The sequence below is a fragment of the Limosilactobacillus vaginalis genome, assembly GCF_025311515.1.
GTDB classification, from domain to species: domain Bacteria; phylum Bacillota; class Bacilli; order Lactobacillales; family Lactobacillaceae; genus Limosilactobacillus; species Limosilactobacillus vaginalis.
Genome location: NZ_CP104399.1, coordinates 230,687 through 346,029 on the forward strand (window position 1 = coordinate 230,687; position 115,343 = coordinate 346,029).

General features: G+C 41.9%; 103 protein-coding genes, 9 tRNA genes, 3 rRNA genes and 1 other annotated feature (2 of these 116 running past the window's edge). Of the genes, 94 read left to right on the forward strand and 21 right to left on the reverse strand.

The annotated features are described in order from the left end of the window. Both aguA and N4627_RS00995 read right to left on the reverse strand, forming a co-directional pair. Positions 1 to 773, reverse strand: partial view of an agmatine deiminase gene (gene aguA / locus N4627_RS00990; protein ID WP_260964831.1) — the 5' portion only. 316 nt of this gene lie to the left of the window's left edge; 773 of the gene's 1,089 nt are visible here — the first part of the coding sequence; its start codon is at positions 771 to 773; the stop codon falls past the left edge of the window. Positions 774 to 801: 28 nt separating this feature from the next. Beyond that, positions 802 to 1,761, reverse strand: coding sequence for a DNA-methyltransferase (locus N4627_RS00995; protein WP_260964832.1), 960 nt, complete (start codon positions 1,759 to 1,761; stop codon positions 802 to 804). 279 nt (positions 1,762 to 2,040) lie between these two features. Here N4627_RS00995 and trpS point away from each other — a divergent pair, with 279 nt between their 5' ends. From trpS to N4627_RS01080, 17 genes are all read left to right on the forward strand, one after another. After that, a complete protein-coding gene (gene trpS / locus N4627_RS01000; protein WP_260964833.1) occupies positions 2,041 to 3,066 on the forward strand; it encodes a tryptophan--tRNA ligase in 1,026 nt (341 codons plus the stop codon). A gap of 488 nt (positions 3,067 to 3,554) precedes the next feature. Next, positions 3,555 to 4,505: a Ppx/GppA family phosphatase gene (locus tag N4627_RS01005; RefSeq protein WP_260964834.1), complete on the forward strand. Its 951-nt coding sequence runs from the start codon at positions 3,555 to 3,557 to the stop codon at positions 4,503 to 4,505. Beyond that, on the forward strand, positions 4,498 to 5,766 hold the full coding sequence (locus N4627_RS01010; RefSeq protein WP_260964835.1) for a hydroxymethylglutaryl-CoA reductase, degradative: 1,269 nt from the start codon (positions 4,498 to 4,500) through the stop codon (positions 5,764 to 5,766). Before N4627_RS01005 ends, N4627_RS01010 begins: the two co-directional genes overlap by 8 nt. After that, complete coding sequence (locus N4627_RS01015; RefSeq protein WP_260964836.1) at positions 5,759 to 6,712, forward strand: IpaB/EvcA family protein; 954 nt, start codon at positions 5,759 to 5,761, stop codon at positions 6,710 to 6,712. The genes N4627_RS01010 and N4627_RS01015 overlap by 8 nt, the downstream gene beginning before the upstream one ends. Positions 6,713 to 6,716: 4 nt before the next feature. Then, positions 6,717 to 7,418, forward strand: coding sequence for an NAD-dependent protein deacylase (locus N4627_RS01020; RefSeq protein ID WP_260964837.1), 702 nt, complete (start codon positions 6,717 to 6,719; stop codon positions 7,416 to 7,418). A gap of 445 nt (positions 7,419 to 7,863) precedes the next feature. Beyond that, positions 7,864 to 8,712 (forward strand): DUF72 domain-containing protein, encoded by an 849-nt coding sequence (locus N4627_RS01025; RefSeq protein WP_260964838.1) that lies wholly within the window; start codon positions 7,864 to 7,866, stop codon positions 8,710 to 8,712. A gap of 77 nt (positions 8,713 to 8,789) precedes the next feature. After that, the gene (gene metG / locus N4627_RS01030; protein ID WP_260964839.1) at positions 8,790 to 10,817 is read left to right on the forward strand and encodes a methionine--tRNA ligase; all 2,028 of its coding nucleotides are present in this window, start codon (positions 8,790 to 8,792) and stop codon (positions 10,815 to 10,817) included. A gap of 12 nt (positions 10,818 to 10,829) precedes the next feature. Further along, entirely contained in the window at positions 10,830 to 11,648 is an 819-nt protein-coding gene (locus N4627_RS01035) for a TatD family hydrolase (protein ID WP_260964840.1), read from the forward strand. Then, on the forward strand, positions 11,635 to 12,195 hold the full coding sequence (gene rnmV, locus N4627_RS01040) for a ribonuclease M5 (RefSeq protein ID WP_260964841.1): 561 nt from the start codon (positions 11,635 to 11,637) through the stop codon (positions 12,193 to 12,195). The genes N4627_RS01035 and rnmV overlap by 14 nt, the downstream gene beginning before the upstream one ends. Further along, positions 12,192 to 13,085 (forward strand): 16S rRNA (adenine(1518)-N(6)/adenine(1519)-N(6))-dimethyltransferase RsmA, encoded by an 894-nt coding sequence (gene rsmA / locus N4627_RS01045; protein ID WP_260964842.1) that lies wholly within the window; start codon positions 12,192 to 12,194, stop codon positions 13,083 to 13,085. Before rnmV ends, rsmA begins: the two co-directional genes overlap by 4 nt. Before the next feature lie 86 nt (positions 13,086 to 13,171). Then, positions 13,172 to 13,423: a Veg family protein gene (locus N4627_RS01050; protein WP_003717815.1), complete on the forward strand. Its 252-nt coding sequence runs from the start codon at positions 13,172 to 13,174 to the stop codon at positions 13,421 to 13,423. A gap of 135 nt (positions 13,424 to 13,558) precedes the next feature. Continuing rightward, a complete protein-coding gene (gene ispE / locus N4627_RS01055; RefSeq protein WP_098044804.1) occupies positions 13,559 to 14,410 on the forward strand; it encodes a 4-(cytidine 5'-diphospho)-2-C-methyl-D-erythritol kinase in 852 nt (283 codons plus the stop codon). A 118-nt stretch (positions 14,411 to 14,528) separates the two neighbouring features. Next, positions 14,529 to 15,362, forward strand: coding sequence for a pur operon repressor (gene purR / locus N4627_RS01060; RefSeq protein ID WP_040531797.1), 834 nt, complete (start codon positions 14,529 to 14,531; stop codon positions 15,360 to 15,362). 9 nt (positions 15,363 to 15,371) lie between these two features. After that, positions 15,372 to 16,736 carry a bifunctional UDP-N-acetylglucosamine diphosphorylase/glucosamine-1-phosphate N-acetyltransferase GlmU gene (gene glmU, locus N4627_RS01065; protein WP_098044803.1) on the forward strand — a complete coding sequence of 455 codons (1,365 nt, stop codon included), beginning with the start codon at positions 15,372 to 15,374 and terminating at the stop codon, positions 16,734 to 16,736. A 146-nt stretch (positions 16,737 to 16,882) separates the two neighbouring features. Beyond that, the gene (locus tag N4627_RS01070) at positions 16,883 to 17,866 is read left to right on the forward strand and encodes a ribose-phosphate diphosphokinase (RefSeq protein WP_040531800.1); all 984 of its coding nucleotides are present in this window, start codon (positions 16,883 to 16,885) and stop codon (positions 17,864 to 17,866) included. A 194-nt stretch (positions 17,867 to 18,060) separates the two neighbouring features. Next, positions 18,061 to 18,738 carry a hypothetical protein gene (locus tag N4627_RS01075; protein ID WP_003717820.1) on the forward strand — a complete coding sequence of 226 codons (678 nt, stop codon included), beginning with the start codon at positions 18,061 to 18,063 and terminating at the stop codon, positions 18,736 to 18,738. Positions 18,739 to 18,888: 150 nt separating this feature from the next. Continuing rightward, positions 18,889 to 19,776: a linear amide C-N hydrolase gene (locus N4627_RS01080; protein ID WP_191337055.1), complete on the forward strand. Its 888-nt coding sequence runs from the start codon at positions 18,889 to 18,891 to the stop codon at positions 19,774 to 19,776. Between the two features lie 213 nt (positions 19,777 to 19,989). Here the strand turns inward: N4627_RS01080 and yidA are convergent, their stop codons facing one another. Genes yidA through N4627_RS01095 form a run of 3 tightly spaced genes read right to left on the reverse strand, consistent with a single transcriptional unit; the run spans position 19,990 to position 23,004 of the window. Further along, complete coding sequence (gene yidA, locus N4627_RS01085) at positions 19,990 to 20,811, reverse strand: sugar-phosphatase (RefSeq protein ID WP_003717822.1); 822 nt, start codon at positions 20,809 to 20,811, stop codon at positions 19,990 to 19,992. Beyond that, positions 20,811 to 22,175, reverse strand: a complete 1,365-nt coding sequence (locus N4627_RS01090; RefSeq protein ID WP_260964843.1) for an HD domain-containing protein — start codon at positions 22,173 to 22,175, stop codon at positions 20,811 to 20,813. The genes yidA and N4627_RS01090 overlap by 1 nt, the downstream gene beginning before the upstream one ends. 4 nt (positions 22,176 to 22,179) lie before the next feature. Continuing rightward, positions 22,180 to 23,004: a lipoate--protein ligase family protein gene (locus tag N4627_RS01095; RefSeq protein WP_040531803.1), complete on the reverse strand. Its 825-nt coding sequence runs from the start codon at positions 23,002 to 23,004 to the stop codon at positions 22,180 to 22,182. A 148-nt stretch (positions 23,005 to 23,152) separates the two neighbouring features. Between N4627_RS01095 and N4627_RS01100 the strand changes: the two genes are divergently transcribed. From N4627_RS01100 to N4627_RS01135, 8 genes are all read left to right on the forward strand, one after another. Further along, a complete protein-coding gene (locus N4627_RS01100) occupies positions 23,153 to 23,563 on the forward strand; it encodes a DUF1934 domain-containing protein (RefSeq protein ID WP_313957846.1) in 411 nt (136 codons plus the stop codon). A gap of 44 nt (positions 23,564 to 23,607) precedes the next feature. Further along, positions 23,608 to 24,162, forward strand: coding sequence for a DNA-directed RNA polymerase subunit delta (gene rpoE / locus N4627_RS01105; RefSeq protein ID WP_191337057.1), 555 nt, complete (start codon positions 23,608 to 23,610; stop codon positions 24,160 to 24,162). A gap of 172 nt (positions 24,163 to 24,334) precedes the next feature. After that, positions 24,335 to 25,945 (forward strand): CTP synthase, encoded by a 1,611-nt coding sequence (locus N4627_RS01110; protein ID WP_098044797.1) that lies wholly within the window; start codon positions 24,335 to 24,337, stop codon positions 25,943 to 25,945. A 234-nt stretch (positions 25,946 to 26,179) separates the two neighbouring features. Next, positions 26,180 to 27,454, forward strand: a complete 1,275-nt coding sequence (locus N4627_RS01115; protein ID WP_003717828.1) for a UDP-N-acetylglucosamine 1-carboxyvinyltransferase — start codon at positions 26,180 to 26,182, stop codon at positions 27,452 to 27,454. Between the two features lie 97 nt (positions 27,455 to 27,551). Then, complete coding sequence (locus tag N4627_RS01120; RefSeq protein WP_003717829.1) at positions 27,552 to 27,797, forward strand: type B 50S ribosomal protein L31; 246 nt, start codon at positions 27,552 to 27,554, stop codon at positions 27,795 to 27,797. A gap of 162 nt (positions 27,798 to 27,959) precedes the next feature. Beyond that, on the forward strand, positions 27,960 to 29,249 hold the full coding sequence (locus N4627_RS01125) for a PTS transporter subunit EIIC (protein ID WP_169303853.1): 1,290 nt from the start codon (positions 27,960 to 27,962) through the stop codon (positions 29,247 to 29,249). Continuing rightward, the gene (locus N4627_RS01130; RefSeq protein ID WP_003717831.1) at positions 29,236 to 30,135 is read left to right on the forward strand and encodes an alpha/beta hydrolase; all 900 of its coding nucleotides are present in this window, start codon (positions 29,236 to 29,238) and stop codon (positions 30,133 to 30,135) included. Before N4627_RS01125 ends, N4627_RS01130 begins: the two co-directional genes overlap by 14 nt. Positions 30,136 to 30,204: 69 nt before the next feature. Further along, positions 30,205 to 30,918, forward strand: a complete 714-nt coding sequence (locus N4627_RS01135; RefSeq protein WP_003717832.1) for a class A sortase — start codon at positions 30,205 to 30,207, stop codon at positions 30,916 to 30,918. 566 nt (positions 30,919 to 31,484) lie between these two features. Here N4627_RS01135 and N4627_RS01140 read toward each other — a convergent pair. Beyond that, positions 31,485 to 31,955 carry a low molecular weight protein-tyrosine-phosphatase gene (locus N4627_RS01140; protein WP_003717834.1) on the reverse strand — a complete coding sequence of 157 codons (471 nt, stop codon included), beginning with the start codon at positions 31,953 to 31,955 and terminating at the stop codon, positions 31,485 to 31,487. A gap of 138 nt (positions 31,956 to 32,093) precedes the next feature. Between N4627_RS01140 and N4627_RS01145 the strand changes: the two genes are divergently transcribed. The 4 genes from N4627_RS01145 (at position 32,094) to N4627_RS01160 (ending at position 36,654) form a co-directional block, all read left to right on the forward strand. After that, positions 32,094 to 32,657, forward strand: coding sequence for a LemA family protein (locus N4627_RS01145; RefSeq protein WP_098044795.1), 564 nt, complete (start codon positions 32,094 to 32,096; stop codon positions 32,655 to 32,657). Positions 32,658 to 32,667: 10 nt separating this feature from the next. After that, entirely contained in the window at positions 32,668 to 33,567 is a 900-nt protein-coding gene (gene htpX / locus N4627_RS01150) for a zinc metalloprotease HtpX (RefSeq protein WP_260964844.1), read from the forward strand. A gap of 135 nt (positions 33,568 to 33,702) precedes the next feature. Further along, positions 33,703 to 35,085 carry a UDP-N-acetylmuramoyl-tripeptide--D-alanyl-D-alanine ligase gene (locus N4627_RS01155; protein ID WP_003717837.1) on the forward strand — a complete coding sequence of 461 codons (1,383 nt, stop codon included), beginning with the start codon at positions 33,703 to 33,705 and terminating at the stop codon, positions 35,083 to 35,085. Positions 35,086 to 35,148: 63 nt separating this feature from the next. Continuing rightward, positions 35,149 to 36,654, forward strand: coding sequence for a DEAD/DEAH box helicase (locus N4627_RS01160; protein ID WP_003717838.1), 1,506 nt, complete (start codon positions 35,149 to 35,151; stop codon positions 36,652 to 36,654). A 226-nt stretch (positions 36,655 to 36,880) separates the two neighbouring features. On the opposite strand, the gene dltD is transcribed toward N4627_RS01160, so the two are convergent. The 5 genes from dltD to N4627_RS01185 are packed head-to-tail and all read right to left on the reverse strand — an operon-like array spanning position 36,881 to position 41,333. Beyond that, positions 36,881 to 38,176 carry a D-alanyl-lipoteichoic acid biosynthesis protein DltD gene (dltD, locus tag N4627_RS01165; protein ID WP_260964845.1) on the reverse strand — a complete coding sequence of 432 codons (1,296 nt, stop codon included), beginning with the start codon at positions 38,174 to 38,176 and terminating at the stop codon, positions 36,881 to 36,883. Further along, the gene (gene dltC / locus N4627_RS01170; RefSeq protein ID WP_003717840.1) at positions 38,169 to 38,408 is read right to left on the reverse strand and encodes a D-alanine--poly(phosphoribitol) ligase subunit DltC; all 240 of its coding nucleotides are present in this window, start codon (positions 38,406 to 38,408) and stop codon (positions 38,169 to 38,171) included. Before dltC ends, dltD begins: the two co-directional genes overlap by 8 nt. Positions 38,409 to 38,435: 27 nt before the next feature. Further along, positions 38,436 to 39,650, reverse strand: coding sequence for a D-alanyl-lipoteichoic acid biosynthesis protein DltB (gene dltB / locus N4627_RS01175; protein WP_098044793.1), 1,215 nt, complete (start codon positions 39,648 to 39,650; stop codon positions 38,436 to 38,438). Beyond that, the gene (gene dltA, locus N4627_RS01180; RefSeq protein ID WP_191337059.1) at positions 39,647 to 41,173 is read right to left on the reverse strand and encodes a D-alanine--poly(phosphoribitol) ligase subunit DltA; all 1,527 of its coding nucleotides are present in this window, start codon (positions 41,171 to 41,173) and stop codon (positions 39,647 to 39,649) included. The genes dltB and dltA overlap by 4 nt, the downstream gene beginning before the upstream one ends. 16 nt (positions 41,174 to 41,189) lie before the next feature. Beyond that, positions 41,190 to 41,333: a teichoic acid D-Ala incorporation-associated protein DltX gene (locus N4627_RS01185; RefSeq protein WP_081446198.1), complete on the reverse strand. Its 144-nt coding sequence runs from the start codon at positions 41,331 to 41,333 to the stop codon at positions 41,190 to 41,192. Between the two features lie 253 nt (positions 41,334 to 41,586). Here N4627_RS01185 and acpS point away from each other — a divergent pair, with 253 nt between their 5' ends. From acpS to codA, 4 genes are all read left to right on the forward strand, one after another. Further along, entirely contained in the window at positions 41,587 to 41,949 is a 363-nt protein-coding gene (acpS, locus tag N4627_RS01190; protein WP_098044791.1) for a holo-ACP synthase, read from the forward strand. Further along, a complete protein-coding gene (alr, locus tag N4627_RS01195; protein ID WP_191337060.1) occupies positions 41,942 to 43,066 on the forward strand; it encodes an alanine racemase in 1,125 nt (374 codons plus the stop codon). Before acpS ends, alr begins: the two co-directional genes overlap by 8 nt. Positions 43,067 to 43,249: 183 nt before the next feature. Then, positions 43,250 to 44,626, forward strand: coding sequence for a cytosine permease (locus tag N4627_RS01200; protein ID WP_040531814.1), 1,377 nt, complete (start codon positions 43,250 to 43,252; stop codon positions 44,624 to 44,626). Further along, positions 44,616 to 45,854, forward strand: coding sequence for a cytosine deaminase (gene codA, locus N4627_RS01205; RefSeq protein ID WP_098044789.1), 1,239 nt, complete (start codon positions 44,616 to 44,618; stop codon positions 45,852 to 45,854). Before N4627_RS01200 ends, codA begins: the two co-directional genes overlap by 11 nt. A gap of 225 nt (positions 45,855 to 46,079) precedes the next feature. Here codA and cbpA read toward each other — a convergent pair whose 3' ends face one another. Continuing rightward, on the reverse strand, positions 46,080 to 46,715 hold the full coding sequence (gene cbpA / locus N4627_RS01210) for a cyclic di-AMP binding protein CbpA (RefSeq protein WP_003717847.1): 636 nt from the start codon (positions 46,713 to 46,715) through the stop codon (positions 46,080 to 46,082). Between the two features lie 271 nt (positions 46,716 to 46,986). Between cbpA and pth the strand changes: the two genes are divergently transcribed. The 18 genes from pth to N4627_RS01300 all read left to right on the forward strand — a co-directional run bounded on the left by pth (position 46,987) and on the right by N4627_RS01300 (position 67,195). Then, on the forward strand, positions 46,987 to 47,547 hold the full coding sequence (pth, locus tag N4627_RS01215) for an aminoacyl-tRNA hydrolase (RefSeq protein WP_003717848.1): 561 nt from the start codon (positions 46,987 to 46,989) through the stop codon (positions 47,545 to 47,547). A gap of 309 nt (positions 47,548 to 47,856) precedes the next feature. Further along, entirely contained in the window at positions 47,857 to 51,369 is a 3,513-nt protein-coding gene (gene mfd, locus N4627_RS01220; RefSeq protein WP_260964846.1) for a transcription-repair coupling factor, read from the forward strand. A gap of 18 nt (positions 51,370 to 51,387) precedes the next feature. Then, a complete protein-coding gene (locus N4627_RS01225; protein ID WP_003717850.1) occupies positions 51,388 to 51,654 on the forward strand; it encodes an RNA-binding S4 domain-containing protein in 267 nt (88 codons plus the stop codon). Positions 51,655 to 51,770: 116 nt separating this feature from the next. Beyond that, complete coding sequence (locus N4627_RS01230) at positions 51,771 to 52,127, forward strand: FtsB family cell division protein (RefSeq protein WP_124031497.1); 357 nt, start codon at positions 51,771 to 51,773, stop codon at positions 52,125 to 52,127. A 139-nt stretch (positions 52,128 to 52,266) separates the two neighbouring features. Then, entirely contained in the window at positions 52,267 to 52,776 is a 510-nt protein-coding gene (locus tag N4627_RS01235; RefSeq protein WP_003717852.1) for a S1 domain-containing RNA-binding protein, read from the forward strand. Position 52,777: 1 nt separating this feature from the next. Continuing rightward, the gene (tilS, locus tag N4627_RS01240) at positions 52,778 to 54,166 is read left to right on the forward strand and encodes a tRNA lysidine(34) synthetase TilS (RefSeq protein WP_098044785.1); all 1,389 of its coding nucleotides are present in this window, start codon (positions 52,778 to 52,780) and stop codon (positions 54,164 to 54,166) included. Then, positions 54,163 to 54,705, forward strand: a complete 543-nt coding sequence (gene hpt, locus N4627_RS01245; RefSeq protein ID WP_003717854.1) for a hypoxanthine phosphoribosyltransferase — start codon at positions 54,163 to 54,165, stop codon at positions 54,703 to 54,705. The genes tilS and hpt overlap by 4 nt, the downstream gene beginning before the upstream one ends. 214 nt (positions 54,706 to 54,919) lie before the next feature. Next, entirely contained in the window at positions 54,920 to 57,085 is a 2,166-nt protein-coding gene (ftsH, locus tag N4627_RS01250) for an ATP-dependent zinc metalloprotease FtsH (RefSeq protein WP_098044784.1), read from the forward strand. A gap of 77 nt (positions 57,086 to 57,162) precedes the next feature. Beyond that, on the forward strand, positions 57,163 to 58,065 hold the full coding sequence (gene hslO, locus N4627_RS01255) for an Hsp33 family molecular chaperone HslO (protein ID WP_260964847.1): 903 nt from the start codon (positions 57,163 to 57,165) through the stop codon (positions 58,063 to 58,065). A 104-nt stretch (positions 58,066 to 58,169) separates the two neighbouring features. Then, entirely contained in the window at positions 58,170 to 59,180 is a 1,011-nt protein-coding gene (dusB, locus tag N4627_RS01260) for a tRNA dihydrouridine synthase DusB (RefSeq protein ID WP_098044783.1), read from the forward strand. A gap of 20 nt (positions 59,181 to 59,200) precedes the next feature. Continuing rightward, positions 59,201 to 60,733, forward strand: a complete 1,533-nt coding sequence (lysS, locus tag N4627_RS01265) for a lysine--tRNA ligase (RefSeq protein ID WP_260964848.1) — start codon at positions 59,201 to 59,203, stop codon at positions 60,731 to 60,733. A gap of 185 nt (positions 60,734 to 60,918) precedes the next feature. Next, a complete protein-coding gene (locus N4627_RS01270; protein ID WP_003717859.1) occupies positions 60,919 to 61,239 on the forward strand; it encodes a hypothetical protein in 321 nt (106 codons plus the stop codon). A 787-nt stretch (positions 61,240 to 62,026) separates the two neighbouring features. Further along, a 16S ribosomal RNA gene (locus N4627_RS01275) occupies positions 62,027 to 63,601 on the forward strand. 89 nt (positions 63,602 to 63,690) lie between these two features. Continuing rightward, positions 63,691 to 63,765, forward strand: a tRNA-Ile gene (locus N4627_RS01280). Positions 63,766 to 63,770: 5 nt separating this feature from the next. Further along, a tRNA-Ala gene (locus N4627_RS01285) sits at positions 63,771 to 63,843 on the forward strand. A gap of 158 nt (positions 63,844 to 64,001) precedes the next feature. Next, positions 64,002 to 66,923: ribosomal RNA gene (locus N4627_RS01290) — 23S ribosomal RNA — on the forward strand. A gap of 76 nt (positions 66,924 to 66,999) precedes the next feature. Further along, a 5S ribosomal RNA gene (gene rrf, locus N4627_RS01295) occupies positions 67,000 to 67,116 on the forward strand. Together the 16S, 23S and 5S rRNA genes with 3 tRNA genes alongside form the textbook arrangement of a ribosomal RNA operon. A gap of 6 nt (positions 67,117 to 67,122) precedes the next feature. Beyond that, positions 67,123 to 67,195 (forward strand) — tRNA-Asn (locus N4627_RS01300). Positions 67,196 to 67,365: 170 nt separating this feature from the next. Here the strand turns inward: N4627_RS01300 and N4627_RS01305 are convergent. Next, positions 67,366 to 68,496 (reverse strand): IS30 family transposase, encoded by a 1,131-nt coding sequence (locus N4627_RS01305; RefSeq protein ID WP_260964849.1) that lies wholly within the window; start codon positions 68,494 to 68,496, stop codon positions 67,366 to 67,368. 151 nt (positions 68,497 to 68,647) lie between these two features. Here N4627_RS01305 and N4627_RS01310 point away from each other — a divergent pair, with 151 nt between their 5' ends. The 3 genes from N4627_RS01310 (at position 68,648) to N4627_RS01320 (ending at position 69,580) form a co-directional block, all read left to right on the forward strand. Then, positions 68,648 to 69,037, forward strand: a complete 390-nt coding sequence (locus N4627_RS01310; RefSeq protein ID WP_260965068.1) for an isochorismatase family protein — start codon at positions 68,648 to 68,650, stop codon at positions 69,035 to 69,037. Positions 69,038 to 69,166: 129 nt separating this feature from the next. Then, a complete protein-coding gene (locus tag N4627_RS01315) occupies positions 69,167 to 69,367 on the forward strand; it encodes a hypothetical protein (RefSeq protein WP_098044935.1) in 201 nt (66 codons plus the stop codon). Between the two features lie 140 nt (positions 69,368 to 69,507). After that, positions 69,508 to 69,580: transfer RNA gene (locus N4627_RS01320), tRNA-Thr, on the forward strand. 159 nt (positions 69,581 to 69,739) lie between these two features. Here N4627_RS01320 and N4627_RS01325 read toward each other — a convergent pair. Next, on the reverse strand, positions 69,740 to 70,231 hold the full coding sequence (locus tag N4627_RS01325; protein ID WP_098044934.1) for a flavodoxin: 492 nt from the start codon (positions 70,229 to 70,231) through the stop codon (positions 69,740 to 69,742). Positions 70,232 to 70,409: 178 nt separating this feature from the next. On the opposite strand from N4627_RS01325, the gene N4627_RS01330 reads away from it, so the two are divergent. From N4627_RS01330 to N4627_RS01435, 22 genes are all read left to right on the forward strand, one after another. Further along, positions 70,410 to 70,482: transfer RNA gene (locus tag N4627_RS01330), tRNA-Asn, on the forward strand. Between the two features lie 340 nt (positions 70,483 to 70,822). Next, complete coding sequence (locus tag N4627_RS01335) at positions 70,823 to 72,319, forward strand: peptide MFS transporter (protein ID WP_098044933.1); 1,497 nt, start codon at positions 70,823 to 70,825, stop codon at positions 72,317 to 72,319. A 156-nt stretch (positions 72,320 to 72,475) separates the two neighbouring features. Further along, positions 72,476 to 72,558, forward strand: a tRNA-Tyr gene (locus N4627_RS01340). 10 nt (positions 72,559 to 72,568) lie between these two features. Then, positions 72,569 to 72,640 (forward strand) — tRNA-Gln (locus N4627_RS01345). A gap of 75 nt (positions 72,641 to 72,715) precedes the next feature. Further along, positions 72,716 to 73,357 carry a hypothetical protein gene (locus tag N4627_RS01350; RefSeq protein WP_260964850.1) on the forward strand — a complete coding sequence of 214 codons (642 nt, stop codon included), beginning with the start codon at positions 72,716 to 72,718 and terminating at the stop codon, positions 73,355 to 73,357. Between the two features lie 81 nt (positions 73,358 to 73,438). After that, entirely contained in the window at positions 73,439 to 74,839 is a 1,401-nt protein-coding gene (locus N4627_RS01355; RefSeq protein ID WP_260964851.1) for an MFS transporter, read from the forward strand. Positions 74,840 to 74,930: 91 nt separating this feature from the next. Beyond that, positions 74,931 to 76,580, forward strand: a complete 1,650-nt coding sequence (locus N4627_RS01360) for an aspartate-alanine antiporter-like transporter (protein ID WP_098044930.1) — start codon at positions 74,931 to 74,933, stop codon at positions 76,578 to 76,580. 37 nt (positions 76,581 to 76,617) lie between these two features. After that, complete coding sequence (locus N4627_RS01365) at positions 76,618 to 77,331, forward strand: aspartate/glutamate racemase family protein (protein ID WP_260964852.1); 714 nt, start codon at positions 76,618 to 76,620, stop codon at positions 77,329 to 77,331. A gap of 153 nt (positions 77,332 to 77,484) precedes the next feature. Beyond that, positions 77,485 to 78,186 (forward strand): GntR family transcriptional regulator, encoded by a 702-nt coding sequence (locus tag N4627_RS01370; RefSeq protein WP_003717495.1) that lies wholly within the window; start codon positions 77,485 to 77,487, stop codon positions 78,184 to 78,186. 50 nt (positions 78,187 to 78,236) lie between these two features. Continuing rightward, positions 78,237 to 79,703 (forward strand): nicotinate phosphoribosyltransferase, encoded by a 1,467-nt coding sequence (locus tag N4627_RS01375; RefSeq protein WP_260964853.1) that lies wholly within the window; start codon positions 78,237 to 78,239, stop codon positions 79,701 to 79,703. 11 nt (positions 79,704 to 79,714) lie between these two features. After that, on the forward strand, positions 79,715 to 80,542 hold the full coding sequence (gene nadE, locus N4627_RS01380; protein WP_003717497.1) for an ammonia-dependent NAD(+) synthetase: 828 nt from the start codon (positions 79,715 to 79,717) through the stop codon (positions 80,540 to 80,542). 20 nt (positions 80,543 to 80,562) lie between these two features. Next, positions 80,563 to 82,740 carry a Tex family protein gene (locus tag N4627_RS01385; protein WP_260964854.1) on the forward strand — a complete coding sequence of 726 codons (2,178 nt, stop codon included), beginning with the start codon at positions 80,563 to 80,565 and terminating at the stop codon, positions 82,738 to 82,740. Next, the gene (locus N4627_RS01390) at positions 82,733 to 83,191 is read left to right on the forward strand and encodes a SprT family protein (protein WP_260964855.1); all 459 of its coding nucleotides are present in this window, start codon (positions 82,733 to 82,735) and stop codon (positions 83,189 to 83,191) included. The genes N4627_RS01385 and N4627_RS01390 overlap by 8 nt, the downstream gene beginning before the upstream one ends. 57 nt (positions 83,192 to 83,248) lie before the next feature. Beyond that, positions 83,249 to 83,334: transfer RNA gene (locus N4627_RS01395), tRNA-Leu, on the forward strand. A gap of 199 nt (positions 83,335 to 83,533) precedes the next feature. Next, positions 83,534 to 85,483, forward strand: coding sequence for a glycoside hydrolase family 2 TIM barrel-domain containing protein (locus N4627_RS01400; RefSeq protein WP_260964856.1), 1,950 nt, complete (start codon positions 83,534 to 83,536; stop codon positions 85,481 to 85,483). Further along, the gene (locus tag N4627_RS01405) at positions 85,467 to 86,426 is read left to right on the forward strand and encodes a beta-galactosidase small subunit (protein ID WP_260964857.1); all 960 of its coding nucleotides are present in this window, start codon (positions 85,467 to 85,469) and stop codon (positions 86,424 to 86,426) included. Before N4627_RS01400 ends, N4627_RS01405 begins: the two co-directional genes overlap by 17 nt. 168 nt (positions 86,427 to 86,594) lie before the next feature. Beyond that, positions 86,595 to 87,293, forward strand: a complete 699-nt coding sequence (locus N4627_RS01410; protein WP_260964858.1) for a 2,3-bisphosphoglycerate-dependent phosphoglycerate mutase — start codon at positions 86,595 to 86,597, stop codon at positions 87,291 to 87,293. After that, the gene (locus N4627_RS01415; protein WP_124031482.1) at positions 87,280 to 88,149 is read left to right on the forward strand and encodes an alpha/beta hydrolase; all 870 of its coding nucleotides are present in this window, start codon (positions 87,280 to 87,282) and stop codon (positions 88,147 to 88,149) included. The genes N4627_RS01410 and N4627_RS01415 overlap by 14 nt, the downstream gene beginning before the upstream one ends. A gap of 516 nt (positions 88,150 to 88,665) precedes the next feature. Further along, complete coding sequence (locus N4627_RS01420) at positions 88,666 to 89,808, forward strand: trans-sulfuration enzyme family protein (protein ID WP_124031483.1); 1,143 nt, start codon at positions 88,666 to 88,668, stop codon at positions 89,806 to 89,808. 21 nt (positions 89,809 to 89,829) lie between these two features. Continuing rightward, positions 89,830 to 90,525, forward strand: coding sequence for an amino acid ABC transporter permease (locus tag N4627_RS01425; protein ID WP_124031484.1), 696 nt, complete (start codon positions 89,830 to 89,832; stop codon positions 90,523 to 90,525). Between the two features lie 14 nt (positions 90,526 to 90,539). Continuing rightward, on the forward strand, positions 90,540 to 91,289 hold the full coding sequence (locus tag N4627_RS01430) for an amino acid ABC transporter ATP-binding protein (protein ID WP_260964859.1): 750 nt from the start codon (positions 90,540 to 90,542) through the stop codon (positions 91,287 to 91,289). Positions 91,290 to 91,304: 15 nt separating this feature from the next. After that, complete coding sequence (locus tag N4627_RS01435; protein ID WP_003717507.1) at positions 91,305 to 92,096, forward strand: transporter substrate-binding domain-containing protein; 792 nt, start codon at positions 91,305 to 91,307, stop codon at positions 92,094 to 92,096. Positions 92,097 to 92,750: 654 nt separating this feature from the next. On the opposite strand, the gene N4627_RS01440 is transcribed toward N4627_RS01435, so the two are convergent. Continuing rightward, the gene (locus tag N4627_RS01440) at positions 92,751 to 94,091 is read right to left on the reverse strand and encodes a C1 family peptidase (RefSeq protein ID WP_003717508.1); all 1,341 of its coding nucleotides are present in this window, start codon (positions 94,089 to 94,091) and stop codon (positions 92,751 to 92,753) included. A 95-nt stretch (positions 94,092 to 94,186) separates the two neighbouring features. After that, a complete protein-coding gene (locus N4627_RS01445) occupies positions 94,187 to 95,806 on the reverse strand; it encodes a malolactic enzyme (protein ID WP_260964860.1) in 1,620 nt (539 codons plus the stop codon). A gap of 131 nt (positions 95,807 to 95,937) precedes the next feature. On the opposite strand from N4627_RS01445, the gene N4627_RS01450 reads away from it, so the two are divergent. Further along, complete coding sequence (locus N4627_RS01450) at positions 95,938 to 96,828, forward strand: LysR family transcriptional regulator (protein WP_098044915.1); 891 nt, start codon at positions 95,938 to 95,940, stop codon at positions 96,826 to 96,828. A 93-nt stretch (positions 96,829 to 96,921) separates the two neighbouring features. Here N4627_RS01450 and rpiA read toward each other — a convergent pair whose 3' ends face one another. After that, positions 96,922 to 97,614, reverse strand: coding sequence for a ribose-5-phosphate isomerase RpiA (gene rpiA, locus N4627_RS01455; RefSeq protein ID WP_003717511.1), 693 nt, complete (start codon positions 97,612 to 97,614; stop codon positions 96,922 to 96,924). A gap of 11 nt (positions 97,615 to 97,625) precedes the next feature. Then, entirely contained in the window at positions 97,626 to 97,919 is a 294-nt protein-coding gene (locus N4627_RS01460) for a GNAT family N-acetyltransferase (RefSeq protein ID WP_260964861.1), read from the reverse strand. Positions 97,920 to 98,023: 104 nt separating this feature from the next. Here N4627_RS01460 and N4627_RS01465 point away from each other — a divergent pair, with 104 nt between their 5' ends. The 15 genes from N4627_RS01465 to N4627_RS01535 all read left to right on the forward strand — a co-directional run bounded on the left by N4627_RS01465 (position 98,024) and on the right by N4627_RS01535 (position 111,197). Then, positions 98,024 to 98,560 (forward strand): dCTP deaminase/dUTPase family protein, encoded by a 537-nt coding sequence (locus tag N4627_RS01465; protein ID WP_003717513.1) that lies wholly within the window; start codon positions 98,024 to 98,026, stop codon positions 98,558 to 98,560. 172 nt (positions 98,561 to 98,732) lie between these two features. Continuing rightward, on the forward strand, positions 98,733 to 100,112 hold the full coding sequence (radA, locus tag N4627_RS01470) for a DNA repair protein RadA (protein WP_003717514.1): 1,380 nt from the start codon (positions 98,733 to 98,735) through the stop codon (positions 100,110 to 100,112). Positions 100,113 to 100,133: 21 nt separating this feature from the next. Further along, the gene (locus N4627_RS01475) at positions 100,134 to 101,297 is read left to right on the forward strand and encodes a PIN/TRAM domain-containing protein (RefSeq protein WP_124031490.1); all 1,164 of its coding nucleotides are present in this window, start codon (positions 100,134 to 100,136) and stop codon (positions 101,295 to 101,297) included. Positions 101,298 to 101,409: 112 nt separating this feature from the next. Continuing rightward, positions 101,410 to 103,068, forward strand: coding sequence for a formate--tetrahydrofolate ligase (locus tag N4627_RS01480; protein ID WP_098044913.1), 1,659 nt, complete (start codon positions 101,410 to 101,412; stop codon positions 103,066 to 103,068). 597 nt (positions 103,069 to 103,665) lie between these two features. Then, on the forward strand, positions 103,666 to 104,331 hold the full coding sequence (locus N4627_RS01485) for a Fic family protein (RefSeq protein WP_098044912.1): 666 nt from the start codon (positions 103,666 to 103,668) through the stop codon (positions 104,329 to 104,331). 152 nt (positions 104,332 to 104,483) lie between these two features. Beyond that, entirely contained in the window at positions 104,484 to 105,902 is a 1,419-nt protein-coding gene (gene cysS / locus N4627_RS01490) for a cysteine--tRNA ligase (protein WP_003717518.1), read from the forward strand. Between the two features lie 15 nt (positions 105,903 to 105,917). Next, positions 105,918 to 106,331, forward strand: a complete 414-nt coding sequence (locus N4627_RS01495; protein ID WP_003717520.1) for a Mini-ribonuclease 3 — start codon at positions 105,918 to 105,920, stop codon at positions 106,329 to 106,331. Next, entirely contained in the window at positions 106,321 to 107,067 is a 747-nt protein-coding gene (gene rlmB, locus N4627_RS01500; protein WP_003717521.1) for a 23S rRNA (guanosine(2251)-2'-O)-methyltransferase RlmB, read from the forward strand. The genes N4627_RS01495 and rlmB overlap by 11 nt, the downstream gene beginning before the upstream one ends. A 498-nt stretch (positions 107,068 to 107,565) precedes the next feature. Further along, entirely contained in the window at positions 107,566 to 108,132 is a 567-nt protein-coding gene (locus tag N4627_RS01505; protein ID WP_003717522.1) for a sigma-70 family RNA polymerase sigma factor, read from the forward strand. A gap of 179 nt (positions 108,133 to 108,311) precedes the next feature. Beyond that, positions 108,312 to 108,461, forward strand: a complete 150-nt coding sequence (gene rpmG, locus N4627_RS01510; RefSeq protein ID WP_003717523.1) for a 50S ribosomal protein L33 — start codon at positions 108,312 to 108,314, stop codon at positions 108,459 to 108,461. Positions 108,462 to 108,477: 16 nt separating this feature from the next. Further along, the gene (gene secE, locus N4627_RS01515; protein ID WP_003717524.1) at positions 108,478 to 108,654 is read left to right on the forward strand and encodes a preprotein translocase subunit SecE; all 177 of its coding nucleotides are present in this window, start codon (positions 108,478 to 108,480) and stop codon (positions 108,652 to 108,654) included. A gap of 120 nt (positions 108,655 to 108,774) precedes the next feature. After that, positions 108,775 to 109,320, forward strand: coding sequence for a transcription termination/antitermination protein NusG (gene nusG / locus N4627_RS01520; RefSeq protein ID WP_040531564.1), 546 nt, complete (start codon positions 108,775 to 108,777; stop codon positions 109,318 to 109,320). Between the two features lie 416 nt (positions 109,321 to 109,736). Beyond that, positions 109,737 to 110,162 (forward strand): 50S ribosomal protein L11, encoded by a 426-nt coding sequence (gene rplK, locus N4627_RS01525; protein ID WP_003717526.1) that lies wholly within the window; start codon positions 109,737 to 109,739, stop codon positions 110,160 to 110,162. 95 nt (positions 110,163 to 110,257) lie between these two features. Beyond that, a complete protein-coding gene (rplA, locus tag N4627_RS01530; RefSeq protein WP_098044910.1) occupies positions 110,258 to 110,950 on the forward strand; it encodes a 50S ribosomal protein L1 in 693 nt (230 codons plus the stop codon). Positions 110,951 to 111,122: 172 nt separating this feature from the next. Continuing rightward, a tRNA-His gene (locus tag N4627_RS01535) sits at positions 111,123 to 111,197 on the forward strand. A gap of 54 nt (positions 111,198 to 111,251) precedes the next feature. On the opposite strand, the gene N4627_RS01540 is transcribed toward N4627_RS01535, so the two are convergent. The 3 genes from N4627_RS01540 to hemH are packed head-to-tail and all read right to left on the reverse strand — an operon-like array spanning position 111,252 to position 114,158. Next, complete coding sequence (locus N4627_RS01540; RefSeq protein WP_003717528.1) at positions 111,252 to 111,908, reverse strand: phosphatase PAP2 family protein; 657 nt, start codon at positions 111,906 to 111,908, stop codon at positions 111,252 to 111,254. Positions 111,909 to 111,918: 10 nt separating this feature from the next. After that, complete coding sequence (locus N4627_RS01545) at positions 111,919 to 113,223, reverse strand: Nramp family divalent metal transporter (protein ID WP_260964862.1); 1,305 nt, start codon at positions 113,221 to 113,223, stop codon at positions 111,919 to 111,921. Continuing rightward, complete coding sequence (hemH, locus tag N4627_RS01550) at positions 113,223 to 114,158, reverse strand: ferrochelatase (RefSeq protein ID WP_124032078.1); 936 nt, start codon at positions 114,156 to 114,158, stop codon at positions 113,223 to 113,225. The genes N4627_RS01545 and hemH overlap by 1 nt, the downstream gene beginning before the upstream one ends. A 123-nt stretch (positions 114,159 to 114,281) precedes the next feature. Continuing rightward, positions 114,282 to 114,399, forward strand: a sequence feature (ribosomal protein L10 leader region). A 31-nt stretch (positions 114,400 to 114,430) separates the two neighbouring features. Here hemH and rplJ point away from each other — a divergent pair. Further along, the gene (gene rplJ, locus N4627_RS01555; RefSeq protein ID WP_003717531.1) at positions 114,431 to 114,931 is read left to right on the forward strand and encodes a 50S ribosomal protein L10; all 501 of its coding nucleotides are present in this window, start codon (positions 114,431 to 114,433) and stop codon (positions 114,929 to 114,931) included. 63 nt (positions 114,932 to 114,994) lie between these two features. Then, positions 114,995 to 115,343: the 5' portion of a 50S ribosomal protein L7/L12 gene (rplL, locus tag N4627_RS01560; protein ID WP_003717532.1), read on the forward strand. Its footprint extends 17 nt past the window's final position; the window shows 349 of its 366 coding nt (coding positions 1-349); the start codon lies at positions 114,995 to 114,997; the stop codon falls past the right edge of the window.

Sequence of the window (115,343 nt, forward strand, 5' to 3'; positions counted from 1 at the left end):
TTATAAACATCAGTCGATTTTTCTAAAATTTGCAGGGCTTCGTGGCAAGCACCGTAAAGAGGATCGGATGAATCATCAGTCCAGGTCAAGACAACTTCACCGGGTTTAACGAAATTAACCATATTATCAATATCGCCGCCCGTTTCATCCAAGAAGTAACCGTGCTTTAACCAAATAATTTTTTTAGCGCCTAAGTATTCTCTTAAAACTGTTTCCATAGATTCCTTGCTGGCATTTTGATTGCGATCCTCGGCAAGTAAGACATCTTCAGTAGTGATGATTGTTCCCTCACCGTCAGTAATGATTGAACAACCTTCAAGAATGGTTTTTTCTGAGTAGTAGTCGATCCTCTCTAAATCAGCTACCTTCTCTCCTAATTGATCATCATAGTCCCAAGGAAAGTAGAGACCATCGATAAGACCACCCCAAGCATTAAATTCAAAATCGACTGCACGAACCTCATGATCACGATTTACATAAACGGGAAGAACGTCTTTTGCCCAAGCATCATTGCTACTCATTTCCACAACGCGAGCAAACCCAGAAAGTTTTTCTTTAGCATTTAAATATTGATCTTCATTAACAAGCATTGTTACGGGCTGAAATTTACTGATAATTTTTGCTAGTTCAGTAAAAGCCTTTTGAGCAGGTTTACCACCATTATGCCAATTATCTTGTCGCTCTGGCCAAATCATATATGTTGATTGCTGAGGTTGAAATTCAGCGGTCATCCTAAAATGATCAAGGCGAGGGGTAGAATCATTAATTAACATCGTTATTAACCTTCCTTAATTAGATTAGCTATTTCTTATCATTCAAATACTTCTTCTGCAAAGCCAAAGTATTTCGCGGCCAGAAGACACCGTCAGTATATCCTTGGATGTGAGGATCTTCAGTAGCTTTAGAGATGCGGTATTGTCCCCAAGCACAATATAGGAGACTTTGCTCGATCCCAATAAAATGGCGATTAAGTTTTTTAGCGGTAACAAGGCTAGAACCAGCACCAGCAAAAGGATCAAGAATTGTATCGCCGGGATTGGAACTGGCAAGGATCACCTTAGCCATTAATTTTTCAGGCTTTTGGGTTGGGTGATTTGTATTTTCCGGCATTGACCAGTAAGGGATTGAGATATCGTCCCAGAGATTGCTAGGCATGGTATCGCGAAAATTACCAGTATTTGTGGCTTGCCAATCTTTTGCATGACCGTTTTCTTTATACGGGGCAACTACTTGGCGCCGTTGCTTTACTTGGTCGACATTGAACGTGTAGTTGTGAGAATCGTTTGTGAGGAACCAAATGTCTTCAGAGCTATTTTTCCAGTTGGTAAGCGCACCACGACCTTTTTCTCGTTGCCAAGTAATTCGGTTTTTAATTGTGAAGTACTTTCCGAGAACGGGAGCTAGTGCGATACTTGTTTCCCAGTCCGCAAAAACGTAGACACTAGCATTAGGCTTTAATAAGGGCTTTAATTCGTTAATCCATTTTTCGGTATAAGCTTGATATTTTTCAGGCTTCATCTGCTTGAAAGTCATCCCGTCGTACTTTTTATTGAGATTGTAGGGCGGATCAACGAGGGCGAGATCAATTGAATTAGCCGGTAATTGCTTCATTACTTGAAAAGAATCACCATTGATAATTTTATCGGTAATGTGCTCTGCTGAAATTGATTTTTCCTTATCAAATTGAATGATTGCATCAAGGACTTCTGCCGGAGCATCGTCTAGACTGAAATCAATTGTCTTGTTACGCTTGGACTTCACAATTCTCACTCCCAGATCTTAAGTTATACCTTCATTATACAAGATCATTTGGGTGAATCTTGATTTTTCCTGATGAGATCGCTTAAAATAGGAGGCAAATAAGTAGTGTGAGTTTAGCGAAGGACGGTTGGTGAGAAGGTCCTCAAAGCACGAATTGGATAACAACTTTAATAATTAAGAGTGGTAGCATTTCGCTGCAAATTAGGTGGTACCGCGCAAATGATGCGTCCTATTAGTTTAAAGACTAGTAGGGCGTTTTTAATTTAAGGAGGAATTATCATGGCTAAAGAAAAGCAACACACGATTTTAACTGGTGATCGACCAACTGGTAAGCTCCACATTGGACACTATGTTGGTTCATTGAAGAACCGGGTTCGTTTACAAAATACTGGCGACTACAACACATTCATTATGATTGCTGATCAACAAGCATTGACCGATAACGCTCGGGATCCTGAAAAGATTCGGAAGAGTTTACACCAAGTTGCACTTGATTACTTGGCAGTTGGGATTGATCCAAAGAAGTCAACAATCTTTGTTCAATCACAAATTCCAGCTTTAAGTGAATTAACAATGCACTACCTTAACTTGGTAACAATCGCTCGGTTACACCGGAACCCAACTGTTAAAACAGAAATTAAGCAGAAGAAGTTTGGTGAAAGTGTTCCTGCTGGTTTCTTTATTTACCCAGTTAGTCAAGCTGCTGATATTACAGCATTTAAGGCTGATACTGTTCCAGTTGGGGATGACCAAGAACCAATGTTGGAACAAACACGGGAAATCGTCCGTTCATTCAACCGGATTTACAACGAAGATATCTTGGTTGAACCTCAAGGCGTCTTCCCTCCAAAGGGTGAAGGACGGATTCCAGGACTTGATGGTAATGCCAAAATGAGTAAGTCCCTCGGTAACGCTATTTACCTTTCTGATGATGCAGATACTGTTCAAAAGAAGGTAATGTCCATGTACACTGACCCAACTCATATTAAGGTCAGCGACCCTGGTCACATTGAAGGAAACACTGTCTTCACTTACCTTGACATCTTTGATCCAGATAAGGAAAAGGTTGCTGAATTGAAGGAACAATACCAAGCTGGTGGTCTTGGTGACGTTAAGATCAAGCGTTACTTAAACGATGTCCTTGAAGCAGAACTTGAACCAATTCGTAAGCGTCGTGAAGAGTACGCTAAGAACCTTGATTACGTGGGCCAAATTCTCCAAGAAGGTTCCGCTCACGCCAATGAAGTCGCCAACCGCACCCTCAAACAAGTCCGCGATGCAATTGGAATTAATTACTTTGACTAGAGTGCGAAGCCGTTAAAACCTTCCGGTGGCTAACGATTTCTCCACCGAACGACGTCTCGTCGTCGGAGGTGGAGGTCGTTAGCTCGAGGAAGGTTAGGCTGAGTACGTTTCAACTGTGTTGCAGTAGGACAAGCTCCTGGCGAGCACATTTTGACTCGGCTGCAGTAAGAGGATGGTGTCTTGCGCCATCTCCTGGAGGTCGTTATCTCGAGGGAACTTAGGGCGAGCACGTTTCGACTGTGATGCAGTAGAAAACTAGCTCTAGCAAGCTCCTGGCGAGCACATTTCGCCTTAGTTGCCTAGAACTTTAAAAACAAAATATCATCAAAACAACCTCTAACGGATCAACTCAACAGATCTGTTAGAGGTTGTTTTCTTTTGCACAATCAAACTTTTCACCAACATGAGAACAGAGAACATGGTATCATTAAGAGGATATTAAATTTCGCTTTTTTTCTAAACAAAATACAAGATTATCGGAGGTGAAAATGGTGGAAGAAAACCTCGCGATTGTTGATCTCGGCTCTAATTCGACTCGGATGGCGATTACTGAAATTGCTCCAGATGGTCGGTTCCGTGAAATTAAACGGGTGAAGGAAAATACTCGTCTTTCTGAAGGAATGGGTCGAGAGAAAATGCTTCAGAAAAATGCGATGGATCGAACAATTGCCGCATTGAAACGGTTCAAAAAAATTTATTCAACAGTACCAAATATTCAGGTACGAGCAATTTCAACTGCTGCTGTTCGGCAGGCACGGAATCGGCAAGAATTTCTTGATCGGGTTGAAAAGGAAGTTGGGATTCATCTGCAAGTCCTTTCGGGGAAGAAGGAAGCATATTACGATTATTTGGGTGTTATCCGGACACTCAAGCTCAACCACTGTTTGATTTTGGATGTTGGTGGAGCAAGCTGTGAATTGATTTTAGTTCAACAACGACGGGCTCGGGATCTAATTTCACTCCCGGTGGGTGCAGTTAATTTATCTGAGCAGTTTCACCTTGGTGGTTATGTACGCTCGGCTGATCTTTTCCGCGCGCAAGTTTCAATGAATGAAAGGCTAACGAAGATTCCATGGTTACGGTATGCTACGCGAGTGCCAATTGTTCTCTTAGGTGGTGCTAACCGGACTTTAGCTCGAATGACACGGGCATATCACCATCATGGTCGGCGACACAATTCTAATTCGATCCATGGCTATCAGTTATCGTCTCGGGTAGTCTTCGCGACATATCGAGAACTACTTAGCAAGAACCTTGCACAACGAAAGCGGATGCCTGGATTGGAACCTGAACGAGCCGATATCATTATCGGTGGAATGTTGCCATTGGTATCCCTCCTACAACGGAATAGCGATGGGCGCGTGATCTTTTCTGAAAGTGGTGTTCGGGAAGGAATCATTACTGAGTACGTTAACCAAAGGAAGAAAAATCATGAGTAATGAGCAATGGTCACATGGCTTTTATAAGCTTACGCCAGCACAACGGCGGCAAATTCTTGGCGAACAGTATCATTTGAACATTGCAGATCAGGAACTTCTCGAAAAAAATTCCAGTGCGTTAGGCAATGATTTAGTTGAAAACTACATTACGGACTATTCCTTACCTGAAGGCGTCGTTACGGGTTTGCTAGTGAATGGTAAGACATACACCTTACCAATGGTGGTTGAAGAACCATCAGTAATTGCGGCAGCAAATAATGGAGCTCAGCGAGTGGCCCGATCTGGTGGTTTTATCGCTGATCACCAACCACGAGCTTTAGTTGGACAAGTAGTTTTGGATCAAATAAAAGATCCGCAAAGAACAATTGAATGGTTGAAAGATCACCAAAATGATTTGCTTAAAATTGCAAATGACGCACACCCATCAATGCAAAAGCGGGGTGGCGGTGCCAAACAGCTCCGGATTCGGCAAGTAGGTCGGTTTATCAGTGTTGATCTATTGATTGATGTTTGTCAGGCAATGGGAGCCAACACAGTTAATACGATGGCCGAAGCAGTTGCCCATTATTTAAGTGAAAACGGCAATAATGTTGTTACTGCGATCTTGAGCAATTACGCAACGGAGAGTTTGCAGACAGTAAGTTGCCAGGTTAATTTTGCCCAACTTGCGACTAAGCAAATGAGTGGTGAAGTTGTTGCCCAGCGGATTGCGGATCTAAGTGAGTTAGCACAGGTGGATCCATACCGTGCAGCTACCCATAATAAAGGGATTATGAACGGGATCGATGCTGCCTTGATTGCTAGCGGTAACGATTGGCGCGCAATTGAAAGTGGTGCGAATGCCTATGCAAGTCGGGATGGCCAGTACCGTGGATTGAGCACGTGGCAGATTGTCGATGATCACCTTGAGGGGCAACTGACACTGCCAATGCCAGTTGGCGTTGTTGGTGGTTCGATTGGTTTAAAAAAATTAACCAAGCTGAATTATCAATTAAGTAGCATCAAAACAGCCCAAGAGTTAGCTGCCGTGATCACTAGTTTGGGGTTAGCACAAAACCTTGCTGCTATACGTGCATTAGCAACCACCGGTATTCAAGCCGGCCATATGAAACTACAGTACCGTTCGCTGGCAATTAGTGTCGGTGCCCAACAAAACGAAATTGATCAACTAGTAAAGAAATTGGGACAACAGCAACATGTTGATCAGAACGTTGCTAAAGAAATCTTAGCAACGATGCGAAAGGAGTCTACAAATGAGTGAAGAGCAAGAGATTAAGTTAAATGAAGCTAATAAGGAGCTCCTTGATGAGGTGAACAAGCTGTATCCAGAAGGGTCAGTGTTCGTTCAATTTAAAGGAGAAAAGTCAGGATATGTACGGCATGATCAAGCTACCCAACAAACAATTCCGGGTGCTTTGATCATCTTGGTAACTGATTTGACTGAACCAAACTACACGGCATCCCATGAATTGCTTCATTTATTAATGCTCTTACGTGGTTTCCCGCAAATCTTCTTCCAACTTTCATTAGGTGATAAGGAACTCGATGAGCAAATGATGATCATGGCAACGGATCTTTACAATATTGCAATTCACCGGGTAGTTGTCGCTGAACAACGGAAGCATGACTTGATTAATGATCAAATTGAAGAAGAATACCTTAAGGGGATTAATCATACTTTGACCCCTGAAAGTAAAGACGATGACGAACGGGCTTTACGGTTAATTACACTACTGGATGCCCTAGTTTTCTTCGGTGATCATTTACCAAAATATGAAGATCAACTTCAAGAAAAGTATCCGAATGCATTAGCAGCTGCTAAGAAGATTTACGCTGAAATCACCAAAAAGCCGATCAAAAATGCTTTCGACATGTGGCGTTCTATTACAAAGATTTTCAATTTGTATGATCAACAGATGGAAGCTTGGGGATTACCAGCCTTGAACAATGACCGGTTTACAACCCTTTCACCAGTATTGAGTGAACGTCAACTGCGGCTTGAAGTTCGTCAAGTCTTTGAGATCTTTAATTCTGGGATGAAAGACCGGAAGACTGGTAAACCAGCTTATGTTGGCTTGCGGCGGAATATCGGTCAAAATTCATTTACCACTGCTAAACATTCACCTGAAGAATTTAAGAAGATTTACGATCAACCAGTAAAGGAATTCTTGGAACAGAATCATATTCCATACATCATAAGGAAGTAATTTAATGGAACAAGCAGTACAACAATTATTTGATGATGCCCAACGGATTGTGTTTTTGACGGGTGCTGGAGTTTCAACTGCTTCAGGTATTCCAGATTTTCGGTCCGCTAATGGTTTGTACACGAAGGACCGGAACGCGGAATATTATTTGAGTCACCGTTATTTTGAGAGTGATCCTGAGGGGTTTTACAAGTTTTGTAAAGATAACCTGTACTTCCCCGACGCTAAACCAAATGTTATTCACCGGAAGCAGTCTGCTTTGACTCAACAGGATCGGGCAGTTGTAATTACACAAAACATCGATAATCTGTATGAGGAAGCAGGGACCAAACACTTGATTGACTTTCATGGTAACCTCTTTAATGTTTACTGTGAAAAGTGTCATGAAACGGTACCGGTTGAAGATTATCTGAAGAGTCGGATTCATCAAAAAGATGGTGGGTCTCTCCGCCCGGACATTGTTTTATACGATGAGGGAATTAACCAAGAGAATATTATTAATTCTGTTCAAGCGATGCAGCAAGCTGACTTGATTGTAATCGTTGGGACTTCAATGAAGGTTTACCCATTTGCTGGTTTGCTTGATTACCGGAACCCAGCAGTAAAAGTCTTGGCAGTTAACCAAGAAGCATTAAACTTGCCATGTGATTTTGAGATGATTCAAACTGACGCAAGCAAGTTCTTTGATGAATTAAAAGTAAACTAAACAAAAAAGAAGCTGCCGTGCGGAAAGCATCTAAAACTTATCGCAACTAGCAGCTTCTTTTTATAAAATATCAATAATTAATCGAAGTAGATCACTTTGCCAGCGACCTTAAATGGCATTCCCTGGTGACGTTTTTCGTTGCCACTCTTCTTTAGTGAAAAAACATTACGGATAGTCTTTGTAGTTAATGACATTTTGATCGCTCCTTTCATATTTTGGACACCTATCGTTTCCACCATCAAGATATCATGAATAATCTCAAAATGGAACAACTCTAAGAGACCGTCTCATTTGAATAATACGACTTTTTGCATATTCTGCGTGAAAAGAGGGCTGATCGTGCATAAAAGCTATTAAGACGGTCCTGAGAAGGCAGAATATATGAGTATAGATTTATTTTTGTAAAAATAAGAATTTGCTAAGAAACCGCGGGAGGAAGAAACTAATGAAGGTAACAATGGGGTTAACGACCTGGACTGAACACCCAGCGTTAATCAATAATGAACAACGTCCCGTAACGTTAAATGAATATGCACAGCACTTGCCAACTGTAGAGGTTGATACGTTCTTCTATGCCTTACCACAAATGTCAACAATCCAACATTGGCTTGCTCAAGTGCCGAGTGAATTTCAGTTTATAATCAAAGCACACCAGGGGATGACCCTCCACCAACGTAATCAAGAAAAGGGCGAGTTGGCCTTATTATTTCAAAAGTATCGGCGAACGATTGCACCATTGATTGCAGCAGGGCAGCTTAAAACAGTTTTATTTCAGTTTCCACCGTATTTTGATGCAGAGGTAAAGGATATCGAGTACTTAAAACTGGTACGAGACTGGATGGGGGATCTTCCCATCGCTATTGAATTGCGAAATAATACCTGGTATCGCCCAGGAGTAGTTGATTCATTGATGTCGTATTGTCAGGACCTTAAATTTACCTTAGTTGCTGCTGATGAGCCACATGACACAGTGACTTCGGTACCGTTTTTGCTGACAACGACTAATCCTGACTTAGCCTTAATACGGCTGCATGGTCGTAATCGCAAGGGATGGGATAATGCCGGTAAGGAGTGGCGGAAGACCCGAACTTTGTATCGGTACACTAAGGAAGAATTAGCTGAATTAAAGGAGAAAATTGCCCAACTTGAAGTGCAGCCTAAAGAACTCTGCGTTGTTTTTAATAATAATTCTGGCGGGGATGCTGCACCAAATGCTTTACAACTGCAAAAACTAATGGGGGTTCATTTTACAGGACTCGCGCCACGGGATCCCCAGCAATTAGATCTCTTTTGAGGTTGGAGTAGTTTGCGGATAATGCTATACTAAAGATTAATTAAAAATTAGGAATTAATAAGAAAGAGGGGCCTCATATGGCTGAACAAAAACCAACTTATTACATCACGACACCAATTTACTATCCATCTGGTAAGTTACATATTGGTAATACATATACAACCGTTGCCTGTGACGCTGAAGCACGTTACAAGCGTCTTACAGGCTATGATGTTTTTTATCTAACAGGAACCGATGAACACGGTTTAAAGATTGAACAAAAAGCTGAAAAACTTGGCATGCAACCACAAGAATACGTTGATAAGATGGCTGCTGGTATCAAGAAACTTTGGAAGACAATGGAAATCACCAATGATAAGTTTATCCGGACTACTGATGATTACCACGAAAAGGCAGTTCAAAAGATCTTCCAAAAGTTTATTGATCAAGGTGACATCTACAAGGGCAAGTACAAGGGCTGGTACTCAGTTGATGACGAAGAGTACTTCACCGAAAGTCAATTAGCCGAAGTTTATCGTGACGATAATGGTAAGGTTATTGGTGGTAAGGCGCCATCTGGCCATGAAGTTCAACTAGTTGAAGAAGAATCATACTTCTTTAAGATGAGTAAGTACGCTGACTGGTTGATGAACTACTACAAGGAACACCCTGATTTCATCGAACCACATACACGGGTTAATGAAATGGTTAATAACTTCTTGAAGCCTGGTCTGGAAGACTTAGCTGTTACCCGGACTTCCTTTAACTGGGGAGTTAAGGTACCAAACGATCCTAAGCACGTTGTATACGTTTGGATCGATGCTCTTTCCAACTATATTACTGCCCTTGGTTATGGTAGCGATGATGATAGTCTCTTCAAGAAGTACTGGCCAGCTGATGTTCACATGGTTGGTAAGGAAATTGTTCGTTTCCACACGATTTACTGGCCAATTATGCTTCACGCATTAGGTTTGCCACTTCCAAAGCATGTTATCGGTCACGGCTGGTTAACCATGAAGGATGGTAAGATGTCCAAGTCTAAGGGAAATGTTATTTACCCTGAAACCTTGGTTGACCGTTATGGCCTTGATGCTACTCGTTACTACCTCTTGAAGGCAATGCCATTTGGTAATGATGGGGTCTTCAGTCCAGAAGACTTTGTGGACAAGGTTAACTACGATCTTGCTAACGACTTGGGTAACTTGTTGAACCGGACCGTTGCGATGATTAACAAGTACCAAGATGGCAAGTTAGTTGCGAAGAATGATGCAACAACTGAATACGATGCTGACTTGGAAAAGACTGCAGACGAAGCAATTGCTGAATTCAAGGAAGAAATGGATAAGGTTCACTTTGCCGATGCTCTTTCTGCCGTTTGGAAGCTAGTTGCTCGTGCTAATAAGTACATTGATGAAACCGAACCATGGGTATTGGCAAAGGACGACAGTAAAAAGGCTGAATTGTCTGACGTAATGACTCACTTGGCCAAGAGTTTACGTGTTATTGCTGCTTTGATTCAACCAGTAATGACTCACGCACCAAAAGAAATTGTTGAACAATTAGGAATTCAAGGAACTAACCTTGATCTGACTGACTTACAATTTGATGACTTCCCAGAAACTGCACAAGTAGTGGCTAAGGGAACACCAATCTTCCCACGGCTTGATGTTAAGGAAGAAGTTAAGTTCATCAAGAGCCAAATGAGTGCAAACCAAAAGCAAAAAGGTCGTAAAGCAATGGAACAAGCAAAGAAAGAAGCGCAAAAGACAATGAACGAAGAAGAAACTACTGGCAAGAAGCAAATTCGGATTGATGTTTTTGACAAGGTCGAATTAAAGGTTGCCCAAATTACTTCAGCAGATCACGTTGAAGGTGCAGATAAGCTCCTTAAGTTCCACATGGATGATGGTACTGAAGAAGGCCGTCAAATCCTTTCTGGAATTGCTCAATGGTACCCAGATCCATCTGTTCTTGTAGGAAAGAAAGCTTTGATTGTTGCTAACTTGAAGCCACGGAAGATGCGTGGAGAAGTTAGTCAAGGAATGTTATTATCCGCAGAAAAGGATGGTAACGTTGAAGTAGTAACTGTTCCAGATTCACTTGTCCCAGGAATGGGCGTTGAATAATCGGCTTGTTCAATGAGTAAGCAACATAAAAATTGGCGTCAAGTTTACGATTCGCATACGCATCTAAACGATGACGCCTTTTATAATGATGTTCCAGCATTTGAAGCACGGGCTGCCCATTATGGAGTCACCCAAATGAATATTGTGGGGTCAAATACCGTTTTGAATGCACGGGCGATTAAGCTGGCCCATGAATACGATAATCTTCATGCGATTATCGGCTGGCACCCAGAAGATATTCGTTCATATACTGATCAGGCTGAGAAAAAACTAATTGAGCAACTGCAGGACCCCCTAGTTGTGGGAATTGGCGAAATTGGATTAGATTATTTTAATGATCAAAATTCACCGCATGATCGTCAGCAGGAAATTTTTGCCCGACAGTTAGAGATTGCCCGTCAATTAAAACTCCCAGTTTCAATCCATGTCCGGGACGCCCTTGAAGATGCTTATGCAATTCTCCGTAATTCTCATATTGATGAATTTGGCGGGGTAATGCATAGTTTTAATGGTTCGCCTGAAATGGCAGAAAAGTTCATGGGATTAGGGATGGCAATCTCGTTTAGCGGGGTTGTTAGTTTCAAAACAGCTGAAGAGGTTCACCAAGCTGCATTAGCGGTTCCGTTAGATCGGTTGATGGTTGAAACCGATGCTCCTTACCTAACACCAATTCCGTACCGGGGAAAAGAAAACGAGCCCGGCTTTACTAAGTTTGTGGTTGACGCAATTGCAAAGTTAAAGAATGTTGATGCGGAATTGGTCGCTTACAAAACTTTTCATAATGCTGAAAGATTATTTTTAACGAAGAGAGAGCCAAATGAAGAAGATTAAAGAAGTAATTGTCGTTGAAGGAAAGGACGATACGAAGCAAATCTTAAAAGCGGTCAATGCTGATACCTATGAGACTAACGGGTCGGCATTATCGGCGGTAGATATTGACCGGTTGAAAAAGCTTCAGAAAACACGAGGACTAATCGTGTTCACCGATCCTGACTTTAATGGCGAACGAATCCGTAAGATGATCAGCACTGCAATCCCAGGGGTTAAGCATGCCTTTATTCGTCGTGATCAGGGCGTCCCCGAATTTAAGGGAAGCCTTGGCGTTGAGCATGCAACACCAGAAGTAATTAGGGGTGCCTTAGAAAAGCTTTATACCCAGGGGGCATTGGAGGATGCCGAGATTACTAGCACTGATTTAAAAGCAGCTGGTTTAACCGGGAAGCAAAATTCTCGTTACCGGCGTGAGCGTCTTGGGCAGATACTTGGGATTGGCTACGGAAATGGTAAGCAGCTCTTAAAACGGTTGAATATGTTCCAAATTCGCCGACAAGATTTTGAAGATGCGGTTCATCAATTGGATCAGGAGGAAGCAAAATGAGTGAATTAACACAAATTGGTAGCCGGAAAACAACCCGTTCAATTCTGAACGAATATGGCCTTCATGCAAAGAAAGGGTTTGGTCAGAACTTCCTGACTGATCCGGCAATCCTTCAGCGAATTGTTGAGGCTGCTGAGGTTACAGACGCAGATAACGTGATTGAGATTGGACCCGGAATCGGGGCGTTGACTGAAAAACTGGCACAGGCTGCCGGACAGGTAGTTGCCGTTGAGATTGATCAAGATTTGATTCCCGTTTTAGAGAAAACATTGGCTGCTTACGACAATGTGACGGTAATTAATCAGGATATTTTAAGGGCCAATTTACCAGAGTTAATCCAGCAACAGTTTACCGACCCGACCAAACCAATTAAAGTGGTTGCCAACCTGCCGTATTACATTACTAGCCCAATCTTGATGAACCTGCTGGCTAGTCCGGTGGAGTGGTCATCAATTACGGTCATGATGCAAAAGGAAGTTGCCCAGCGTCTTACTGCTAAGCCAGGGACAAAACAGTATGGTGCTTTAACCCTAGCAATCGAATATCAGATGGATGCAGAGGTTGCCTTTAACGTCTCCCGCCATTCATTTATTCCAGCGCCAAACGTTGATTCCGCAATTGTGGTGCTTAAGCAGCGTCAGCAGCCATTGACAACTAAGCCCTTTGATAAGCAGAAATTAATGGGCTTTATTCGGGGATGCTTTGCTCACCGGCGAAAGAGTCTCTGGAATAACCTGCAAAGTGTAATTGGTAAAGATGCAAATATAAAAGCAAAAATGACAAAAGTTTTGGAAGAAAACGGGATCTCACCACAGCTTAGGCCAGAAAAGCTGACTTTAGCCCAATTTATCAACCTTTTGAATGCCCTTCACCAAGAAAAATTAATTTAAAATACGATTGAATTATTGCTAAACTTGTGATAAAATTTGACTTTTGTGCGGAATTAGCGTATAGTTCAGCCTGTGAGGTGAGATGTGTGGCTAAAAGTATTTTAGAGATTAAACAAGAACTTGAGGGTCGCGTTGGTCAACGAGTTCTGGTAACTGCTCAAGCAGGCCGGAAACGTGTTGCTAAGCATCATGGGGTACTTAGTAAAACCTATCCAGCAATCTTTGTCGTTCACGTTAATGAGGGACAAGGACAAATTAGCCGGATCAGTTACAGTTATACTGATCTCTTAACACAAAATATCTCGATTGATTTCGAAGATGAAGAAGCACAAGCATAAAATAGACGATGAAGAGTCGTGATGGGAGTCAGTGAGGACTTTTGTCACGGCTTTTTTTGATCTCCTAACTTCTTTCCTAGCTTTCTCTTTGCTATAATCTAAGTAACTATTTGACTAAACGGGGAGGTGTTCTGAATGCTGATCACTGAAAAAGCACCGGCAAAGCTTAACCTAAGCTTAGATTCACCGATGAGATACCTCGATGGGATGCCAAAATGGGATATGGTAATGGTTTCTGTTGATCTGGCTGACTATGTTACGATTGAAATTGCTGACCGACCGGGAAACGTTAAAGTATATACGGATAGTAGTTTTCTTCCCAACGACCAACGAAATCTTGCATTTCAGGCTGCCAATATTTTGCGTAATCGGTTCCACCATCGGGAAGCATTAACAATTAATATTAGGAAACATATTCCGGTTGCTGCGGGACTAGGCGGTGGTTCTTCTGATGCTGCCGCGGTATTGCGCATTTTGAATTCAGCCTGGAAACTGGGCCTTTCGTTGGAAGAATTAGCACGGTTGTCACTTTCAATTGATTCAGATGTTCCGTATTGCGTATATGGCAAGCTGGCTCACGTAACTGAACATGGTGAAAAAATTGAATTACTACCCCCACAACCTCATTACTGGGCGGTAATTGCCAAGCAGCAGATTAGTGTATCAACCCCACAGATATTGCGGCAAATTGATTATACGCAGATTGACCACCTAGATAATTCGCTGTTACTCCAAGGCTTACGGAATGGCGATTGGCAGACAGCAACTAAGTATATGGGAAACGTTCTGGAACCACTAACAATGCGTTATTATCCGGAAATCAAACGATTGAAGGATAAGATGCTTGCTTTAGGAGCGGATGTTGCGCAGATGAGCGGGACGGGACCATCGGTTTTTGCAATTTGCCATACCGAATCGCGAGCACGACGAGTTCAAAATGGAATCCGGGGCTTTTGTCGGAACGTTAATATTGTTACTTTACTATAAATTACTAGCTGGGCTTTTCTAATACTGAAGAAAAGTCCAGTTATTTTAATAAACATTAAGCAAAAGACGAACATTTATGTTAAAATCAAAGGCAATTAATACTTTTGGAGGATTAGATATGAAGGTTAGACGTAGTAACCGCCTTGTCGATATGACAAGATATTTGATGGAACACCCCCGTTCTCTCGTTTCACTCAAATTTTTTGGGGAACGGTATGATTCTGCTAAGTCTTCAATTAGCGAAGATCTTAGTATTATTCGGCATACTTTTCACTCTTGGGGAATGGGACGGCTAGAAACAATCCCTGGAGCAAGTGGTGGTGCTGTATTAACGCCATTCTATTCAAAAGAAAATGCGGAAAAAGCAATTGCTGACCTTGTTGATGCTGTGAGTGATGATACCCGGCTGTTACCTGGAGATTATGTTTACCTTTCAGACTTAATTGGCCGGCCAGATATTTTACGGCGTGTTGGTCGGTTAATTGCCACCCAATACGTTGATCAAGACGTCGATGTTATTATGACGGTTGAAACCAAGGGAATTCCGATTGCGCAAAGTGCTGCAATGTACTTGAATAAGCCATTTGTAATTGTGCGGAATAGCTCTCATATTACTGAAGGGCCAACCGTGAGTGTTAACTATGTTTCTGGTTCTGTAAAACGGATTAAGAAGATGGAACTATCACGGCGGACACTTTCTGCAGGGGCTAACGTGGTTGTTGTTGATGACTTTATGAAGGGTGGGGGAACCCTGAACGGAATGAAGTCACTGATTAAGGAATTCGATGCTAACTTGGTCGGGATGACTGTCTTGGCTGAAGGTGAAGTAACCGGTAAACGATTAGTAGATAACTGTACGTCTTTGATTAAGGTCAATGCAGTGGACGATGAGAAAAAGACGATCCAAGCTGGACCGGGAAGCTTTATTAAAGATGTCTTTGAGAAGGAGTAAAGTAATAAAATGAAGCGGAATGCGATTATTTTAGCAGCCGGTAAGGGAACCCGGATGCGGTCAAAGTTATATAAGGTCTTACATAAGGTATGCGGAAAGACAATGGTAGAACATGTTGTTGGTCAACTTGAAAAAGCTGATATTGAAAATATTATTACCATTGTTGGTTTCGGTGCCGAAAAGGTCGAAGAGGTTGTTGGTGACCGGACTAAGTTTGCCTTACAAAATGAACAGTTGGGGACTGGACACGCAGTAATGCAAGCAAAGGATCTTTTAGCGGACGAAGATGGTGAAACCATTGTTGTCAGTGGCGATACACCTTTGTTTACTGCTGATACTTTTAAGAAGTTATTTGAGTACCATGAACAACGCCATGCTGCTGCAACGATCCTTACATCTGTGGCACCTGACCCAACAGGCTATGGTCGAATTGTTCGCAATGATGTGGGAATTGTTGAACGAATTGTGGAACAAAAGGATGCTACGCCAGAAGAACAAGCAATCCATGAAATTAATACCGGTGTTTACTGCTTTGACAACAAGAAACTCTTTGCTGCCTTAAAGAACATCAATAATGATAATGCTCAGGGTGAATACTACCTTACTGATGTAATTGAAATCTTGAAGAATGAACAAGAGATCGTTACTGCATACAAGATGTCAGATTTCGATGAATCAATGGGGGTTAATGATCGGGTTGCTCTTGCTCGTGCTAATAAGATTATGCGCAAGCGGATTAACACTAAGCTGATGGAATCTGGGGTTACAATGCTGGATCCAAAAACTACTTACATTGATGACGGTGTCCAAATTGGTCAGGATACGGTTATTGAAGGTGGAGTTGTTATTAAGGGCAAGACTACCATTGGTAATGGATGCTACATTAGCGCTCATTCACGGATTGAAGATTCTACCATTCACGATGGGGTAACCATTACTTCATCAACCCTTCAAGAAGCCGAAATGCATGATGGCAGTGATATTGGACCTAATAGTCACCTTCGACCAGCTGCTGAAATTGGCAAGAATGTTCACATTGGTAATTTCTGTGAAGTTAAGAAGGCCTTTATCGGTGAAGGAACTAAGGTTGGTCACTTAACCTACATTGGAAATGCCACCCTTGGTAAGAATATCAATGTTGGCTGTGGTGTTGTCTTTGTTAATTATGATGGTAAGAACAAGCACCATACTAATGTTGGCGACCACGCCTTCATTGGTAGCAACAGTAATTTGGTTGCGCCAGTTAATTTGGCTGCTAATGCATTTGTTGCAGCTGGCTCCACAATTACGGACAATGTTGAAGAATACGATATGGCAATTGCTCGGGCACGTCAGGTTAACAAGGAAAATTACGCTAAGAAATTGCCTTGGTAAGCTTTCTGCTCTTGCTTTTTGTGTGGCAAATTTATATCATTAAAGTGTTGGTATAATAATGTTTGTCGTACACACAATTTTTATTAAAGGGACTGGAGATTGTTCTGCCAGTTTCCCAGTTTTGAATTAATCCAGTGGAGGATGCAATGACTACTAATCATTATTTTGACCCTAAGTTGAAGATTTTTGCTTTGAATTCAAACCGACCACTTGCCGAAAAGATTGCTGAACACGTTGGCGTTGAATTAGGTAAGTTGTCCGTTGACCGTTTTAGTGATGGCGAAATTCAAATTAACATTGAAGAAAGCGTTCGTGGTGATAATGTTTACGTTATCCAATCCACCTCAGCACCTGTTAATGATAATTTGATGGAACTATTGATCATGGTTGACGCTTTACGTCGTGCTAGTGCAAAGACCATCAATGTGGTAATTCCTTACTATGGCTACGCGCGTCAAGACCGGAAAGCACGTAGCCGGGAACCAATTACCGCTAAGTTAGTAGCAAATATGTTACAAAATTCTGGCGTTGATCGGGTAATTGCCTTAGACCTTCATGCTGCTCAGATTCAAGGGTTCTTTGATATTCCAGTTGATCACTTGATGGGCGCACCATTATTGGCTGAATACTTTATTAAGGAAGGCGTTGCTCAAGATGCTGTTGTAATTTCACCAGATCATGGTGGGGTTACTCGTGCCCGGGCCTTAGCTGAATTCTTAAAGTCACCAATTGCGATCATTGATAAGCGTCGTCCACGAGCAAACGTCGCTCAAATTATGAACATCATTGGGGATGTTAAGGGTAAAAAGTGTATCATGATTGATGACATGATTGATACCGCCGGAACCATTACTTTGGGTGCTCAAGCCTTGATTGATGCCGGGGCAAAAGAAGTTTATGCTTCTTGTACTCATGCGGTACTTTCAGGTCCAGCTATCGAACGGTTAGATAATTCGCCAATTAAAGAGGTTGTTGTGACTGACTCAATCCAACTGCCAAAGGAAAAGCAAATTGATAAGATTAAGCAAGTATCAGTTGCTCCACTTATCGGTTCAGCTATTAAGCGGATTAACGAAAATCGGCCAGTTAGCCCGTTATTCAAGAAAGTATTTAAGAGTGCGGAAATTTAATCATTAGGAGAGACTTAGAAAAAATGTTTCGTTTTTTCTAGGTCTCTTCTTTTGTAACTAATAGTTTCTGAACTTACCGAGTCTAATTCCCAGCTTCCACCTATTTCTAACGATATTCTTAAGAGCAGGGTCGAGAAGAGTAGTAGTGAACTCAGCATGGTATAATTATTTGTGGAGAAAAAGGAGGAGTAATTATGACAGTAAATAAGTTCTTCAAGAATGTCTCAGTAGGTGCTGCTGCACTGACACTTGTTCTAACGTTAGCCGGATGCGGTAATAGTCAATCGGCTAGTTCTACGAAGAGCTCATCTGCCAATAGCAGTACTCAGTCGTCTGAAAATGATTCAACTAAGGCGGTTCGTTCAGCTAACCGTTCAATTCGCAACAATAACTTTCAAGCAGCATACGATAATTTAAATAACACTAGTAATCGTTCAAATGAAGCTAATAATTTGAAGGATGATTTACAAAATTATTTAACTGCTAAGCGCGCATATGACAATGGTGATTACCAAACTGCCTCTAACAGTTTGAAACCATTAAAGTCTACTAGCACGGCAATGCGTGATGCTTATACAACTCTTCAATCTAAGATTAACAAGAAGCAAAATGCTAAGGCCACAAGTTCTTCTTCTAGTCAACGGATCGCAAATCAACAAGCATCTGATAAGACAAGTGATAGTGTTGTCGAAGCCTTTGCAAATAAGATGGGCTTCACTGGCGAAAAGGGTTATTCAATTATCCCAACATCTGCTAACGGTAGTGTTTATAAGCTAGAAGTTCGGCAAAACAATAGTGATAATACTGTTTCCAATATGATTGGAATTTATCAATATAACAGCCAAACTGGTGCGGTTACTAAATTACAATAAGATATATGCAATGAGGAGCAGCAATAGGGTGGTCTCTAGCGTTCGGCTTTACTAGAACGTTAGAGGCCATTGTTGTACCGCCTATTAGCTTTCAATATAAGTAATAGGATTATGTCACAACTTCTTTTTATTTCAGGTGGGTGAAGATAGATGTGCACAGTATTAACACTAGACCGGGAAAAATTATTTGGACGGACCATGGATTTTCCGCCCCGAACCCCATGGCGATTGACGTTTTTACCAGCTGGTTATCGCTGGTGTCCCGCAAGTGAAGAAAAAACAATCGATAACCATTATGCTATTTTGGGTGGAATGCGTCTTGTTGACGACCATTACCTAATTGGCGACGGGATTAATGATCAGGGACTGGTCTGTGCTGAACTCTTCTTCCCGGTTGCGGCTAGTTATGGGCAAGCACGTCCCGGCAGGTTAACGTTAACCCCACAGGACTTCATCCATTGGGTTTTGGGAAGTCATGCTACGGTACAAGAAGTAATTTCTGATTTGGAAAACATTAACGTTGTTAAGAAACGCTGGTTTGATGGAATTCAATACCCGTTTCACTGGTTCTTAATGGACTCAACAGGGAGCTATGGAATTGAGCCGTTAGCTGGTAAGCTGGTAGTGTTTAAAAACACGGTTGGCGTATATACTAATACGCCAGCTTATCCGGTTCAGATTGAGAAGTTAAATCGTTATCTTGGCAATGATTCAGAATCTCAGTTTACAGCGCAAACGAAAATTGATTTAGCCAAAATGAATGCTCAAATTACTGGTCGAAATTCAAGTGATCGCTTTATTTTGGCGGCCCAGGCACGTTGGGGAAGCAAAATATCAACGGTTGAAGAATTAAAGTCCTTCCTTCAATCCGTAACAATCCCTAAAAATGCCCAACACCCGCATAACTATACCCATTATCAGGCAATTATTAACCAACAAACTGGCGAATACCGCTTTTACAACCAACTAACTGGTGAGACGACAACGGACAATATAAAAAAACACGCTCAAGAAAAAGAAATTCAGCGGTTTGAATAAAATATAACCAGATGGGATTGTGACATAAGTTATATTACCTAGATAAAATACAAACGACGCAGTATACAAATGGGATTCAGTGCTCGGAAAATCCGAACGCTGAATCCCTATTTGTGCTTTCTAAAGACTAGCTACGCGTCGACGGGGGTTCGAAAACGAACTAGCGAGCTAGTTCTGTCTCACTCTCATCCCGTGGTTATTTTTCAATTTAGATTATCGTAAAACGTACTTTTCGACCGCTTTACCAACACCATCGTTATTATTAGTATCAGTAATTACATCAGCGACCGCCTTAGTCTCAGGAACTGCATTTCCCATTGCCACACCAATTCCGGCATATTCGATCATTGAATTATCGTTTTGAGCATTTCCAAGAGCCATCACTTCGTCTTGCTTAATTCCAAGCTCTTCGCTCAATGCTTTAAGGGTACTTCCTTTGCTTGCCCGGTGATTAATGATTTCTAGGTAAAAGTCTTCACTACGAATAACCGTGAACCGATCGCCAAACTCCTTAATAAATTTAGTTTGAACCTGATTTAATTCTTCTTTATCGCCCAGCATCATTCCCTTGGCAAGAACATACTGATCCTGTGTATGTGCCATTTCATCAAGCGAACGGACCCTGACAGGCATACTTACCAGGTCGGATTCATGAATTGTCCACGGACTCAGGTCACGGTTAGTCGTGTAGATATAATCACGAGATTCAAATTGTGATTTAACATTATTCTTGGTGCAGAAAGATTGCCAGTCAATGTAATCATCAAAGGATAACGTATAGTTAACAAGGACCCGTTCATTAGTTGATTGGGCAAGCGCACCGTTAAAACTAATTACGTATTCGTCATCCTGGTGGTTTAAGCCGAGTTCTGTAAGGTAAGCATTAACTCCAGTCATCGGCCGGCCAGTACAAAGAACGACTTTAACCCCTTGTTGCTTTGCAGCTTCGAGGGCTTCTTTGGTTTTAGGGGTAATTTGCCGCTGATCGTTAATTAGGGTTGCGTCAATATCGATTGCTACTAGTTTAATGGTCATTATTTATGCTCCTTTGGGTTAATAATATGGTTGTTTTGAATATAACTTTGAAATTCTTCATAGATCGGCTCAAAAATTTCAATATCTTTGTGTTCGTTGAGCATTTCCTTAGGGAAGAAAAACCGTTGGTCACCAGCTTCTTTACCAGAAACGCTAGCCACAAGCGTACTAACCTGCGACAGTTCGATTAAGTTACCGTTTGGCTGGATTAATTCAATTTGAGTTTGTGGATTTGAATTTTGTGGGTTATAAGTGTCGTAAGGAAGCTTAAAACTATCATTAACAGCGGTGTAGTAGTCGCTGTTGAACCCTGCCGTTTGGATTAATTTACGCAACTTTGGCAAAAGCGGCTTGGATTTTTCATCGTACAATGCAGACTTTAGTGGTCGCCGGTTGAGAAATCTTCTGGCGAGGTCATTAAGGATCTCATCTCGTGAGTGAGTCCAATGGTTGAAGTAGGTAGTAAGGACACCATCGTCAAGGGCAAGGTAGTCGTCTAATGTGAACCGATTATTGAAAAAGGGCATCAGCATGTAAGGGGTGAATTCCGGTTCAAATTCATTTGGGTGCTGGTAAATATACTTGGCCCGTTTTAAAAGGTGGTCAAGGATTACTTCCATTGATCGGGAAACGGGGTGGAAATATATCTGAAGGTACATTTGCAACCGGCTGATAATATAATCTTCAACCGCGTGCATTCCTGAAATATCAAAGGCTATTCCGCTCTTAATAGGTCGCATCATGAGGAGAACCCGATCAAGATCGAATTTCCCATAATTAGTTCCAGTATAGTACGAATCTCGTTGTAAATAATCCATTCGGTCAGCGTCAACCTGACTGGAAATCATTTGGACAACTTGGGGGTTATGGTAAGTGTGATCAATTACGCTCGCAACTTCTTCTGGGAAAGTTGGGGAAACACGACTCAAAATTCGGTTAACGTTGGTTGACGAGTTAGTAATAATTTCCCGGGTAATTGCTTCGTGATCCGTGTGAAAAATATGCTCAAAGGTGTGGGAATAGGGACCGTGCCCGAGATCGTGCAAGAGGGCGGCACAAAGCGCAACCGGACGCTCCCGGTCATCCCAGAGACCATCGCCAGGCTGACGGGTTGGGTAATTTCTCTGGAACCTGTTACACATTCTTCGTGTAATTTCATAAACCCCTAAACAATGGCCAAACCGGGAATGCTCTGCGCCGTGAAAAGTAAGCGAGGAAGTCCCTAATTGTTTAATTCGCCGCAATCGTTGAAACTCTGGAGTATTAATTAAGTCGAGAAGAATTTGATTGTCGACAATGATTTGACCATGAATCGGGTCACGAAAAACTTTTTCTTTAGCTAATTGTTCATCCTGAAAGGACATTTACTTATTCCTCCCCTTGAAGGCGTTCTTGAAGACGGGTAATTGTTGATAGTTCTTGACCTAAGTACTGGATAAATTTCTGTGACCACATTGCTTGCCGTAATTGCTGTTCCCCACGATCAGCAAAAATATTTAACAGGCGTTGTCTAGCTTCTTTAAGACTTAATGGTTTGCAAAGCAGCTCCTCGATGGTGGTCATTGATGTCGGCCAAATGTCTGGAAAGTGCCACTTATTTTCTTCGTTCTGCAGTCCCTTAGTATAGAAATCTCGAATTACTTCACCCCGGAGCATTTGAGGACCATTGACACTGAGGTACAGCATCACAACTACTCCCGACTTGTTCCGGCGTTGGGACATTCCGCCAATTTTTTGCCCATTAACGCTAAGATCAAAGGTTCCGGGGCAGTATGAATGGGTGATTTCTCCAGTCTTGATTGTAAGTTCAGGATAGGCAGCGCTAACGACATCGGTCATCACTTGGTAGGCTTCGTCAATTTTAAGTTCACCGCCGATAACGTGCCATGGTAGGAAAATAGAAAAATTGAGGATCCCAGAGTCGCTAGCAACTGCGAGCCCGCCTGAATTGCGAATGAAGTAGTGCAGTCCCTTATTAGAAAGGTAGTTTAATGCAGTAGAAAGGTGTGGGAGTCGTTGATCCTTTAGACCTAAAATAACCGTATCTTCTAGTGTCCAGAAATGAAGAACTGGGGATGGTAATTGATCGCTGGCGCGGAGGATCGCGTTGGTATACGTAAATGAAGAAAGATTATTTGCTGGCTTTAGTGGTTGGTCAAAGATCTCGACGTGTTGGTTTGAAATATTAATCATAATTAATTCTTCTTTTCTATAAATACTGGTATTATTTAACATTTTCATTATACTAAACTAGGCTGAATAATAACATTCGGAGACAAAAAACAGTTATAATCAGGACAAGATGCTTAATGAATGGGAGGTCTTTAATATCAAACGCGTAGTGCCAGTTCATATTCAATTAACGACCACGATGGAACAAGATGGTCAGCGTGATCAATACCATTTTGACGAACAAGGACAATTTGTTGAATTAAATGGTAAGTACTATCTTCACTATCAGGAACATCAAGGCGGAACAGCCACTCCGGTTCAGTTTCGCCTGGGAACGGATCATCTTCATTTAAGACGAAGCGGAATTCGGGAGACGGACTTTGAATTTCAATTGTCTGCACCAACAAAAACTCGTTACCGAACAGAATACGGAATTATCGGAATGTTGGTTACAACAAACCGGCTAGCGGTAGAATTTGATCCACAAGACGTTAATGGGTCAATTGATTTGGAGTATCAGTTAACCGCAAATGAACAATTAATTGGAACTTACCAAGTTCAATTGCAATTTGCAGCCTAACATTGTATACTGTAATTTAGACTTTTGAAGGGATGTGCACCAATTTGGATTTAAAGATTTTTGACGGCCAAGACAAATCAGAACTTTCAATGATCGAAGTTGCCCACGCTATTCTCGCACACCACGGCGAAGCAATGGCATTTGTTGATTTAACTAATGAAGTTCAACAATACCTTGGTAAGAGTGATGAAGAGATTCGTGAACGACTTTCTCAGTTTTACACTGATTTGAACATTGACGGCAGTTTTATCTCCCTCGGTGATAACACTTGGGGTCTACGTGCATGGTACCCATACGAATCAATCGACGAAGCAACCGTTGGTGAAAATGAAGATGACGAAGAGGACGATCGTCCAAAGAAGAAGCGTCGTAAGGTTAACGCCTTCTTAGCTGACTCTAATTCTGATGATGATGTTATTGATTACGATAACGATGATCCTGAAGATGAAGATCTTGATGATCAGGATGATGACGATGACATAGATTATGATGATGACGACGATGATGACGATTACAGCGATGATGATGGCCTTGATGATGGTATTGAAGGTCAATTATCTGAGTTGCAAGACGACGATGACGATGATGACGAAGAATAATTTTTAATATTTTGTTCTTGACTATCTGATGCCGAGCCTGTATTATCTTTCTTGGGCGCCTGTGAATTACAGGTAATCGTTCGTTAAAATGTTGGCTCCCTGTTTCAGTAGAAATGGGGAGTCTTTTCTATTTACTAACCCCATTAAAAAACAAAAAGGAGAAAATTACGCGATGACTAAATACATTTTTGTAACCGGTGGAGTTGTATCATCACTAGGCAAGGGAATTGTTGCTGCTTCTCTAGGCCGTCTGTTAAAGAACCGTGGCTTAAAGGTTGCTATTCAAAAATTTGATCCATACATTAACGTTGATCCGGGAACCATGAGCCCATACCAACACGGTGAAGTTTTTGTTACTGATGATGGGACCGAAACTGATTTGGATTTAGGTCATTATGAACGGTTTATTGACAACGACTTAAACAAGTACTCAAACGTTACAACCGGGAAGATTTATTCTGAAGTATTGCGGAAGGAACGTCGTGGTGATTACTTGGGACGGACTGTTCAAGTGATTCCGCACATTACTAACGCAATCAAGGATAAGATTAAGCGTGCGGGTGAAAGTACTGAAGCTGAAGTTGTTATTACCGAAATCGGTGGGACCGTTGGTGATATTGAATCACAACCATTCATGGAAGCCATTCGGCAAATGAAGGAAGAAGTCGGTGATGACAATGTCTTATACATTCACACGACCTTGGTTCCATACCTTCGTGCAGCTGGTGAAATGAAGACTAAGCCAACCCAACACAGTGTTCGTGAATTACGTGGCCTAGGAATTCAGCCAAACATCCTTGTTGTTCGGACTGAAAAGCCAATCACTGATGAAATGCGGAACAAGATCGCCCTATTCTGTGATGTTGATCCTAAGGCCGTAATTGAATCAATGGATGTAAATACGCTGTACGAAATTCCATTGAACCTCCAAAAGCAGGGAATGGATCAATTAGTAGTTGATCACTTTGGCCTTGATTGTCCAGTTGCTGACATGCGTGAATGGACTGATATGGTTAACCACATCGAAAATGATTTAAAGAAGACCGTTAAGATTGCCATGGTTGGTAAGTACACCGACTTGCAAGATGCGTACATCTCCGTTAACGAGGCTCTTCGTCATGCTGGCTACCCCGTTGATGCTAAGGTTGACATTGATCACTTTAATGCTGAAAACATTAATTCAGATAATGTTGCTGATACCCTTAAGGATTATGATGGGATCCTTGTTCCAGGTGGTTTCGGTAGCCGGGGAATTGAAGGAATGATTACTGCAATCAAGTATGCACGTGAAAATGATGTTCCTTACTTGGGAATCTGCCTTGGGATGCAAACTGCATGTATTGAATTTGCCCGTGATGTTCTTGGTTATAAGGATGCAAACTCAACAGAATTTGATCCAAATACTGAGCACAACATTATCGACTTGATGTCTGATCAGGAAGACGTTGAAGATATGGGAGGTACTCAACGGTTAGGTGCTTACCCATGTAAGTTGAAGCCAGGGACCGTTGCAGCTGCGGCTTACGATAACCAAAAGATGATTAGTCAACGGCACCGTCATCGTTATGAATTTAACAATGATTACCGTCAAGAGATGGAAGATCACGGACTGGTTGTTTCTGGGATTAACCCAGATCGGAACCTGGTTGAAGTTGTTGAATTACCAGAGAAGAAATTCTTTGTTGCAGCTCAATATCACCCAGAATTCAAGTCACGGCCAAACCACCCAGAAGGTTTGTTTAAGGCATTTGTTAAGGCTGCCGTTGAAAATAAGAATGATTAATTTCTTTTAACTGCTCTCAGGATAGGGATGAGATTTATGGCTTATCTTGAGAGCTTTTTTTGCGAAAAAATAGCCTTCAAAATTATTTAAGATTGCCTGCAAAAGGTTGTAATTTGTTAAATTATTAATTATCATTGTTAATGATTGTTTTGTTTAAGGAACAAACAATGTTTAGCTAAAATTAAATTAAAAATATTATAAAATCATAGAAATTTTAAGTGAGGAAACACGGACATGAAAAGAATGATCATTCAAGGAGGAAACCGACTCTCGGGCGAAGTTACGATCGGTGGTGCCAAGAACAGTACTGTTGCTTTGATCCCAGCAGCAATTTTAGCTGATACTCCAGTTGAATTTGATACTGTTCCAGATATCTTGGATGTTCACAACTTAATGATCATCTTGGAATCGATGAACGTTAAATCATCATTCACTCACGGATTTTTGGAAATCGATCCGACTCAGATCATTGAAGCTGAACTTCCAAGTAAGGCAATTAAGAGTTTGCGGGCTTCTTATTACTTTATGGGTGCTCTTTTAGGACGCTTCCATCGGGCAACACTGACATTCCCGGGTGGAGATAATATTGGACCGCGGCCAATTGATCAGCACTTGAAGGCATTTAAGGCATTAGGTGCTTCTGTTAGTGAAAACAACGGAACTGTTCATTTAGATGCACCAAATGGTCTTCACGGTACACGGATTTTCTTAGATATGGTATCGGTTGGGGCAACGATTAATACCATTTTGGCTTCTGTTCGCGCAGAAGGAACAACCGTGATTGAAAATGCCGCAAAAGAACCTGAAATTATTGATTTGGCGACATTTTTAAACAACATGGGTGCCCAAATTCGTGGTGCTGGAACGGACACAATTCGGATTACCGGGGTAGATACTTTACAATCAATGAATACCCATACTATCATTGCTGACCGGATTGAATCTGGGACTTACTTGGCAATGGCAGCGGCAGTTGGTGATGGCGTAATGGTTCATAACGTCATTCCAGAACACCTAGAATCATTCACCAGTAAGATGATTGAAATGGGTGTTGATTTGCAAATTGATAGCGATAAGATTTATGTACCGCGAGTTAAGCATCTCAAAGCAATTCACGTTAAGACAATGCCGTTCCCTGGATTTGCAACCGACTTGCAGCAACCATTAACACCATTAATGTCACTAGCAGAAGGCGATAGTACGGTTGTCGATACGATTTATCCAAAGCGGGTTAAGCACATTCCCGAATTACAGAAGATGGGAATGAAGATCGAAGCCCATGACGGAATGATTGTTATTAAGCACACCGATCATCTTCACGGTGCTGAAGTGACTGCCGGTGAAATTCGTGCCGGAGCGTCTTTGACGATTGCTGGCTTGATGGCAGAAGGAACGACAGTGATTAACAATGCTGGTAACATCCTTCGTGGCTATGACCGGATTGTTTGGAAGCTTAACCGTTTAGGCGCAAAAGTTTCTATCGAAGACGATAGCTCAGTAAAAATTTAATCAGTCTATTGCATCGATAATTGATTCGTGTTATTCTGTTAGGGTTGATTATCTATGTTTCAGGCAATGATTCATGGCAAAAGGAGCGTAATAAATTATGAAACAAGGAATTCATCCAGATTATCATCCAGTAGTATTCCAAGATGCATCTACTGGTTACAAGTTTCTCTCAGGTTCTACTGTAACCTCAAGTGAAACTATCAAGTGGGAAGACGGTAATGAATACCCATTAGTACGGGTTGAAGTTACTTCAGATTCACACCCATTCTACACTGGTAAGCAAAAGTTTACCCAAGCAGATGGTGCTGTGGACAAGTTCAACAAGAAGTACGGTCTCAAGTAAGACATACTTTACTAATTCAAAAAAGACGTTGGAAATTTCCAACGTCTTTTTCTTTTAAATTATTGAATTGGATCAGCAAAACTAACATTAAGGTAGGTATAATAAGAATAGCTTTTTAAAAGGAATGATGATCAGATGCTTCGGCGGTTAATAAAGATAATAATGAAGCTGAACAACTGCTCGTTTTTTCGGGTAGTTCGCCAAACCTTATCAATGTTATTTCCCTTTGCGTTACTTGGTTCATTCTCACAGATGATATACCGGACTTTTCTTAGTCAGGATGGGCTATTTTATAACGTTGCCTACCTTGGCGTTTGGGTGCCAGATTGGATCATGACAATTCTCCAGTCTGCCTTTATTGGGGTTAGCAAGATTACGTTTAACCTCTTTGGAATCTTGGTTGCCTATGCCGCAGCAAAATATACGGCCAGAATTTATCATCGTGACTCACAACTAGCTGGGGTAACGGGAATTGTCGCCATTCTGATCATTGCTTTTCGCTATGACCACGTATCGGTAGATCGGGCGATTGCCTTCAATTGGCGACTTCTCGGCACACAAAGTTTATTAATTGCACTAATTGTTGGCTATGTGATTGGCCAAATATACCACTGGCTGGGGATCGAGCGTAATTTTCAGAAAACCAACCAAATTATCAGTGTTCGGGAACGATCATTGTATGCGATGAAACCATTAGTGGCATCCGTTATGCTAGCAATTATTTTTACCTATATTCTGAATTTCAGCTGGTTAAGTAAGGTGTTACGGGGCGTTTATTCACAAATGGTGACTGTGGGACATAATAACCAGGGAATCCTTTTGACGATCGCTGGAACAACTTTAGTAACAATTTTTGATTGGCTTGGCTTGGGAAACGTAGCTAACTCAGGTGCAATCTTAAGCGGTGGGCCATTTGCAAGTAACTTGAGTTATGCTCTACGGCATGGTTCCGCGTGGCATGTTCCTTATCCGTTTTTCGGGGGTTCATTGTATAATTCATTCGCTAATTTTGGTGGCAACGGATTGTTACTTGCCTTGACAATTGCAATTATTATTACTTCCCAGAGCCAGGGACAACACCAAGTTGCTCGCTGGACGCTGCTGCCGACACTTTTTAACTCGGAATATGCGGCAATGATTGGGTTACCGATTATTATGAACCCGCTCTACCTCCTGCCGATTTTAATATTACCAATTGTTAATATATTAATTGCTACAGGGGCAATTGCGATTCATTTAATCCCACCAACTCCATATCCTGTTTTGGTTGGAACACCGGGACCACTGATTAGTTTTGTCGCTAGTAACGGTAACTGGTGGGTCCTAATCTTTACCTTGGCACTATTTATTTTGGATGTTTGGTGCTTCATTCCGTTTGTTAAGATCATTGATCATTTTGACAAGGAACTTTACTTAGATTCTTCGGAGGTGGACTACTATGTTCAAAAATGAAGGAAATCTCCGTAAAAAGAGTCGGCAAATTCTCTTTTCATTAATAGTTGTCTTAATCTTGATTGCTTTACCGACTTATTTTTGGATGAAACATACTAACCGGTATTTAGCCCTTCAGGAAAAGTCACGGATGTCACCGGTGATTATGGTTCCTGGTAGTTCGGCAACGAAGGAACGGTTTAACCAGTTGATTAACCTATTAAATAAGGATACTGACAAGAAGCATAGTGTTTTAAAACTGGAAGTATATAACAACGGTAAAATTAGTTACAATGGGTCGATTGCGCGGAATGATAATGAACCGTTCATTATCATTAGTTTTGAAAATAATCGGGATGGCCTTTCAAATATCAAAAAGCAGGCGGCAATGCTGAACGATGCGTTTGATGAGTTGACTGACCAGTACTACTTTAATAACTTTAAGGCGTTTGGTCATTCAAACGGTGGGTTAATTTGGACATATTGGCTAGAGCATTATTATTCTAATTACCAGGACAGCATTAAAATTAAAAGTTTGATGACCCTCGGAACGCCATATAACTTTGCGGAAAAGTCGATTCAGACCCCTACGCAAATGTTCACAGAATTAACCAAGTACCGCGATAAACTACCAAAAACACTAAATGTCTTTTCAATTGCTGGAACGGAAAATTATGATTCTGATGGTTTAGTGCCAGAAGAAAGTGTTCAAGCTGGAAAGTATATTTTCCAAAAGCAGGTCGCTCATTATACGGCGATGACGGTAACTGGGGATGAGGCTCAGCATTCTGATTTACCCCAGAATAAGCAAATCGTTAAGATAATTGAGGAATACCTGCTTGACGGTCGGAACCCAAATAATCCGGCAAATAGAAATAATGCAGGCAAAGGAGACAATGGCAATTAAAGTTTCTGTTCAAAAAATAGAAAACAGGTTATACTATGTCTAGCTAATTGAACGAGAGGGATAAGTAGGATGAAAAAACAGAGAAAATCTCGGGGATGGCTTCGGTGGACTGCGGTAGTCATCTTACTATTGATTTCAGTGGTGCTGATCTTTAACCAACAAATCAAGTATTATTTGACGGAAAGCTACCGACCACAGATTACCCGGCAAGCAATTAAGAAGAACCAAAGCAAGCAAAGCAGTGCTAATTATGATTATAGTAATGCTCAGGATTTAAGCTTACAAACCGTTGCAAGGGCGCGGGCAAAGAAGCAACCAATTAATATTATTGGTGAAATTACCGTACCAGCGATTGGCATGACGATTCCGATTGCTAACGGTGTTGATAACACAACGTTAGCGCTAGCGGCTGGAACGTTACGGCCAAACATGAAGATGGGTGAAGGTAACTATGCGTTGGCTGGTCATAATATGGCTAATGGTAGTAAGGTCTTGTTTTCACCCCTGTATTCTAAATCTAAGGTTGGTCAAAAAGTATACATTACTGACCTAAAGAACGTTTATGAATATAAGATTTATGAACGGAAGATTATTTCACCTTCACAGGTTGAGGTAGTTAATAACACCAAGAGCAAGATCATCACGCTAATTACTTGTGATGAAACAGGTGCTCACCGACTAATGGTTTGTGGTAGCTTTGTTAAGAAGATGCCATTTAAGGATGCACCACAGCAGGTCCAACATAATTTTAGTAGTAAGTACACAACTGGAAGAAAATCATAAGTAAAAGGGACGACAATTAACATTCAATATGCTGAACGTTAATTGTCGTCCCTTTTTTAGCTTTTGTGACTTTTGAGCTTAATGTAGTAGGAGCCTTGGCTGCATGGTTGAAACGCGTGTAGCTTAAGCTTCCTTCTAGGCAACACAGTCAGGATCTGCTCGCCAGGAACTTGCTAGAGCTAACGACCTCCACCTCTGATGATTAACATCATTCGGTGGAGAAATCGTTAGCCACCGGAAGGTTTTAACGTGCTCACACTCTACTTCAAACGTGCTTCGTCCGAGTTTCCTAGAGCTAGCAACCTCCTTCCTAGGCGCAAGTCGCCTTCGTCAGGAGAAATTGCTAGCTTTCCGGAAACTCTTTGGGACGAAGACACTCTACTTTTCCACCTTTTTAGCTTCATCCATTGCCTTCATTAATGAAGGGTTCTTTGAATGGCAGTCCTTGATCATTTGGTAATCTTCTTCGTTTAATTCAACAACGTACTTTGTCATATTAAGAGCCTCGCTTTCTATAAATCATAACTATACTATACCACAAGAATTTAGCAATATTTGGCAGAAATTTAGTGGTTCTTAACTTCGTGACTCAGTTTCTTTAACCAGAACGGGAGAGCTTCAGCAAGACTGCGGTAAGTATCCTCGAACCGGTGGGTGTACCAAGGATCGGGAATCACTGTGCCCTCTTTTCCCGGAACAATGTCGAATGCTTGGTAGATCTTATGGCGATCACTCGCTGGGGCCATTCGCAAAAGGTTACGTTTATTCATATCGTCCATGCAGACAATATAGTCAGCGGAGTCAAAGTCAGCTTTTGTAATTGGGCGCGAGACCAGACCGCTGGGATCTAAGTGATGGCGACGCATCGTTTTTTGTGCGCCAGGATGAGGAGAATTGCCTTCTTCTTCATTACTGGTCGCCGCAGAGTCAATTTTAATTTGGTCACTTAACTTTTCTTGAGCGACCATTTGACGGAACATCGCCTCTGCCATTGGTGAACGACAGATATTACCGAGACAGACAAAAATAATTTTCATTTTAACCACCTCATAATTAGCTTTCTTTTATCATACCGGATTTGCTAATTTTTTGCTAAATTGGTGATTTAAATGTCGCTCTTAACCGCTGAAGTTGATATTATAATTATTACGAAAAACGAAAGAGGAGGAAGAGAAATGGTAGCGACAATTATTATCATTGTAGTTATTGTGTTACTAGTTGCTCTTTACGCTGGCCTGTACAACGGCCTAGTACAATTACGGACCCATGCTCAGGAGTCATGGAGTCAGATTGACGTGCAACTTCAACGGCGAAACGACTTAATCCCTAACTTGGTTTCAACGGTTAAGGGCTACAGTAAGTACGAAGCAAGTACCTTAGAAAAGGTTACTCAGTTACGGAGTCAATTAGAAAATGTTCCAGACGATGATCGAGCACAAAAAATGGCGGTCTCTAACGAATTAACAGGAACGTTACGCTCCCTATTTGCAGTTTCTGAGAACTATCCTGACTTGAATGCTAGTACTCAATACCAATCATTAATGGAAGAATTAAGCAATACTGAAAATAAGATTGCTTATTCTCGTCAACTCTACAACTCAACCGTTGCTAATCTGGATGCCAAGATCCAATCATTCCCAAGTAATATTGTTGCGAAGATTCATCACTTTAAGCAAATGGACTACCTTCAAGCGCCAAAGGAATCAAAAGAAGTTCCAAAGGTTTCGTTTGATGATTAGGTGATGCGAAATGCTATACCAACAAATAGCTAAAAACAAACGTAAAACAGTTTTTGTTTTAGCCGGGTTCTTAATCCTTGTGGCTTTAATTGGTGCAGCAATCGGCTACCTATTTGCAGGGACAGCAGTAGGGGGAATTATAATTGCCGGAGTTCTGGCAGTAATTTATATGTCGGTCATAGTTAGCCAATCAACTGATGTAGTAATGAACATGAATAATGCTCGAGAAATTCATTCAGCACAAGAAGCGCCTGAACTATGGCACGTTGTTGAAGATATGGCAATGGTTGCTCAAGTTTCGATGCCGCGAGTATTTATCATTGATGATCCAAGTCCGAATGCATTTGCAACGGGGAATGATCCCCAACATTCAGCGGTTGCCGCAACGACAGGACTTCTCCAAATAATGAATCGGGAAGAACTAGAGGGTGTGATGGGGCACGAAATGAGTCATGTGCGTAATTATGATATTCGCCTTCAAACGATTGCGCTCGCATTGTCAGCAGCAATTACGGCTTTAGTTAATTTTGCCGGTAATTTCTGGTGGTTTGGCGGTGGGCGGAGTTCGGATGACGATGATGATAGTGCGATTGGTATTTTTGCCATCATTGGTTCAATTTTGTTAATTATCTTGGCTCCATTAGCTGCTTCGATTGCTCAAATGGCATTGTCGCGTAATCGGGAGTATTTAGCAGATGCTGGGGCCGTAGAGTTAACGCGGAATCCTCATGGCTTGATTAGTGCGTTACAAAAACTGCAGAACGCGCAACCGATGAAGAAAGTTGCACCAAGTAGTTCATCACTCTATATTAGTGATCCGGAACTTAACCGCCGTTATAAACGATTTGCGCACCTCTTCGACACTCATCCACCCCTAGATGAACGGATTGCACGATTAGAAGAGATGTAAGAAATTAAGCTGAGAGATTTACTCTTGGCTTATTTTTTTTGCGGTAAATCAAGATCTAAGTAGCTGACTCGTACTCTAATAGTGTGATATAATTAATAAGCTAGACTTAGATATAGGAGATAGAGGAGCTTTTCCATGAAAATGAAATTGGCCGAAATTGCGAAGGCAATCGGCGCAGAAAACAATATTGAACAATGGAAAGATGTTGAAATTACAAGCGTCGCATTCGATAGTCGACAGCTTGATTCAGGAGCATTGTTTATTCCACTTCAAGGGGCCCAGGATGGTCACCAATATGTTGAAAGTGCTTTTGCAAACGGCGCAGTTGCAACTCTATGGGCAAGTGATCACGATGTAACGACGACAGAGGATCAACCGATTCTTGTCGTTGATGATCCGCTTGAATCATTACAGCAGTTGAGTAAGTACTACTTACATAAAATTAACCCAATCGTTGTTGCGGTTACAGGGAGCAACGGTAAGACAACTACTAAGGATATGACAGCTTCAATCCTCAGTACCCAGCTGAACGTTACAAAGACTCACGCTAACTTCAATAATGAGATCGGTGTACCGGTAACCCTTTTGAACATGGAATCCAGTACCGAAGTTGTTGTAGTTGAAATGGGGATGGATCGTCCTGGTCAGCTTGATTTCTTGAGTAAGTTAGTATCCCCTGATTTTGCGGTAATAACAATGATTGGCGAGGCCCATATCGAGTTCTTTGGGACACGCGATAAGATTGCTGATGCAAAGATGGAGATTGTTCATGGATTGAAGGAAGATGGAACATTCATTTTTAATGGGGATGAACCATTGCTTCAAGAGCGCGCAGCTAATGTTGAGCAACGAAAGGTTACATTTGGCCGTCAATTAACTGATGATTTCTACGCAACGAGTGTTAATCAACACGAGACTTCAATCGATTTTAAGGTTAACGAATGGCCAGATGAGGAATTCACAATCCCGATGGTTGGTGAGTATAATGTTAACAATGCATTAGCCGCGATTGCAGTTGGTAAACAGCTTCACATTACGCCGGCGCACATTAAGAAAGCGTTGAAGAATGTTGAACTGACTGAAAATCGAGCAGAGTGGGTTAATGGTGCTCAAGGTGAACGAATCTTGAGTGACGTTTACAATTCTAACCCGACAGCTGCTAAGCAAGTGTTGAAGACGATTGAAGAATTGCCAACAACTGGCAAGCGGATTGCCGTTCTGGGTGATATGCTTGAACTAGGGGATGCCTCAGCACGGCTTCATGCTAGTTTAGCTGCTAATATTGATCCGAAGAAGATCGAAGAAGTTTACCTTGTTGGTTCAGAGATGGAGAATCTTCAAGATGCCTTGGAGAAGCAGGGGTATCCCGCTTCAGCAATTCACCATTATTCCACGGCTGAATTAGACAAATTAGTGGTAGATTTACAAGCAACGATTAGTGCTGATGATCTCGTATTATTAAAGGCTAGCCACGGGATTCATTTAGAAAAAGTTTTAGCAGAATTAACAACAAAATAAATTGTAAGACCAGCCGACAGACAGTGCTTGTTCAGTCGGCTGGTAATTTTTAGGAGGACCATATTGAAGTTTAGTGAATTAGGATTGTCAGATAGTTTATTAAAGGCAATCAAGCGGAGTGGTTATGAAGAAGCAACACCGATTCAAGAACAAACCATTCCAATGGTATTAAAGGGACAGGACGTAATTGGTCAAGCACAGACAGGTACGGGTAAAACAGCTGCGTTTGGGTTGCCAATTATCGAACACGTTGATACGGATAACCCTAATATCCAAGCAATTATCATTTCACCAACCCGGGAATTAGCAATCCAAACCCAAGAAGAATTATTTCGTTTAGGAAAGGATAAGCACGTTCGGGTACAGGTCGTTTACGGTGGAGCTGATATCCGTCGCCAAATTCGTAATCTGAAACAACATCCACAGATCCTTGTAGGAACACCCGGACGACTCCGTGATCACTTGAACCGGCATACGGTGAAATTAGATCACATTAAGACATTAGTGCTCGATGAAGCAGACGAAATGCTGAACATGGGATTCTTAGATGATATTGAAGCGATCATTGATCAGACGCCTGCTGATCGGCAAACACTCTTATTTTCAGCCACAATGCCACCAGAAATTAAGAAGATCGGGGTTAAGTTTATGACTGACCCGACAATGGTGCGGATTAAGGCTAAGGAATTAACAACTGATTTAGTTGATCAATACTATGTCAAAGCACGAGACTACGAAAAGTTTGATATTATGACCCGACTGATTGACGTTCAAGATCCTGACCTTACCATTGTTTTCGGTCGGACTAAGCGCCGGGTTGATGAACTATCACGGGGACTAGTTGCCCGGGGTTACAATGCAGCCGGGATCCATGGTGATCTAAGTCAGGATCGCCGAACTAAGATCATGAAGAAATTCAAGCACGGCGAACTTGATATCTTAGTAGCAACCGATGTGGCAGCTCGGGGATTGGATATTTCAGGGGTGACCCACGTTTACAATTACGATATTCCGTCAGATCCAGACAGTTATGTTCACCGGATTGGCCGGACTGGTCGTGCCGGGCACCATGGTGTTTCATTAACCTTTGTTACACCAAACGAAATGGACTACCTGCGAGAAATCGAAAAGCTAACCCGGGTTCGGATGTTACCATTGAAGCCGCCGACAGCTGAAGAAGCCTTTAAGGGTCAGGTTGCTAGTGCCTTTAATGATATTGATGAGTTGATTTCTCAAGATTCCACGGAACGTTATCAAGAAGCCGCAGAAAAGTTATTAGCAACTCATGACGCTACAGACCTAGTTGCTGCGCTTCTGAACGAAATGACCAAGGAACCAGCCAGTGATGTGCCAGTCAAAATCACTCCAGAACGGCCATTGCCACGGCGGAATCACCGTAATGGGCGCTCAGGACATGGTTACCGTGGTCCACGTGATCATCGCCATAACAACTATGGTGGTCATCATCGCCATAACAACGGTGGTCGGAGTCGTTCCCGTCGTCACGATAATCATGGTAGTAATCATTCTAGTCGACATGCGTTTAATATCCGTCATCGGGAAGATTAGACTAGCTGAGATTTAAAATTTAAGGCAATTCAGAGATTTAGTTAAACTGATACCTCTGAATTGTTTTTTTATTTAGGACTAATTGATAGTAAGTAAAGTTAATTGCTTATAAGTTACAGCTAATTAAATTCAAAAGCGACCCAAGAGGAAATTCCTCTTGAGCCGTTTTTTTTGATCAAAATAAAATCCCAGAATGAATTTATCTCACTCTGGGATTTACCGAATATTACTTATTCAATTTTTGTTCCTTAAACTGGTTTAGATTTTGTTGAGTAGGGATAAGATTTGCCCAAGTCTTGGTCAAGAACTCATCGCTCAAGTGATAGTGTGGTTGAGGTTGGTTCTGTTCAATGAACTTACTTGTAGCACTATCAAATTTAACCCAGCCAGCGTAACCAATGTGAATTGTATCTTCCATAAAGTAAGGCTTGTTACCGTCATGAGAAAGGTCAAGAATGTTATTAAAGCCTTGTTGGCCAAGTTGGAACTTAATCTTGTTAACTGTGCGGTAGTACATCTGCATATCCATTCCGGTGTATGCTTCCCACCGCCCATTAACTGGTGGAATAACGAACATTACGTTAGTGTTGTTATTCTTAAATTGATTTAACACAACTTGTAAATCGCCATATTCTGGTGATTGGTTATAGTTAAAGTGACGTTGTGAGCCTTTTAACTTCTTTAAGTTAGGCTTAACCTTCTTGGTATAGAAGGAATTCTTAACGTGGAAGTCATTATTATCGGTTTCCTTAGCAGCCTTATTAACTGCCATTTTATGTAACCGGGCTTCGTTGTATTTTGCCGGCAACTTATTAATTTGTGGCTTAATGAAGCGGCTATAATTATTATCTAATTGGATCCCTGAGAATAATGCATCCTGGTGTTGCAACAACGTTAAGCGGAAGTTCAAAATGGCTTTATCCCAGCTGCTTAACGGCTTCCCTTTAGCAATCTTGGCAGCGTCTTCAGCAACCGAACCGTCATTACCAATCATTTGAATTAATCGCTTGGCAACATACTGATCATATGGTGACTTTGGATTAGCCTTCTTTAACCAGGTTAAGTCGGCTAATTCACCGTTGTAGTACTTAAAGGCAGGGGGTAAAATCCCTTTTTTAACAAACCATTGTGGAGAAACAATATAAACGGCCTTTTGATCTCGCAACTGTCCTTCCATTGTAGTGATGTTAAAGAATTGGGGAAGCGATTGTGCACCACGTTGTCCTAAAAGGAACGGGGTGTAGTTATGATAACGAGCCGCCATGATTGATGGGTGGAAGTTATCAAACCGCCGTAATTCACTTGAACCAAAGAATGGAACATAGCGGGTATTCTTATCAGAAAGTGCTTGTTGTTTCAGTTTTTGGTTTTTGAAAACTACGGGACTAAGCGAGGAGGCAGCCCGTTGTTCAGTCTTAGCTGAATAGTGGCCGCCTAAAGGCATAGTAAAAAGAATTAAAATCAGAACAAAGGCAAGAATAACTGGGCCAAAGATATACCACAGTCGCTTGCGGTTAGTCATTTTGGAGCTCCTTTACACGGTCAACCATCTTATCAACTGAACTCCATTGGCTCCGGTCAAATTCGGAAACAGGTACTTGAATATCAAATTGATCTTGAAGTGCTAAAAGAACACTAACAGTAGCCATTGAGTCTAATAAACCATCTGCAAACAAGTCTTCACTAGTATCACTGAAGTCACTTGCGTCCCGACCAGTTGCGTCAGCTAAAATGTTAATAATATCGTCTTTCATTATAAAATCCTCCTAAATAAATCTCGATTACCCGAAGAAGTAAGTATTGAGGTAACCACTGAAGAGTAAGAACGTTAACATTACAAAGTTAAACGTTACAAAGATGGCAACACATTCTGTGAACTTGTTATGTGGCAGGTTCTTTAAGTGCTTACGTTTGTACCGCAGCCACCAGTCATTGATAACAAGTGCCAGTCCGTGCAGGAACCCATATAGAATATAATACCATGTAATTCCGTGCCAGAATCCCATTGTCAGCATGTTTAGCATGTACGCTGTTGCGGACAACGTGTTCCGGTTCTTGAACCAGCGTTTTTTGGTTGCCATGAAGACAAACCGCATAAAGATATAATCACGGAACCAGAATGATAAACTAATGTGCCACCGGTTCCAGAATTCCTTGATATTCTTAGATTTGAATGGCTGCTTAAAGTTCATTGGGGTCTTAACGCCCATAAAGTAACTGATAGCAACCGCAAAGAGTGAATATCCAGCAAAGTCAAAGAAGAGGTAGAAACCATAAGTGTACATTACCCCGAGCATGTTCCACGAAAATAATCTATCGCCCATGGCCGCTTGTTCGAAGTGCGGATAGAAACGTTGACCAAAGAAGTAAGCGATGACAAACTTGTAAAGGAAACCAAGGAATAGGTAATAGATCCCCTTTTCAACAAGCTTGAGATAATCGGAACGTTCAGGCGTCTTTTGGTAATCCTTAGAGAAACGCCGGTAACGATCGATTGGTCCAGAAGTAATGGTTGGCATGAAAAGCATGAAGCGAATAAAATGCCACGGTGTAATTTCTTTTACCATCCCATCACGGGTTTCAATGATTGTTCCAACCGCCCGGAAAGTAAGGTAACTAATTCCTAGGAAACCAAGCAACGAGTTATGGCCGACCATTGCCGGTGATAACTTAACGATAATGATTGGAATCAAAGAAAGCAGTGAGAAAAGGTAGAAAACACCGGTAGAATTATTATCTTTTCTGTAATGGTGGTAGTACATTACCAAAATGGTTTGGTAAATAACGTACGCAATTAGGGAAAAGAGCTGTTGCCAACTAGCACCATCAAACATCAGGAAAATGAAGATGAAGCTAATTAAAGCTTCGTACCACTGGAAACGTTTGCCAAAGTAAAGTCCAATACCTAGGGGAAGCAGGGCAAGTAGTAGGTAAATAAAATAAACTGGTGTCCCGTAAGCAGTGAAATTAGGTAAACTCGAGAGCCAATTAATCATTGGTTAGCCTCTTTGATTAATTGTTTAACTGCAATCTTGCCATTTGCAGACATTGGGAATGAGTCCCGATAGATGAATTGGGTTGGCATCATGTAAGGCATGATTAAACCATTAAGGCTTTCCCGAATTTCTTTGGTAAGTTGTTCCTGATCCTTAACCTCTTCCTTAGGGATAACGTAAGCAATGAGGTGGGCAACTTGACCATTTTTATTATATTTTGGAGCGGCAACGGCTTGCTTAATGAGCGGACTCTTTTCAAGGCTTGCCCGTACTTCATCAAGTTCAACCCGGAAACCGTGAAGCTTGATTTGGAAGTCCATCCGACCCTTATGGTGAAGAAGTCCATCCGCGTCAAGAGTACCGGCATCCCCAGTCCGGTAAGCGGGGACGCCATTAATCTTGAAGAAGGCTTTAGCAGTCTTTTCAGGATTGTTCATGTAGCCACGGGCAACACTATTACCACTGATAATAATTTCACCCTGTTGGCCTTGTTCAGTTAGTTGCTTGTCACCATCCCAGATTGAAAGTTCAACCCCTGGCTTAGCGTAACCAACTGGGAGCCGGTCATTATTAGCAACGATTTCTGGAGTAATTTCAATTCCGGAAATTGCTACCGTTGTTTCGGTTGGCCCATAGGTGTTAAAAATCCGTGCGTGTGGGAATCGTTGTTGAAGTGCTTTAGCAGTTTTAACAGTTAATTCTTCACCGCAGAACATAAAGATACTTAGGCTTGGCATCTTTTCTTCATTAAATGCTGGACTCAACATCAGCATGTCAGCAAAGGATGGTGTTCCAACGAAGACATTGAGGTCTAATGTTGGTAACGCAGTAAACATCTGCCCAAAGTTCTCCACTACTGAGTGCGGAAGAGCTTTAATGGTTCCGCCACTTAGTAAAGCTGGCAACCAGTACATGTTAGACAAATCAAACGAGTATGGTGGTTGACCAAGGAAGTTGGCGTGTTCAGGAATATTGAAATCTGAATCAAGAACCCAATCAACGAAGGTCTTGAAATTGTCGTGGCTAACCTCAACCCCTTTAGGAGAACCGGTTGTCCCAGAAGTAAAGAGAACGTATGCTAGTTCATCTCCGGAAACGGGATTAGTAGGGGTAAATTCTTGTTGATTTGCCAAAACGTTAGCGAGTTGTTCATTAGAAACCACTTGAGCATCAAAATTAAGGTCGTCACTTGGAAACTCATCAACGGCGATAATTAATTCTGGCTTAGCAGTATCGAGAATTGATTGGATCCGTGGAATTGCGGAATCAGTCGAGACGGGGATATACGGATGTCCCGCCTTTAATGCTGCTAAGAAACTAGTAATCATCTCAACTTGGTGATCACCGAACACCAGAATTGGGCTTTGGTGAGTCAAATCTTGCTTAGTAAGCCAAGCAGCTAAGCTATCTGAATTAGCTTTTAATTCAGCATAACTTGTTTGCTTTCCCATTTCGTCATAAGCAACCCGCGTTGAATTATCCTTGGCAACTTGGTCAAAGACAGTAACGATATTTGTATTCAATTCTATTTCCTCCACATTAGAATTCATTGTAAATGAACGGTTCTTGACCTGCTCCATAATAACCGTATAGGTAAATTAGCAGGAGAATAACGATAAAGTAGAATACCGTTTTTAAGATGAATGTTAGTGCAGGATGATTCTTAATGCTTTTACTAAAGATTACGAATCGCTCCTTTCGCTCATAAAAGCTAATATACCATAACGAGTTTAATACGTCATGGTAGGTTAGTTAATTGTCCCAGCAAAAATTTAAGATATTCGTAATTAAATTTTTACACCTATTTATTATAGATAATTTGCGGTAAGGTTCAAAGTAAAATAATGCAATCTTGCGAATTATTATTTATTTGTGCGAAAATAAGGGTTCAAACAATATTGACAGGCAAATTTTATTAATATAAGAGGTTATGACAGTGATTAAAGGGATTGGAATTGATATCACTGAAATTAAACGAATTCAGGAAATGCTTCAAAAGCATCCCCAATTTGTTAGCAAAATATTGACGCCAGCGGAAAAAAAGCAGTATGAGCAGCTAGGTGGCCCACGTGCGTTAGAATACTTAGCCGGTCGCTGGTCGCTAAAAGAATCCTTTTCAAAGGCATACGGGACAGGAATCGGTAGTGCAGTTGGCTTTCAAGATATTGAGATCGTTGATAACGAACTTGGTGCGCCAGTTGTTACTAAGGCACCATTTGAGGGCCGGGTCCATGCATCGGTTAGCCATACTGCAGTAAATGTAATAACAGAAATTCTCTTGGAGGAAACAAATGATTAGTGGACGTTTACGAGATACAAAATTAATTGTTAACTTAGGCGCGATCAGACACAATATTCAGGAACAGCAAAAGCAGCTGGCTCCTAACAGTAAGATTTTTGCAGTCGTTAAGGCCAATGCTTATGGTAATGGCTTGGTTCCGGTAGCCCAAACAGCAATTGGTGCCGGTGCAACAGGAGCCTGTGTTGCAATTTTGGATGAAGCATTGGAATTACGGGATAACGGGATTACCAAATTGATTCTGGTTCTCGGAATTACTCCAGTTGAAAATGCGCATGTCGCTGCGGAAGCTGGGGTGTCACTAACGGTTGGTTCTTTAGACTGGCTTAAAAATTATCACCAATTAGCATCAGCCAATCACTGGACTAAGCCATTAAAGGTTCACCTGGGAATTGACTCAGGGATGGGGCGGATTGGCTTTACGACCGTTGAGAGCTTTAATGAAGCAGTTGAGTTTGTCCGTGAACACCGTGAATTTGAATTTGAAGGAATGTTTACCCATTTTGCAACGGCAGATAGTGCAGATGAAAGCTACTTTAACAAACAAGTTAATAGGTGGGAACAATTCGTCAATAGCTTAAACGAACTACCGCCATTTGTTCATATGGCAAACTCTGCTACCGGAATGTGGCATCAAGAAAAAATCACTGCCAATACTGTCCGAATGGGAATCTCGATGTACGGACAAAATCCATCTGGTCGTGAATTAGCTGCGACTCTTGACTTAAAACCAGTGGAACAGTTGGTTACCAGTATTAGTTTTGTTAAGAAGCTCAAGGCTGGTGAATCAGTAAGCTATGGTGCAACCTATACTGCACAGGAAGATGAGTGGTTAGCAACCTTGCCAATCGGTTACGCTGATGGTTACCCACGCTGTATGACAGGGTACAAGGTCCTTGTCGACGGTCAATTTTGTGATATTGCCGGTCGGGTTTGCATGGACCAAATGATGATTCGTCTGCCTAAGCCCTACCCGGTTGGGACTAGGGTCGTTTTAATGGGCCGGTCTGGAGATAAGGAAATCACGGCTGATGATCTTGCTGATCAAGCAGGAACAATCAACTATGAAATTATGACGAATATCAACAACCGGGTTCACCGGGTTTATACTGATTAGTTGCTTGACATCGTTGATCCATTTGATATAATTTAGTTAATTTTATAGGTCCTTTAATGTAGCCCCGTGAGACTACAAAAGACTACCGAATTAATAAGCAGTGATCTACAGTCGACCACGCAGAGATTGGATAGCCTTGAGTTCTTTACGGGACTCAAGGTTATTTATTTAGGAGGAACGATTGTGGAAGATAAACAACACACGCCGATCTTAAGTATTCCCATGAAGAGTCGGCGAACAACAAGATGGGACATGTTTGCGACCTGGGTTGGGGCAAACGCAAATAACGGAACCTGGTTTGTCGGTGGTGTTCTTGCGGCTTGTGGATTCGCTGTGGCAATGAAGGTGCTGGTCCTTTCATCGGCCTTATCATATGTATTCCTGAGTCTAATTGGTTATATTGGTTATAAAACAGGGGTTTCGACCATGGCAATTAGCCGGGCGTCCTTTGGGGAACGCGGTAGCTACTTGCCATCACTAGTTAACATTACTCAGTTTATTGGGTGGACGGCAGTTAATACCTTTATTGCTGCTCAATCAGTTAGCCTTATTTTTCACCAGTTGCTTCACTGGCCGCTTTGGGGACAACCGGGCGGTGATAAAGGGCTGGTTGTTGGAATCTTGATTATGAGTGTTCTCCATATTCTCAGTGTTTCCAGTGGTTCACGGTCGGTTCAGCTGATTGAGCGAATTGGAATTGTCCTTGTCTTCATTTTTGTGCTTTGGGAATCTGTTGCTGTTTTCAAGACAGTTTCAATGGACCAAATTATTGGCTGGCATGTACCAGCAAAGGCACGGATGGCTACCGGAGCAGCAATTGATTACGTAGCTGCTTTTAACCTGGCCTGGGTGACTGCCGGTGCTGACTTTACCCGTTTTACTTCAATTAAGAATAATGCGATCCATACACCATTTTGGGGAGCATTGATTGGGGTTGTGTGGTTTGCCTTTATTGGTTTAATTTCCACAATTAGTATCGCCATTTCAAGTGGTGTTTATAATGCCAACAACTCAGATCCGTCAACAATTGCAAGCAAGTTAGGCCTTGGAGTTGTCGCATTCTTGGTTATTATCCTGACGTCAATGACTGCCAACGCGGTTAACCTGCTTGCTGCCGGGTCAGCCTTATCGAACATCTTTATTCGGTTACGGTTAAAATACTCATTGTGGATCGTGGTTCTCTTAGCAACAATCGTAACCTTTATTCCAATGTTTGTTGGGAGCTTCTTGGATACTTTTGAATCGTTCCTTGATTATGTTGGGATGGTTCTTGGACCAACAATTGCGATTATTTGTACTGATTTCTATATTCGTGCGCACCGTCACTATGAGGTTAAGCAATTAGGCTTAATTAACGGTAAGTACTGGTACCATCACGGCTTTAACTGGATTGCCTACCTTGTCTTTGCATTGGGAGTAGCGTTCTTTATTGCCGTTCACCAAATGCCATTTTTTGCCAACACGGTTGGAGCCACATTTGTTGATATGGTGCTAAGCGGATTGTTGTATTACATTTTAATGGCCATTTATGACCGGAAAGGATCACGTCATGTTAATTAAAAGTGTACACATTGATAATGATGAAGAGTTGAAGGATGTCCGCGTTACTAATGGTCAATTTACTGAAATTGCTACTGAAATTAAGCCGCGTGAAGATGAAAAAGTCATTGATGGTAATGGTGCATTGATGTTGCCACCGTTTGTTGACTCCCATGTTCACCTGGATGCTACGCTAACGGCTGGTGAGCCTGAATGGAACGAAACGGGAACTTTATTCGATGGTATTCGGATTTGGAGCGAACGGAAGCAGGACCTTTCGATTGAAGATGTTAAGCGGCGAGCCAAAGCTACAATTAAGAACATGGTTGGTCACGGAATCCAGCATATTCGGAGTCACGTTGACGTTACGGATCCTCACTTAATTGCCGCTCGAGCCTTATTGGAGTTACGAGAAGAGTTAAAGGATCAGATTGATTTACAGTTAGTAGCGTTTCCTCAAGAAGGGATTCTGAGTTTTCCTCATGGCCGTGAATTAATGGAACAAGCCGTTAAGGAAGGACTTGATGTTGTCGGTGGAATTCCTCATTTTGAATTTACTACTGAGTATGGTTGGCAATCAGTGCATTTCTTAATGAAGTTGGCGGACCATTATGATCGACTGGTTGATGTTCACTGTGACGAAATTGATGACCCCGCTTCACGGAACCTCGAAGTTTTAGCAACCGAAGCCTATGAACGGGGAATGAAAGATCGGGTAACCGCAAGTCATACAACTGCAATGGGATCATACAATGATGCCTATACTTATAAGCTATTCCGCCTATTAAGGATGAGTGAGATTAACTTTGTTGCTAACCCATTAGTTAATATTCACCTTGGTGGCCGGTTTGATACTTATCCAAAGCGTCGGGGAATGACTCGGGTAAAGGAATTAACTGAAGCGGGGATGAACGTTTCCTTTGGTGAAGACGATGTTCGGGATCCGTGGAACCCACTTGGTAATGGAAACATGCTTGATGCTGTAACCATGGGTGTTTATGCTGGTCATTTAATGGGCTACCACCAGCTTCAAGATGCATTTAAGTTTGTTACATATAATGGAGCTAAAACACTTCATATTACCGACCAATACGGGATTGAAGTTGGCAAGCCAGCTAACTTTATCCTGTTAAACGCTCCTGACTTTTACAACGCCTTGAACAAGCATGTCGAAGTATTAGCCAATGTCCGCCACGGCAAAATCCTCGCTCAAACCAAACCAGCGGAAACAAGGGTGAATTTAAAGTAGAGTGCCTTCGCTCCAAAGAGTTTCCGGAAAGCTAGCAATTTCTCCTGACGAAGGCGACTCGCGCCTAGGAAGGAGGTTGCTAGCTCTAGGAAACTCGAGCGAAGCACGTTTAGACTATGTTGCAGTAGAAATTAATTCCGGAAAGCTTCTGCTGAAATGTAGCAGTTAATTACACTTTAACTAATAAAGGGATCAAAAAAAGGAACCAACATGTTGGTTCCTTTTTTAAGCTTCATGTAAATCTTCAATTTCAGTAACTTCAAAGCCCTTTTTGGTCAACCGTCGAACGATTCGCTCCATTCGGTCATGATCAACATCTGTTGGCAAAGTAAACAGAACCTGCTTAACAGATGAGTGATCAGGATCTAAAGAAATAACGTTAACGATTTGACAGAAACGGGTAATTTCCTTTGCGGCATTCATTAAGGCGCCTCGTTCATCATGGGCAACGACAGTTAAAACGTAGCTACCGTTGTTAACGTTCCATCCGGCTGCTAGCATTCGGAGCAAACGGTTGTGAGTTAGGATGCCATAGAATTGGTTGTTTTCGTCTAAAACAGCAATGTATGGGAGATCACGGATCGCAAAGAATACGGAGAAAAAAGCAGAGTCGATGGAAACAAATTTGGTAGAGTTTTTAAGTAATGAGGTTACTGGGAGCGTCATATCGCCATTTCGTGACTTGTGACGGTAAATGTGCATTTTGTAGATATTACCACGGAAAATTTTCCCAGACTTATCTAAAATTGGTACGCAACGATACCCAGTATTTTCCAGGACAGTCAATGCTTCCTGAAGGGTTGCGGTTTCGGGCAGGGTGGTAAGGTCTGCCTTTTTTTTAATGAGCGAACTAAAAATCATAATGTTCTTCCTTTACTAAATAAAACGTATTAAGTGCATAAATCATCATAACACAGAATTGATCTTAGTATTAGAATAAAATGAGAGAATTAAGAATAACTAATATGATACCTAAAGAAGGGCGAAGTTAATTGTTTTAGTTTTAGTCATGGCTAGGGTATAATAACATTCAGGTAATTCTACATAATCAGAATTGAACGAAATAAATAAGCATCAGGCTGCAACTAAGGCGGCCTTTTTGCATTTGACTTAAAGGGGACGAATTAAAACAATGAAAATGATTGTCGGCTTAGGAAATATCGGAACTCGCTACGATGAAACTCGTCATAATACCGGGTTTATGGTAGTAGAACAATTAGCCCGTGATTATCACTTGGGAGCCTTTACGCATCTTAAGCAAGAGGCTGTTGCCGTTACCGGAATGATCAATGGTGAGAAAGTAATGATCGTCAAGCCAACCACCTTCATGAATGATTCTGGAAGAGCTGTTGGTCCGCTTGTTGATTATTATGATATTGATCTTGATGATTTAGTAGTAGTTAATGATGATCTTGATATGCCAGTAGGTAAAGTTCGGTTGAAGACTCATGGTGCTTCAGGTGGTCATAATGGGTTGAAGAGCATCATTAACGCATTAGGAACTAATAAGTTTAACCGCATTAAGGTCGGAATTGATCATCCTAAACACGGCACCGTTGTTAGCCACGTTCTTGGTAAATTCACTAAAGAAGAACGCCCAGATTTCGACCAAGCCGTCCTTACCGCCGAACACGCCCTCGAAGACTGGATCAACGGCGAAAACTTTGCCCAGTTGATGAATGAATATAACTAGAGCGCGAGCCAGCAAAGAACTTGCGGAAAGATAACACTAACTCCCGACAAAGGCGTCTTGCGCCTAGGAGGGAGGGTGTTATCTTTCCGCAAGTTCCTGGCGAGTGCATTTCGGCTGTGTGGCCTAGGAAGGAGGTTGCTAGCTCTAGGAAACTCGGGCGAAGCACGTTTAAACTAAGTTGCCTAACCCTAGGCGGAAGTTGCGGTCACGGCGAGCGCGTTTCGGCTCAGTCGCCTAGAACATTAGCTCTAGCAAGTTCCTGGCGAGCGCATTTACTATTAAAAATTGTAACAGAAAGGAGGAGAAACCATGGAATTAACAGATTTTTGCACCCGAACAAAGGAATTTAAGCAAGTCTTGACAGCAATCCAAAAGCATCAGCGACAGTTAATTACTGGTATTTCTGGCTCGGCACGAACGCTACTGCTTACGGCACTGCAGAAGAGCCTTAACCAGCCCCAATTAGTGATTACTGATAGTCTTTTTCATATGCAGGAGTTGGCAGCGGATTTAGAGAACCTGTTACCAGAAGAAGAAATTTATCAATTCCCGGTAGAAGAAGTTTTAGCTGCTGAAGTAGCAACGAGTTCACCAAATTATCGACTACAGCGAGTTCAAGCATTGAACGCATTAATTAATAACAAACCGGCAATTGTGATTGCATCAACTGCCGGACTTCGACGAAATATCGTTGCGCCAGAATTATTTAAGCAGGCAGAGTTATCACTTAAGGTCGGTGGTGAAATTGATCCTGAAAAAGCAGCAGACCAATTAAGTTCAATGGGATACCAGCGCCAAAAGATGGTTCTGCGACCAGGAGACTTTGCGGTTCGCGGATCAATTATTGATATTTACTCCTTAAATACCGATGATCCGGTGCGGGTTGACCTGTTCGATACCGAGATTGACTCCTTGAGGTATTTTGATGCTAGTACGCAACGAAGCATCAAAAACGTTGACGAAGTTGAGATCCTTCCCGCAACTGACTTTATTCTTCCGGTTAATGAGTTTAAGCGAGTAGAAGAAAAACTAGCCGAACAGTATGGACAGTTAAAGCGTCAAGCTGATGGGGAGGATGAACTAGAGCAACTGGCAAACCGGTTTGAACCACTGCTTACGGATCTAAAGCAGCACCAGTTAACTAACGAATTTCTTACCTATACTAATTTGATTTATCCGCAGGGACATTCTCTTTTGGATTATCTTTCTGCCGATGGTGCGGTTCATATTGATGATTGGACACGGATTAAGCAGACAGCTAAGGAGATCAGTGAAGAAGAATTAGGATGGCTGGAAGATAAGGCCAAGCATCACCAAATCTTACATGCGGTTAGTCTTGGTCACGATGTTGGTCAGCTAATCAGTCGTGACAAACATGCTCAAGACTTTTGGGCGCTCTTCCGGAAGGGGATGGGCCAGTTACGGTTCAAGGCCCTTACCGACTTTGGTAGTCGAACAATGCAACGGTTCTTTGGCCAAATGCCACTGTTAAAAACTGAAATGCAACGGTGGCTTGATCAGGGGCAAACCGTTATTTTAATGGCGACTAGCAAGGAACGTCGGAACCAGATTGCCCAAACAATGGATGATTTTGGGATTAAAGTTACCTCAACCGAGTTGAATCGTCTTCAGCAAAATATTGTTCAGTTAGTGCCAACCAACTTGGCAAACGGCTTTGAAATTCCCCAGATGGGTCTAGTAATCATTACTGAGGGGGAAATGTTTAAGCAGGTCAAGAAACGGCGAATTCGTCCGCAGAAGCTTGCTAACGCCGAACGGATTAAGAATTACTTAGACTTAAAGCCTGGAGATTATGTGGTTCACGTTAACCACGGGATTGGAATTTTTAGCGGAATCCGGACCATGGAAGTTGATGGTGTTCACCAGGATTACATGGTAATTAATTACCGGAATAATGCGCAGATCTTTGTTCCGGTTACCCAATTAAACTTGGTGCAAAAATATGTTTCAGCTGAATCAAAGACTCCTCATATTAACAAGCTGGGTGGTAACGAATGGGCTAAGACTAAACGTCGCGTTGCTTCTAAAGTTGAAGATATTGCTGACGAGTTAGTTGATCTATATGCCAAACGGGAAACCGAAAAAGGGTACGCTTTCCCTAAGGACGATTACCTCCAAAAACAATTTGATGCTAACTTCCCTTACTCCGAAACCCGTGATCAATTGCGAAGTATTGCGGAAATTAAGGAAGATATGGAAAAGGCTAAACCAATGGATCGGTTGCTGGTCGGGGATGTTGGTTACGGGAAAACTGAAGTTGCTTTACGGGCAATTTTTAAAGCAGTTACTGGCGGAAAGCAAGTAGCCTTTCTTGTGCCAACGACCGTCTTAGCCCAACAACATTACGACACGATGAAGAAACGGTTTGAAGGTTTTCCGATTGAGATTGCATTGATGTCCCGCTTTAAGACAAGAAAAGAACTGAAAGAAACCGAAAAGGGGCTTGCTGACGGGACGGTTGATGTTGTCGTCGGTACGCACCGAATCCTATCTAAGGATGTGCATTTCAAGGACTTAGGGCTATTAATTGTTGATGAGGAACAACGCTTCGGGGTTAAACATAAGGAAAAACTGAAACAATTAAAGAACAATGTTGATGTCCTAACGTTGACAGCCACACCGATTCCTCGAACACTTCATATGTCGATGCTTGGTGTTCGTGATTTGTCCGTTCTGGAAACACCTCCTGCTGGTCGGTACCCAATTCAGACTTATGTGATGGAACAAAATTCGGGTGCAATTCGTGATGGAATCCTTAGGGAAATGCAGCGGGGAGGACAAGTTTATTATCTGCATAACCGGGTAATGGACATTGAAGAGACCGTCGCTCGCTTGCAACAGTTAGTTCCTGAAGCACGGATTGGCTACATTGATGGACAAATGAGTGAGAACCAGCTTGAATCTGTCCTTTACGAATTTATTCAGGGCGGGTATGACGTGTTAGTGACGACTTCGATTATTGAAACTGGGGTCGATATTCCGAATGTTAATACCCTCTTTGTTGAGAATGCTGACAGAATGGGTTTAGCCCAGCTGTATCAGATTCGTGGACGAATTGGTCGGAGCAATCGGGTTGCTTATGCCTACTTTATGTACCAGCCGAATAAGGTTTTAACGGAGCTGGGTGAGAAACGGTTAGCGGCAATTCGTGATTTTACCGAGTTAGGGTCAGGATTTAAGATTGCAATGCGCGACCTATCAATTCGTGGTGCCGGAAATCTTCTTGGAAAGCAGCAGCACGGCTTTATTGATTCGGTCGGTTATGACCTGTATTCTTCAATGCTGAGTGATGCTGTTGCTAAGAAGCAGGGGAAAAAGCAAGTTGATAAGTCAGATGCGGAAATCGAGCTGGGTGTTGAAGCCTACTTGCCTGATGATTACATTAACGACCAACAACAGAAGATTGAGTTATATAAGACCATCAGGACCGCAGCTAGTGATGAAGAACTCCTTGATATTCAAGGTGACTTGATTGATCGCTTTGGTGATTATCCAACGGCTGTCGGGAATTTACTCCTGATTAGTCAGTTGAAGCTCCATGCGGATTTAGCAATGATTGCAAGCATCAAACGGCAACGTGATCAAATCATGATTACTTTTACCGAAAAAGGGAGTCGGAACATTACGGCACCACAAATTATTAAAGAATTAGCCCAAACAAAATTTAAGGCAACGATTGGTGAAAATGATCGTCAGCTGAATGTTCGACTGGTAATTCAACCGAAGATGACCATTGATGATTGGCTCCACCAGCTTCTAAAGTTTGTTACGGCATTGAGCAACCTAAAGAAAACCAAATAGGAGAAAGAAGAGGATCAAATGCGACTAGATAAGTTTCTTAAAGTATCAAGGATTATTAAGCGCCGTTCCGTTGCCAAGGAGATTGCTGATCAAGGCAGAATTTTGATTAATAATCGACCAGCTAAGTCTTCAAGTCAGGTTGTTGCGGGTGATACGCTAACAATTAAGTTTGGTAATAAGACCGAAACGGTCAAGGTTAACCAAATTGTTGAAACAACCAAGAAGAGTGAAGCGGAAAATATGTACAAAATTATTGATGAAACCTATGCGGAGAATTTTGATTAAAGCTGATTTTAAACAGTTATTAATAAAATATTTAATAATTTTAAATGTTTATAGACAATTTCCCCAAAAAGCTGTTATACTTAATCCGTGATAAGCCAAATTAGGGGGCAGTAAAAATGAGGGGTCGATCTAACAAAATTTCACAAATTAATACGCCTTATGCGCAGCAGATGACTGTTAATCAGCAGTTAGTTCGTCGTGCGCATATTAAGCGTTGCAAACGAATTTTGTTGATCTTCTCGGTTATTTTTTTGCTTCTTGGTTTTCAGATTATTCAAAGCAAGCGGTCTTTAGCAAAGATTAATGCAAGTATTCGTACTTCAAAGACTCAGTTAGCCCGTCAAAAGGACATTGGGAAAGACCTTAAACAAGAGAAAAAGCAATTACATAATCCCGATTATCTGCAACAAATAATTCGCTCAAAGTACAACTACACGAAAAAAGGCGAGACAGTTTATAATTTAGATAATTAGCAACAAACAACAGGAACAGGGTCATGAATAACTTGTTCCTGTTTTTTTCTTAGGTTTAGCACCTTTTCTGGTTTGAAGTATGGTATACTCAACGTACATTTATCACAATATTGTGGCTTGAGGAGGATCAATTAATTTCATGTCAATTGAAGTTGGAGCAAAGGTTTCGGGTAAGGTTTCAGAAATTACTAATTTTGGAGCCTTTGTTGATTTGGATGATAACCAAACTGGTTTAGTACACATTAGTCAGATCTCAAATAATTATGTAAAGGACATTCATGATGTTTTATCAGTTGGTGATACGGTAACTGTTAAGGTTACTAAAGTTGGTGATGATGGCAAAATTGCTTTATCCATGAAGGATGCGGAAGAGCGTCATCGTGAAGAACGCCATCATAACGAGGAACGTGGCGAACACCGTCATAATAACTTCCATCACGAGCATCATGAACACCGGAATAATGATTTTGAGCGTCAAGGTCAGCATGGTTACCATCGTGGATTCAACTCAGGCCATCACCAATCGCGACACCACGAAAATTTTGATGAAATGTTAGCTGGATACTTAAAGGAAAGCGAATCCCGTCTTTCAACATTAAAGCGTCAAACTGATGGTAAGCGTGGCGGTCGTGGCGGTCGTCGGAGCTAAGATGGAATTAAACAACGAATTTAAGCGGCACCTGGAACGGGGTCGCTTTTTTGATAAAAACGATCGGGTAGTTGTGGCAGTTTCAACGGGAGTAGATTCAATGGTCTTGTTAGCATTGTTGCAGGAGCTTCCCGCAAGCTTACGTCCCCAAATAATTGTTGCCCATGTCAATCACCGGTTACGAAAGCAGAGTGAAGAAGAGGAACAATTTATTCGGGATTATTGTGAAGATCACCGGCTTAAATTAGTTGTTCATCACTGGCCATTGACAGAGCACCCACAGAACGGAATTGAAGAAGCTGCTCGGAAAATGCGTTATTGCTTTTTTGCTCAGGTAATGAAAGATGAACAAGCAACGATTTTACTGACAGCTCATCACCAAAATGACCTTGCAGAAACAATGCTAATGAAACTTACTCGTGGTGGCCAATTGCACCAGTTAATCGGGATTAAAGAGAAGCGGCCTTTTGCATCAGGGACGCTTGAACGACCTCTTTTAAACTTTCCTAAACAACGATTGCGTGAATATGCGGTTAATAATCATTTGAAGTGGTACGAGGATTTAACTAACCGTGAACTGACTGTTAGTCGCAATCGCTTTCGTCATCAAGTTATTCCATTATTAGAAAAAGAAAATTCCAACTTCTTAGCCGCCTTAAGCAACTACCATGAACAGTTAGAATTAGCGGTTGAACTTGAAAATCAGTTTGCTCAGGAACAGTTAGCAAAGCTTAGTAATAAGGAAGGACATCTGGATATAAAAGCACTATGTCAGTTGCCTCTCGCTAAGGAAAGACTGGTTTTAGTAAAGTGGTTGGAGAAAAACGGGGTGTTAGGACTGAAACGGGGATTCGTTGAACAGGTACTTTCAGATATTAATAATCGTCATTTACCCCAAATTAAGCGTCGAGTTACCCCTGATTTGTTCCTATTTAAGAACTATTCTGAGCTATTTGTAAAAAATGTTAATCAATCGCTACAAAAAGTTCAACCTTCCATAAATTCTGTGGTAAAATTGGGCCGTTGGTATTCAATTGAAAACGATTATCAAATCGCCGTTGCTAAAGAGAAGACGTTCTTTAATCAAGGGGAACACTGTCAAGAAATGTGGTTAGCGCCTGAACAGTTACCATTAAAAGTTCGGCGGTGGCGAGAACAAGATCGGCTGCCATTAAAGAATGGCGGTCACCAAAAAGTTAGTCGGGTTTTAATTGACCAGAAAGTACCGTTATCAAAACGTAATCAACAGCTAGTAATTGTTGACGCTCAAGATACTGTTGTCTGGGTTGTTGGTCGCAAGTGGGGATGGTTCACTCGTCCCGGTGACTACACTACTCGGTGGCAACAACTATTTATTGGCAAGCGCGATTTAAAGAGGAGAAAAGAATGAATAACGATATTGAACGAGTCTTATACAGTAAAGATGACATTAATCGGCGGATGGATGAACTCGCTAATCAATTGACTGCTGAATATAAGGATCAGCGGCCATTAATTGTTTCTGTAATGACTGGTGCCGTTTTATTTACCGTTGACATGATCAAACGAATGGACATAATGGCTAAACTTGATTTTATTGATGTTTCTAGTTACTACGGCGGAACTTCATCTACTGGGAAGGTTAAGCTAGTTCAGGATCTGAAGTCAGATGTTCGTGGCCGTTCAATTCTTATTATGGAAGATATTGTTGATACTGGTCATACATTAAAGTACCTAATTGATCTCCTAAAAGAACGTGGCGCAAAGAGCGTTAAGGTATGTACTCTATTAGATAAGCCTGAGGGACGCCAAGTTGAGGTTAAGGCTGATTATGTTGGCTTTAATGTCCCAAATGAATTTTTAGTTGGTTATGGTCTGGACTATCAGGGGTACTACAGAAACCTTCCTTATGTTGGAATTCTAAAGCCAGCAGTTTATGAAAAGGATTAATGAGTGAACGACGAGGGAGAAATTCTCTCGCCGTTTTTATTTGAGATTAGCTACTGTCAAATCAGTGGAAAAGTTAAGTTAAAAAATGTAAAATTGACCATTGTTGGGTAGTGATTATCAGCGCGATAATTGGCTGGTCAATATTTGTCAATTATGCTATGATAGTCACTACAATTGTAACCACACTATTGTTGCTGGTAGATAGGAGGTTGTTATGAATAACAATCGGAGAAACAATAATTTTACTCATAACGTTCTCTTCTACGCAGTGATTTTCTTATGTATTATGGGAATTGCTTACTTCTTCTTTGGTGGAAGCCAAAACAATGGACAAAGTAAGACTGTCTCACAAACAGAGTTTATCTCTGAATTGAAGAGTAACAAGGTTAAGAGTTTCCAACTACAGCCAAATGGTGGAGTTTATAAGATTACTGGTACTTACCGTAAGCCACAATCTGTTGATAATAACTCTGCTAATAGTTTTGGCTTTGCCACGCAACGAAACAGTAAAGTTAACCACTTCCAAAGTTCGGTATTACAAAGTGACGTAACTGTTAGTCAACTGCAAAAGTACGCTAACCGGGATAACGTTAAGATCAGTACACGGGCAGAGGAATCTAACAGTGTTTGGATGAACTTGCTGTTAACTGTCTTGCCACTAATCATCATGATATTCTTCTTCTACATGATGATGGGTCAAGCTGGCCAAGGTGGCGGCGGTCGTGGAGTAATGAGCTTTGGAAAGACAAAAGCAAAGCCTGCTGATGCCAAGAAAAACAAGGTTCGGTTCTCTGACGTTGCTGGTGAAGAAGAAGAAAAACAAGAATTGGTTGAAGTTGTTGAATTCTTAAAGAATCCAAAGAAGTTTACTCGTTTGGGTGCTAAGATCCCATCTGGTGTTCTACTTGAGGGTCCTCCAGGTACTGGTAAGACCTTACTTGCTAAGGCGGTTGCTGGTGAATCTGGTGTTCCGTTCTTCTCAATTTCTGGTTCTGATTTCGTTGAAATGTTTGTCGGTGTTGGTGCTAGCCGGGTTCGTGACTTATTCGAACAGGCCAAAAAAGCAGCGCCAGCAATCATTTTCATTGATGAAATTGATGCCGTTGGTCGGCGTCGTGGTGCCGGAATGGGTGGTGGCCATGATGAACGTGAACAAACCTTGAACCAATTACTGGTTGAAATGGATGGATTCCAGGGTGACGAAGGTGTCATCGTTATGGCTGCCACTAACCGTTCTGATGTCTTGGATCCTGCTTTGCTTCGTCCAGGTCGGTTTGACCGGAAGATCCTGGTTGGTCGTCCAGACGTTAAGGGACGTGAAGCCATTCTTCGTGTTCATGCTAAGAATAAGCCATTGGCGGATGACGTTGATCTGAAGGAGATTGCTAAGCAAACACCTGGATTTGTCGGTGCTGACTTGGCTAACTTGCTGAACGAAGCTGCGTTATTAGCTGCTCGGCGGAACAAGACAAAGATCGATGCTGCTGATCTTGATGAAGCTGAAGATCGGGTAATTGCTGGTCCAGCTAAGCACGATCGAGTTGAATCAAAGCAAGAACGACGGACTGTTGCCTACCACGAAGCAGGACACACAATTGTTGGACTTGTCTTGAATGACGCCCGAGTTGTTCATAAGGTAACGATTGTGCCTCGTGGTCGTGCTGGTGGTTACGCTATTATGCTGCCACGTGAAGATCAAATGTTAATGTCCAAGAAGAACGCTGAAGAACAGATTGCCGGATTAATGGGTGGTCGTGCGGCTGAAGAATTAATCTTCAAGTCCCAATCTTCAGGTGCCTCTAATGACTTTGAGCAAGCAACGCAAATCGCACGGGCAATGGTTACCCAATACGGGATGAGTGATAAGATTGGTCCTGTTGAATTGCAAAGTTCTGGTCAAGTATTTACAGGTCAGGGCTACGATCAGGCACCATACTCTGAAAAGACCGCTGCTTTAGTTGACGAGGAAGTTCGCCGGATCCTTCGTGAAGGACATGAACAAGCTCTTCACATTATTGAGACCCACCGTGAACAACATAAGCTGATTGCTGAAGCATTGCTGAAGTACGAAACACTTGACGAAAAGCAAATCCTTAGTCTCTATAAGACTGGAAAATTGCCTGATAAGGATATTGCTGCGGCTGATGAAGAAGCCCGTGCACAAACCTTTGAAGAGTCAAAGCGTGCTTTGGAAAGATTAGAAGATGAAAAGCACAGTAATGCAACTGAACAACTAAAAGCAAGTAGTTCAGCTACAGATGAAGAAGCTACACAAGCTGCTGATACTCCAAATAGTGAAGCAGCTGATGCACCAACATCTGCTAGTGATGCTGACTCAGATTCCGATCTTTCCGATGCTCCGGATGAGCGAGATAAATAATTAGATTGAGAAACAGGGGGAATAAGCCGGAAGGTCGGTCGTGTTCTTCCTGTTTTTTACGTGAAAGGATGATAAAAATGAAATCAACAGACTATTTAGTAAAAAGTATCAGCAAGGATGGCAAGTTTCGTGCCTATGCGGTTAATGCCAGCCAATTAGTTGAAAAGGCACATGAAATTCATGATACCTGGAGTGCTTCTTCAGCTGCTTTAGGTCGAACACTAATTGGAACTCTCCTTTTGGCAACTGCTAGTCTCCAAGGGGAAGCAGGAATGACCGTTAAAATTCAGGGTGATGGTCCAGTTGGCTTTATTGTTGCTGATGGGACGGCACAAGGAACAGTTAAGGGCTACATGGGGAATAACCACGTTAGCTTGCCAGCCAATGAAAAAGGAAAGATCGATGTTTCTGGAGCAGTTGGTAAACACGGGACATTATCCGTTACCAAAATGGCGCCTGGAGATAAGACCCCATATACCGGACAAGTTAATTTAGTTTCTGGAGAATTAGGGGATGACTTTACATACTACCTTGCTCAATCAGAACAAATTCCGTCAGCGGTTGGTCTTTCCGTCTTTGTTAATCCTGATGAGTCAATTGAAGTTGCTGGTGGCTTTATGATCCAAGTCCTTCCTGGAGCAAGTGATGAAGAGATTAGCAAGCTAGAAAAGAAATTGAAGGACTTACCACTAGTGTCAGAAATGCTTCGTGACGGCGATACTCCTGAAGATATCTTGAAACGAATCTTTGGTGATCAACTGAAAATCTTAGACCGGATGCCAGTTTCATATCGCTGTGATTGCAGTAAGGAATGCTTTGCTCATGCCTTGGCAAGCATCGCTAAAAAAGACTTGGAAAAGATGATTAATGAAGATCACCATGCCGAGGCAGTTTGCCAATTCTGTGGTAAGAAGTACGAATTTAGCGAACAAGAGCTGAAGGATATTTATGACAAAATGGATCAAGAAGAATCCAAATAATCCAATTTATTTGGTGAAAAATCAATGATGTGCTATCATAATTTGGTTATTGAACGAAGAATTAGCCAGTGCAGTTCATATTAATTTTGTAATGAGGTGAAAAAATGAAGTGGCATATTGGAAATGTCGAAATTCCTAACCAAGTTGTAGTTGCCCCAATGGCTGGAGTTACCAACTCAGCATTTCGGGTAATCTGTAAGGAATTTGGTGCGGGATATGTGGTCTGTGAGATGATCTCTGATCGGGGGATTATGTACCACAATAAAAAGACATTGAACATGATGGATGTCGATCCAAGCGAGCACCCGATGGGGATTCAGATCTTTGGCGGAACTAAGGAAACTTTAGTTCAGGCAGCAAAGTACGTTGATGAACATACGGCAGCCGATGTGATTGATATTAATATGGGATGCCCAGTTAATAAAGTTGTTAAAACGGATGCCGGTGCCCGCTGGCTTCTTGATCCAAATAAGGTTTACGAAATGGTATCGTATGTTACCGATGCAGTGAAAAAACCAGTTACGGTTAAGATGCGGACTGGCTGGGATGATAAACATATCTATGCGGTTGAGAATGCTCTGGCAGCTGAACGGGCAGGTGCTGCAGCTTTGGCGATGCATGGTCGGACCCGAAAACAGATGTATACGGGACACGCTGATTGGAATATACTAAAAGAAGTAGCAGATCATTTATCAATTCCATTTATGGCTAATGGTGATGTCCGAACTCCAGAGGATGCTAAGCGAATCTTAGATGAAACCGGCGCTACTGCAGTAATGATTGGTCGGGCTGCCCTTGGTAATCCTTGGATGCTAAAGCGGACAGAACACTATTTGGAAACTAGCGAGCTTCTTCCGGAGGCAACCCCTGAACAAAAAATTAAGATGGCTAAGGAACACCTTAACCGGTTAATCGATCTCAAGGGTGAGTATGTTGGTGTTCGGGAATTTCGAGGCCTTTCTACGTACTATCTTAAGGGGATTCCCCGTTCTGCTCGGACCAAGGCTTCATTGGTTGAAGCAGAGACTCGCCAGGAAATGAATGATATTTTTGATCGATTTGCTGAACAAACAGCTGAGCGTGAATTGAAGAAAGAGCAACGGAAGCACGCTTAATCAAGAGGAGGAGAAAATAAGTGTCACAAGAATTAGATCAAATGCGCGTTCGTCGCGAAAAGATGGAAGAACTTAAAGAGGCGGGAATTGAACCATTCGGTCGTCGCTTTAAGCGGGATCACCTTGCTCAAGACCTGCACGATAAGTACGATCAATTTGATAAGGAAGAACTAAGTGAAAAGGGCCAAATGGTTATTATCGCTGGTCGGATGACTCGGAAGCGGAGTAGTGGTAAAGCTGGCTTTGCTGATTTTGTTGATCGGACAGGTAAGATTCAAGTGTATGCGCGGAAAGACATGGTTGGGGATGAACCATACCATATCTTTAAACGTGCTGATATTGGTGACTTCCTTGGGATTGAAGGGGATGTCATTAAGACCGATACGGGAGAATTAACCGTTCGGGCTCACAAGATTACGTTCTTATCCAAGGCTCTTCGTCCACTTCCAAATAAGTGGGAAGGAGTTACTGATCCTGAAACAATTTATCGTCAACGTTACCTTGACCTTATTTCTAATCCTGAAAGCTTCAAGCGTTTCCACCAACGGACAGCGATCATTAAGGCAGTGCGTCGCTACATGGATGAACACGGCTTTACTGAAGTTGAGACGCCAATTTTGAATACCCAAGCTGGGGGCGCCAATGCCCGTCCATTTATTACCCACCACAATGCTTTGGATATTGATATGTACCTGCGGATCGCAACTGAGCTTTACCTGAAGCGGTTGATTGTTGGTGGCTTTGAACGGGTTTATGAACTTGGTCGGATTTTCCGGAATGAAGGGATGGATCCACACCATAACCCTGAATTCACTACAATGGAAACCTATGCTGCCTACTTTGATTTCCGTGATGTAATGGATGAAACTGAAGGGATTGTAAAGGCAGCAGCTAAGGTTGTTTCTGATGATGGTAAGGTTACTTACCAAGGACATGAGATCGATCTTGGTGGTGACTTTAAGCGAATCACAATGGTTGACGCAGTTAAGGAAAAGACTGGGATTGACTTTAGTGATGAATCAATGACTGATGATGATGCCAAGAAGCTGGCTGATGAGCATAAAGTTGAATATAAGCCATACTGGACAAAGGGTCATATTTTAAATGCCTTCTTTGAAGAATTTGTTGAAGATACCCTGATCCAACCAACGTTTGTTTATGAATACCCAGTTGAAGTTTCACCACTAGCTAAGCGGAACAAGGAAAATCCAGCAATGACTGATCGGTTTGAATTGTACGTTGATGGTAGTGAATTAGCGAATGCCTTTAGTGAATTAAACGATCCAATTGATCAAAAGGAACGTTTCGAGATGCAAGCTAAGGAAAAGGCTAACGGTAATGATGAAGCAGAACCAGTGGACTTAGATTACGTTGAAGCCCTTGAATACGGGATGCCGCCAACAGGTGGTCTCGGAATCGGTATTGACCGGTTAGTAATGCTGTTAACAGACGCTAAGTCTATTCGTGATGTTATCCTCTTCCCAACAATGCGTCCAGAAAAGGAAGAACAGAACGGTAAGAAGAAAAAGAACAAGAAGAACAAGAAGAAGTAACGTATAAGGAGCCACATCCTCTTGAAGATTAAGAAGGGTGTGGCTCCTTTTGGCTATTTCACTAGATCATATATTTTTTGCGCTACCTGCCTGGTTAATACTGGTGCGCTTTGTAAGTAAGAGACAGCAAGAGTTAGAATAGTCGTGGCATCATTTTACTCATTTACTTAGTGGAAGAATCACCAATGGCCGATAATATCAAGCAAGCTGTCATAGAAACCGATGCATATGATGAAGTCCTGTTCAGTGCTGAACCGAAATACTATCGCTCTCTTCCGGGAGAATTACCTAATCGACTGGTTCAATTAACTGACGAAGGCAAAAGCAAAAAAGAAGTATGGCGCGCTGCCAATGCTTATCGCCGAATGCACGATGGAATGATCGACGGTGATCTTAATAAGGGGTATGCTTCGTTTGGTCTTGGCATTTCTTTCATTCATCAGATTGATCCAATTGATAAAGTGGTTGACCGAATTTATTCGGGGGTACCGGAAGAACAACGATAATAGAATCTCATAGTAACTTCGCAATGTCTTGAAAAAGAATGCGGAGTCTTTTTATATTAGATTTCTGTAGAGTAATCAGTTTTAGAAATATAAACGGTAAGTAGAAAGTCAGCTAATTGGATTACTAATGGTGATTAAAGCTCTAAGGGATGGTTGCCTTGTGATGAGTTTTAGAATTACTAGGAACGGACAAAAAAGTGAAAATTGCGATCAGTCAGTGATAAATTTTTGCGGTGAATATGGTGAAAACAATTTTAATTACATGCGTAAGTGTAAATGTTGCTGATAACAGGTCGAACTTTAAACCAATTTATCGTTATTCTTAATGTCCAAACAGCAAATATCATGAACAATAATGAGATAAGAAAACGTAAAATTCGTTTATAGAAAATTCATTTATTTTTTTTAGAATAGGCGTTGACTTATTAATGATGAGCTTGTATAGTAATTAACGTTGTCTGTGAGGCAATGATTTCTTTCAATTGTTGATTGAAATTAGTTGTTGACTTGGAAAAGACAGCATGATATATTATTAAAGCTGCTTGTTAAAAAAGTTGTTAATAGCTAGTTGAAATATTAAAATTAGGTCTTGACAGTTTACACAGCGTTTGATATAATAAATTTGTTAGTCAGCGCTTATCGCTGACTAAGGTAGACCTTTGAAAACTGAACAAAGTTTCGACGAATCAAATGTGTAGGGTCTTCAATCATTACGATTTGAAGCAAAACATTTGCGAAGTCAATTCGCTTAATTAATTTGAATTAGAGCTATTCAAGTTCTTATATTTTATATGAGAGTTTGATCCTGGCTCAGGATGAACGCCGGCGGTGTGCCTAATACATGCAAGTCGAGCGCACTGGCCCAACTGATATGACGTGCTTGCACTGAATTGACGTTGGATTACCAGTGAGCGGCGGACGGGTGAGTAACACGTGGGCAACCTGCCCTGAAGCGGGGGATAACATCTGGAAACAGGTGCTAATACCGCATAACAACGAAAACCACATGGTTTTCGTTTCAAAGATGGTTTCGGCTATCACTTCAGGATGGGCCCGCGGTGCATTAGCTAGTTGGTAAGGTAACGGCTTACCAAGGCAATGATGCATAGCCGAGTTGAGAGACTGATCGGCCACAATGGAACTGAGACACGGTCCATACTCCTACGGGAGGCAGCAGTAGGGAATCTTCCACAATGGGCGCAAGCCTGATGGAGCAACACCGCGTGAGTGAAGAAGGGTTTCGGCTCGTAAAGCTCTGTTGTTGGAGAAGAACGTGCGTGAGAGTAACTGTTCACGCAGTGACGGTATCCAACCAGAAAGTCACGGCTAACTACGTGCCAGCAGCCGCGGTAATACGTAGGTGGCAAGCGTTATCCGGATTTATTGGGCGTAAAGCGAGCGCAGGCGGTTGCTTAGGTCTGATGTGAAAGCCTTCGGCTTAACCGAAGAAGGGCATCGGAAACCGGGCGACTTGAGTGCAGAAGAGGACAGTGGAACTCCATGTGTAGCGGTGGAATGCGTAGATATATGGAAGAACACCAGTGGCGAAGGCGGCTGTCTGGTCTGCAACTGACGCTGAGGCTCGAAAGCATGGGTAGCGAACAGGATTAGATACCCTGGTAGTCCATGCCGTAAACGATGAGTGCTAGGTGTTGGAGGGTTTCCGCCCTTCAGTGCCGGAGCTAACGCATTAAGCACTCCGCCTGGGGAGTACGACCGCAAGGTTGAAACTCAAAGGAATTGACGGGGGCCCGCACAAGCGGTGGAGCATGTGGTTTAATTCGAAGCTACGCGAAGAACCTTACCAGGTCTTGACATCTTGCGCTAACCTAAGAGATTAGGCGTTCCCTTCGGGGACGCAATGACAGGTGGTGCATGGTCGTCGTCAGCTCGTGTCGTGAGATGTTGGGTTAAGTCCCGCAACGAGCGCAACCCTTGTTACTAGTTGCCAGCATTCAGTTGGGCACTCTAGTGAGACTGCCGGTGACAAACCGGAGGAAGGTGGGGACGACGTCAGATCATCATGCCCCTTATGACCTGGGCTACACACGTGCTACAATGGACGGTACAACGAGTTGCGAACTCGCGAGAGTAAGCTAATCTCTTAAAGCCGTTCTCAGTTCGGACTGTAGGCTGCAACTCGCCTACACGAAGTCGGAATCGCTAGTAATCGCGGATCAGCATGCCGCGGTGAATACGTTCCCGGGCCTTGTACACACCGCCCGTCACACCATGGAAGTTTGCAATGCCCAAAGTCGGTGGCCTAACCATTTGGAGGGAACCGCCTAAGGCAGGGCAGATGACTGGGGTGAAGTCGTAACAAGGTAGCCGTAGGAGAACCTGCGGCTGGATCACCTCCTTTCTAAGGAATAAAACGGAAACCTACACATCGAAGAAACTTTGTTTAGTTTTGAGAGGTTTACTCTCAAAACAAGATTATGACGCTTATTTGGGCCTATAGCTCAGCTGGTTTAGAGCGCACGCCTGATAAGCGTGAGGTCGATGGTTCAAGTCCATTTAGGCCCATATATGGGGAATTAGCTCAGCTGGGAGAGCACCTGCTTTGCAAGCAGGAGGTCATCGGTTCGATTCCGTTATTCTCCATTGCTAACCGCGAGGTTAGCGAGCTTGTACTTTGAAAACTAAATAATATCAATTTTCTTTATTAATTAATAAAACAAACCGAGAACACCGCGTTATTTTGAGTTTTTTAGAAATAATCGCTAACTCAATTAATCGGATAATCACGAAGTGATTATCAAGGTTAAGTTATGAAGGGCGCATGGTGAATGCCTTGGTACTAGGAGCCGATGAAGGACGGGACTAACACCGATATGCTTCGGGGAGCGGTAAGTACGCTTTGATCCGGAGATTTCCGAATGGGGAAACCCAACCAACTTAGTCGTTGGTTGCTTGACTAGTGAATCTATAGCTAGCAAGCGGTAGACGCAGTGAACTGAAACATCTCAGTAGCTGCAGGAAGAGAAAGAAAAATCGATTCCCTCAGTAGCGGCGAGCGAACGGGGAAGAGCCCAAACCAACGAGCTTGCTCGTTGGGGTTGTAGGACTGAACATTTGAGTTACCAAGGAGCGACGTAGTCGAAACAGTTGGGAAGCTGTGCCAGAGATGGTGAAAGCCCAGTAGACGAAACGGCACTCTCTCAGTTCAGGATCCTGAGTACGGCGGGACACGTGAAACCCCGTCGGAAGCAGCGAGGACCATCTCGCAAGGCTAAATACTCCCTAGTGACCGATAGTGAACCAGTACCGTGAGGGAAAGGTGAAAAGCACCCCGGAAGGGGAGTGAAATAGTTCCTGAAACCATGTGCCTACAAGCTGTCGGAGCCCATTAATGGGTGACGGCGTGCCTCTTGCAGAATGAACCGGCGAGTTACGATTGCATGCAAGGTTAAGGTGGAAAAACCGGAGCCGCAGCGAAAGCGAGTCTGAAATGGGCGTATGAAGTATGTAGTTGTAGACCCGAAACCAGGTGACCTACCCATGTCCAGGTTGAAGGTGCGGTAAAGCGCACTGGAGGACCGAACCCGTGTCAGTTGAAAATGGCTGGGATGAGGTGTGGGTAGCGGTGAAATTCCAAACGAACTTGGAGATAGCTGGTTCTCTCCGAAATCTCTTTAGGGGGAGCCTTGGGAATTAGAATCGTGGAGGTAGAGCTACTGTTTGAACAAGGGGCCCGTCATGGGTTACCAACTTCAGATAAACTCCGAATGCCATTGATTTATGCCCAGGAGTCACACGATGAGTGATAAGATCCACCGTGTAAAGGGGAACAGCCCAGATCACCAGTTAAGGTCCCTAAATATATGCTAAGTGGAAAAGGATGTGGAGTTGCATAGACAACTAGGATGTTGGCTCAGAAGCAGCCACCATTTAAAGAGTGCGTAATAGCTCACTAGTCGAGTGATTCTGCGCCGAAAATGTACCGGGGCTAAGCATATTACCGAAACTGTGGATGTGCACTACGTGCACGTGATAGGAGAGCGTTCTAAGGGCGGTGAAGCTAGACCGTGAGGACTGGTGGAGCGCTTAGAAGTGAGAATGCCGGTATGAGTAGCGAAAGACAGGTGAGAATCCTGTCCACCGAATGACTAAGGTTTCCTGGGGAAGGCTCGTCCTCCCAGGGTAAGTCGGGACCTAAGCCGAGGCCGAGAGGCGTAGGCGATGGATAACAGGTTGAGATTCCTGTACCAGTTAACTGCGTTTGACGATGGAGGGACGCAGGAGGCTAAGCAAACCTCACGATTGGAAGAGTGGGGCCAAGCAGTAAGTCAGGATGTGAGTCAAATGCTTACATCCGGGTTGACAAGCTGTGATGGGGAGCGAAATTACAGTAGCGAAGTTGCCGATGTCACACTGCCGAGAAAAGCTTCTAAGGAGCACGTTAACTGCCCGTACCGCAAACCGACACAGGTAGTCGAGGAGAGAATCCTAAGGTGAGCGAGTGAACTCTCGTTAAGGAACTCGGCAAAATGACCCCGTAACTTCGGGAGAAGGGGTGCTGGTCGCAAGACCAGCCGCAGTGAATAGGCCCAGGCGACTGTTTATCAAAAACACAGGTTTCTGCAAAATCGTAAGATGAAGTATAGGGGCTGACGCCTGCCCGGTGCTGGAAGGTTAAAAGGAAGGGTTAGCTTCGGCGAAGCTCTGAATTGAAGCCCCAGTAAACGGCGGCCGTAACTATAACGGTCCTAAGGTAGCGAAATTCCTTGTCGGGTAAGTTCCGACCCGCACGAAAGGCGTAACGATCTGGGCGCTGTCTCAACGAGAGACTCGGTGAAATTGAAATCCCTGTGAAGATGCAGGGTACCCGCGACAGGACGGAAAGACCCCATGGAGCTTTACTGTAGCTTGATATTGAGTGTTTGTACTGCTTGTACAGGATAGGTAGGAGCCATAGAAGTCGGAACGCTAGTTTCGACGGAGGCGTTGGTGGGATACTACCCTTGCATTATGACCACTCTAACCCGCAGCACTGAACGTGCTGGGAGACAGTGTCAGGTGGGCAGTTTGACTGGGGCGGTCGCCTCCTAAAAGGTAACGGAGGCGCCCAAAGGTTCGCTCAGAATGGTTGGAAATCATTCGCAGAGTGTAAAGGCACAAGCGAGCTTGACTGCGAGACAGACAGGTCGAGCAGGGACGAAAGTCGGGCTTAGTGATCCGGTGGTTCCGTATGGAAGGGCCATCGCTCAACGGATAAAAGCTACCCTGGGGATAACAGGCTTATCTCCCCCAAGAGTCCACATCGACGGGGAGGTTTGGCACCTCGATGTCGGCTCATCGCATCCTGGGGCTGTAGTCGGTCCCAAGGGTTGGGCTGTTCGCCCATTAAAGCGGTACGCGAGCTGGGTTCAGAACGTCGTGAGACAGTTCGGTCCCTATCCGTCGCGGGCGGAGGAAATTTGAGAGGACCTGTCCTTAGTACGAGAGGACCGGGATGGACATACCGCTGGTGTACCAGTTGTTCCGCCAGGAGCACCGCTGGGTAGCTATGTATGGACGAGATAAACGCTGAAAGCATCTAAGTGTGAAACTCGCCTCGAGATGAGATTTCCCATTCCTTCGGGAAGTAAGACCCCACAAAGATGATGTGGTAGATAGGATGGAAGTGGAAGTGCCGTGAGGCATGAAGCGGACCATTACTAATCGGTCGAGGACTTAACCAAGTTAAGCGGTAAGGTTTGGAAGAAGAGCGATATTGTTTAGTTTTGAGAGCGCAAGCTCGAACCCGCAAAGGGTAAGTGTGGTGATGATGGCTTGAAGGATACACCTGTTCCCATGCCGAACACAGAAGTTAAGCTTCAACACGCCAAAAGTAGTTGGGGGATCGCTCCCTGCGAGGATAGGACGTTGCCACGCGGTTATTCCGGCATAGCTCAGTTGGTAGAGCACCTGACTGTTAATCAGGTTGTCGTCAGTTCGAGTCTGACTGCCGGAGTTAGTAAAAAGCACTGATGAAAATCAGTGTTTTTTTTGTATCTAAAGGAGAAATTTGATGACCAAGGCATTATTAGTAATTGATTTACAAAACGGTGTTTGCCATAATTCTAAAGATATTTTTAATTTAAAATCTCTTCCTAAATTTCAAGAATAAGTTAGCCACTGGACTCAAATAAATAATACTGACCAATTGATTATTGGTTGATGGAGCTGTGATATCTCTTGGTAGAAGGCCTTACGATAGATATCCATTGACGAATGTCCATTAAACATAGCTCGTGGATAGTGATTCATCCAATCATTAGTCGCTATGATCTGAGCACTACTATAGTTATTTATAGCTTCACCTTTGGTAATCTCCTTGCGGAGAAACCGGTTATTGATCTCATTGGATCCACGTTCCCAAGGGGAATACGGATCAGCATAGAAAACATGATCGTGAACTTGTGTTAACTCACTAAATTCTGAACCGTTGTCAGAGGTGATTGTCTTAAAGATGCGATAGTAAGCATCTGTGCCCATTTTCTGGCGCAAATTTATAAAGAACTGATTTACTGCATGCGCAGTTTTACCAGCAATTTTACTCGTGATATTAACTCGTGAAAGGCGATCAGTCATTACTAGTACAACACTGTCATTACCGTTTTTCTGTCCCTGAACTGTATCCAGTTCCCAATGGCCAATTTCGGACCGTTGGTCCGCAGTTTGAGGTCGTTGAGCAATATTAGGCCCTAAGCACCTTTTAGCTCGCGGATGAGTTCGATGATGCTTACGTTTAGGTTTTTCAAAGAGGTCTAAATTGGACGTACGAAGCACACCCTCATTAATCCATTGATATAAAGTTACAACCGACTTTGGGATCAGGGTGCCATCATTCATTAAATCTCGAGCCTTATAAATAACCGCTTGTGGGGAGTAATGGTGGTCGTCAAACTCACCAAGCATTAGCTGATCAGCTAATCGTAAAAATTGCTTTGAAGAATAATATAAGCGACGACGACCAGAATGGCGGTGATGTTCAAGATATATGTCCTGACCAGCTTCATAACTATAGATGTAGTAAGAATATTCGTAAATCTTACCATTAGATTTTTGACGACGGAGTTGGCGGACCGTACCACGGTTGAGCTCGTTATTAATTGTTTGATGATTAACTCCTAATTGGCGACCAATTGCGCGATTGGAAAGTCCTTGCGACTTTAAAGTCGCAATCATCACACGTTCTTCTTTAGTAAGATGAGCATTCTTTTTATGAGTAGTCAATAAACTAGTAGACATGGTATCATTTAAGTGCGTCATTTGACGGACATCCTTTCATATAGGTTTGGTTCACTTAATATGATACCTGATGTCACGCCGAATGGCGTTTTTTATTTACCACCAACTGGGTGGCTAACTTCATTCTATAATCCACCATTTAAAATCTCTTATAAAGCTTATAAACGAGCGAATAGCTTTTTTTCGTGCTCAAGAATTACCGGTTGTTTTTATTCAACATGAAAATTCATTACTATTAAAGGACTCTACCGAGTGGAAGCTTATTAGTGAGTTAAATTATCAGAGGAATGATTTTTATATTAATAAGACTCATCCCAATTCATTTTATAAGACAAAATTACAAGAAACGTTAAATAATCTTCAGGTACGAGAATTAGAAATTTGTGGTGCACAAACAGAATACTGTGTAGATACTACTATTAAAATGGCACATGGACTTGGATATCAACTATCAATGAAACATGGGGCGAGCAGCACGTTTGATAACCAATTCATGACTGCTAAGGAAACAATTAAGTTTTATGAAAATATATGGGAAGAATATTTTCTCGATTTATTTTGAAACAAAAATTAGCTCCGTATAGCCAAGTCATAGCGCTAATTACTTAAATGATGGATATAAGCAATATCAATGTAAACTTCATAAACGCTGAAAGTTAGTAATTGATGATTTCAAAATGAGGTGATTTTGTTGGTAGTTGCATTTTTACTGGGGATAGGAATTGGGATATTGCTTATATATTTAGGATGGCAAATATATAGCGGAAACACCAAGTATTATCAACTCCTGTATGGGCAAGTACTTGGCAAGAAAGATAAGGACGAGTATATTGCAAAGCATCATCAATCTTTCGGTATCTTATATATTGTAGTGGGGATTGTTATTGTGTAGTGGGGATTGTTATTGATGTCGCATTTCTTCTTTTTCAATTCAAATAAGCTGGATTTTGAGGAGAAGAATATAGTTTAATTTAAATTAAGTGTTTTCACTAACTAATTAGCATGATACAATAGTATTCGTTGATTAGTTATGCTAACTTAGCTCAGCTGGTAGAGCATCTCCCTCGTAAAGAGAAGGTCGGAGGTTCGACTCCTCTAGTTAGCATTAAATAAGCCGATTAGAAGTCTGCAGAGTAAGCTGTAAAAGTTTATTGTGTAGGCTTTTTTGTATGTTTAGATATAAAGAGGCTGGCCAGTACATCATAGTAACTAAAAAAAGGACCCAAAGTGCTACTAATTAGCAAATTGGATCCTGTAATGATGGTTAACGAGCTAAGGATAGTGAATTCAACCAGCTATCAATTACTGATTGTGAATTGAGGACGTTACCCTTATTCAATTCAACATTATAGTTATTTTCCTTAATGGTTCGTTCAATATTAGATTGTGCTCGATCATAACCGGTACTGCTTGATGTTCCAAAGGTTGCCAAGTGTTTGCCGTTAAGATCAAGTCTGTCGATGGTGGTAGCGATTAAGCGTGGTGGAATTCCCCACCAGATGGGGTGACCAATTATCACATTGTCATAATTATCAAGTGATGGCAAGTCATCTTTGATTGGAACACGACCATCGTGCTCTTGCTTTTGCTCAACAGTTGCACGGGTTGTTTCATCATGCCAATTAAGGTCTTCATCGGTATATGGATTCTCTGGATGAATCTCAGCAATATCGGCATTAAGTTTTTTAGCCACTTTTTCTGCCACTTTCTTTGTGGTTCCTGTGGCGGAGAAATAAAGGACAAGTGTATTAGCCATATTAAAAACCTCTTTAAAACTCCCTTACTTTTCATAAGTATTATAGTCGATAGATTGTTAACCGGCAAATAATTCGTCATTACGAGAAATTTAATTGATAAATTGAAATCTCTGCTTGCTACTTACGATATTTTCCTGTATAATAAATTTCGTTGTTGAGATAGCAATAACATATTATTCCGGCATAGCTCAGTTGGTAGAGCACCTGACTGTTAATCAGGTTGTCGTCAGTTCGAGTCTGACTGCCGGAGTTCATAGGTGAACTGGAAAGAATAATTTTCTTTCCAGTTTTTTTATACATTGAAAATGAGAGGAACTTTATAAAATTAGGTGTAAAATGGAGCCTAACTTAAAATTATTAACAAAATAATGCTAAAACGCTTAATAACCTTATTCTTAAATTTAATTAATTGTACTATAAACGGCTTGCTATCGCGGTTTATTCTCATCAAAAACTTATTTTTGAATTGACGCTTCCAGATTAGACGCCTATAATAGTTGTATTCTGAATTTTTAATGTGAAAGTTTTTAAAAATTAATTAACCTTCACATCTTATTTTATCTCCTGAAGATATTATTTGGAGGAATTGTATGAGTAAAGAGAGAAACTTAGATACAGCTTTCTTTGGTCAACCAAGAGGGCTGTCTACGCTGTTCTTCACTGAAATGTGGGAACGGTTTAGTTACTACGGGATGCGTGCCATCCTGCTATTCTACATGTACTATGCCGTAACTAAGGGTGGCCTGGGGATGGACCAAGCCACAGCGGCTTCAATTATGGCGATCTATGGTTCATTAGTTTACCTATCAAGTGTTGTTGGTGGGTGGCTTTCTGACCGTGTATGGGGCTCTCGAAAGACTGTCTTCATTGGTGGTGTGCTGATTATGTTTGGGCACATTGCCTTGTCATTGCCAGCTGGCGTTGCTGCATTGTATGTTTCAATTGCTTTGATTGTTGTTGGTACTGGTTTATTAAAGCCCAACGTTTCTGAAATGGTTGGTGGCTTGTACAGTCCGGATGACGAACGGCGTGATTCTGGTTTTAGTATGTTTGTTTTCGGGATTAACTTGGGTGCTGCTGTTGCTCCATGGGCTGTTCCGTGGGCTGCTAATGGTTTTGGCTTCCATTTGTTCGGCAATGAAATGAACTTCCATGCTGGTTTCTCACTAGCCGCAATCGGAATGTTCTTCGGATTACTGCAATATACCCTTGATGGTCGGAAGTACCTTTCTAAGGATAGCCTTTATCCTAATGACCCAATTGAAAAAGATGATTTACGGCCAATTATTATCTGGACACTTGTTGGTGTTGCAGTCTTATTAGTTGTTCTTGGATTGTTAGCCGCTATGGGTCAGCTTAATATTACGAACATTATTAACATCATTACGTTTATTGCAATTGCACTGCCAATTTACTACTTCATTATGATGTTAAATTCCAAGAAGGTTACTAAGCCTGAAAAGTCACGGGTTATTGCCTATATTCCGCTTTTCATTGCAGCCGCAATCTTCTGGGCAATTGAAGAATCTGGTTCAGTTGTTTTAGCATTATTTGCTGAACAACGGACAGTTCTTCACATTGGTAGCTGGCACTTTGCCGCTGCTAACTTCCAGACTTTGAACCCATTATTCATTATGATCCTGACACCAGTATTCGTTGCTCTTTGGGATCACTGGAAAGGCCAACCAAGTGCACCTGGTAAGTTCTCTGCAGGGCTTGTCTTTGCCGGATTATCATACATCTTGATGGCTTTCCCAGGAATGATGTACGGAACAGCAGGTCGTGTTAGTCCATTCTGGTTAGTCGGTTCATGGTTTATTGTTGAAATTGGTGAAATGTTAATCTCACCAATTGGCTTATCAGTAACGACTAAGCTTGCACCAAAGGCCTTCAAGTCTCAAATGATGAGTATGTGGTTCTTGGCTGATTCAGCTGGTCAAGCTGTGAACGCCCAAATCGTTAAGTATTACTCATCTGCAACCGAAGTGCCTTACTTCATGATTGTCGGAATCGTAAGTATCGTCTTTGGTATCATTCTGATGTTCTTTGTTAAGAAGATTCACAGTTTGATGGATGGTGTAAATTAAACCGTTTATAAATTACAATTGTTGAAGATGAAAGAGTTTATGGCAATTTTGCCACAAGCTCTTTTTGTTTTTTCTCAAAAAAGTCCTTGCAATTTTAGGCGAAGTTCGATATTATAATAAACGTTGATTGTTACTACTTAACTATCACGTTGTTATGGAGGAGTAGCGAAGTCTGGCTAAACGCGACGGTCTGTAAAACCGTTCCTTCGGGTTCGGCGGTTCGAATCCACCCTCCTCCACTTTTATTATTGGGCTATAGCCAAGCGGTAAGGCAACGGTTTTTGGTACCGTCATGCGCTGGTTCGAATCCAGCTAGCCCAACTGCCAAAGTCACCAACTGTTTGGTTGGTGGCTTTTTTGTTTATATTTAATTGATTATATGAAGGGGAAATTATAATGCCTAAGCAAGGGCAGTTTGCCAAGTCTAGTCGTCTGAAACAACTGAATCAATTTAGAGTAAAACGGCATTCTCAACAGAACGTAATTGATGATGAACAGTTTGTAGACTACGTAATTTTAAGATTTAATTTAACAAGTAAGAAAAGATTGAAAAAAAACATCCAAGAAAGTAATCAACGGTTCCTGATTGAAATCCTAGATGCTTGTCAAGGACGGAACCTAGATCTTAATTCCACTATTCCAGGTCTACTGAAAAAATTAAATAGTCGCGTGCCCTGGCAATTCTATCGACAGATTATTGCGGGATGGGAAGTCCTTCAGCAGTTTATCCGTCGAGAACTTCCGGGAGTACCGCTAAAAAAACAAATCCTTGTTTCAGGAACGCTTACTAAAGAAGATTTAACTAAAATGGTGGCAGAGGAATTAGCAACTAAGGCGACCGCGATGACATTCTTAAATCACCCAGTCAGCAAGCGAATCCAAGAAGTAACAAAAAGTCGTCTTCTCCAAGCGGTTTACCAAGAAAATAAAATTAACTGGCAGCAGATCGCAACTTTATTCAAACCTTTTCCATTAACAATTGATCCTCAATTAGATCAAGGAACGAAAGAGTGGTTAATGGCATTGGAAAAAGAATAATCGGCTGTTAGAATAATAAGGGATGCTGTGGCGGAGCTTATCGCCATGGCTTTTTTTGATCTAAATTGAGGTGATGAAAAGATGATAGAGAAGATAAAACAGGGTAACCATACCTATGCGGCGATTTTTTCAATGGCATTATTAACCTTCGTCGGGATTTTAAACGAAACCGCAATGAACGTTACTTATCCGGAACTAGTAACGGTCTTTGGTGTCTCCCTTGATGTTATCCAGTGGATTACTACCGGATATTTATTAATGGTGACAATTGTTATGGGAACAACAGCATACCTCTTACGACAATTTCCTGCACAAAAACTGGCACTTGTTGCTGTTGGGATGTTTGTTATTGGGGATGTAATTGGCGCCTGCGCAACTAATTTTCCGGTATTATTGGTTGCAAGGTTAATTCAGGCGATGGCTACGGGGTTGTCGACACCAATTCTCTTTCATTTGATTTTTACGGAAATTCCGGCTAATCGGAAGGGAATCATGACTGGGTTTGCAGGAATGGTGATTTCGTTTGCCCCCGCAATTGGACCCACATACGGTGGAATTGTTTCAGAAATAATGTCTTGGCGGATGATTTTTTGGTTAATCTTACCGTTAGCCTTAATCAGTTTAGTTATTGGCCAACTAACTATTGATACTCGGCCAATCGGTAATCCTAAGCGTTTTAGTTACTTGAGTTTATTTTTATTAAGCTTGGCATTAGTTCTGGTTGTGTATTCAGTATCCTTGATTGGTAATGGCGGTTTAACGGGACGATTCTGGTTTAGTTTATGTTTAGGGATAATTTTCTCCTTGCTATTTATTTACGTTAATAATTCAGGACATTCCCAATTATTGAATCTTTCAATTTTTCGGGTAGTTCCAATTCGCCTTTCAACCATTACGTACTTTAATCTTCAATTTATTAATATTGGAATTTCACTGGTTATTCCGGTCTACATGCAATATGTTCTTCATTCGTCTGCAATGGTTGCCGGATTAGTATTGCTTCCTGGCTCTGCAATCGGGGCAGTTATCGCACCACTTGGCGGTCGATGGGCTGATCAACAAGGATATGCTAGACCAGTTATTACTGGGAGTGCTTTGCTGGTTATTGGAGCATCATGCTTTATTCTTTTCCAATCTAGACTGACTGCGCTAACCGTCGCTATCTTTTTCTTGATTTTACGAATTGGGTTTAATCTTTCATTTTCCTGTACAATTTCAAATGCTTCAATGCTGGTTAAGCAGGAAAATAGTTCTGATGTTAATTCGGTATTTAACATGGTTCAGCAATTTGCCGGCTCGATGGGAACCGGCCTGCTGGCATCCTTGGTTGCTTATTTCCAGAATCAATCAACCGGTTCGTTAATTAACCGAACGATGATCGGGGGACGCGTTGATTACCTAATCGTAGCCTGCTTGGCTTTGGTGACCCTGATTACCGTTATTTTGAATTATCGAATTCAGGAAAAGAATAAGCTTAACTAGTTGATAGCCTTAAGCCGTGGATAATGTTAAAATGAATGACTGTAATGAACAGATTCAAGGAATTATTTGAGGGATAAAAAAAGAAATTCTTATGGTTGATACAATTATTCACTTTATGGTTCATAACCAAGTTTTCACCTTGTTTATCTGCATGGCTTTAGGCTTTGCGATTGGGGATTATAAAATCGGGGGACGGTTTAGCATTGGCGCAACGGTGGCAACATTGGTTGTTACGTTAATCGTTGGTCAAATTGGGGCCTTCCCGCGTGATGAGATGCTTGGCACAATTTTCTTTGGTGCCTTTATGTTTTCTGTTGGTTACCGCATAGGGCCACAGATGATGACAAGTCTGAAGATCTTCGGGTCACGGATCTTGATTATTAGTATTTTTTGGTTGGTAGCGGCCTTTCTTGTTTCATGGGGATTGTTTGTAGTATTCCATATTGGACCAGGAGTAGCTTCGGGGATTATTGCTGGTTCGCTGACTCAGTCCTCAACCGTTGCCAGTTCGTTGCGAACAATTGGCGCCTTGCCGGTAAGCAGTGCCGTTCGTTCAACGTACGAAGCACAATTACCCGTTGCCTATGCATTAACCTATGTTTTTGGGACGTTAGGGGTTATTATTTTTCTTCGTGATATTGCTCCCAAGCTCCTTGGGATTAAGGTCAGCACACGAGGCCCGCTAATGGCGCGGAAGTATCATTTTCATGCCAAAAAACCTAACCCGACCTGGCGACGGACGTATCGCTTGAACGCTGATTCGCCACTGGTTGGAAAAACAATTGGTGGCTTTAACAAGTGGAGTCACTATCGGCTAATTGCATTAGTTGCCTTTCATGGCGATGAAATGACTGACCACTTGGAATACAAATTACAACCTGGCGATCTGATAACGGTAATTGGGTATGCAATTCACTTTGACCGAATGCACGGCATTAAAGGAATTAACGAAGTCTTAACACCGACTAAAGCACCACGAGAACGAAAATTTGTCTTAGGAAAGAACTTCAAGCCGACTCAGTTAGCCCACCTGCGGCAACACGGGGTCTTCATCAATATTCAGGATCCAGATACAGGGAATGAACAGTTATTTAATCAACTGCGTCCTGGGGATGTAATCTCACTGACCGGGAACACGTCACGAACATCGGCAATCTTAAAGAAAATGGGGCGGTGGCATACCAGTGCGTTAGCCATTAACTATTCGCTCTTTTCACTTGGAATTGCAGGTGCTTCCTTATTAGGAATACTAGGATTAAAATTGAATGGAATTCCGTTACAACTAGGAAACGGTGTTGCTGCATTATTAATGGGATTAGCCCTGAGTACGTGGATTTCCCGACACCGTGATCATGATTCAATTCCACCAACAGTGACCGCCTTTTTCCAAAATCTGGGGTTAACGCTCTTTGTCGGGACAGTTGGTCTTCAGTCAGCCCAAGCGTTCACTGGTGCGATTAAGTCTTTAGGGATCGGTGTGCTGTTTATCGGTGCGGTTATTGCGATTGCTCCTCACCTGTTAACGCTGCTATTTGGTCGTTATGTATTACATATGGAACCCTTAGCATTGATTGGTGGCTTAACTGGTTCAGGGACTTGTGCGGCAGTAATGACAGAGATTGCTGACCAAGCTGGTTCAGAAGGTGGAGCATATTTTGCCGCTGCATTAACGCCGGCCTATATCATGGGAAATGTCGGGATTACCTTACTAGGACCAATTTTTGTTGCTTTATTAGCTTAGGATAAGAAATCAGAAACCATAAAGTGAGGTTATAATCATGAAAAAGTTTTTTACAGTTCTTGGTGGGATGGGAACATTAGCCACAGAAAGTTATATGCGGATTTTAGATCAACGGACACCAACAAAGCGTGATCAGGATTATTTAGATTACATCGTGGTTAACCACGCAACGGTTCCTGACCGCACAAGCTGGATCCTTGATCATAGTAAGCCGAGTCCAACCAAGGCTTTAATTGAAGACATTAAACAACAAAGTCTCCTTAAGCCAGAATTCTTTGTCCTCATTTGTAATACTGCCCACTATTCTTTTGATGAGTTACAAGCGGCTACTGATGTCCCGATTCTTAACATGCTTCAAGAAACCGTTAACGAAATTAAGCGGTTAAAGCCTGATGCTAAGCGGGTTGGCCTTTTAGGAACAGATGGAACGATGGTATCTGGGATTTACGATTCTTATATCCAAAATGCTGGTTATGAGGAAGTTAAAGCTACTCCTGAAATTCAGGAAATGACTGAGGACTTAATTTACCATGATATTAAGGAGAGCGGCCATTCTGATGGCAAGAAGTATCATGAGCTTGTCAGAAAGATGATTGAGGAAGAACACTGTGACATTGTTATCCTTGGCTGCACGGAGCTTTCCTATGCTGAAGAAATGAATCCTGAAACTAAGTATCCCGTTGCTGATTCACAGTCAATCATCGTTGGCCGGACCCTTGACCGGGCAATGAAAATTCGCAACGAAAATTAATAAATTTACTGAAAAGGTTCTAGCAGTTGCTTTATAAAACGTTAGGACCTTTTTTCTTAATAATTGTTTTGAAATTGGTCTAATCCTATTAATTGATGTTACAATTGTAAATAGCTAATTATTGTTCTAAATGGTGTAAGGAGGACGAGCAGCATGAGTTCACCAATATATATTAAGATCCATAATCAATTACGGGAGAACATTGAGGATGGCAAATGGAAAGTTGGCGAAAAGATTCCTGCTGAACGGGAACTGGCTGGTCAATTTAATGTCAGCCGGATGACGTTACGGCAAGCAATTCAAGAACTTGTCGATGAAGGGATTCTTGAACGCCGGGTTGGGTCTGGAACATTTGTTGCCAACCGAAAAGTTCAAGAACGGATGTCTGGAGTAACAAGTTTTACGGACCTGATGAAGTCCTTAGGGAAGGTTCCCTCCAGTACCACTATTTCGTATCATTTAACGATTCCTTCTCAAGTTGAAATTGAAAAATTAGCTCTCAAGGAAGGGGATCAGGTTGTCCGGATGGAGCGAATTCGGTCAGGAAATGACGTTCCAATCTGTTTTGAAGTGGCAACCATCCCAGCTAACTTAGTAAAGGGATTAAGCAAAGAAGAAGTAACAACTTCATTTTGGGAGACTCTTGAGCACAAGGCGCACCTTTATCCTGGACATGCAGTTCAGCATATTTCCGCAACTAAAGCGAATGAACGAATTGCAACCTATTTAAATGTTAAGCGTGGCGATCCATTATTACGGATGACACAATTATCGTATTTGCAGGATGGGACACCATTTGAATACGTTCATACTCAATACGTTGGTTCGCGATTTGAGTTCGTTTTGGAAAAGTAAAAATCGTGCTACAATGTTGGTTATTAACATAAGTGAGAGGATACTGAACAATGAAATTTAATTATCCAGATGATAGTACAGCTCTTCATACCGATGCGTATGAACTTAGCATGATGCAAACATATTGGAAGCAAGGGCAAGGAAACCGCCGGGCCGTTTTTGAAGCCTTTTTCCGCAAAATGCCATTTCAAAATGGTTATGCAGTCTTTGCTGGTCTGGATCATATTATTCGTTATATTAAAAGTCTTCATTTTACGGCAAGTGACATTGATTATCTCCGGTCAACTGGTCAATTTGCTGATGACTTCTTAGATTACTTGAAAGACTTTAAGTTTACTGGTTCAATTAGGAGCTTTGAAGAAGGCGACTTGGTATTTAACCATGAGCCAATTCTGCAAGTTGATGCACCGATGATAGAGGCTCAATTAGTTGAAACAGCACTGTTAAATATTATTAATTATCAAATTATGGTTGCAACCAAAGCTTCGCGGATCAAATCGATTGTTGGGGATCAACCGGTAATGGAATTTGGAACACGACGGGCACAGGAATTTGATGCGGCCTTGTGGGGAACTCGGGCTGCTTATATTGGTGGCTTTGATGCAACAAGTAACGTTCGTGCTGGGAAGCTATTTGGGATTCCTATCTCTGGAACCCACGCCCACGCGCTCGTTCAAGCATACCGCAATGACTATGATGCATTTAAGGCCTATGCTGAAACTCACCATGATTGTGTATTTCTTGTGGATACTTTTGATACGTTAAAGAGTGGTGTTCCAGCTGCAATTAAGGTTGCTAAGGAATTCGGCGATAAAATCAACTTCCTTGGTGTGCGGATTGATAGTGGCGATATGGCCTACCTCTCAAAGCAGGTACGGCAGCTCCTTGATGATGCCGGCTTTAAGGATGCTAAAATTTTTGCCTCAAATGGTCTTGATGAAAAGACAATTCAAAATCTTCAAATGCAGGGTGCCAAGATTGATGTTTGGGGAATTGGGACAAAATTAATTACCGCTTATGACCAACCAACGTTAGGAGCAGTTTATAAGCTCGTTGCGATTGAAGACGATGATGGCAAGATGGTTGACACAATTAAGCTCTCAAATAACATTAGCAAGATGTCTACCCCAGGGAAGAAGCAGGTTTGGCGGATTAATGACTGTGCGGATAATAAGAGCGAGGGTGACTACATCACTTTGGCAGATGAGGACCCTCGTGAACAACGCTCGTTAAACATGTTTAATCCCGACTTTCCTCTCCAGCAAAAAGACGTGGATGATTTTAAGGCACGACCAATGTTGAAGGATATTTGGAAGGATGGTCAGTTTGTTTACGATGAACCAAGTCTGGAAGAAACTCGACAACGGCGGAAGCAGAACCTTGATGCCCTGTGGGATGAATATAAGCGGGATCTTAACCCAGAAGTATATCCAGTAGATCTTTCACAGAAGTGCTATGATAATAAGCTTAATATGATTCATCGCATCCATGAGTATGTAAAGACTCTTGGTAATTAGGAGGAAAAAAGATGACTAGTTTACAAGAAACAATCATTAAAACTCTTCATGTCCAGCCGAAAATCGATCCAGCGACTGAGATTGAACGGCGGGTTGACTTTTTAGCTAGTTTCCTCAAAAAGACGGGGATGAAAACCTTGGTTCTGGGGATTTCTGGCGGTCAAGACTCATCATTAGCTGGTCGTTTATCACAGTTAGCAGTGGAAAAGCTTCGTCAAGAAACTAGCGATCAGGGATACCAATTTATTGCGGTCCGGTTGCCATATGGTGAACAAGCGGACGAATCTGATGCGATGATGGCAATTGACCAGTTTATTCATCCTGATAAGATGGTGCGGGTTAATATTAAGCCGTCAACCGATGCATTGCTTGAATCATTAACAGCGGCCGGCGCCAACATCAGTGATTTTAATAAGGGCAATATTAAGGCTCGTGAACGGATGATTGTTCAATATGCAATTGCTGGTGAACACAGTGGTGCGGTTGTTGGTACGGATCACGCAGCTGAAGCAGTTACCGGTTTCTATACTAAATTTGGGGATGGCGGTGCTGACATCACACCATTATCCGGGTTAGATAAGCGCCAGGGGAAAGCATTGTTGGAATACTTAAATGCGCCAGCACACCTGTACGAGAAAGTACCAACTGCTGATCTGGAAGACGATAAGCCAATGCTGCCTGATGAGAAGGCTCTTGGGGTTTCATATCAGGAAATTGATGACTACCTGGAAGGGAAAAATGTTGACTCACAGGCAGCAACGACAATTGAAAACTGGTACAAGCGAACACAACATAAGCGTCACCAGCCAATTAACCCCGCTGATACTTGGTGGCGGTAAAACTACTGACGGAGGATTGTATGGACGAAAAATCGATTAAATTAGTAAGCAAGCAACTCCCAAAACTGCATGAATCACAAATTAAAGCAGCTTTGAAGTTAATGGATGAGGGGGACACCATCCCATTCATTGCCCGGTACCGGAAAGAAGCGACCGGGACGTTGGATGAAGTGCAGCTTCAAGAAATTCATGACCAATATCGGCACGCGACGACACTGCTTGAGCGTCAGCAAACCGTTATTAATAAAATCAAGGAAGCTGGTAAGCTGACTCCTGCTCTGGAAAAGCAAATTTTAGCGGCAACTGAGCTGCAGACCGTTGAAGATCTTTACTTGCCATATAAGCAAAAACGGCAAACAAAGGCTCAAGTTGCTCGGGAGCATGGCCTGGCACCATTTGCTAATTGGTTATTAACTTATCCCGATACTGATCCACAAGTTGAAGCCGCGAAGTACCTAAACGATGACGTTAAGACTGTTGAGGATGCATTGAATGGTGCTCACGAAATTTTGGCTGAAGCAATTAGTGAAATGTCAACTGTGCGGAGCTGGTTGCGGAACTTTATGGGACAACACGGCCAATTAATGACCGCTGTAAAGCGCAATGGTAAGGAAAAGGACGAGCTAAAAACGTATGAACAATACTATGAATTTACAAGTCCCGTAAAGGATTTAAGTTCTTACCAAGTGTTAGCAATTAACCGGGGAGAAAAGGAAGGCATTTTGAACGTTAAAGTTAACGTTGATGATGATGCAGTCCTGAATTATCTTCACTTTCGGTTGATTCGGACAAGCAAGGAAAACGCCACGGTTAAATTAATCGAGGATGCCTATACAGACTCTTACAAGCGCTTCTTAGGACCAGCAATTGAACGGGAAATTCGTCGCCAATTAACAGAAGACGCAGATCAGCAAGCAATTAAGGTCTTCGGTGAAAATCTTTATCACTTATTAATGCAGGCACCGATTAAGGGGAAAGTCGTTCTGGGCTTTGATCCTGCTTACCGGACTGGTTGTAAGTTAGCTGTACTGGACGAAAACGGGAAGTTCCTCACTAAGGCGGTTATCTATCCCCACAAGCCGGCTCCAGAAGAAGAGCGGGCAAAGGCTGAAGGACAATTAATCGATTTAATTGAAAAATACCATGTTGAGATGATCGCAATTGGTAATGGGACTGCTAGCCGTGAATCTGAACAGTTTGTTGTGAACACTCTCAAGAAGATAAAACGGCCGGTCTACTATGTGATTGTGAATGAAGCAGGGGCATCCGTTTATTCGGCAAGTAAGGAAGCCCGGGATGAATTTCCTGATCTTCATGTTGAACAACGGAGTGCAATTAGTATTGGCCGGCGACTTCAGGATCCACTTGCTGAACTAGTGAAAATTGAACCACAAGCAATTGGTGTCGGTCAGTACCAACATGACTTGCCAAAGAAGGAACTAGCTGGTGAGCTTGATGCAGTTGTTGAGCGGGCAGTTAACCGAGTTGGGGTTAACCTGAACACCGCGAGTTACCAACTGTTAACCCAGATTTCTGGATTAAACAAGACTACTGCGAAGAACATTGTTAAATACCGTGATGAGCATGGGAAATACACTAACCGAAAGCAGTTGAAGGATGTTCCAAGATTGGGTCCTAAGGCTTATCAGCAATCGGTTGGGTTCTTACGGATTGTTAATGGTGATAATCCGCTTGATAATACGGATGTCCACCCTGAAAGTTATCCGATTGCAGAGAAGATTATGGAGACCGCTGAGATTAATGTTGATAGTCTCGGCTCCGACGCTGCTGAAAAGCAGTTAAAGAAGATTGATGTTGACGACTTTACTACGGAAAATGCTGGTGAAGAAACGGTTAAGGACATTATCGCATCGCTTCAAAAGCCGGGTCGTGACTTACGTGATTCGATGCCCGCACCGCTACTTCGCCAAGATGTAATGAAGATTGACGATCTAAAGCCGGGGATGAAACTCCAGGGAACAGTGAGAAACGTTGTTGACTTTGGTGCGTTTGTTGACATTGGTGTTAAGCATGACGGCCTTGTTCACGTTTCTAAAATGAGTAAGCAGTTCATCAAGGATCCACGATCAGCCGTTTCTGTTGGTGACATTGTTGATGTTTGGATTGATGACGTTGATCTTAAGCGTCAACGGATCCAATTAACAATGATTGCTCCTCAAGACGGCACTAATGAATAATCAACAATTACAAAAGTTAACTGAAAAATGCTCGATGGAAAGTTTCCACCGACCATTTGAGCATCAAATCTTCTTTAATTCCCGCTTGCGGACAACTGGTGGCCGTTATCATTTAAATGATCACCATATTGATATTAATCCACTAATGTATACCGAGTTTGATTTAGCTAACTTAAAACGGGTAGTGCTCCATGAACTCTGTCATTACCACCTTCACTTAACCGGACATGATTACCGTCATCGAAGCACTGATTTTCGTCAATTATTAGCCAAAGTTGGTGGTTCCCGCTATGCTCCGGCAACGAGTAAAGCAAAAACCAGGCGGAGTACCCACCATTATTGGTACTACCAGTGTACTGGATGTGGGATTAGGATTGCGCGTCAACGACGGTTTAACACTGCTCGTTATGTCTGCCGACGGTGTGGTCACCATTTTATCCTAAAAAATTAAAAAAAGTTGTTGCCAACGAATAGGGATCTTGCTATAATAATATTCGTTGGTTGATATGCGGCCGTGGCGGAACTGGCAGACGCGTAAGATTAAGGATCTTATGGTCGATTATGACCGTGGAGGTTCAAGTCCTCTCGGCCGCACTACTAAAAGCACTTAACTGTTTGGTTAAGTGCTTTTTTGTTTTAAAAATTTTAAGCATTCTTGAAAATGGCTAGTTAATGCTTCTTTCATCATAGAAATTAGTCATTATCAGCTGTTCTTGTCTAGCAAAGCCTATCTTTACACTGATGAAAGCGCTATACTTAGATTGTAATGATTTTTTGAGGAGGCATTTCGTCGATGGAAGCAGAGATAAAATGGTTGGATGATCCGGAGACATTTCGGGTTAATCAATTGCCAGCACATAGTGACCACCACTTTTACCGCAATTATGCGGAATGGCAACGCCACAAGAGTAGTTTTGAACAGAGCCTTGATGGTCAGTGGCAATTTAAGTTTGCCCAAACGCCTCAGGAAAGGATTAAGGATTTTTACAAGGTCGATTTTGACGCTAGTAACTTTGATCAAATCGAAGTTCCAAGTGAAATTGAGTTAAGCGACTATGCACAGAATAATTACATCAACACCTTAATTCCATGGGAAGGTAAAATCTATCGTCGCCCGGCATACGCATTAAGTCAGGACGATCCTGAAGAAGGCTCCTTTAGCGAGGGTAAAGATAACACTGTCGGCCTTTACTTGAAGCATTTTGACCTGAATGATGAATTGCGGGGCAAGCAAATTCGGGTTCGTTTTGAAGGAGTAGAGCGGTCAATGTACTTGTGGCTGAATGGTCACTTCATTGGCTACGCTGAAGATAGTTTTACGCCATCTGAGTTTGATCTCACCCCATATATTCAGGATGAGGACAACGTGATTGCGGTAGAGGTATTTAAGCACAGTACCGCTTCCTGGATTGAGGATCAGGATATGTTCCGCTTCTCTGGTATTTTTAGAAGTGTTGAACTACTAGCCCAACCGGTAACGCACTTGGAAGACTTCACATTGAAGCCGCGGGTTGCTGATAATTACCGTGATGGCGAATTGTCAATGGACCTTAATCTTGTTGGTGAACAGGCTGGAAGTGTTCATGTCATGGTTAAGGATCATGATGGGACTACTTTGCTGGATGAAACCAAATCGATTGACGAGTCGGTTGCAATTGAACCGCATGAATTTAAGGATGTTCATCTGTGGGATAATCACGATCCCTACCTTTACCAATTATTGATTGAAATCCATGATGAAAATGGCAACCTGATTGAGTTAGTTCCATATCAATTTGGTTTCCGGCGGATTGAAATTAGTCCTGAACATGTTGTCCTGTTAAATGGAAAGCGGCTCATTATTAATGGGGTTAACCGTCACGAATGGGATGACCATCGCGGGCGTTCAGTAACGATGAAGGATATGCTGAGCGATATTCAAACCTTTAAGGAAAATAATATTAATGCCGTGCGGACATGTCACTACCCAGATCAGATTCCGTGGTACTACCTCTGTGATCAAGACGGGATTTACATGATGGCTGAAAATAACCTTGAATCACACGCTACTTGGCAAAAAATGGGCGCAATTGAACCATCATATAATGTTCCAGGTTCGGTTCCTCAATGGAAAGAGGTAGTTGTTGATCGGGCACGAAGCAACTATGAATACTTTAAGAACCATACTGCAATTCTTTTCTGGTCTCTTGGCAACGAATCCTTTGCTGGGGATAATTTGGTAGCAATGCAACAATTCTATAAGGAACATGATGATAGTCGCCTAGTTCACTATGAAGGTGTTTGTCATACGCATGATTATAGTGACCAAATTCCAAGTTTGGATCCGGCTAACTACCTGCCAAAGGGTGGTACTAAGGATTATCGGGATCAAATCTCAGATGTTGAAAGTTGGATGTACTTGCCACCAAAGCAGGTTGAAGAATACTTGAAGAATAATCCAGACAAGCCATTTATGGAATGTGAATACATGCATGATATGGGGAACTCTGCTGGTGGAATGGGTTCTTACATTAAGCTTCTTGATAAGTATCCGCAATACTTTGGAGGCTTCATTTGGGACTTCATTGATCAAGCACTCCAAGTAAAGGACCCAATTAGTGGACAAATGGTTATGCGGTATGGTGGCGACTTTGATGATCGCCATTCAGATTATGAGTTCTCTGGTGATGGTCTAATGTTTGCTGACCGGACACCAAAACCAGCTATGCAGGAGGTACGTTATTACTATGGTTTACACAAATAAATTACACGTGATCTACGGTGACGGAACGCTGGGACTTGGTGGTGATGGCTTTCACTATATCTTTAGTTACGAAAAGGGCGGCCTAGAATCACTAAAATTAAACGGTAAAGAGTGGCTTTATCGGGTACCAACCCCAACATTTTGGCGAGCAACCACTGATAATGATCGAGGAAGCGGCTTTAATATTAAGTCAGCACAATGGTTAGCTGCGGATACCTTTACGAAGTGTCTCAGTGATCAAACTCAGTTAACTGTTGACGGTCAGCAATTTGATCACTTACCAATTGCCCCAGAGACAAATAAATTTACGAATAACGAAACTGCTAGTGAAGTAACGATTACATTCACTTACGAAACGTTAACTATTCCTGCAACCAAGGTTACCGTGGCTTATACAGTAACTGCTGGCGGTCAAATTAAGATTAAGGCTCATTACTTTGGTCATCAGGATCTTCCTAGTTTACCTGTCTTTGGTCTTCGTTTCATTATGCCAACCGCAGCGACTGGTTTTGACTATGAAGGGCTATCTGGTGAAACCTATCCTGACCGAATGGCTGGTGCTGAACACGGGAAATATCATGTTGATGGTCTTCCTGTTGCTAAGTACTTAGTTCCTCAGGAAAACGGGATGCATATGGAAACTGAGCACCTTACTATTACCCGGGAAATAACCGAAAATAATGCTGATCATTCAACAGCACCGTTCTCCTTGAAGGTCAGTCAAGCAGATAAGCCATTTAATTTCAGTTGCTTACCATACACCGCAGAAGAGCTTGAATCGGCAACCCACATTGAAGAATTGCCATTGGCTCGGCGGACAGTTCTAGTAGTTGCCGGAGCAGTTCGTGGTGTCGGTGGAATTGATAGCTGGGGTGCAGATGTTGAGGAGCAATATCATATTCCAGCTGACCGTGATATTGAATTTTCGTTCAGTTTGAATTAGCGATAAAAAATAAGGGACAGTGCGACTCAACGTTGATTTAACGGCTAAAAGGGCACTTTCCCTTATTTTTATTCTATTCCTGGCTTAAATTAAAAAACGCCATTACCCAATCCTGTTCAATTGTACACAATTGCTGTATCATAGATAGAGGCAAAGGAGTGGCTAAGAATGGCAAAGTTAGTAATAGTTCGTCATGGCCAAAGTCAGGCCAATCGCGATAATATTTTCACAGGATGGACCGATGTCCCGCTAACCGAAAAGGGAATTGAACAGGGACAGATGGTTGGTGATGAATTAGCAAGAATGGGGATTCAATTTGATGATGCCCATACTTCTTATATGTCACGAGCAATCAAGACGATGAACATTATTCTGGAAAGAATTGATCAGCTTTACATTCCGGTTTATAAAACCTGGCGACTAAATGAACGTCATTATGGTGCCCTTAGCGGTTTAAATAAGGCTAAGGTCAAGGAAGAGGTCGGCGCAGATCAATTGCATCGGTGGCGTCGAGGATACAGTGAAGTTCCGCCAAAGTTGAAGCATCGGCAACACGATCGGCGGTATGATCGCCTTGGCGTAAAGATGCCGTACAGTGAGAGTCTAGCAATGACCCAAAAACGGTTATTGCCATATTGGGAAGACCAGATTGCTCCACGGTTGATGGACGGCAAGAATCAGTTAATTGTTGCTCACGGGAGTTCATTACGGGCATTAATTAAGTATCTTGATCAAATTCCGGATGATCAAATTGACCAAGTGGAAGTTCCAAATGGAAAGCCGATCCTGTATGAGTTTGATCCAGCATTAAATATTACTAAGAAAACTTTTATTACAATGGATGGTGAAGAGAATGGTAATTCATGAGATTAAGAATAACCCGACCCTTAGCGGACAGGTTCGCTTAATTGAAAATGTTGTCTATGCCGCAGCAGATGGTCAAGCATTAAAACTTGAAGTGCTAACCCCATGGACACAGCGTTACCCTCAAGAATACACTACTGAGCCACGGCCACTGATTGTGTTTGTCCAGGGGAGTTCATGGCGGTTACCAACGTTTGGGGAGAAGATTCCTCAATTAGTTCAGTTTGTTAAACATGGCTATATAGTTGCAACAGTGCAACACCGTAATTCTTTAGATGGACATCCGTTCCCCGCATTTCTCGAAGACGTTAAAACGGCAATCCGCTTTTTACGGGCAAACGCCAAGAAGTACGCGATTGATCCTTCACGAGTGGCAATCTGGGGAACTTCTTCAGGAGCCAATGCAGCCATGTTAGTTGGCCTTACGGGGGATGATCCAAAGTATAAGACGGCTGATTATGATGATCAGTCAGATGCTGTTTCGGCAGTTGTTTCTTGTTTTGCGCCAATGGACGTTGAAGAGACGTTTAAGTATACCGATAAGGTTCCGGGGAATGATATTTTGAAATACTGCCTCTTTGGAATGGATAAAAAGAAGTGGCCAGAAATCATGCATGAAATGAGTCCGCTTTACCGGGTGGTTGAGGGAAGACAATATCCGCCATTCCAGCTGTTCCATGGGGATGCGGATAAGGTAGTTCCATACCACCAAATGGAAGAGATGGCGCAAAAGCTGGAATCAGTTGGTGCCGAGGTTGAGGCTTACCGGGTTACTAATGCCAATCACGAGCGCGACTTCTGGAGCCAAGCAATCTATGATAACGTGTTGGCATTCTTGGATAAAGTTTTGAAATCTTAGGAAAATGCTAAAATTAATGATTATGTTAAAAATGCGAATCCATTACAAGTACTTCTAATTAAATTGGAAAGATACTATGATAATTTACGATAGCACTCGACTTAAAATAAGCCGGGTGCTATCGTAAATTATTTACTTCAAAATGTAAAAGAATGTAAAAAAGGATGAATCGATTGGAGAAATTACCTTAACGATACGCAGAATCCCGATTCAGTCCGCTATGATCCATTACTTTAATTTTTTATGTTGACAACTTACAATAAATAAGTTATATTTTATCCATACTTTATTAGGAGGAACACGTCATGAAAAACATTCAATTTGTTAACACAGTTGTTTGTTGCAGTGGATCGCGTCTTATGCGACCCACGTTTTGGCGTACCCAAAGTTAATTTGGCCTGCTAATATTGTCGGGGTAAGTACATAAGGCGCAATTTCAAGTTTAACTTGAGGTTGCGCCTTTTTTGGATCATTTATTCGAAATAATCATTGCGTTTAAGAAAGGAAAAACATCTCATGAAATTCAATACTCAATTAATTCACGGCGGTAATAGCGAAGATCAAACAACCGGAGCCGTATCAACACCAGTTTACCGTTCATCGACTTTTCACCAGCATCAATTAGGCGGCAACCCCAAATGGGAATATTCACGGACAGGAAACCCAACCCGAGCTTCATTAGAAAAATTGATTGCCGAGTTGGAACATGGGGTTGCCGGCTTTGCGTTTTCATCTGGTTCAGCTGCGATTCACGCTGTCTTTTCACTTTACTCTCAAGGTGATCATTTCGTTGTTGGGAGTGATGTCTACGGCGGGACTTTCCGGTTGATTAATAAAGTTCTGAAGCGGTTTGGCTTTGAATTTACGGTTGTTGACATGCAAGATTTGAATGCAGTGCAAAACGCAATTCAAGATAATACGGTTGCCATTTACTTTGAGACACCGACTAATCCGCTCCTTCAAATTGCTGATATTGAAGCAATTGCGAAGATTGCCAAAAAACATGGCGTAAGAACAATTGTTGATAATACATTTGCTACAACATATAATCAGCAGCCATTAACCTTGGGGGCAGATATCATTGTGCATTCCGCAACCAAGTACCTTGGCGGCCATAGTGATGTGGTTGCTGGGTTAGCGGTAACGAAGGAGCAACAAATCGCTGAGCAGTTAGCCTTTTTGCAGAACTCAATTGGTAGTACTTTAGGCCCAGATGACAGTTGGCTATTACAACGGGGGATCAAAACTCTTGGCGCCCGAATGCGGGTTCACCAAGAAAATGCCGCTGCGGTAGTTGACTTTTTACAACAGGATTCACGAATTGAAAAAATTTATTATCCAGGATTAGCCGATTTCCCAGGACTTTCAGTTGCGGCAAAGCAAATGAAAAACTTTGGGGCAATGATTAGCTTTGAATTAAAGGCTGGCCTTGATGCCAAGAAGTTTGTTGAAAGTCTTCAATTGATTGACCTGGCAGAAAGTCTTGGCGGAATTGAGAGCTTGATTGAAGTCCCAGCAGTAATGACTCACGGTTCAATTCCGCGAGAAATTAGGCTAAAAAACGGGATTAAGGATGAATTAATTCGGCTATCTGTGGGAATTGAAGATCCTGAGGACATTATTGCCGACTTAAAACAAGCGTTAGATCAATTAAATTAACTAGGAAAGGATTAAGAAACCATGTGGGAAATTATCAGGACATCGTTACCGCAACTTCTAGCAGCGGGATTTAAATATACAATCCCGTTAGCGTTAATTTCATTTTTCTTTGGTTTAATCATTGCGTTAGTAACCGCATTGATTCGGTTGTCACATCAACGCGGACCATTTATGATTCTCAAGTGGTTTGTTCAATTTTACGTTTGGCTTTTTCGGTCGACGCCACTATTAGTCCAATTATTTATTGTTTTCTTTGGACTACCATATTTAAGGATTCGTGGAATATTACCCCATGGAATTAAACTTGAACCATTTACAGCGGGGATCATTACCTTTTCGCTTAATACTGGGGCATATGCTTCGGAAACTATTCGGGCAGCAATTAGCTCTGTTGATCGCGGCCAGTGGGAAGCTGGGGCGGCAATTGGGATGACCCGCCTGCAAATCTTGTGGCGGATTATTATTCCCCAAGCTCTTCGGGTTGCCTTGCCACCACTTTCAAACAGCTTCATTAGCTTAGTGAAGGATACTTCGTTAGCTGCTTCGATTACAATCATGGAAATGTTTGAGGTTAGTCAACAAATTGCAGCAGCTAATTACCAACCATTATTAATGTACACGTTAGTTGCGTTAATCTATGCAGTATTTACAACGGTTCTTTCTGTTCTCCAGCACTATCTTGAAAAACGGCTGGGCAGTCAGCTTGAAATTAGTTAAGTAGGTGAAAATTGATGAAATTAACCCAAATTAATAAAACTTACGGTAACAAACATGTCTTGAAAGATATTACATTAGAGTTTCCTGCAGGTCAGATTACGGTTCTTGTTGGGCCGTCTGGTTCGGGAAAGTCGACAATTTTACGGTCGCTAAACCTTCTCGTTATGCCTGAGAGTGGTCAGTATGACTTTAACGGTCACCAGATTGACTTTCGCCAGCCCGTTAGCAATAAGGAAAAGTTAGCAATTCGGCGAGAAACGGGGATGGTCTTTCAGAATTATAATTTATTCCCCCATAAGACAGTTCTTAACAACGTTACTGAAGGTCCTACCCAGGTTCTGAAAATGGACCGTCAACAGGCTAATGAGTTAGCTAGAGAAGTGTTGACAAAAGTGGGAATGGCTGATTATGGCGACGTTTATCCTAGTGAATTATCTGGTGGACAGGCGCAACGGGTAGTAATCGCTCGAGCACTGGCAATGAAACCACGGTATGTTCTTCTGGATGAACCAACTTCAGCACTTGATCCGGAATTAGAATTGAGTGTATTAAAAGTTCTTTTACAGCTGGCACGGGAGAAACAGTCAATGGTTCTTGTAACTCACAACATGGCGTTTGCTAAACAAATTGCTGACAAGATTGTTTTTGTAGAAAATGGCGAAATCATTTACGACGGGGCACCAGAAAAATTCTTTTCTACGGAAAATCCGAATGAGCGGATTAGGAACTTTATTGCTTCAATGACCATGGAAAATTTAAAGTAGAAGGAGAAAGATAAAATGAAGATTTGGAAAAAGGTATTAGTAACATTAGCAGCAGTTACGGTCGGAACAACCGCTGGAATTAGTAGCATTCACGCTGCGTCATCACAGGTAAATTCAGAATTAAAACAAAAAGGTGAGTTGACGATTGGTCTTGAAGGAACTTACTCCCCTTATTCATACCGGAAGAATAATAAGCTAACTGGTTTTGAAGTAGACTTAGGAAAAGCAGTGGCCAAGGAAATGGGACTAAAGGCAAAGTTTGTCCCGAGTAAGTGGGATTCTTTAGTAGCGGGATTAGGTTCTGGAAAATATGATGTAGTAATGAATAATATTACGCAGACTCCAGAACGGGCAAAGAAGTACAATTTCTCGACCCCATATATCAAGTCACGGTATGTTTTAATTGTTCCTAAAGATAGTAAGATTAAGAACTTGAAGCAAATCAGCGGCAAGAAGATTGTTGCCGGTACAGGGACAAACAATGCTGATGTTGTTAAGAAGTACCACGGTACCCTTGTTCCTAATGGCGAATTTAGCAATTCAGTGGCAATGGTAAAACAAGGTCGTGCTGAAGGGACAGTTAATTCCCGTGAAGCTTGGTATGCTTACAGTAAGAAGAACAGCACAAAGGGATTGAAGATGATTGACGTTTCCAGCGAAGCTAAACCAACTAAAATCTCGGCACTCTTCAATAAAAAGGATTCAGCAATCCAATCTTCATACAATGATGCTCTCAAGAAGCTCCAAAAAGACGGTACCGTAAAGAAACTTTCCCAAAAATACTTTGGGGAGGATGTTACGGAATAAGAGTGTGAGCCAGCAAAGAACTTGCGGAAAGATAACACTAACTCCCGACAAAGGCGTCTTGCGCCTAGGAGGGAGGGTGTTATCTTAGCAAGTTCCTGGCGAACACATTTTGACTATGTTGCCTAGAATATCGGTTTAAGAAAGATTAAAGTAATTATATAAAGCGAAAATTCCCCTAATACTCAGGAAAGGCCCTGAATACTAGGGGAATTTGTTGATTAATAGGACGACTTTACTGATGGGGACGTTCTACTGCAGCATAGCCAAGATCTGCTCGACCTAACCTTCCTCGAGATGTTTTACTGCAACTGAATCAAAATATGTTCGCGGGGAAGCCCCTATAGACAACAAACTCCCTCCCAGATGCTTTCAGCATCCAGTCGGGAGAAATTGTTGTCTTTCCAGGCAACCGAGTCGAGATCGGCTCGCCGTGACCGCAACTTCCGCCTAGCTATCCCGTCCTTGATTGCAAGACAATCATCGTCCGGGATTTTCTAGTGCTCAGTTGCTAGTTCGTCACGGCTCGCACTCTAGTTTAAACGTGCTTCGCCCGAGTTTCCTAGAGCTAGCAACCTCCTTCCTAGGCGCAAGTCGCCTTCGTCAGGAGAAATTGCTAGCTTTTCGGAAACTCTTTGGGGCGAAGGCACTCTCTTCCTATGCCAACGTTCCCATTGGATCCCAAGGCTTTAGGACGATTGGTTCTTGGGCTTGGGCTTGCTTGAGTTTGTCACTAAGGTACTTTTTATTAACGACAATTTGGTAGCAGTACTTGTCCATCCAGTCGTCACTCATGACAAAGTAACCCTTAGTACCAACTTTTGGTCCCCAGGAGTTTTCGACCTTCCACTTGGTTGGCTGATCGTTGACCAGATCAACACCGGTAAGAACCATTGCGTGATCCATCATGCTTTGACCATAGTCCAGTGCTTGGGCCTTTGTCATTTCCAGGTCGGTGTCAAATAGCTTAGCGTAGTCGTAAGTATTGAGGGCCATAATTCCGAGCTTAGTTTCAGAATATTTAACAACGTCAGAACCGAACCAAACACTTTCACCAGCCTTTAGTTGGTCGATTGCGAGCTTCTTAAATTCGTCCATTGGTAGGTTTAAGTGCTTAATTTGCCGACCACCAACAACATTACCTAACATATCGATTGTGTAAGTCTTGTAGTATTCCTTATCAGCAGTCGGTGCTTGAATAACCGAAATGTAGTCATCAAGGTTCCAGCCGACATATTTCTTGAAGAATTCTTGTGGGGTAATGTTTTCATCCCGGTGGAATTCATTATCCTTCTTTGTCCGGTATTCAAAGTCAAAGTGACTTGCTGGTTCACCAAAGGCATATGCAAGCATCCGGTAAACGTCATTTAACATTTCTTTCCGTTTAATGTTAAGCGCATCTTCATTAGCGTGTTCATCATTAACCATCTTCCGCAAGATTACAGCGTCATGACGCAGCTTATTGTTTAAGAGGTTATTGATCCCGTTAGATCGATTGGAGTTAAATGATTCGGGCATTGCTGACTTAGGCATGACCCCATATTTTTGAATGAGGGCACAGAGCATATCCCATTGACCACCGTCGGATTGTGGGGCAGCCATTAGCCAAGCTACTTTGCGGTCATCGGTAGGTAACTTAGCAGTCTTAATCACATTTTCATAGAAGTAATTAGCCTTTTCAAATTTATCCCAGAAGAATTGGTAGGATTGAGAAAGTTCAAAGTTATCAGGTAAGTTAAACTTATGTTGCATGTCGTGACGCATCGTGTTCAGGGCAGCGAACATCCAGCAACGTCCTGATTGCTTTTGGTCGGCAACGTCACCAGTCTTCAAGTCAATTGAAAAGTGGGGAGCGTTGTCAGCAATTGAGTGCCAGTTAAAACTTGCGGCATTAACCCCATTCTTAGTAACGGCATTTTCGAGGACAGCGGATTCTTTTCGTTGATCATAATCTTCGTGGAAATAATTAATTGCGGAATTATCAATTTCAAAACTCACAATTGGTCACACTCCTTAAAATAGTTACTTACTATTATAGTGGTTCCTCAAGAAAAAGGCGACCAAGTAACTTTACTTGATCGTCGTTAATAATATTAGTATTTTGCTTCCCAGGTCATTTTTTCGACCGCTTTTTTGGCGTCCTTTGCTGAAGAGAAGCCTTGGTCAATTGCAGATTGGGCGACCGCAATGGCAACTGTCTTGGAGAACTTTGCCATATCTCTAACTGGCGGAAGTACCGCAGACCCAGGCTTATCTGGATCGACTAACCCAACAAGGGAGTGGGCAGCCGCTGCTAGCATGGTATTGTTAATCTTCTTTGCTTCTGTTGCGATTGCACCAAAACCAACTCCAGGATAGATTAAGGCGTTGTTTGCCTGACCAATATTATAGGTAACCCCGTTGTATTCAATATCATCAACGGGAATCCCAGTAGCAACCAGAGCGCGACCATCAGTCCACTTTAATAAGTCCGCTGCTTTAGCTTCCGCAAGCTTAGTTGGGTTAGAAAGTGGGAAAATAATTGGCCGTTCAGTATGAGCTGCCATTTCTTTAACAATCTCTTCAGTGAAGGTTCCGGGTTGCGTAGAAGTCCCAATCATGACAGTCGGGTGAATTGCTTTTACAACAGCAGCTAGGTTAGTTAGTTCATCGGCGTTCTTAAATTCACTCCGCTTCCGGGTGAATGGCTTTTGCTTTGGTGTAAGTCCTTCAGTGTCGTCAAACAATAATCCTTGCTTATCAACGAGGTAGAAGTGCTTCTTGGCTTCTGCAGGATCCATCCCCTGGCGGACCAATTCATCAAAGAGCATCTTAGCAATTCCCATTCCAGCACTTCCGGCACCGAATGTTAAGAACTTCTGGTCAGCTAATTTCTCTTTAGAAATGTTCAGCGCACCAAGAACACCTGCTAGGGCAATGATCCCGGTTCCTTGAATATCATCGTTGAAGGTTAAAATTTTATCATGGTACTTATCCAGGATTCGGGCTGCCGTTCCCCGGCCAAAGTCTTCAAAATGCAACAAGCTCTTTGGGTATAGTTTTTCAACTGTTTCAACGAACCGGTCAATGAAGTCAAAGTATTCTTGACCAGTAATCCGGTGGTGACGTTCACCAAGGTAGTTTGGATCGTTAAGGAGTGTTTCGTTATCGGTTCCTGCATCAATTGAGATGGGGAGAACTTGGGAAGGATCGACTCCAGCGGCGGCAGTATAAACCATTAACTTACCGACAGCAATGTCAACACCATCAACACCCCAGTCACCAATCCCTAAAATCCCTTGAGAATCGGTAACAACGATTAGGCGAATGTCACGATCAGCACTAACATTTTGAAGGCATTGCTTGATGTCTTCCGGATGCTTAACGGAGAGGTAAACAGCGTCTTGAGGACGAAGGTACCGTTCATTATACTTTTCAATTGATTCAGCAATTACCGGATCATAAACGATTGGCATCATTTCGGTGATGTGCTTTTCCATTAAGTAGAAGAAGAGCGTTCGGTTAGCGTTAAATACTTCCATCAAGAAGTGACGCCTTTCAATTCGAGAGGTTTTGCTCTGGTAGAGAGCATAGGTATCTGTTTCTTGTTCTTCAATTGTCTTTACCCGGGGTGGCAAAGTACCAATTAACCCTAATTTTTTTCGTTCATCTAATGTAAATGCAGTTCCCTTGTTTTTAAAGGGGTTATTAAGAATTGACATTGCGTCTGTCATTGCAAAGGATCTCCTTTAATTTATTATTGATATTGCAATGATATGAAGCAAATTAGCATATAGTCAAATCTATGCTATCCTATAAATAAAATTGATACACTAAAGCCGATCATCCATTCTTGAGGGCAAAAATGAAAATTAGAGATTTAGAATATTTTATTGAACTTGTTAAAGATAAAAATTTTTCGGTAGTTGCCGATCACTTTCAGGTTAGCCAGCCAACAATTACGATGGCAATTAACCGGTTAGAAGAAGAGTACGGGACAACCTTTTTTATTCGTGATCATATTCATCACCAGATAACCGTCACTAAAATTGGTCAGCAGTACGCCCAGCATGTTCGCGCAATTCTTAGTGAACTAGCGGTTGCGCGCCGTGAGATTGAACACGCTAAGTTAAATAAGATCCGTTTTGGGTTGCCGCCAATTATCGGTAATTACTACTTTCCACCGCTTACTCCACGGTTACTTCGTTCTAATTTAATTGACAAGTTGGAGGTTACCGAAGAAGGGTCAGAAAATTTACTACAGATGTTATTGAGGGGAGAACTGGATATGGCTCTTCTGGGATCCGCCAGTCCCCTTCAACAACCAGAACTATCAGTGAAGGAGTTTGCTCAGTACCCATTTCACATTATCATGAGTCGGGACCACCAATTGGCTAAAAAACAGGATTTACAATTCGCTGATCTTAAGGGACAATCGTTTATTTTGCCAGATACTGATTTTATTCATGAGAAGGCATTTCGTAGAATGTGTCGGCTTGCCCATATTCGTCCCAAAGTTATTTATCGAACAAATGATATTCATATCATTAAGAATATGGTGGCTGAAAACTTGGGAATTTCATTTTTGACTGAATTAGCAATTACCGCCAACGATCGACTGGTTGATTTAGCCTTAGCCGATCCGCAACAACCCGTATTCCATCTTTCACTGGCTGCGCGACATAATGAGATTCTTTCACCTGCCAAAGAAAAATTATGGGAGCTAATTCTTGATTATGGTGGCAAGAAAAACTAGAAATAAGCTGGTAATAGTAAGAGAAGCCGAGAAAAAACGTTTTGTTCTTTCTCGGCTTCTTTAAGATCAATTATTAAATTTTACGTTCTTATATTATGGACGGGCATGAAGGAACTTTGGACCGTCTTGGGTACCAACAAGAACATCATTAACTTGGTTTAAGAACAGTCCATCTTCAATTAAACCAACCATCCCGATTAATTCTTCGTGAAGGGCGAAGGGATCGTTAATGTCCTCAAGATGCAAATCAATAATGAAGTTTCGCTGGTGTGTCCGGAACTTATCACTGTTATCAGGCAGCATCCGCCAGGTTGGGTTATAGCCACGACGAGCTAGTTTGGTAAAGAGGTGTTGACTTCCGTATGGGGTAACTTCCACTGGTAGCGGAAAAGCTCCTAAGTGATGAACTAATTTTGATTCATCAACAATCCACATTACGTGGTCAGAATAGTTGGAAACAATCTTTTCCCAAAGGAGAGCGCCACCGCCACCCTTAATTCCTTGGAAATCGTCACTAATCTCATCAGCACCATCAATAGTAAGGTCAATATGATCAACATCGTCAATTTCTTCAACCTTGATCCCAAGACTTTGAGCTTGGCGAGTAGTTCTGTTTGAGGTTGTAACACAAACAACATCTGATAAATCACCATTCTTAACATGCTCACCGAGTGCTTCCACCAAGCAATGAACGGTTGTCCCTGTTCCTAGGCCGACAACCATTCCTGGATGAATGTACTTAACTGCTTCACGGCCAACTTGTTGTTTTAGCTCATCTTGATTCATGAGTTTCCTCCTTAGAAACGATCTTCAGGTAATAGTAATTGTTGGTATTCGGGATGCGCCTTAAACTGCTTTACAGCATAAGGACACATTAATTTTACGGTTAGTTGATGGGTAGTGGCGTACTTAACGAATTGACGAACCAACTCTGCCGCAATCCCTTGGCCACGATAATCGGGGTGAACAAAGACCCGCTCAACAACAACGCGGTCAGGTACCCCCGTTACTTTTGGAAAGCTTATCTCGCCCACGAAGGGTTGTTGATCATCACTAGCGATAATTCGGTTTTCTTCAACCTTATAATCCATTTGATCACATCCATTCCAAATCTATTCAGTGTAAAGCAATACCATAAATCCTATATCTATTTTATAATAAGTAGATAGTTTATAAAAAGGATTAGGTGATATAAATGAAACGCGGATTTAAGATTGTTTCAAGCAAACAGGATCAGGGGCTTCATTTACCCAGTCGGCAAACTGCCAATGCAGCTGGTTACGACTTTGAAGCTGCGGAAGATTTTGTTCTTCCATCAATTTGGAAAGGGAACTTCTTAAAGACCCTTTGGAAAATCCATCAGCAATCAAAGCTAAGTCCTGATGACCTTAAACACGCTGATCAATGCCTTAAACCATATCTAGTCCCAACCGGAATCAAGGCTTACATGCAGGATAATGAATTCTTGCTATTAGCTAATCGTTCTAGCGGCCCGCTAAAGCGTCGATTAATTCTTCCGAATGGTGTTGGAATTGTAGATGCTGATTATTATGATAATGATAGTAATGAAGGAGAAATTTTCTTCCAACTCATTAACTATGGATTAACAGATTATCATATAAAAAAAGGTGAACGAATTGGCCAAGGAATTTTTATGCCATTCCTTGTCGCTGATGATGAGAAACAACCAATCGCACGGCGGACTGGTGGCTTCGGTTCAACCAAAAAGTAATATAGCAAATCTTGAATAAAATCGGAATAATTTTGGGTAAATTTCTCTCAAAAAGCTCAGATTTTCGCTGGTGGAACGGTCCAATAGTTTTTTTAAAAGTGATTGGTAGGGCGCACTTTTATTTCAGGATCGTTGTTAGTAAGTAAGTTTAGGTAATGAAAGGATGGCATGAATGGCCAGAGTTAAAACACAATATGTTTGTCAGAATTGTGGATATAATTCACCACGATATTTAGGAAGATGTCCTAACTGTGGTGAGTGGAATACGTTAGTTGAAGAACAAATCCAATCCTCAAGTTCCAGTGCAGCCACGAAACGACCAACCACGACGTTAACTGGTTTGGTTGCTAAGCCACAGAAAATCGGTGAAATTAATAGTCACGAAACTCCCCGGGTAAAAACCAAACTGAACGAATTGAACCGGGTTCTTGGTGGCGGAATTGTTCCGGGGTCGTTAATCTTAATTGGTGGGGATCCTGGTATTGGAAAATCAACGCTGCTCCTGCAAGTTTCTGGACAACTATCAAGTGAACATCACCGGGTTCTTTACGTTTCTGGGGAAGAAAGCGCCACTCAAATAAAAATGCGGGCAGAGCGGCTTGACGTGGCAGCAGATGACTTTTATATTTACCCAGAAACCAATATGGACAGTATTAAAGACACGATTCGTGAACTAAAACCAGAATACGTGGTGATTGATTCTGTTCAGACAATGCAGGCTACGGATGTCACTTCAGCGATCGGGAGTGTTTCGCAGATTCGTGAAGTAACCGCTCAGTTAATGCAAATTGCAAAGAGTAATAATATTACGATCTTTGTTGTTGGTCACGTTACTAAGGGCGGTGCAATCGCTGGACCAAAGATTTTGGAGCACATGGTTGATACTGTCTTGTACTTTGAAGGAGATCTTCACCACACATACCGGATCCTCAGGTCAGTTAAAAACCGTTTTGGGTCAACTAATGAGCTGGGAATTTTTGAAATGCATACGAATGGTTTATCAGAGGTGAAAAATCCTTCAGAAATTTTCCTCGAAGAACGATTAAAAGATGCCACTGGCTCGGCTGTCGTTGTATCATTAGAAGGGACGCGGCCAATTCTTGTCGAAATTCAGGCTTTAGTGACACCGACCGTCTATGGAAATGCTCAGCGAACTGCTACTGGTTTGAACCGAAATCGGGTATCATTGATAATGGCGGTTCTTGAAAAGCGCGCCAATTTGATGCTCCAAAACCAGGACGCCTACCTTAAGGCTGCTGGTGGTGTAAAATTGGATGAGCCGGCAATCGACCTGGCAATCGCAATTAGTATTGCATCGAGTTACCGGGATAAGGGGACACAAGCTACAGATGCATTTGTTGGTGAAGTTGGCTTAACTGGTGAAATTCGGCGGGTTAACCGGATTGAACAGCGTGTTGCCGAGGCCCAGAAACTTGGCTTCAAACGGATCTTTGTTCCGAAAAATAACTTGAAAGGGTGGCAAGCACCAACCGGGATCGAGGTTATCGGGGTAACCACCTTACGTCAGGCATTGCGTCTTGCGCTAGGTTAATTTATAAAGGAGGGATGTAATATGCGAAAACGAATTATTCGATTGATCTACGTTATTGTTGGTGCCGCAATTGGTTTCTATTATTTGCCATTATTTTGGGACTTAATTAATTTTCATTTAAATAGTGCCTTATTTGTCTTTATGGATATCGTTATTGGTGCTTTGATTTTTCTGATCCTTTCATTACCACTTGCCAAACCAACTGAACAGTTAGTCGCACGAATTGAAAAGAGTCTAACAAGTTTAAGCCCAGTTTACCTGTTTTTTGGTACGTTACTGACAATTGTTGGGCTAGTCCTTGCGGTGTTGATTTCAATCCCGCTTTGGCGAACCGGAATTCCGGTTGTTAACAACGTTTTACCAATCCTGTTAATGGTTATCTTTAGTTATTTTGGTTACCGTATCGGAACGACCCGTCTTGATGATTGGAAGAATTTGCTTTCTGGACACCGGGTACGCTCAAAAAATTCGAATACCGAAGTAATTGACCAAAAAGATGAGAATTATCATCACTATAAAATCTTAGATACGAACATCTTGATTGATGGTCGAATTTATGATTTAGTAAAAACCGGTTTCCTGGAAGGAACATTGCTCGTTCCTAATTTTGTTTTGTATGAACTTCAATACATCGCCGATTCCGGTGAAAGTATTAAGCGAGTTCGGGGACGGCGAGGTTTGGATATCCTAAACAAATTACGGAAAGAAAAGATCGTGCCGATTGAAATGTACGATGGCGACTTTGAAGATATTCCGGAAGTTGATAGTAAGCTGATTGCGTTAGCTAAAAAGGTTAATGGAGTCATCGTTACTAACGACTATAATCTGAATAAGGTTATCCAATTCCAAAATGTCCAAGTCTTGAATATCAATAACCTTGCCAAATCGTTACGGCCACGGGTAATTCCTGGTGAAACACTCAAAGTTGTTGTTGTTAAGAACGGAACCGAACGTCAGCAAGGGGTTGCGTACCTTGATGATGGAACTATGGTTGTCGTTGAGGATGGCCGTTACTTCATGAATGAACGGATTGAGGTAGAGGTCACTAGTGCATTACAAACCGATGCTGGACGGATGATTTTTGCTCGACCGCTCCATTCTCGTCGGGGGATCAACGAAAAGAATAGTGAATCCACAAAGGACAACAACAAAAAATCAGCAAAATCTGATAAAGAGTCTAAATAGTTGTTTACAAATGACTGAGAATCTTTTATCCTAGACACCGTAGAAGTTAATTCTTAACTTTAACGGTGTTTTTTTTAGTTAAAGTTCGTATTTAAGATTGGAGCGGATTGAAATGACAGATATAGAAATTGCTGACCAAGCCACACTCGAACCGATTAATAAGATTGCTGAATCAATTGGCCTTGACGATGACCAAATTGAACAATACGGGAAGTACAAAGCTAAAATTTCATTGCCAGTTGCTGAAAAGCCAGGGAAGAAGCATAAGCTAGTTCTTGTGACTTCAATCAATCCGACTCCAGCCGGTGAAGGAAAATCAACTATTTTGGTTGGCTTAGGGGATGCCTTAAACCAATTGAACCACCAAACAATTATTGCAATGCGGGAACCTTCTATGGGTCCTGTATTTGGGATTAAAGGCGGGGCAACCGGTGGTGGTTACAGTCAGGTAATCCCAATGGAAGATATTAACCTGCACTTTACCGGTGACCTTCATGCATTGACTAGCGCTAACAACACACTAGCTGCTTTAATTGATAATTATGTAATGCGGGGGAATGAATTGGACCTCGATCCGCGTCGGATTATTTGGAAACGGGTTGAAGACGTTAATGACCGGGCATTGCGGAATGTTATTACTGGTCTTGGCGGAATTATGCAAGGTGTTCCACGGCAAACCGGCTTTGACATTACTGCAGCTTCAGAATTAATGGCCATTTTGTGCCTTTCAACCGACTTGATGGACTTGAAGAAGCGTATCAGCCGGATCGTTGTTGGTTACACTTATGATCGGGAACCAGTAACTGTTGGTCAACTTGGCTTTGAAGATGCAATTACGATTCTTTTGAAGGACGCTATTAAGCCTAACCTTGTACAGACCCTTGACCATACTCCAGCGATTGTTCATGGTGGTCCATTTGCTAACATTGCCCACGGATGCAACAGTATTTTGGCTACCCAAACGGCATTGAAATTAGCAGATTACACTGTTACAGAAGCCGGATTCGGTGCTGACTTAGGGGCTGAAAAGTTCCTTGATATTAAACGGCCTGTATTAGGAAAGAACCCAGATGCAATCGTTATTGTTGCTACGGTTCGTGCCCTTGAATACAATGGTGGCGCTAGTTTAGACGAAATTAAGGAAGAACAATTGCCAGCACTAGAAAAGGGAATTGCTAACCTGAATCGTCATATTAAGAATATGCAACGTTATGGCTTACCAGTAGTAGTTGCCATTAACCACTTCATCAATGATACTGATGCTGAAGTCAAGTTTATTGAAGATAATTGTAAGCGGCTCGGCGTTAACGTTGTTGTAGCTGATAGTTGGGCTAAAGGCGGTAAGGGAACTCAGGATCTTGCCAAGGAAGTTGTTCGCTTGGCTGACCAAAAGAGTGACTTCAAGCCCCTTTACGACGCTAGTGATTCGATTGAAGAAAAAGTAAATACAATTGCAAAGACAATTTACGGAGCTAAGGAAGTTTCGTTTAGTAAAAAGGCAAAGAAGCAATTGAAGCAGTTTGCAAAGTTAGGCTGGAATGATCTTCCTGTCTGCATTGCCAAGACCCAATACTCCTTTACTGATGATCAAACTCAGCTTGGAGCACCAACAGACTTTACCTTCCATATTCGGGAATTTGTTCCTAAGCTCGGTGCCGGCTTTATTGTTGCCCTTTCAGGTAACATGATGACCATGCCCGGCCTTTCCAAGACTCCCGCTGCCGTTAACATGTCCATCGATGCGCAGGGTAGGATTAAGGGGTTGTTTTAGTGAAAAGAGTGCGAGCCCGTTAAAACCTTCCGGTGGCTAACGATTTCTCCGGCGAACGACGTCTTGTCGTCGGAGTCGGAGGTCGTTAGCTCGAGGAAGGTTAGGGCGAGCACATTTAGACTCAGCTGCAGTAGAATTATAGCTCAAGAACAACAACCTTCCCCACAATAAAAAAGCGAGAACAGCTAAATCATAGCCGTTCCCGCTTTTTATGATCCAAAAAGAGATAGCCTAGGGAAAGCTATCTCTTGAGGAGTATTATGAGGACTTGGGGTATCCTCATATTAATTATTTTTTCGGTTACTATTGGGAGGAGTAATTGAAAAATAATAGGTTTCATTAGTAGTAAAGCTTGTATCTTTACTACGCTTTATATACTACCAGGAGAATGTGAAGAAATTGTGACTATTAAGTAAAAAAACTTTTGAAGCAAGTGAAAAAAGTTTTTGAGACATGATGAGGTGTCGCCGCTTTATCGTCAAATGACTTATATGAGTGAATTAAATTATAGTATAATCGTTGGTGTAAAAGAGTTATATATAGTTGAGTAGTTCAATAACTTTGCATAATTTGAAAAATATTGAAGAGGATATTTCCATGTTAAGAGGTAAATATCATTTAAGTGTTGAGCAAAATAAGCGTTTAGCTAGGAGTAATTTGACGCGATTAGTTTATGTTAATTCTCGATTTGAGGGTTTAATAACGACCTTGCAACAAACACAAACAATCATTGATGGCCTAGGAGTTGATGGTGTCTCAATTGACGATATTAATATCATTATTCAGTTGAAGAGAGGGTGGCAATATACTATTAATTCGGATGAGGGGATTAATCTTGATTTTCTTAAAAAGGCTAATAAAATTGTTGCTCTGAATGAGTCGCTGGCTCCAGGAGAACTTCGAACTGGAAATGGTGCGGTTAGCACGATGAAGGGTGAGTATATTCCTCCGCAGGTTAATCAAGAGCAAGAAGAATTATTTTTAACTCAATTACTTTTAGATAAAAACAGAACAAATACTGATAAAGCATTGACGTTAATGTATCACTTAATGCGGAATCAGATTTTTTGGGACGGAAATAAGCGAACGGCAACTTTAGCTGCTAATAAAATAATGATTAATAGCGGTGCAGGGTTGATTAATGTTCCGCTTGATCGGTGGCCAAAGTGGAATCAGTTAATTTCAGAATTCTATTTTAGTGGTGACATGGAAGAGTTAAAGCAGTGGACCTATGATAATGGAATTCAAGGGGTTGAGCTTTAGATAAAAAGAATAGTAATCTGCTGTACGTAAAGAGAAATTAAGCTAACTAATCAGGATTATTGAGCAGTTAGCTTTTTTTATTAGGACAGGTATCAGTCAATTAACTAGATATGTTAGTATTATGGGTATAGATATGAAAGGAGCAGACAGTCATGCTAACAATTTATAATACATTGACTCGTAAACAAGAAGAATTTAAACCGCAAACCCCAGGAGTTGTTAACATGTATGTCTGTGGTCCAACGGTGTATAACTATATCCATATTGGTAATGCACGTTCAGCGATTGCATTTGATACCGTACGGCGCTACCTTGAATTTAAGGGGTACAAGGTGAACTATGTTTCTAACTTTACCGACGTTGATGATAAGATGATCAAAGCCGCCCATGAACAAGGAATCACCGTTCCCCAATTAGCAGATAAATACATTCAAGCATTTATGGAAGATACTAAGGCAATTAATATCGAACCAGCGACAATGCACCCGCGAGCAACCGAAAACATTCCTGAAATTATCAAATTTATTCAGGGGTTGATTGATAAGGGCTATGCATACGAAAAAGATGGGGATGTTTATTATCGTGCCCGAAAATTCAAGGACTATGGTCAATTGTCAGGCCAATCAATTGATGATCTTGAAGTTGGGGCAAGTGAACATGTTAGTGATGATGAAATTAATAAAAAAGAGGATCCAATGGATTTTGCTCTTTGGAAAGCTGCTAAGCCAGGCGAAATTAACTGGGATTCGCCATGGGGCAAGGGACGACCAGGCTGGCATATTGAATGCTCAGTGATGTCGACTAAGTACTTGGGAAAGACGATTGATATTCATGGTGGCGGCCAGGATCTAGAATTTCCCCACCATGAAAATGAAATTGCTCAAAGTGAAGCGAAAACTGGCCAGAAATTTGTTCGTTACTGGATGCATAATGGTTTTGTTACTATCGGCAAGGACAACGAGAAGATGAGCAAATCACTGCACAACTTTATCACTGTCCACGACATCATTAAGCAGGTTGATCCTCAAGTATTGCGGTTCTTTATGGCGACTACTCAATATCGACGGCCAATCCAATACAGTGAGGATAATTTGATTGATGCTAAAAATAATTTGGAACATATCCAAACAGCATTTGATAATTTAACTTATCGTCAAAAAGATGCTCAAGATGGTGCTGATCCGGTAGTTACTCAAAAATTAGCTGATTTTAAGCAATCATTTACGGAAGCAATGGATAACGATATTAATGTTCAAAATGGGATTACCGTTGTTTATGAACTAGTTAAGTTTGCAAATGTATACGCCCAACAAAAAGCGGTTAAAGCAGCTGCATTAACCGAAATGAAGGATCTAATTTCTGAATTAGTTAGTATTTTTGGTGTGAAGTTAGCATCAAGTGACAATGAGCTTAACGATGAACATATTCAAGCGTTGATTGATGAACGAAATGAAGCGCGGAAGAATAAAGACTTTGCCCGGAGTGACCAAATTCGTGATGAATTAAAGGCACAGGGAATCATTCTTGAAGATACGCCGCAAGGAACACGGTTCAAGCGAGTAAAGAAGTAGACAGGAAGGAAATTAATGGAACAAGCAGATTATCAACAATTAAACGGGATTGCCCTTGCTTACTTGGGGGATGCCGTTTATGAAGTATTTATCCGTCAACATCTTTTGAGTCAGGGACTAGCAAAGCCGACTAAGCTTCAGCACATAGCGACTCACTATGTTTCTGCAAAAGCGCAAGCGGCATTGATTGATCTGATGAAGCAGGATGATATTTTGACTGAGGATGAGTGGAGTTACTTTAAGCGGGGGCGAAATGCCAATAGTCACACGCACGCAAAACATACCTCTGTTCTAACTTATCGGATATCGACTGGTTTTGAAGCAATGATGGGTTACCTGCAATTAGCAGGAAAACAAGATCGAATTGAAGAATTAGCAGAATGGTGCATTCAGCAAGTTGAAGCAGGGAGAACGAAGCATGAAAACTGAAAGCAATGATTTTATTATTGGTCGTCATCCGGCAGTGATGGCATTGAAGTCCGATCAGGAGATTAATAAGGTTTTTATCCAATCAGGATTAAAGTCTGATGCCATTTCACAAATTATTAAATTAGCAAAGGAAAAGCGGCTTGTAATTTCCAACGTTCCCAAGACAAAACTTGATCAGATGAGTGATCACCAAAATCACCAGGGAGTGGCCTTGGCAGTCGCCGCTTATCACTATGCAACCATTGATGACTTGTTTGAAAATGCCGCTAAACATGATGAAGACCCATTTTTCCTGATCCTTGATGAATTAGAGGATCCGCATAATCTTGGTTCAATTATCCGGACGGCCGATGCAGCCGGGGTTCATGGGATTATTATTCCCCGGCGCCGCGCTGTTGGTTTAACTTCGGTTGTTGCTAAAACCTCTACCGGAGCAATTGAACACGTTCCGGTTGCCCGTGTTACTAACCTGGTTCAAACCGCTCAAGAATTGAAAGACCGGGGAGTTTGGCTGTTCGGAACCGATATGAAAGGAACTGATTACCGTCGCTGGAATGCAAAGGGAGCAGTAGCGTTAGTTATCGGTAATGAAGGAAAGGGAATCTCCTCATTATTGAAAAAGAACTGTGATGAGATGCTTACAATTCCAATGATTGGTCACGTTCAAAGTCTTAATGCAAGTGTGGCGGCGAGTCTGTTAATCTACCAAGGATTTAATTCCCGGCACCCGCTATAGAAAACAAATCCTCCTTCCTGTTTAATTAAAGCAGGAGGGAGGATTTATTTGTTTGGGTGATTTTTGAAAGTAAAAAAATGTGGGATTCACCTTACATGCTTAAGTGAGTATTCAAAAAACAAAATTTTTTCAAATTATAAAATATCCCATAACAATAAATAATTGGTATATTGAGACACTTGTCGCATTAAAAGACTATTCTGGCGGTAGTGTTCATTCTAGGAAAACAAATTTTTATGCAGAAAAACTTTTCAATTAACTATCGTTTGAATAGTTGTTCAACAAATCACAAGAAAGTACTATTCAAACTATTAAAAGTTTGGTAGATTATTTTCAGGCATTAGTCACCAAGGTTGAGAGACTTAGTATAAGGAACCGGTACTAGGAATTGAAATCTTCCTGACGATGGGAATGAGAACCCCTCGACCAGGCAATCAATGAATGGGTGAAGGAGCCAAATTCAAGAAAGGTGATCCTTAATAAAGTTAAGGTGAAACAATGATAAAAAATCATTCAGCTGATCTCGAATTACTCATTCAGGCACAAGTCGGCAACGAGGATAAATTTATGGCATTATTTGATTGTTACTCTTCACTTGTTAAGCGGCTTTGGCAAAAATTTTATATTGCTGATTTAGAGTTTGAAGATTGGGATCAAGAGGCACAACTAGTACTGCTAAAAGTTATTTACTCTTATAGTGGAAAAGATATTCATCAATTTAGCGGTTTTTATAAGCAAAGCTTGGTCAATCGACTTCTTGATTTATATCGTGCTAGACAAGCAGATAAGCGGATCCCAGTTGAACAATTAGACTCTTTGGGAGAAAATGACAGTGAGACAATCCTTGGTGGGAAAATTTTACTAGAAGATATTGTCTATTGTCATAAGAGTATTGAAGAGATCATCAGAGTTAGTTCGTCTTTTGAACGGGATGTTTTAGCACTGACCGTTACTGGCAAATCGGTTGAATATATATGCCGAAAGCTTCAATGTAACAAGCGACAAGTCCAGAGTGCTCTTTCACGAACCCGGACAAAATTAATAAAGATTTTGGCGGGTGAATGATCGGAGTAAGGCATTAATAATTTGTTCTAATTTATTAAGAAAAAGGCTGGTAATTTCATCAGCCTTTTTCTAGTCCGCAAACGTAAGAAATATAATTTTCTGACTAATGACGACATGACGTAAAGACTTGTTTTAGTAAATGGAACATGCTAATCTTAATTGTGTGTGGAGGTGAAAGTATGTCCCAAAAGAAAGTTGCACTGGAATGTACGAAGTGCGGTGCTCATAACTATACAATTACCGCTAATCCTCAACGACAAGAACGATTAGAATTAAAAAAGTTTTGTAAACATTGTGGTGAATATACTCTTCACCGTGAAACCCGTTAGTTAGCTGGAGGAAATTATGCATCTGTTTCGTTTTATTAAAAGTGTAAATCACGAAATGAAGCTGGTTGTTTGGCCAACTGCCCGTGAAAACCGGCGTGATACAACCATTGTTATTTCGTTAACGCTTTTCTTCGTATTATTCTTTGCCCTGTTTGATTGGCTAATCCAACTCTTGATGAAGTTATTTGTCTAAGCAGTGGTCAAACCATAAGAGATTTGTTATACTAAATTCAACGAGCTTCGTGGGGGATCCGCGAGGTTTTTTATTTTGAAATTGAAAATGAGAGTTAATTTTAATTAAGGAGGATTCATCGTGGAATCAAATGAAAAACGCTGGTACGTTTTACATACATACTCAGGCTATGAAAATCGGGTTAAGAGTAACCTGGAGTCACGTGCTCAATCAATGGGGATGCAAGATTACATTTTTCGAGTAGTTGTTCCTGAAGATGAGGTTCGTCAGGTTAAGGATGGGCAAGCTAAGGAAGTAGTTGAAAAGACATTCCCTGGTTACGTTTTGGTAGAAATGGTTATGACTGACCAAGCCTGGTATATTGCACGAAATACACCTGGCGTTACAGGATTCTTAGGTTCTCACGGTGGTGGTTCAAAGCCAACACCATTACTTCCAGAAGAAGTTGACCGGATCATGAAGCGGATGGGTGTTCAAACCGTTCAACATGATATTGACGTTAGTGTTGGTGATAGCGTTAAGGTTATTGCCGGACCATTTGCCGACTTAACTGGTAAGGTTACAGAAGTTGACCATGAAAAGATGAAGTTAAAGGTTAACGTTGAAATGTTTGGTCGTGAAACGTCTGCTGAATTAGGTTTCGACCAGATTGATACGGTGGAATAAAGAGAGGGTGAACCGCGACGGATTAGCCACCGAGTACTAAGGGAGTTCAGACGATGATTGTTTACAATCAAGTCTGGACTATTTAGACGGAGGTGGCGGTCGCGGTGAGCTATTCTCGACTGTGTTGCATTCGTAGTACTGATAAGCACGTTATGACGATGCAATAGGGACTTCCCTGCGAGCCGATTTATTAGAATAGATATTGTGGCGGTCGCGGTGAGCTATTCTTGACTGTGTTGATTCATATTTCCATCAAGTTACTGATAAGCACGTTATAATCTTGTTTTTACACTATTTATCTTGAATTTTAATTATAAATGTGGTAAGTTACCTAAGTATGCTATTCGACATACTGTGGGAGAGGTAAATTTACTGCCTCATCATGACCACAACACGGACTAAGGAGGTTTTGTCTCGTGGCAAAGAAAGTAGCTAACGTTGTCAAGTTGCAAATTCCTGCCGGTGCTGCTACACCAGCTCCACCAGTAGGTCCTGCACTTGGGCAAGCAGGTATTAACATTATGGGCTTCACTAAGGAATTTAACGCTCGGACTGCAGACCAAAAGGGTATGTTGATCCCAGTTGTTATTACTGTTTATGAGGACCGTTCATTCGACTTCATTACCAAGACGCCACCTGCTGCTGTCTTATTGAAGAAGGCCGCTGGTGTTGAACACGGTTCCGGTGAACCTAACACTAACAAGGTTGCTTCTGTAACCAAGGCTCAAGTTAAGGAAATCGCCGAAACTAAGATGCAAGATCTAAACGCTGCTGACGTTGAAGCAGCTATGCGCATGATCGAAGGTACTGCACGGAGCATGGGCTTCACTGTTGAAGACTAATTGCTGAGTAGCAGGCCGGATGCACTATTAAAGTAGTACATCCCGTGGGAGGTATTAACTCCGCTAGACCACATTTGCAAGGAGGAAAACACAAGATGGCTAAAAATCGTGGTAAGAAGTACCAAGATGCGCTTAAAAAGGTTGACAGCAAGAAGAAGTACGCTGTTAACGACGCAGTTCAATTAGTAAAAGATATTGATTTCGCTAACTTTGACTCAACCGTTGAAGTTGCATTTAAGTTAAACGTTGACACTAAGCAAGCTGACCAACAATTACGTGGTGCTGTTGTTTTACCAAACGGTACTGGTAAGGATCAAACTGTTATTGTTTTCGCTAAGGGAGACAATGCTAAGGCTGCTAAGGATGCCGGTGCTGACTTTGTTGGTGACACTGACTTAGCTGACAAGATCCAAGATGGCTGGTTAGACTTTGATGTTGCAATCGCAACTCCAGATATGATGCCAGTTGTTGGTCGTTTAGGTCGGATTCTTGGACCTAAGGGCTTAATGCCAAACCCTAAGACTGGTACAGTTACTATGGATGTTGCCAAGGCGGTTGAAGAATCTAAGGCTGGTAAGGTTACTTACCGGACTGACCGTGATGGTAATGTTGCTGTTCCATTCGGTAAGGCTTCATTCGACACTGACAAGTTAGTTGAAAACTTAAAGACTATTGAAGATATTGTTATGAAGGCTCGTCCAGCTTCTGTACGTGGTACTTATGTACAACATGCTTCAATTGCTTCAACTTTCGGACCAAGTGTTACACTTGATTTGGAAAGCTTCTAAATTAAATAATTAGAAGATACGCCAGATAGGATTTAGTTATTCTATCTGGTTTTTGTGTTATCAGATATTTTACTAATACGTCGATCTATTAATAATGTTTTTAACAGAGTCTTTTAATTTCTATTGTATTATTCAGTAGAGATGTGATATTATTTTCTGTGGAGTCATTATGGCGGTATTGGTGAAGTTTGGTTAACACACCGGTTTGTGGGTCCGGCACGCGTGGGTTCAAATCCCACATACCGCCCTGACCTAAAAAGAACTCAGGAGAGAATTTTCTCTCTTGAGTTCTTTTTTTGCTTTAATTTCTATTATGAATTTTTGTAATTGGTTTAATCAGCCACTGAGAAAGCCGATGACGGAATGTATTGGTGATCAGCCACCAACCACTTGCGAGGAGAAAGCCGCCAATAACATCGCTAGTAAAGTGATCGCGGAGATAAACTCGCGTAACCATAATTACGACAATCCACAAGAAAGCTATTAAGGTTAGTCCGATTCTTGCTCCTTGAAAGTGAATGTAGGGAAGAATTACGGCAAGGAGAGTAAAAACAAAGATTACCGTAGCAAAAGTGTGGCCACTAGGGAAACTGTAGCCGTTAGCCGGGAAGAGTTTGTTGCTTGGACGGACACGGAGCACGTTATACTTAACTAAAATGACCAATGAATAGCCAACAAATTGAAGGAGAACGTACCACAGACTTTCATTGAACCTGTTTTGCCACCAAAGATAGAGGGCAAGGAGGACAGTAAGAACTTGGATGATGATTGGATCACCAAAATGGGTAAGGATGATCATAATGTGCGTCTTTAAGTGATAAGTAGGTTGAGTTAATTGGTAACCAAAATGATCTATTTGATTAATCCAACCCATGTTATGAATCACACCGATTAAAAATACACCAAATAGTAACCAGCAGATGATCCCACCAATTAATGTTAACGTTTTGTTCTTCATTATTTTCTCCTTAGAACAATGCTGAAAGATTTAAGTCGGTTAACAGGATAACAAGAGCGTATTCAATAATCGTTTGCCAGAGAGGGCTAGCATGGTTCCCCATTAATTTTTGATCACTGGTGATTGCAACCAGTGGAAAAAGGGTGAATGGGAGTGCAATGCTAAGAATAATTTGAGCATAAATAATTAATTGTTCAAATTGTTGTTCGTTAAACCGAATTAGACAGCCAATGATGACGATTGGAATTAGGGTTACAAACCGCGTAAGCAGCCGTCTTTTCCATAATGGAAGACGGATGTTGATATACCCCTCCATAACGATTTGACCGGCTAAAGTACTTGTAATTGATGAAATTAACCCCGTAATCAGAAGTGCAAAGCCGAATAACCAGCTCATAACGGGACTAGATAACGTACCAACAATTTGGGGATTCTTCAGCCCGTAGAAAACATCAGCCAAACTGTTTAGCGATGCGGTATGGAAGAACAAGGTTCCGCCAAGGATGAGAAGGAGTGCATTAACGATTAGAGCAGCAATAAGGTGGATGATTGAATCCCAGTTAGCAAATTTAAGGGTTTCAGTAACTTGTGCTGGATCATGTTCATCATAGCGCCGACTTTGTGCTAAGGCCGAATGAAGATAAATATTATGGGGCATAATTGTTGCTCCAATGATCCCGAGACTAAGAAGAAGCTCGGAATGGTTAGTGATAATTTTTGATTGCGGAATAATGCCGTTAAGAATTGCTAGCCAACTCGGATGAGCACGGCAGACTTCAATTGTAAAGATTGCGCCAACAACAAGAATCGTTGTAAGAACAATAAATTCAACTCGACGAATTCCAAACCGCAAAAAGACAAGAACAACTAGGACGTCCGCAACGGTTAGGAAAACACCCACAATCAGCGGAAGGTGGAAAAGCAGGTAGAGAGCAATCGAAGTGCCGACCACTCCAGTTAGGTCTGTTGCCATCATTGCAAGCTCATTTAATAACCATAGTCCTATCCGGACAGGCTTAGGAACCCGTTGAGCAATCGCTTGAGCTAAATCAGTTCGAGTAACGACACCGAGGCGGATTGAGAGTGATTGCATGATCATGGCAACGATGATTGACACGAAGAGGACACTTAACAACGTGTAGCCATATTGTCCACCGCCGGCCAATGAAGTTAGCCAATTACCAGGATCCATATAACCAACGGCAACTAGAGCTCCTGGCCCACTGTATGCAAGGAATTTTTGCCAAAATGCCGATTCATAGACAGTGGGGACATTAACGCTTCCGTTAATTTCATCTAAGCTTTTTTTCTTCATCAGTTTAGTCGCTCCTTAGCAAGATCAGCGATGAACTCAGCAAAGTTGGCATCATCATTGAGGGATGGAACGACATCAAGGGTGTTACCCCCATTTTCACGGAATGTTTGGTAGTTTTGAACCGAATTTTCTTCAATCGTTTCTAAGCAATCGGTAACGAATGATGGAGCAACAATTAAGATATTTCGCTTACCAAGCTGAACTAATTGGAGAAGGCGATTTTTTAAATAGGGCTTTAACCAAGGCATTGGGCCAAATTTAGATTGATAAGCCATTTCAACCTTCTTTTCGGGAATGTTGAGTCGCTTTTTTAGTTCTATTGTGGTCCGTTCAGTTTCATCCTGGTATGGATCACCGTGGTTAACCATTGAAACGGGGATGCCGTGGTAAGAAATAATTAGCATATCGTAGTTACCATTATCCCAAGACTTTTGAATATGATGACTAAGAACTGTGAGATACCGTGGATCATCGGCAAAACGATCAATAATTGGCAAATTCGGATCGACAGCCTGGACTTGTTCAATAATGGATTGAGTTGTGCTCTTGGTGAAATGTGGGAATAGAGAAAGAACGATAATCTGTTTACATTCTTGTTTCATTTGCCGGAGGGTGTCTCCAATGCTCGGCTTACCATAGGTCATTGCCATTTTAACTGACCATTTAGGGAGAAACTTTTGAACTTTTGTAGTTAAATTTTTTGTGTTGACAATTAATGGAGAACCATTTTTTAACCAGCAGTCGCGGTAAAAAGTTGCGGAACGCCATGAACGCATTGGTAAAATAATGCCATTTAAAAGCGGCTTCCAAAGTGCAGGCGGCATTTCTACGACGTTTCGATCCCCGAGGAATTGACGGAGATATTTCTTAACAGCTGGTGTTGTTGGCTCGGCAGGTGAACCAAGATTGACAAGTAATAGGCCATAGTCTTTCATGAATTGGTGCTCCTTGAGATAAATTAATAAGTTAATTGTACAACAAAGAAGGTTAGTTCAACCTGACGAATCAAGTTAAATTGTTCTTTACAAGTGTAATGGGAAATGTTATACTGTCAAAGTTGATTAAATATGACTCTGCCTAAGACTCAGGTGGCGAAAGCCTTAATAATATGCCTGCCGAGGAAGAAATTAAGTTCCTTCTCTATGTCTGCGGTCATAGGGATTTTTTTATAAATCCGGTCAAACTACATTGCAGGAGGTGAAAATTCATGAGTGAAGCAGCTATTGCTAAAAAGGCTGAAGTTGTTAAGCAAACTGTTGAATTAATCAACAATGCTGAATCAGCTATCGTTGTTGATTACCGTGGTTTAACCGTTGCCGAAGTTACTGATTTACGTAAGCAACTTCGTGATGCCGGCGTTAAGATGTCAGTTATCAAGAACAAGATTCTTGACCGTGCCGTTGAAGGTACTGACTACGAAGATCTTAAGAGTACTTTTGTTGGACCAACTGCTGTTGCCTTCTCTGACGAAGACCCAATTGCTCCAGCAAAGATCTTGAAGAACTTTGCCGATGACCACGACGCTCTTGAAATCAAGGGTGGTTTCATTGAAAAGAGTGTTAAGACTCTCGATGAAATTAACGAATACGCTACTATGCCTAGTCGTGAAGATCTGTTGTCAATGCTTGCATCTGCATTGCAAGACCCAATGCGGAAGATTGCTCGTGCAGTCAAGGCCGTTGCCGACAAGGAAGACGAAGCCGCATAATTGTCGTATTACCATATATTATCAAATCAAAATTAATTACCTAAATATTGGAGGAATATAATCATGGCTTTTGATAAGGATGCTATCATTGCTTCATTAAAGGAAGCATCAATTTCTGACCTTAACGATCTTGTTAAGGCTATCGAAGACGAATTCGACGTTTCTGCTGCTGCTCCAGTTGCAGCTGCAGGTGCTGCTGGTGGTGCTGCTGCCGCTAAGGACAGCTTCACTGTTGAATTGACTGAACCAGGTGCTGCTAAGGTTAAGGTTATCAAGGCTGTTAAGGACATCACTGGTGTTGGCCTTAAGGATGCTAAGGACCTTGTTGACGGTGCTCCTTCAGCAATCAAGGAAGACGTTAAGGAAGACGAAGCTAACGACATCAAGGAAAAGCTTGAAGCCGCTGGTGCTA

What these genes read in the sequence shown, in the direction of transcription:
- N4627_RS01135 (WP_003717832.1), top strand. Translation starts at nt 30,205, where the DNA reads ATGAAAAAACAGAGAAAATCTCGGGGATGGCTTCGGTGGACTGCGGTA.
- codA (WP_098044789.1), top strand. Translation starts at nt 44,616, where the DNA reads ATGTTAATTAAAAGTGTACACATTGATAATGATGAAGAGTTGAAGGAT.
- hslO (WP_260964847.1), top strand. Translation starts at nt 57,163, where the DNA reads ATGAAATCAACAGACTATTTAGTAAAAAGTATCAGCAAGGATGGCAAG.
- N4627_RS01445 (WP_260964860.1), bottom strand. Translation starts at nt 95,806, where the DNA reads ATGACAGACGCAATGTCAATTCTTAATAACCCCTTTAAAAACAAGGGA.
- ispE (WP_098044804.1), top strand. Translation starts at nt 13,559, where the DNA reads ATGCTGATCACTGAAAAAGCACCGGCAAAGCTTAACCTAAGCTTAGAT.
- dltB (WP_098044793.1), bottom strand. Translation starts at nt 39,650, where the DNA reads ATGATTAATTGGCTCTCGAGTTTACCTAATTTCACTGCTTACGGGACA.
- N4627_RS01350 (WP_260964850.1), top strand. Translation starts at nt 72,716, where the DNA reads ATGCCTAAGCAAGGGCAGTTTGCCAAGTCTAGTCGTCTGAAACAACTG.
- N4627_RS01370 (WP_003717495.1), top strand. Translation starts at nt 77,485, where the DNA reads ATGAGTTCACCAATATATATTAAGATCCATAATCAATTACGGGAGAAC.
- nadE (WP_003717497.1), top strand. Translation starts at nt 79,715, where the DNA reads ATGACTAGTTTACAAGAAACAATCATTAAAACTCTTCATGTCCAGCCG.
- metG (WP_260964839.1), top strand. Translation starts at nt 8,790, where the DNA reads ATGGCTGAACAAAAACCAACTTATTACATCACGACACCAATTTACTAT.
- rpmG (WP_003717523.1), top strand. Translation starts at nt 108,312, where the DNA reads ATGTCCCAAAAGAAAGTTGCACTGGAATGTACGAAGTGCGGTGCTCAT.
- N4627_RS01120 (WP_003717829.1), top strand. Translation starts at nt 27,552, where the DNA reads ATGAAACAAGGAATTCATCCAGATTATCATCCAGTAGTATTCCAAGAT.
- N4627_RS01335 (WP_098044933.1), top strand. Translation starts at nt 70,823, where the DNA reads ATGAGTAAAGAGAGAAACTTAGATACAGCTTTCTTTGGTCAACCAAGA.
- hpt (WP_003717854.1), top strand. Translation starts at nt 54,163, where the DNA reads ATGAATAACGATATTGAACGAGTCTTATACAGTAAAGATGACATTAAT.
- N4627_RS01020 (WP_260964837.1), top strand. Translation starts at nt 6,717, where the DNA reads ATGGAACAAGCAGTACAACAATTATTTGATGATGCCCAACGGATTGTG.
- cysS (WP_003717518.1), top strand. Translation starts at nt 104,484, where the DNA reads ATGCTAACAATTTATAATACATTGACTCGTAAACAAGAAGAATTTAAA.
- N4627_RS01465 (WP_003717513.1), top strand. Translation starts at nt 98,024, where the DNA reads ATGAAACGCGGATTTAAGATTGTTTCAAGCAAACAGGATCAGGGGCTT.
- secE (WP_003717524.1), top strand. Translation starts at nt 108,478, where the DNA reads ATGCATCTGTTTCGTTTTATTAAAAGTGTAAATCACGAAATGAAGCTG.
- N4627_RS01430 (WP_260964859.1), top strand. Translation starts at nt 90,540, where the DNA reads ATGAAATTAACCCAAATTAATAAAACTTACGGTAACAAACATGTCTTG.
- purR (WP_040531797.1), top strand. Translation starts at nt 14,529, where the DNA reads ATGAAGGTTAGACGTAGTAACCGCCTTGTCGATATGACAAGATATTTG.
- trpS (WP_260964833.1), top strand. Translation starts at nt 2,041, where the DNA reads ATGGCTAAAGAAAAGCAACACACGATTTTAACTGGTGATCGACCAACT.
- N4627_RS01420 (WP_124031483.1), top strand. Translation starts at nt 88,666, where the DNA reads ATGAAATTCAATACTCAATTAATTCACGGCGGTAATAGCGAAGATCAA.
- N4627_RS01130 (WP_003717831.1), top strand. Translation starts at nt 29,236, where the DNA reads ATGTTCAAAAATGAAGGAAATCTCCGTAAAAAGAGTCGGCAAATTCTC.
- N4627_RS01015 (WP_260964836.1), top strand. Translation starts at nt 5,759, where the DNA reads ATGAGTGAAGAGCAAGAGATTAAGTTAAATGAAGCTAATAAGGAGCTC.
- N4627_RS01355 (WP_260964851.1), top strand. Translation starts at nt 73,439, where the DNA reads ATGATAGAGAAGATAAAACAGGGTAACCATACCTATGCGGCGATTTTT.
- rplA (WP_098044910.1), top strand. Translation starts at nt 110,258, where the DNA reads ATGGCTAAAAATCGTGGTAAGAAGTACCAAGATGCGCTTAAAAAGGTT.
- N4627_RS01270 (WP_003717859.1), top strand. Translation starts at nt 60,919, where the DNA reads ATGGCCGATAATATCAAGCAAGCTGTCATAGAAACCGATGCATATGAT.
- rnmV (WP_260964841.1), top strand. Translation starts at nt 11,635, where the DNA reads ATGAAGAAGATTAAAGAAGTAATTGTCGTTGAAGGAAAGGACGATACG.
- N4627_RS01505 (WP_003717522.1), top strand. Translation starts at nt 107,566, where the DNA reads ATGATAAAAAATCATTCAGCTGATCTCGAATTACTCATTCAGGCACAA.
- dusB (WP_098044783.1), top strand. Translation starts at nt 58,170, where the DNA reads ATGAAGTGGCATATTGGAAATGTCGAAATTCCTAACCAAGTTGTAGTT.
- N4627_RS01235 (WP_003717852.1), top strand. Translation starts at nt 52,267, where the DNA reads ATGTCAATTGAAGTTGGAGCAAAGGTTTCGGGTAAGGTTTCAGAAATT.
- N4627_RS01140 (WP_003717834.1), bottom strand. Translation starts at nt 31,955, where the DNA reads ATGAAAATTATTTTTGTCTGTCTCGGTAATATCTGTCGTTCACCAATG.
- N4627_RS01305 (WP_260964849.1), bottom strand. Translation starts at nt 68,496, where the DNA reads ATGACGCACTTAAATGATACCATGTCTACTAGTTTATTGACTACTCAT.
- tilS (WP_098044785.1), top strand. Translation starts at nt 52,778, where the DNA reads ATGGAATTAAACAACGAATTTAAGCGGCACCTGGAACGGGGTCGCTTT.
- N4627_RS01035 (WP_260964840.1), top strand. Translation starts at nt 10,830, where the DNA reads ATGAGTAAGCAACATAAAAATTGGCGTCAAGTTTACGATTCGCATACG.
- N4627_RS01495 (WP_003717520.1), top strand. Translation starts at nt 105,918, where the DNA reads ATGGAACAAGCAGATTATCAACAATTAAACGGGATTGCCCTTGCTTAC.
- N4627_RS01435 (WP_003717507.1), top strand. Translation starts at nt 91,305, where the DNA reads ATGAAGATTTGGAAAAAGGTATTAGTAACATTAGCAGCAGTTACGGTC.
- N4627_RS01410 (WP_260964858.1), top strand. Translation starts at nt 86,595, where the DNA reads ATGGCAAAGTTAGTAATAGTTCGTCATGGCCAAAGTCAGGCCAATCGC.
- N4627_RS01360 (WP_098044930.1), top strand. Translation starts at nt 74,931, where the DNA reads ATGGTTGATACAATTATTCACTTTATGGTTCATAACCAAGTTTTCACC.
- N4627_RS01400 (WP_260964856.1), top strand. Translation starts at nt 83,534, where the DNA reads ATGGAAGCAGAGATAAAATGGTTGGATGATCCGGAGACATTTCGGGTT.
- N4627_RS01080 (WP_191337055.1), top strand. Translation starts at nt 18,889, where the DNA reads ATGTGCACAGTATTAACACTAGACCGGGAAAAATTATTTGGACGGACC.
- N4627_RS01125 (WP_169303853.1), top strand. Translation starts at nt 27,960, where the DNA reads ATGAAGCTGAACAACTGCTCGTTTTTTCGGGTAGTTCGCCAAACCTTA.
- N4627_RS01145 (WP_098044795.1), top strand. Translation starts at nt 32,094, where the DNA reads ATGGTAGCGACAATTATTATCATTGTAGTTATTGTGTTACTAGTTGCT.
- N4627_RS01115 (WP_003717828.1), top strand. Translation starts at nt 26,180, where the DNA reads ATGAAAAGAATGATCATTCAAGGAGGAAACCGACTCTCGGGCGAAGTT.
- N4627_RS01475 (WP_124031490.1), top strand. Translation starts at nt 100,134, where the DNA reads ATGCGAAAACGAATTATTCGATTGATCTACGTTATTGTTGGTGCCGCA.
- N4627_RS01415 (WP_124031482.1), top strand. Translation starts at nt 87,280, where the DNA reads ATGGTAATTCATGAGATTAAGAATAACCCGACCCTTAGCGGACAGGTT.
- N4627_RS01155 (WP_003717837.1), top strand. Translation starts at nt 33,703, where the DNA reads ATGAAAATGAAATTGGCCGAAATTGCGAAGGCAATCGGCGCAGAAAAC.
- N4627_RS01075 (WP_003717820.1), top strand. Translation starts at nt 18,061, where the DNA reads ATGACAGTAAATAAGTTCTTCAAGAATGTCTCAGTAGGTGCTGCTGCA.
- N4627_RS01005 (WP_260964834.1), top strand. Translation starts at nt 3,555, where the DNA reads ATGGTGGAAGAAAACCTCGCGATTGTTGATCTCGGCTCTAATTCGACT.
- N4627_RS01095 (WP_040531803.1), bottom strand. Translation starts at nt 23,004, where the DNA reads ATGATTAATATTTCAAACCAACACGTCGAGATCTTTGACCAACCACTA.
- dltD (WP_260964845.1), bottom strand. Translation starts at nt 38,176, where the DNA reads ATGACTAACCGCAAGCGACTGTGGTATATCTTTGGCCCAGTTATTCTT.
- N4627_RS01375 (WP_260964853.1), top strand. Translation starts at nt 78,237, where the DNA reads ATGAAATTTAATTATCCAGATGATAGTACAGCTCTTCATACCGATGCG.
- N4627_RS01425 (WP_124031484.1), top strand. Translation starts at nt 89,830, where the DNA reads ATGTGGGAAATTATCAGGACATCGTTACCGCAACTTCTAGCAGCGGGA.
- N4627_RS01365 (WP_260964852.1), top strand. Translation starts at nt 76,618, where the DNA reads ATGAAAAAGTTTTTTACAGTTCTTGGTGGGATGGGAACATTAGCCACA.
- ftsH (WP_098044784.1), top strand. Translation starts at nt 54,920, where the DNA reads ATGAATAACAATCGGAGAAACAATAATTTTACTCATAACGTTCTCTTC.
- N4627_RS01485 (WP_098044912.1), top strand. Translation starts at nt 103,666, where the DNA reads ATGTTAAGAGGTAAATATCATTTAAGTGTTGAGCAAAATAAGCGTTTA.
- N4627_RS01460 (WP_260964861.1), bottom strand. Translation starts at nt 97,919, where the DNA reads ATGGATTATAAGGTTGAAGAAAACCGAATTATCGCTAGTGATGATCAA.
- N4627_RS01385 (WP_260964854.1), top strand. Translation starts at nt 80,563, where the DNA reads ATGGACGAAAAATCGATTAAATTAGTAAGCAAGCAACTCCCAAAACTG.
- rsmA (WP_260964842.1), top strand. Translation starts at nt 12,192, where the DNA reads ATGAGTGAATTAACACAAATTGGTAGCCGGAAAACAACCCGTTCAATT.
- pth (WP_003717848.1), top strand. Translation starts at nt 46,987, where the DNA reads ATGAAAATGATTGTCGGCTTAGGAAATATCGGAACTCGCTACGATGAA.
- N4627_RS01010 (WP_260964835.1), top strand. Translation starts at nt 4,498, where the DNA reads ATGAGTAATGAGCAATGGTCACATGGCTTTTATAAGCTTACGCCAGCA.
- alr (WP_191337060.1), top strand. Translation starts at nt 41,942, where the DNA reads ATGATTAGTGGACGTTTACGAGATACAAAATTAATTGTTAACTTAGGC.
- N4627_RS01110 (WP_098044797.1), top strand. Translation starts at nt 24,335, where the DNA reads ATGACTAAATACATTTTTGTAACCGGTGGAGTTGTATCATCACTAGGC.
- rpiA (WP_003717511.1), bottom strand. Translation starts at nt 97,614, where the DNA reads ATGAATCAAGATGAGCTAAAACAACAAGTTGGCCGTGAAGCAGTTAAG.
- dltC (WP_003717840.1), bottom strand. Translation starts at nt 38,408, where the DNA reads ATGAAAGACGATATTATTAACATTTTAGCTGACGCAACTGGTCGGGAC.
- N4627_RS01325 (WP_098044934.1), bottom strand. Translation starts at nt 70,231, where the DNA reads ATGGCTAATACACTTGTCCTTTATTTCTCCGCCACAGGAACCACAAAG.
- mfd (WP_260964846.1), top strand. Translation starts at nt 47,857, where the DNA reads ATGGAATTAACAGATTTTTGCACCCGAACAAAGGAATTTAAGCAAGTC.
- N4627_RS01405 (WP_260964857.1), top strand. Translation starts at nt 85,467, where the DNA reads ATGGTTTACACAAATAAATTACACGTGATCTACGGTGACGGAACGCTG.
- rlmB (WP_003717521.1), top strand. Translation starts at nt 106,321, where the DNA reads ATGAAAACTGAAAGCAATGATTTTATTATTGGTCGTCATCCGGCAGTG.
- N4627_RS01540 (WP_003717528.1), bottom strand. Translation starts at nt 111,908, where the DNA reads ATGAAGAACAAAACGTTAACATTAATTGGTGGGATCATCTGCTGGTTA.
- N4627_RS01225 (WP_003717850.1), top strand. Translation starts at nt 51,388, where the DNA reads ATGCGACTAGATAAGTTTCTTAAAGTATCAAGGATTATTAAGCGCCGT.
- glmU (WP_098044803.1), top strand. Translation starts at nt 15,372, where the DNA reads ATGAAGCGGAATGCGATTATTTTAGCAGCCGGTAAGGGAACCCGGATG.
- N4627_RS01545 (WP_260964862.1), bottom strand. Translation starts at nt 113,223, where the DNA reads ATGAAGAAAAAAAGCTTAGATGAAATTAACGGAAGCGTTAATGTCCCC.
- N4627_RS01090 (WP_260964843.1), bottom strand. Translation starts at nt 22,175, where the DNA reads ATGTCCTTTCAGGATGAACAATTAGCTAAAGAAAAAGTTTTTCGTGAC.
- cbpA (WP_003717847.1), bottom strand. Translation starts at nt 46,715, where the DNA reads ATGATTTTTAGTTCGCTCATTAAAAAAAAGGCAGACCTTACCACCCTG.
- N4627_RS01450 (WP_098044915.1), top strand. Translation starts at nt 95,938, where the DNA reads ATGAAAATTAGAGATTTAGAATATTTTATTGAACTTGTTAAAGATAAA.
- N4627_RS01025 (WP_260964838.1), top strand. Translation starts at nt 7,864, where the DNA reads ATGAAGGTAACAATGGGGTTAACGACCTGGACTGAACACCCAGCGTTA.
- hemH (WP_124032078.1), bottom strand. Translation starts at nt 114,158, where the DNA reads ATGAAAGACTATGGCCTATTACTTGTCAATCTTGGTTCACCTGCCGAG.
- htpX (WP_260964844.1), top strand. Translation starts at nt 32,668, where the DNA reads ATGCTATACCAACAAATAGCTAAAAACAAACGTAAAACAGTTTTTGTT.
- N4627_RS01390 (WP_260964855.1), top strand. Translation starts at nt 82,733, where the DNA reads ATGAATAATCAACAATTACAAAAGTTAACTGAAAAATGCTCGATGGAA.
- rplJ (WP_003717531.1), top strand. Translation starts at nt 114,431, where the DNA reads ATGAGTGAAGCAGCTATTGCTAAAAAGGCTGAAGTTGTTAAGCAAACT.
- N4627_RS01480 (WP_098044913.1), top strand. Translation starts at nt 101,410, where the DNA reads ATGACAGATATAGAAATTGCTGACCAAGCCACACTCGAACCGATTAAT.
- radA (WP_003717514.1), top strand. Translation starts at nt 98,733, where the DNA reads ATGGCCAGAGTTAAAACACAATATGTTTGTCAGAATTGTGGATATAAT.
- N4627_RS01230 (WP_124031497.1), top strand. Translation starts at nt 51,771, where the DNA reads ATGAGGGGTCGATCTAACAAAATTTCACAAATTAATACGCCTTATGCG.
- yidA (WP_003717822.1), bottom strand. Translation starts at nt 20,811, where the DNA reads ATGACCATTAAACTAGTAGCAATCGATATTGACGCAACCCTAATTAAC.
- N4627_RS01070 (WP_040531800.1), top strand. Translation starts at nt 16,883, where the DNA reads ATGACTACTAATCATTATTTTGACCCTAAGTTGAAGATTTTTGCTTTG.